This window comes from Janibacter terrae NBRC 107853, assembly GCF_001591405.1.
GTDB classification, from domain to species: domain Bacteria; phylum Actinomycetota; class Actinomycetes; order Actinomycetales; family Dermatophilaceae; genus Janibacter; species Janibacter terrae.
Genome location: NZ_BCUV01000006.1, coordinates 673,185 through 787,055, shown reverse-complemented (window position 1 = coordinate 787,055; position 113,871 = coordinate 673,185). Strand labels below are relative to the sequence as shown.

The window sequence follows — 113,871 nt, the reverse complement described above, 5'->3', positions numbered from 1 at the left end:
TGGGGATGATCCGCCACCGGGCCGCGCGCCCCGACCGTGAGGAGGCCGCATGAGCCGGCGCACCACCCTCGTCGCTGCCCTCGTCGCGGCACCCCTGACCCTCGGCGGCTGCGGCCTGGGGGCCTCGATCGCCGGGATCCACGACGCCCCGGCCGAGCAGTCCTCGGGCGCGTCCGTGACCTCCACCACGGCACGGCAGGTGGCCGACCGCGTCGTCACCGAGGCCGTCGACGTCAGCCGCAAGAGCGGCAAGGCCGCTGAGACCGCGCGTGAGGAGGTCCTCTCCGGGCCGGCCCTGCGCGAGGTGCGGGCGGCCGTCGCCAGCAAGGACAGGACCACACGCACCTCGACGCAGGTCGAGGGGCTCAAGGTCCTCGCGGTGAGCCGCGGCGCCACGTGGCCGCGCGCCGTCCTGGCCACCTCGCGCTCGGGCGACGTGCAGTACCTGCACGTCCTCGTCGCCGAGCAGGCCGACCAGCCCTTCACCCTCTTCGCCGACGTGCCGATGGCCGCGGGTGCCAGCGTGCCCGCGCTCGCCCCGCTCGACGAGGGGACCAAGGTCACCGTCGCGGCGCCCGGCAAGGACGTCCGGGACGCGGCGACCGCCTGGGCGAAGGGTGTCGCCTTCCCTTCGTCGTCGACGAAAACACCCGAGGACGTCTCGGTGAGCGATGCCTTCTCCGCGGCCCTGCGCAAGAACGCCCGGGCGACGAAGGCCGACCTGGGTGACCTCGCGTACTACCGCCAGCGCCAGGCGGTCGCGGAGGGCGACGCGGTCTCCTTCGCGCTCGCCGACGGCGGGGCGATCACCTTCCTGCCGATGACGCGCACCGACACGATCACCGCGACGAAGAAGCTCAAGGAGCTCAAGCTCGAGCAGGCCGCCCTCAAGGACGTGCTCGACACCTCGACCGTCGAGCGCGCCCTGTCGATCAAGCACGCCGAGACCCTCGCGCTCGTCACGCCGGCCGAGGGCAAGGCCCGCGTCGTCGGCGCTAGCGACGTGCTCGAGTCGGCGAAGGGCTCCTGACCGGGGGGTCGACGCGCGGCCCCGGCCGTGGGAGACAATGGCTGGCATGAGCGACCCGACCCGAGCCCTGCGCGGCGCCGTCGACCTGTCCCGTCTCGCCGGATCGGCCCCCGGTGCCGGTCCGGGAGCTCCCGCAGCCCCCGCGGCCGGTGGCGCCGCTGGTGCACCTGCCGACGGTCTCCTCATCGAGGCGACCGACGCGACCTTCAACACCATCGTCGGTCGGACCTCGGTCGTCCCGGCCGTGGCCGTCGTGTGGTCCTCCGAGCACCCGCAGAGCCGTGTGCTGCTCGACGACGCGCTCGCGATCGCCAGCACCCTCGAGGGACGCGTACAGGTCGTCGGGATCGACGTGGCGACCAACCCCGGCATCATGCAGGCGGTCCAGCCGCCGGAGGTGCCGCTCGCGCTCGGTCTCGTGGCCGGCCAGCCGGTGCCGCTCTTCAGCGGGATCGTCGACCCGGAGCAGTTCCGTCAGGTGGTCGACCAGCTGCTCCAGGTGGCGGTGCAGCACGGCGTCACCGGGCGCGTCAGCGCGCAGCCCGCCGAGGCCGACACGCAGGACGACCTGCCGCCGCTGCACCAGGAGGCCTACGACGCGATCGAGCGCGACGACCTGGACGCCGCGGCCGCCGCCTACGAGCAGGCGATCGCCGCTGACCCCAAGGACACCGACGCGCAGCTCGGGCTCGCCCAGGTCGGCCTGATGAAGCGCACCCGCGGGGTGGACCTCCACGCCGCCCGGGCGGCCGCGGCCGGTGACCCGCACGACGTCGACGCCGCCCTCGTCGTCGCCGACCTCGACGTGCTCGGTGGTCATGTCGAGGACGCCTTCACGCGCCTGATCGACCTCGTCCGCGTCACCGCGGGGGAGGACCGCGACCGGGTCAAGGCCCACCTGCTGGACCTCTTCGCCGTCGTCGGCAACCAGGACGAGCGCGTCCGCAAGGGCCGTACGACGCTCATGAGTGCCCTCTTCTGACGCCTCTTCCTACGCTCCGAGACCCTGCATTCCCCTAGGGCAATGCAGGGTCTCGCGCTCCCGGGGCGTGCATTCCCCTAGGGCAATGCAACGTCCCGGGCGGTTCAGGAGGGCGTCAGGGGCGAGTCGGGGCCCCCGCAGGGGTGAGGTAGACCGCCGAGAGCGCGGCCACCCGCACCTCGAGCGACCACGGCTGGTCCTGCCAGGGTCGCTCCTGCGCCTCGATGACGACACCCGCCTGGCTCGGTGAGCCGGCGGCGTCGTAGCCCGAGGTGTCGAGACCGACCACCCAGCGACCCCCCTTCGGCACACCGATGCGAAGGGGGGCACGGTCGGACCCGCCGAAGTTCACGACCACGGCGACCACGTCGCCGGAGCCGTCCGCCTGCCCGAAGCGCAGGAAGGAGACGGTGTTGCCCTGGTTGTCGTCGGCGTCGAGCCAGCGGAACCCCGCCGGCTCCGCGTCGAGCGCCCACATCGCGGGGTGCTGCTCCGCGAAGGCGTTGAGCCCCCCGACGAGGTCGAGCAGCCGCCGGTGCGGCGCGTGCTCGAGCAGGTACCAGTCGAGCGACCGGCTCTCGGACCACTCGCTCGTCTGGCCGAACTCGGTGCCCATGAAGAGCAGCTGCTTGCCCGGGAAGGCCCACTGGTAGGCGTAGAAGGCGCGCAGGGTCGCGAACCGCTGGTCGTCCTCGCCCGGGATCTTGTAGGGCATCGACCCCTTGCCGTGCACGACCTCGTCGTGGCTGATCGGCAGCAGGTAGCTCTCGGCGTACGCGTACATCATCGCGAAGCTCAGCAGCTGGTGGTGGTGCTGCCGGTTGACCGGGTCCTCGCCCAGGTAGCGCAGGGCGTCGTTCATCCAGCCCATGTTCCACTTCAGCCCGAAGCCCAGACCGCCCTCGTGCGTCGGGGCCGTCACGCCCGGCCAGGCGGTCGACTCCTCGGCGACGGTGACGATGCCGGGGGAGCGGCGGTAGGCGGTGGCGTTGACCTCCTGGAGGAGGGCGACGGCCTCGAGGTTCTCCCGGCCACCGTGGTGGTTGGGGATCCACTCGCCGTCCCGGCGCGAGTAGTCGAGGTAGAGCATCGAGGCGACGCCGTCCACGCGCAGCCCGTCGACGTGGAACTCCTCGAGCCAGTACAGCGCGTTGGCCACGAGGAAGTTGCGCACCTCGGGTCGCCCGAAGTCGAACACGTAGCTGCCCCAGTCGGGCTGCCACCCGCGCCGCGGGTCCGGGTGCTCGTACAGCGGCAGCCCGTCGAAGCGCACGAGCGCCCACTCGTCGGTGGCGAAGTGCCCCGGCACCCAGTCGAGGATGACCCCGATGCCGGCCGCGTGCAGCTCGTCGACGAGGTGGCGCAGGTCGTCCGGGGAGCCGAAGCGCGAGTTGGGCGCGAAGTAGCTCGTCACGTGGTAGCCCCACGACGGCGGGTACGGGTGGTCCATGACCGGCATGAGCTCGACGTGCGTGAAGCCGTGCTCGCGCACGTACTCGACGAGCTCGTCGGCCAGGCCGCGCCACCCGAGGCCGGGGCGCCAGGACCCGGGGTGCACCTCGTAGATGCTCATCCGCTGGTCGTGCGGGTCGCGCTGGGCGCGCTCGGCCAGCCACGCGTCGTCGCGCCAGGTGTACGTCGAGCCGGTGACCACCGAGCCGGTCGCGGGGGCGGTCTCGGCGAGGCGGGCCATCGGGTCGGCCTTGTGCCGCAGCACGTCGTCGGCGCCGCGCACGGCGAACTTGTAGACGTCGCCGAGGTCCACCCCCGGGACGAAGAGCTCCCAGACGCCGGAGTCGCCGAGCAGCCTCATGGGCAGCAGCGACTCGTCCCAGCCGTTGAAGTCACCGATGACGTGCACGGCCTTGGCCCGCGGCGCCCACACGGCGAAGGAGACACCGGTGACCGTGCCCATCGGCCCGTCGTAGGAGCGCAGGTGCGCACCGAGCACGGTCCACAGCTGCTCGTGGCGACCCTCGCCGACGAGGTGCAGGTCGACCTCGCCGAGCGTCGGGGCGAAGCGGTACGGGTCGTCGCCGAGGTGCTCGACGCCGTCCTCCCACGTGGTGAGCACGCGGTAGTCCATCGTGCGGCTCGCATCGGTACGCACGCCGGAGAAGATCCCGTCCCGCTCGTGCTCGAGGTCGACCACGACGTCGTCCTCGAAGCGCACCCGCACGCGGGTGGCGAGCGGTCGCCGGACCCGCACGCGCAGGCCGGCGGCCTCGACGTGCTGGCCGAGGACGTCGTGGGGCTGGGCGCTGCGGCCGTTGGCCACGGCCCACAGGGCGCCCGGCAGGGCGGACTCGGGGACGGGTGTCATGACGGGACCTCCCGGACCAGTGCTTCGACGGCGGCCGTGGGCAGCGCGAGCCACCCCGGCCGATGGTGGGCCTCGTAGACGACCTCGTAGAGGGCCTTGTCGAGGACGTGGGCGGTGAGCAGCGCGCCGTGCGTGCGGGGATCGGTGCCGACCTCGGCGTAGCCGTCGAGGAAGGCGGTCTGCGCGGCCCGGCCCCACGGCCCGGCGTCGACGCCGGGGTGGGTCCGGGCGACGGTGCCGACGACGTAGTCGATGGAGCGCAGGACACCGGCGACATCGCGAAGGGGGGAGTCCACGTCGTTGCGCTCGGCCAGCGGCCGCAAGGGCTCACCCTCGAAGTCGATGAGCACCCACCCGCGGTCGGGGACGTCGAGCACCTGGCCCAGGTGCAGGTCGCCGTGGATGCGTTGCAGCGCGGGCCAGTCCGCCTCGAGCGCGCGATCGAGCACGTGCTCGACCGCTGCCTGGTGGGCAGCGAGCGCGGGCACCTCGCTCATGGCCCGCGCGGAGCGGCGGCGCATCGAGCCCACGTGCTGCTCGACGACGTCGCGGTCGGCGGGCACGCACGGCAGGGCCCGCGCGAGGTCCTCGTGGACGCGCGCCAGCACCCGGCCGAGCTCGCGGGCTCGCGGTGAGAAGTCCTCGCCCTCGGCGGCCTGCCGCAGCGCCACGCGCCACGCGTCGGTCGCGCCCTCGAGGTACTCCTGCGCGAAGACGACCTGGCCGAGGTCGCGCCCGCTGCCGTCGGGGCGCTGCCAGGCGCCGGCCACATGGCCCACGCTCGCCGGGACGAAGGGGGAGTGGCTCGCCGCGAGCGCGCCCTGCAGCGTGATGTCGGGGTTCTCGCCGGGGGAGAGGGTGCGGAAGACCTTGATGATCACCGGGGCGCCGGTGCCGGGCTCCGGGGTGACGATGATCGAGGTGTTGCTCTGCTCGCCGACGAGCACCCGGCTCGTCGCGACGACCGGGTCGTCCTGCCACGCCGGGTGCGGCGCCCCGACGACGTCGGGGTCGACGGTGTCGGAGACCGAGCCCGCCTGGGCGGCGACCTGGCCGCGGACGAGCCGGAGCAGCTGGGCGACGTACACCGGGTCGTGCGGTGCGTCGTAGACCCAGCGGTGGCCGAGGACCGAGTGCTCCATCTCGCCGACGAGGGCCGCCTCGGCACCCTCGAGCGGGGCACCGCGGTAGGTGAGGGGGACCTGGTAGACGACCGGCGTCGTGCCGGACTCGTCGAGGAAGGCGATCGTCTCGATGCCCACCTCGCCGGCCGGGTCGTCCAGGCGCCACGAGTCGAGCCGGGTGAGCCGGGGACGCCGCCCGGCGCCGACGTACCAGCGCTGGCCACCCATCCACGCGGTGACGAGCTCGACCTTGTCCGGGCGCAGCACCGCGTCGTGGATCGTCGCCATCAGCTGCTCACCACCGAGACGATGTGGACCGGCTCGGCCTCGGCGCCGACGCGCACGTAGTTCGCCTCGCCCCAGTGCCAGCGCTCGCCGGTCACGTGGTCCTCGACCTCGAAGCGGTCGGCCCAGTCCATGCCGAGCGCCGCCATGTCGAGGCGCAGCGTGGACTCGCGGGTCGAGTGCGGGTCGACGTTGGCCACGACGATGACGGTGTCGGTGCGACCGTCGGGCAGCGTGCGCGACTTGGAGAAGGCCAGCAGGTTCTCGTCGTCGACGTGGTGGAAGGTGAGGTTGCGCAGCAGCTGGAGGCCGGGGTGCTCGCGCCGCACCCGGTTGAGCATCGTCAGCCAGCCCGCGAGCGAGCCGCCGGACGCGGCGACCTCGTCCCAGCGACGGTCCTTGAACTCGTACTTCTCGTTGTCGATCTGCTCCTCGGCGCCCGGGCGGGCGACGTGCTCCATGAGCTCGTACCCGGCGTAGACGCCCCACGTCGGGACCATCGTCGCGGCGAGCGCGGCGCGCACCTTCCACGCGGCCGGTCCGCCGAACTGCAGGTACGGCGTGAGGATGTCGTGCGTCGTCGGCCAGAAGCTCGGGCGCATGTACGCCGCGGCCTCGCCGGCGACCTCGGTGCCGTACTCGACGAGCTCGGGCACCGTGTTGCGCCACGCGTAGTACGTGTAGCTCTGCTGGAACCCGACCTTGGCGAGCGTGTGCATCATCGCCGGCTTGGTGAAGGCCTCCGACAGCCAGATGACCTCGGGGTGCTCCCGCGCCACGTCCTGGATCAGCCACTGCCAGAACTCGACCGGCTTGGTGTGCGGGTTGTCGACGCGGAAGAGCGTCACCCCGTGGTCGATCCACACCTGCACGACCCGGCGCACCTCGGCGTAGACGCCGGCGGGGTCCCTGTCGAAGTTCACCGGGTAGATGTCCTGGTACTTCTTCGGCGGGTTCTCGGCGTAGGCGATCGTGCCGTCGGCCCGTGTGGTGAACCACTCGGGGTGCTCGGTGACCCACGGGTGGTCGGGCGAGCACTGCAGCGCGAGGTCGAGCGCGACCTCCAGCCCCAGCCTCCTCGCGTCGGCGACGAAGGCGTCGAAGTCGGCGAAGGTCCCGAGGTCGGGGTGGATCGCGTCGTGCCCACCGTCCGGGGAGCCGATGGCGTACGGCGAACCCGGGTCGTCGGGGCCGGCGCCGAGCGTGTTGTTGGGTCCCTTGCGTGCGGTCGTGCCGATCGGGTGGATCGGCGTCAGGTAGACGACGTCGAAGCCCATCTCGGCGATCGCGGGCAGGCGCTGCGCGGCGGTGCGCAGGGTCCCGGAGACCCACCGGCCGGTGTCCGGGTCGAGCCGGGCGCCCTCGCTGCGCGGGAAGATCTCGTACCAGGAGCCGAAGAGCGCCAGCTCGCGCTCGACGAGCAGCGACAGGTCGGTGCCGGGCGTCACGAGCTCGCGCAGGGGACGCGCGGCGAGCTCGGCGGCAGCGGACCCGGTCGTCACGAGGTGCAGGGCGGCGCTGGCGTGGTGACCGTCGAGGTCGCGCAGGATCGCGGCGGCGGAGCGAAGGGTGGAGCGCCCCCCTTCGTCCCTCGTCCGCTCCGCGGCGGCCCGGTCGAGGACGAGGGCACCCTCGGCGCGCATCAGGTCGGTGTCGATCGCGGCGGCGATCTTGATCGTCGCGTCGTGCACCCAGGTCCCCCACGGGTCCGACCAGCCCTCGACCCGGTAGGCCCACAGGCCCTCGCGGTCGGCGACCACCTCACCCTCCCAGATGCTCAGACCCGGGTTGGTGCACGTCATGGGCAGGTGGCGCTCGACGCCGTCCGGGTCGGTGAGGACGATCGTCGCGCCGACCGCGTCGTGGCCCTCGCGGAAGACCTCGGCGGAGACGGTGAAGGGCTCGCCGACGACGGACTTCGCCGGCCGGGCGCCGTGGTCGACGCACGGGCGCACGTCGCTCACGGGGATGCGGCCGAGCGGCTGCTGGGGTGGCGTCGAGGTGGGGACGCGGGTCGGGGCGGACGGGACGACGGTGAAGTCGGTGCTCACCTCGGCCACGTTACCCGCGAGGTCACCGCTCGGCAGTTGGCGTGCCGCCGCGATAACCCCCAAGATGGTCTGGGTGAAGGCCATCCGACGTTTCAGTGTCCGCACCGCCCTGCCCGAACCGATCTCCGCCCTAGGCGACCTCGCGATGAACCTGAGGTGGAGCTGGCACTCGCCCACCCGCCGGCTCTTCGCCGAGCTCGACCCGCAGCGGTGGACGGAGGTCAACCGCGACCCCGTCCGCCTCCTGTCCACCTACTCCTCGACCGAGCTCGAGGAGCTCGCCACCGACCGCGACCTCGTCGCGCGGGTGGCGGCCGCCAAGGCCGACCTCGACGAGTACCTCTCCTCGCGACGCTGGTACCAGGACGCGGGCGACGGGCTGCCGGCCTCCATCGCCTACTTCAGCCCCGAGTACGGCATCACCGAGGTGCTGCCGCAGTACTCCGGCGGTCTCGGGATCCTCGCCGGCGACCACCTCAAGGCGGCCTCGGACCTCGGGGTGCCGATCGTCGGCGTCGGCCTGTTCTACAAGACCGGTTACTTCAAGCAGAGCCTCAACCACGAGGGCTGGCAGCAGGAGACCTACCCGGTCCTGGACCCGCAGGGCCTGCCCCTGCACCTGCTGCGCGAGGAGGACGACACCCCCTGCGTCGTGACGGTCGCGATGCCCGGGGGCGGCTCCCTTCGCGCGCACGTGTGGCGGGCCCAGGTCGGCCGCGTGCCGCTGCTCCTCCTCGACTCCGACGTGCCCGGCAACGACGACTCGATGCGGGCGGTCACCGAGCGCCTCTACGGCGGTGGCGGCGAGCAGCGGCTGCAGCAGGAGATGCTCCTCGGCATCGGCGGCGTGCGCGCACTGCGCCTGTGGTCGCGGCTCACCGGGGCGCCCGAGCCCGAGGTCTTCCACACCAACGAGGGCCACGCCGGATTCCTGGGGATCGAGCGGATCAGCGAGTTCACCCAGTCCGCCGGCATGACCTTCGACGAGGCGACCGAGGCCTCCCGCGCCGGGACCGTGTTCACGACTCACACGCCCGTGCCCGCCGGCATCGACCGCTTCGGCACGGACCTGCTCGAGCGCTACTTCGGCGGGTCGCAGGAGCTGCCCGGCGTGCCGCTGGACAAGCTGCGCGAGCTCGGCGCCGAGACCTACGAGGGCGGTTCGCCCGACATGTTCAACATGGCCGTCATGGGGCTGCGGCTCGCCGTGCGCGCCAACGGCGTCTCCCAGCTGCACGGCCACGTCTCCCGCGAGATGTTTGACGGGCTGTGGCCGGGCTTCGACGACGACGAGGTGCCGATCACCTCGATCACCAACGGCGTCCACGCCCCCACCTGGGTCGACGACACCGTCTACGACATCGCCGCGCAGCACCTCGGCGGCCGCGACGTCGAGGCCTCCGACCGCTGGGACTCGATCCCGGCCGTGCCGGGCGCGGACATCTGGGCGGCCAAGGCGCAGATGCGCGCGCGGCTCGTCGAGGACGCCCGGGCACGCCTGCGCTCCAGCTGGGCCAAGCGCGGGGCGACCGACGCCGAGCTCGGCTGGACCGACGGCGTGCTCGACCCCGAGGTGCTGACGATCGGCTTCGCCCGACGGGTGCCGACCTACAAGCGCCTCACCCTCATGCTGCGCGACCCCGAGCGGCTCAAGGCGCTGCTGCTCCACCCCGAGCGGCCGATCCAGCTCGTCATCGCCGGCAAGTCGCACCCCGCCGACGAGACCGGCAAGCAGCTCATCCAGCAGATGGTGCACTTCGCCGACCAGCACGACGTGCGCCACCGCATCGTCTTCCTGCCCAACTACGACATCGCCATGGCCCGCACGCTGTACCCCGGCTGCGACGTCTGGCTCAACAACCCGCTGCGTCCCTTCGAGGCGTGCGGCACCTCGGGCATGAAGGCCGCCCTCAACGGCGGGCTCAACCTCTCCATCCTCGACGGGTGGTGGGACGAGTGGTTCGACGGCGAGAACGGCTGGGCCATCCCGACGGCCGACGGCGTGGCCGACGAGGGCCGTCGCGACGACATCGAGGCCGCGGCCCTCTACGACCTCATCGAGCACGAGGTCGCGCCGCGGTTCTACGACGTCGACGAGCAGGGCCTCCCGCAGCACTGGCTCTCGATGCTGCGGCACACGCTCACCACGCTCGGGCCCAAGGTCCTGGCCACCCGCATGGTGCGTGACTACACCGAGCAGCTCTACGCCCCGGCCGCCAGGCACAACGCGCGCGTCAACGCCGAGGACCACGCGGGGGCCAAGGCGCTCGCCGACTACAAGGCGCGCGTGCGGGCCGGCTGGCCCGCGGTCCGGGTCGACCACGTCGAGGGCTCCGGGGTCTCCGACAGCCCCCTCGTCGGCGAGCTGCTGAGCGTCGACGCCTACGTCGCGCTCGACGGCCTGGCCCCGCACGAGGTCGACGTCCAGGTGATCGCCGGCCGCGTCGCCCTCGGCACGGACGACCTCGTCGAGTGGGACGCGACCTCGCTCGACGTCGTCGAGTCCTACGAGGACGGCAAGGCCAAGTTCTCCGGCCGGGTCCCCATCGAGCGCACCGGCCAGTTCGGCTGGACCGTGCGCGTCCTGCCCCGGCACGAGCTCATCGCCTTCCCCGCCAGCATGGGGCTGGTGGCCAACGCCTGACCCCTCGTCCCCCTTCGCAGAGGGTCACGTCGTGCACCAAGAGCGCTCCGGTGCTGCACGACGTGACCCTCTGCCGGTCAGCGCGTGTACAGGCGCAGGCTGAGCGGGGTGAGGGTCTCGGGCTCGTCACCGCGGCCCTCGGACTGCGACTCGCGTCCGTCCTCGGGTCGTTCCCAGGCGCTGTCCCAGCGCAGGGTCCAGCCGGGCTCGCCGGGGAGGGTCACCTCGATCTCGTCGAGGCCCCCGTGCAGGACGAGCAGGGCGGAGGGCTCGCCCTCGAGGGTGAGCTGGAGGGTGCGGCGCTCGTCCTGGGCCCAGGTCTCCTCCGTCATCGGCTCGCCCGTCTCGTCCCACCAGCCGAGGACCGACTCGTCGTGGTCGCGCAGGACGGGCACCTCGCGACGCAGCGCCGTGAGGTGCGCGACGGTCGCGAGCAGGTCCGTGCGCTCCTCGTCGAGGTCCCAGTGCAGCCAGCTCATCTCGTTGTCCTGGCAGTACGGGTTGTTGTTGCCCCCGTGGGTGCGGCCGATCTCGTCGCCCGAGGAGATCATCGGGACGCCGGCCGACAGGAGCAGCGTCCCGATGACGTTGCGCGAGGAGCGTCGGCGCGCGATGCCGATGACGACGTCGTCGGTCGGTCCCTCCGCTCCGTGGTTCCACGAGCGGTTGTGGTCGTTGCCGTCGCGGTTGTCCTCGCCGTTCGCCTCGTTGTGCTTCTGGTCGTAGGCGACGAGGTCGGCGAGGGTGAACCCGTCGTGGGCGGTGACGAAGCCCATCGACGACAGCGGCGTCCGGTCGCCGAAGAGGTCCCGGCTGCCGACGAGCCGGGTCGCGATCTCGCGCACGCCCGGCCCGGGCTCCTCGCCGCGGGAGAGCGCGCCCGACCCGGCGACCCAGAAGTCGCGCGCGGTGTCGCGGAACCGGTCGTTCCACTCCGCCCACGCCCCGGGGAACTGCCCGGTGCGCCAGCCGTCGGGCCCGAGGTCCCACGGCTCGGCGACGTGCAGCACCTGCGAGAGCACGGGGTCCTCGCGCAGCGCGACGAGGAAGGGGTGGTCGGGCGTGTACCCGAGGTCCTCGCCGCGGGCGAGCGCCACCGCGAGGTCGTAGCGGAACCCGTCGACGTGGCACTCGGTGACCCAGTAGCGCAGCGAGTCGAGGACCATGTCGAGCACGAGCGGCTCGGTGAGGTCGAGCGTGTTGCCGCAGCCGGTGACGTCGACGTCGTGACCGTCCTCGTCGAGGCGGTACCAGGTCGGCGCCTCCAGGCCGCGCCAGCACAGCGTGGCGCCGTCGGTGCTCTGCTCGGCGGTGTGGTTGTAGACGACGTCGAGGAGCACCTCGAGGCCGGCGGCGTGGAGCTCCTTGACCATGCCCTTGAACTCGCGCAGCACCTCGTGCGGGTCCTCGCTGCTCGCGTACGGGGCGTGGGGGGCGAAGAAGCCCATCGTGTTGTAGCCCCAGTGGTTGGTCAGCCCCAGGTCGACGAGGTGCGGCTCGTCGGCGAAGGCGTGCACGGGCAGCAGCTCGACCGTCGTCACGCCGGTGCGCCTCAGGTGCTCGACGGTCGCCGGGTGGCACACGCCGGCGTACGTCCCGCGCAGGTGCTCGGGGACGTCCTCGAGCAGCATCGTCAGCTCGCGCACGTGCGCCTCGTAGACGACGCGCTCGTCACGGGGGACCGCCGGGGGAGCATCGTCGCCCCAGTCGAAGCTCGTGTCGAGCACGACGCTGCGCGGGACGAAGGGGGCGGAGTCGGCCTCCGAGCGCGTCGGCACCTCGGCGTCGCCCTCGAGGACGTGCCCGAAGACCTCGGGCCGGTAGTCCACGGCGCCCTCGATCGCGCGGGCCCACGGGTCGAGGAGCAGCTTGGCGGGGTTGTAGCGCAGGCCCGCCGGCGGGTCCCACGGGCCGTCGGCGCGCAGCCCGTAGCGCGTCCCGGGGGTGACGTCCGGGACCAGCCCGGCCCACCACCCGTCACCGGTGGCCGGCAGCGCGTGGCGGGTCTCACCCCCTTCGTCGTCGAAGGTGCACAGCCACACGGCGGTCGCGGAGGCGGCGTGGACCGCGACCTCGACGCCGCCCTCCACGGGCCGGACGCCGGGCTGCGGGAGATGGGGGAGTGCCTGGACGGCAGTGGTCGACATGGCCCACAGCGTAAGCAGTTGGGTAGCGTGGCGGCATGAGCGATCCCACCGCCCTCCCCAACTTCGGCCCCACACCCACCAACGACGCCGACCAGCCGGAGCCCGAGGCCCCGCTGCGCGACCGCGTCGTCGACGCCCTGGGTGACCTGGGTCTGGAGACCCGCATCGACGACGAGGGCGACGTGGCCTTCATCTTCTCCGAGCAGCAGATGTTCATCCGCTGCGCGGACGACGAGTCCAACGTGCTGCGCGTCTTCGGCCAGTGGGCCCTCGAGGACCCCGTGCCCACCGACCCGATGGAGCGCCTGCAGGTCAGCAACGACCTCAACGTCGCCTTCAACCTCGTCAAGGCCGCCGTCGCCGGCGACACCCTGCTCGTGACGAGCGAGCACATCCTCCCGCGCGGCGCCGACATCCGCGGGCTGCTCGGCCTGGCCCTCCCGCTCGTCCTGCAGGGTGTGCAGCTGTGGCACCAGCGCGCCACGGGCCAGGAGCTCGAGGACGGGACCGCCGGCGACGGCGAGCCGCAGGCATGAGCGAGGTCGTCCGCCTCGAGGTCGCCGACGGCATCGCCACGATCGTCCTCGACCGGCCGAAGATGAACGCCCTCGACGCGCAGATGCAGCAGCGTCTCGTCGAGGTCGCCGAGGAGGTCTCCACCCGCACCGACGTCTCGGCGGTCATCGTCTGGGGCGGCGAGCGCGTCTTCGCCGCCGGCGCCGACATCAAGGAGATGGCGGAGATGTCCTACCCGGACATGGCCGCCCACGTCCGCCTGCTGCAGCGCTTCTCGCAGGCGCTCGCCGCGATCCCCAAGCCGACCGTCGCCGCGATCACCGGGTTCGCGCTCGGTGGCGGTCTCGAGACGGCGCTGTGCTGCGACTTCCGCGTCGTCGCCGACAACGCCAAGCTCGGCCTGCCCGAGATCACCCTGGGCATCATCCCCGGCGCCGGCGGCACCCAGCGCCTGCCGCGTCTCGTCGGCCCGGCCCGGGCCAAGGAGCTGATCTTCACCGGTCGGATGGTCTCCGCCGCCGAGGCCCTCGAGATCGGTCTCGCCGACGAGGTCGTCCCCGCCGCGGAGGTCCTCGAGGCCGCCCGGCGCAAGGTCGCCCCCTTCGTCGGCGGTCCCGCCCAGGCGCTCCGCGCGGCCAAGGAGGCCGTCGACAGGGGGCTCGAGGTCGACCTCGGCACGGGCCTGGGCATCGAGGCGCAGCTCTTCAGCGCGCTCTTCGCGACGCAGGACCAGAAGTCCGGCATGCGCAGCTTCATGGACGACGGTCCCGGCAAGGCCACCTTCGAGGGGGTCTGATGGGTCCGAGCCCGAGCGGGACGGCCAGCGCGGAGCAGGTCGAGGCCGCCTGGCAGGACAACAAGCTCGCCCAGGTGCTCTACCACGACTGGGAGGCGCAGACCTACGACGAGAAGTGGTCGATCAGCTTCGACGAGCGGTGCACGAGCATCGTGCGTGACCGCTTCCTGCACGTGCTGACCTCGTCCCCGGCGAAGGGGGAGGCCATCCCCTTCGGGCGCACGCTCGAGCTCGGCGCCGGTACCGGGTTCTTCTCGCTCAACCTCAAGCTCGCCGGCCTCGTCGACGAGGTGCACGTCTGCGACCTGTCCCCGGGCATGGTCGCCGCGGCCGAGCAGAACGCGCAGCGGCTCGGCTTCGCGGTCGGGGGACGCGTCGCCGACGCGGAGGCGCTGCCCCACGCGGACGACACCTTCGACCTCGTGGTCGGCCACGCGGTCCTGCACCACGTCCCCGACGTCGAGGCGGCGCTGCGGGAGGTCGTGCGCGTGCTCAAGCCCGGCGGGCGCTTCGTCATCGCGGGCGAGCCGACGACGATCGGGAACTGGTACGCGCGGCACCTCTCCCGCGCGACGTGGGAGGCGGCGACGCGGGCCAGCAGGCTGCCGCCGTTGCGCCGCAAGTGGGCCCGCGACCGCGCCGAGCTCGACGAGTCCTCCCGCGCCGCGGCCCTCGAGGCCGTCGTCGACCTGCACACCTTCGACCCGCGCGAGCTGGCTGCGACCGCGCGCCGGGCCGGGGCGGACCACGTCGGCACGGCGACGGAGGAGCTGCTGTCCGCCTTCGTCGGCTGGCCCGTGCGCACCTTCGAGTACGCGGTCGCCGAGGACGCCCTCGGCTTCGGCTGGGCCTCCTTCGCGTACCGCTCGTGGAGGCGCCTGATGCGGGTCGACGCCGCCCTCGGGCGGGTCGTGCCGCAGCGCTTCTTCTACAACGTGGGCGTCACGGGCACCAAGCCCGCGGCGTGACCGGCCCGCACTGATGGCGCAGGACCGCCTCACGTGGTGGCACTGGACCCGGTGGGTGGTCGCCAACCGGGCCTGGAGCCACCACCACGTCCTCGGCTACCTGCGCATGGTCCGGGCCCGCGCCCGCACCCCTGGCCTCGTCTTCGAGGGGCCGTGCTTCATCGGCCCGGACGTGCAGCTCCAGGTCGCGCCGGGGACCGCGCGCCTCATCATCGGCGCGTACACGCACATCGGCGGGGGGTCCGCGCTGCGCGCCCACGAGGGCACGCTGCGCATCGGCGCCAAGACGGTCATCGGGATCCGCAACACCTTCAACACCTGGCTCGACATCGAGGTGGGGGAGGCCTGCCTCTTCGCCGACGACGTGTACGTCTGCGACTTCGACCACGTCACTACCGACCTGACGACCCCGATCAAGGACCAGGGCATCGTCAAGTCCCCGGTCCGCGTCGGCGACGACGTGTGGGTCGGGACCAAGTGCGTCATCACCCGCGGCACCGACATCGGCGACCACAGCGTCGTCGGGGCCGGCGCCGTCGTCCGCGGGGCGCATCCCCCCTTCGTCGTCCTCGGCGGGGTGCCCGCCCGCGTCCTCCGGCACCGTCGGCCCGTCCCCGTGGCCGCCGGCGAGCTCGACCTGCCGGAGGGCTGGTGACATGGCCCGCGAACCCCTCGACGTCCTCGTCGTGCACATCCCGGTCGACGCGACCGAGGAGGTCCTCGCCGCGCTCTTCGCCGTCGGCGCGGGTGCGGTGGGGGAGTACCGCGAGTGCGCCTTCGTCGTGAGGGGCGAAGGGAGGTTCCGCCCCGTGGGAACGGCGAACCCGACCATCGGTGCCGTCGGCCGCCCGGAGCGCGTGGTCGAGGACCGCGCAGAGGTCACCTTCCCGAGGTCGCTGCGCGCGGATGTCGTTGCGGCACTGCGCTCCTCGCACCCGTACGAGGAGCCCTCCTTCCACGTCCTGGAGAACGCCGCAGGGTGATCCTCCCGGGGACATGTGGCGAAGGGCACCCTGCCCCGCGTTGGTGGTCGGTCACCCCGCTGGATAGCGTGAGCGGACTGGGACTCTCCCCGCACCGCCGGCTGCACGCAGCGGGACCGGTGGGAGCATCGCCCGGTATCCAGCCCCCTCACCCAGGAAGAGGACGATTCGCCGATGAACATCGTCGTCTGCGTGAAGTACGTTCCGGACGCACAGTCCGACCGCGGATTCAACGAGGACAACACGACCGACCGCGAGGGCGTGGACGGTCTGCTGTCCGAGCTCGACGAGTACGCCGTCGAGCAGGCCCTGCAGCTGGTGGAGGCCGGCGAGGGCGAGGTCACGGTGCTGACCGTCGGCCCGGCCAACGCCGCCGAGGCCGTCAAGAAGTCCCTCCAGATGGGTGCGGACAAGGGCGTGCACGTCTCCGACGACGCGATCGCCGGCTCCGACGCCCTGGCCACCTCGCTGATCCTCGCCGAGGCGATCAAGAAGATCGGTACGCCGGACATCGTCCTCACCGGCATGGCCTCCACCGACGGCACCATGGGTGTCGTCCCGGCGATGCTCGCCGAGCGCCTCGGCCTGCCGCAGGTCACGTACGCCTCCGAGCTGACCGTGGACGGCGGCGTCGCCCGCATGCGGCGCGACGGCGACACCGCGAGCGAGACCGTCGAGGCCACGCTCCCGGCGCTGATCTCGGTCACCGACCAGATCAACGAGCCGCGCTACCCCTCCTTCAAGGGGATCATGGCCGCGAAGAAGAAGCCGGTCGAGCAGTGGGGTCTCGCCGACCTCGGCGTCGACGCCGGCCAGGTCGGCCTCGCCAACGCCTGGACCGCCGTGGAGTCCACGACCAAGCGTCCCCCGCGCGAGCAGGGCACGATCGTCACCGACGAGGGTGACGGCGGCACGAAGCTCGCCGAGTTCCTGACCACCAACAAGTTCGTCTGATCGACGACCCGGACATCAAGGAGCAATAGACATGGCTGAAGTCCTCGTCCTCGTCGACCACGCAAACGGTGAGGTGAAGAAGCCCGCCGCGGAGATGCTGACCATCGCCCGCCGGCTGGGTGAGCCCTCCGCCGTCTTCATCGGCCCCGGCGCCGAGACCGCCACGGACCTCCTCGCGCGCTACGGCGCCGAGAAGATCTACGCCGTCTCCGACCCGGCCGCGGTCGAGCACCTCGTCGCCCCCCAGGCCGAGATCCTCGCGCAGCTGGTCCAGGAGAAGCAGCCCGCCGCGGTGCTCATCCCGAGCAGCGCCTCCGGCAAGGAGATCGGTGCGCGCCTGGCCGTCAAGACCGAGTCGGGTCTGATCACCGACGCCGTCGACGTCCAGGCCGGTCCTGACGGGCCGGTCACCACCCAGTCGGTCTTCGCTGGCAGCTACACCGTCCAGGCGAAGGTCACCAAGGGCACCCCGATCATCTGCGTCAAGCCCAACTCCGCCGCGCCGGAGCAGGCCAACGGCGCGGGTGCCTTCGAGGAGCTCTCCGTCACCATCTCCGACGGCGCGAAGGCCGCCAAGGTCACGGCCGCCGAGCCGAAGAAGGCCACCGGTCGCCCCGAGCTCACCGAGGCGGCCATCGTCGTCTCCGGTGGTCGTGGCACGGGCGGGGACTTCGCCCCGGTCGAGACCTTCGCGGACGCCCTCGGTGCCGCCGTCGGCGCCTCGCGCGCCGCGGTCGACGCCGGCTGGTACCCGCACACCTCGCAGGTCGGCCAGACCGGCAAGCAGGTCTCCCCGCAGCTGTACGTCGCCGCGGGCATCTCCGGTGCGATCCAGCACCGCGCCGGCATGCAGACGTCCAAGACGATCGTCGCGATCAACAAGGACGAGGAGGCCCCGATCTTCGAGCTCGTCGACTTCGGTGTCGTGGGCGACCTCTTCCAGGTCCTCCCGCAGGCCACGGAGGCCGTCAAGGGCAAGTGACCTCCCGTCACTCCCGACGAAGGGGGGCCGCGCACCGTCGGGTGCGCGGCCCCCTTCGTCGTGGGTTTACCAAATCGTGACATTTGCCGTTACAGTTGCCGACGATCGCTTGGTCATCCACTGATCCCCACCCAGAGGTCCCCTGTGAGCACCACCCGATACGTCAGCCGGCACGGCAGCCCCCGCCGCGGACCGCTGACCCGTATGAGCACCCTGCCCTCGTCGGTCGGCAGCAGCGGCGCCCGCGCCGCCGCGAAGGCCGTCGCCGGGGTCGGCATCGTCCTGGGCTCCGGCGCCTTCGTCATCGCGCCGAGCTTCGCCCAGGGCACCGGCCCGCAGGCGTCTGCGGCCGCACCTGCCGACGCCACCGCCGCGCAGGTCCGGGCCCTCCTTAACGGACGGGGCGACGAGTCGGCCCCCTCCCGCTCCGCGTCGCGCACGACGGCTGCCGTCACGGCCCCCACGCCCGGCGACGCCGGCGAGGTCCACGACGCCTCCGGCGCCCTCGCGGTCGACGCCGTCGTCAAGCCGGCACCGAAGCCGAAGCCGAAGCCGGAGCCTGTCGCGCAGACCGCGACGGACACCGAGGAGACGGCGCAGGAGCCCCCCGCCGAGGAAGCGCCGGTCGAGGAGGCGCCGGTCGAGGAGGCCCCGCAGGAGCAGCCCGAGGCCGACCCGGAGACGCAGACCGCCGACGAGGAGTCGCAGGCCCCGCAGACGGGGTCGGTCACGACGAGCAACTACGCCTCCGAGGCCGCCGGGCTGGGGCTGGGTCCCAACGCGCAGAAGGTCTACTCGGCCGTGCGCACGCAGTTCCCCGACATGACCGACATCGGTGGCTACCGCGCCGGCGACCCCGGCGACCACGGCAGCGGCCGCGCCGTCGACATCATGGTGACCGGTGCCCGCGGCGACCAGGTCAACGCCTGGCTGCAGCAGCACGCCGGCGAGCTCAACATCACGTACATCATCTGGCAGCAGCGCATCTGGTACCCCAACGGCAGCTCCAACATGATGGAGGACCGGGGCGACCCGACGCAGAACCACTACGACCACGTGCACGTCTCGGTCAGCTAGACGCGCGAGGACCCGTCTCGGGACGGCGGCCACGCAGGTCGCCCACCGCGAAGGCCAGGGCCACGAGCACGACGACCGCGATCAGACCCAGCGCGACGCTCATCGCGGTCGTCCAGCTGCCGCTCGCACCGAGCACGGCGAAGGCCGCGGACGTGATCACCGCGATGCCGATGGAGGTGCCGATCCGCTGCCCGGTCTGCATGACGGCCCCGGAGCTGCCGGCGTACTCGAGCGGCACCTCGGCCAGGGCCAGGGTCTGGTTGGGGCTGATGACGGAGCCCTGCGCGGCGCCGACGAGGACGAGGCTGGCGACCAGCCACCACTCGCTGAGGTGCCCACCCGCCCGCAGCTGCACGACGACGATGCTCGTCAGGACACCGAGGAGCGCCAGGACCAGGCCTGCGATGACGACTCGGTGGCCGTGGAGCGCCACCCGCCGCCCGGCCCATCCCGAGGCCGCCGCGGCCGTCAGTGCCGCCGGCACGCCCACCAGGGCGGTCTGCAGCGCGGACCTGCCCGTGCCGACCTGGAAGTAGAGGGCGACGAGCACCCAGATGCTCGTCATGCCGAGGAAGTAGAGCAGCGCGATGATGCTGCCCCGGGTGAAGCTGCGGATGGTGAAGATCTGCAGGTCGACCATCGGGCTGCGCCCGCGGTCGCGGTGGTGGCGCTCCCAGCGCACCCAGCCCCAGCCCAGGACCAGACCCGCCGGCAGGGTGAGCCAGAACCAGGCCGAGGAGCCCCCCTCGACGAAGGGGAGCATCGTCGCCAGGACGGCGAGGCCGAGGAGCAGTGACCCCACCGGGTCGAGCGAGCGCCAGACCCCGTCCGCGCGGGTCGTGCCGGTCGGACGGTGGAGCAGGGGCCTCGGGAACCACAGGAAGGCCAGCACGAGGCAGAGCAGCCCGGCCGGCAGGTTGATGAGGAAGGTCAGGCGCCACCCGATCTCCGGGCCGCCCGCGCCGATGAGCAGCCCGCCGATCACCGGACCGATGCCGACGGCCACCCCGACGGTGCTGCCGAAGAGCCCGAAGGCCCGCCCCCGCTCGTCGCCGCGGAAGTACTGCTGGATCATGCCGATGCCCTGGGGGTTGATCAGGCCCGACCCGACTCCCTGGACGAGGCGGGCGATGTTGAGCCAGGTGGCGTCCGGCGCCAGGCCGGCGGCGAGCGAGGCCAGGGTGAAGGTCGCGACGCCGATCATGAAGACCCCGCCGCGACCCAGCAGGTCGCCGGCCCGTCCGGCGGCGACGAGGACGACGCCGAAGGTGAGCGCGTAGCCGGACAGGACCCACTGGACGTCGGAGTCGGTGGCTCCCAGACCTGACTGGATGGAGGGGACGGAGACGTTGACGATGCTCACCCCGACGAGCGACATGAAGATCGCCACGAGGAGCACTGCGAGGACGCGTCGTCGCTGGGCGTCGGAGAGGACGTGCCCAGGGTCCGCGACCGCGGTGGTCCCACCCGTCACCTGACCTCCTCGGCTCGACCCGTGCACCCTGGGGGGCAACCTCGGTCCGGTGGCGTTCATTCCCGGTGTCCGGGCTTCCGTAGACTCTCTGTGTGACCACCTACCTCGACCATGCGGCGACCACGCCGATGACCCCCGCGGCGCGCGAGGCGATGGTCGAGCAGCTCGCGATCACCGGCAATGCCTCGAGCCTGCACGGGCCCGGGCGCGACGCGCGTCGGGTCGTCGAGGAGTCCCGCGAACGCATCGCCGCCGCCCTCGGCGCGCGCCCGAGCGAGATCGTCTTCACCTCAGGCGGTACCGAGGCCGACAACCTCGCCATCACCGGCAGCCTGCGCGCGGCCCGTGCGGTGGACCCCCTTCGCTCCCGCATCGTCGTGAGCGCCGTCGAGCACCACGCGGTGCTCGACCCCGTCGACCACGCGGTCGAGCACGAGGGCGCGAGCGCGACCTTCGTCGCGCCGGGGGAGTGCGGCACGGTGCACCCGGACGCCGTGCGCGCCGCGATCGAGGAGTCCGCGGAGACCGTCGGCCTGGCGACCGTCATGTGGGCCAACAACGAGGTCGGGACCGTCCAGGACGTCGCCGCGATGGCGGCGATCGCCCACGAGCACGGCATCGCCTTCCACACCGACGCGGTCCAGGCGACCGGGCACCTGCCGGTCGACTTCGCCGCGAGCGGCGTGGACCTCATGAGCGTCAGCGCGCACAAGCTCGGTGGCCCGATCGGCATCGGAGCCCTCGTCGCCAAACGCGACGCCCGGCTCGTCGCCCTGAGCCACGGTGGGGGCCAGGAGCGCGGCGTGCGCTCGGGCACGCTCGACGTCGCCTCGATCCGCGCCTTCGCGGTCGCCGTCACCGATGCCGTGGACCGGCGGGAGGCCGAGGCCGCCCGGATCGGCGCCCTGCGCGACCGCTTCCTCGCCGGCACCCAGGCGCTCGACCTCGGCATCCGGGTCACCGGCTGCTGGGAGGTCGGTGACGTCACCACGCGACTGCCCGGCAACGCCCACATCACCATCCCCGGGTGCGAGGGCGACTCGATGCTCTACCTGCTCGACGCGGCCGGGGTGGCCGTCTCGACCGGGTCGGCCTGCCAGGCGGGCATCCCGCAGCCCTCCCACGTCGTCCTCGCGATGGGGCGCTCGGAGGAGGAGGCGCGCGGCTCCCTTCGCGTCTCCTTCGGCTGGACCTCCACCGACGCGGACGTCGACGCGGTCCTCGCCGCCCTGCCCGAGGCCGTCGCCCGAGCCCGGCGGGCCAGCGGGGCCGCCTGATGCGTGTCGTCGCCGCGATGAGCGGGGGCGTCGACTCCGCGGTCGCCGCCTCGCGGATGATCGAGGCGGGGCACGAGGTCGTCGGCGTGCACCTCGCCCTGGCCAAGGAGGCCAAGACGCTGCGCGAGGGGGCCCGAGGCTGCTGCACCATCGAGGACGCCGGCGACGCCCGCCGGGTCGCTGACCGGCTCGGCATCCCCTTCTACGTGTGGGACATGGCCACCCCCTTCGCCCGGGACGTCGTCGAGGACTTCGTCGCCGAGTACGAGGTCGGGCGCACCCCCAACCCCTGCCTGCGCTGCAACGAGAAGATCAAGTTCGCCGCGCTCCTCGACAAGGCGCTGGCGCTCGGGTTCGACGCCGTGGCCACCGGTCACTACGCGCAGGTCGTCGACGGGCCCCGCGGGCGCGAGCTGCACCGCGCGGTCGACACCGCCAAGGACCAGTCCTACGTGCTCGGCGTGCTCGACGAGGAGCAGCTGGCGCGTGCCTTCTTCCCGCTCGGTGACACGACCAAGCCGCAGATCCGCGAGGAGGCGGCCGAGCACGGCTTCGCCGTGGCGAAGAAGCCCGACAGCCACGACATCTGCTTCATCTCCGACGGGGACACCCGCGGCTGGCTGACCCGGCGCCTCGGCGAGCAGGAGGGCGAGATCGTCGACGAGGGCTCCGGCGAGGTCGTCGGTGGGCACCGAGGGGCCTACGGGTTCACCGTCGGCCAGCGCCGCGGACTCGGGCTCGACCGCTCCGGACTCGATGGCGAGCCCCGCTACGTGACGAGGGTCGACGCCTCGACCAACCGCGTCTTCATCGGGACGGCCGACCTGCTCGGCGCCGACCTGATCGAGGCCGACCACGTGCGCTGGTGCGGTCCTGCAGCCTCCGGTCGGCACCGGCTGGGCGCGCAGATCCGGGCGCACGGCGAGGAGATCCCCGCCACCGCCGAGGTGCTGGGCGAAGGGGGCGACGCGCGCCTGGTCGTGCGGCTCGACACGGCGGTGCGAGGCGCCGCCCCCGGGCAGTCGATCGTCCTGTACGACGGCACCCGCGTCGTCGGGTCCGGCACCATCGCGCGGGCCGGGCGGAGCGCGGCGGTGGCTGGATGACGCTCGCCTCCGGCATCGGCTCGTGGCCGGGGGAGCACCCCCGCGAGGCCGTCGTCGCAGTCCGGGACCTGCTCGGGGACGGCATCGCGCATCTGCCCGAGCTGCCCGCCCGCGGTGTCGGCGCCGACATGGTCGGTCGCGCCGCGGCGCTCCTCACCGACCTGCACGTCGAGACCCAGCCCTACGGGTGGCGGTTCGTCGACCGCCCCGGCGCGGACGAAGGGAGGGCCCGTGCCCTCCTCCGCGAGGACCTCGACGAGCTCGCCGAGGCGTACGACGGCTGGACCGGCCCGCTCAAGGTCCAGGTCACCGGGCCGTGGACCCTCGCCGCGAGCATCGAGCTGACCCGGGGCGAGCGTGCGGTCGTCGACCGGGGTGCCCGGCGCGACATCGCCGAGGCGCTCGCGGACGGCGTGGCGAGCCACCTCGGCGACGTGCGGCGCCTCGTGCCGGGCGCGCAGGTGGTCGTGCAGGTCGACGAGCCCGGCCTGCCGGCCGTGCTCGAGGGCCGGCTGCCGACCCAGTCCGGGTACGGGCGGCTGCGTGCCGTCGAGCGCAACGAGGTGCGGGACGGCGTGCGGACCGTGCTCGCCGCCGCCGGCGAGCACGAGACGGTCGTCCACTGCTGCGCCGGCGAGGTGCCCGTGGAGCTGCTGCGCCAGACCGGCGCCCGCGGTCTCTCGCTCGACCTGTCCCTGCTCGGTGGGCGTGGCTGGGAGCAGCTGGCCGAGGCCGTGGAGTCGGGCACGCGGCTGTGGGCCGGCGCCGTGCCGACGTCGGGCCCCACGGACTGGCGCACCGCGAGCGAGCGGCTCGTCGGCGCGTGGCAGCGGATCGGCCTGCCCGTCGCGTCGCTCGGTGACGTCGTGGTCACGCCGACCTGCGGGCTGGCGGGGACGGCGCCCTCGTCCGCCGTGTCGATCCTGCGCACGACGACTGATCTGGCAGCCGCCCTCACCGACCTGGCGGCCGGCTGAGGCTCGTGCACAAAGGGTCGTCCTGGTGCACCAGGTGGCCGGATCGACCACGAGATGCACCAGGACGACCTCCCGTGCACAGGACCCGTCAGGCGGGGGCGTGGATCTCCCGCTTGAGGATCTTGCCGGTCGGGCCCTTGGGCAGCTCGTCGAGGATCCAGATCGTGCGCGGGTACTTGTAGGCCGCGATCCGGTCCTTGACGTACTGCTTGATCTCCTCGGTGTCGCCCGAGGCACCCTCGCGCAGCGAGACGGCGGCGCCGACGTCCTCGCCGAGCTCGGGGTGCGGGACACCGACGACGGCGCACTCGAGCACGTCGGGGTGCGTGTAGAGCACCTCCTCGACCTCGCGCGGGTAGATGTTCATGCCGCCGCGGATGATGAGGTCCTTCTTGCGGTCGACGATCGTGTAGTAGCCGTCCTCGTCGACGCTCGCGATGTCGCCGCTGCGGAACCACCCGTCGGGGATGGCCTCGGCGGTCGCCTCGGGCTTGCCCCAGTAGCCCTTCATGATGTTGTCGCCGCGGATCGCGATCTCGCCGACGCCCTCGCCGGGACCGACGTCCTGGCCGTCGGTGCCGATGAGCTTCATCTCGCAGCCGGGGATCGCGCGGCCGATGGTGCCCGGCCTGGTCGGCTGGTCGAGCATGTTGAAGGACGCGACGGGCGAGGTCTCCGAGAGGCCGTAGCCCTCGAGGAGCTGCACGCCGAAGGTCTCCTCGAACTCGCGCAGCGTCTCGCCCGGCAGCGAGGAGCCGCCGGAGACGCAGGTGCGCAGGCTGCTCTTGTCGGTGTCCTGGACCGCGGGGTGGTGCAGCATCGCGCCGTACATCGTCGGCACGCCCTCGAAGATCGTCACCCGGTCGCGCTCGATGACCTCGAGGGCCTTGCCGGGGTCGAAGCGGGGGATGAGCGTCAGCGTCGCGCCCTGGCGGACCGCGGTGTTGAGGCCGCACGTCAGGCCGAAGACGTGGAAGAGCGGCAGGCAGCCCATGATGACGTCGTCGGGGCGGATGCCGATGATGTCCTCGGCGGAGCGCTTGGCGTTGAGGTCGAGGTTGTCGTGGGTGAGCTCGGCGCCCTTGGGCCGTCCGGTCGTGCCGGAGGTGTAGAGGATGACCGCGGTGTCGTCGCCGGCGCGCTCGACGGGCGTGGCGATCGGCTCCCCGGCCGGCAGGTCCTCCTCGCTCGGGCCGACCGGGCCGGAGGCGATGACCCGGGTCGAGGTGCCCTCGGCTCCGGCCTGCGCCTCGGCGGCGAAGTCGCCCCAGACGAAGGAGAACTTCGCGCCGGAGTCGGTGTAGAAGTACTCGATCTCCTGCGCCTTGAGCAGCGGGTTCATCGGGACGACGATGCCGCCCGCGAGCAGCGTGCCGTAGAAGAGCACGGGGAAGGCCGGGACGTTCGGCAGGATCAGCGAGACGCGGTCACCGGGCTCGAGACCGGCCGCGCGCAGCGCTCCGGCGGCTCGGGCGGCGAGGCCGTGCAGCTGGGCCCACGTGAGCTCCGCGTCGTCGAGCTTGATGGCCACCCTGTCGGGGTGGGCCTGGGCGGTCGCGACGAGGTTGCTCGCGAGATTGGTCATCTGTTGGCTCCTGAATGAGGGTTCGGGTGACCCATCCAACCTTGTCGTCGTGTCGGATGGAAGGGGGTGTCGGTGCCCTGCGGCAGGATGGTCGGGTGAGCGAGATCCCCGAGGACGCACGGCACGAGTGGGCCGACCTGGCCGAGCAGGCGAGCGCTGCCCAGTTCGCCTACCACGTCAAGGACGCGCCGACGATCAGCGATGCGGAGTACGACCGCCTGATCCGGCGGCTCCAGGAGCTCGAGGAGGCGCACCCCTCCCTGCGCACCCCCGACTCGCCGACGCAGACGGTCGGCGGCGCGATCTTCTCGACCGACTTCACCGCCGTCGACCACCTCGAGCGGATGCTCAGCCTCGACAACGCCTTCGAGGGCGACGAGCTGCTCGACTGGGCGCGCCGGGTCGAGCAGGAGGTCTCCGGGTTCCACTACCTCTGCGAGCTCAAGATCGACGGCCTCGCGATCAACCTCCTGTACGAAGGGGGCCGGCTCACCCGCGCGCTGACGCGTGGTGACGGGCGCACCGGTGAGGACGTCACGATGAACGTGCGGACCATCTCGGGCATCCCGACCCGGCTCGACGACAGCGTCCACCCGGTGCCCGACCTCGTCGAGGTCCGCGGCGAGGTCTTCTTCCGGCTCGAGGACTTCGAGCAGCTCAACGCCGGTCTCGTCGAGGCCGGCAAGCCCCCCTTCGCCAACCCGCGCAACTCGGCCGCCGGATCCTTGCGGCAGAAGGACCCGCGCGTCACCGCCCGCCGGCCGCTGCACATGCTCGTGCACGGGATGGGGCGGCGCGAGGGCTTCGAGGTCGACAGCCAGAGCCACGCCTACGAGCTGATGGCGTCGTGGGGGCTGCCCACCTCGCCGCACTACCAGGTCTTCGACTCGATGACCCAGGTGCGCAGCTTCATCACGCGCGTCGAGCAGCAGCGCCACGACTACGACCACGAGATCGACGGCGTGGTCGTCAAGGTCGACGAGATCGCCGTGCAGCGTCGGCTCGGCACGACCTCGCGCTCCCCGCGGTGGGCGATCGCGTGGAAGTACCCGCCCGAGGAGGTCAACACCAAGCTCCTCGACATCCGGGTCAACGTCGGACGCACGGGGCGGGTCACCCCCTTCGGCGTCATGGAGCCGGTCACGGTCGCCGGCTCGACGGTCTCCCTCGCGACCCTGCACAACGCCCACGAGGTCAGGCGCAAGGGCGTGCTCATCGGCGACACCGTCGTCCTGCGCAAGGCGGGCGACGTCATCCCCGAGATCCTCGGTCCGGTCGTCGACCTGCGTGACGGGAGCGAGCGCGAGTTCGTCATGCCGACCCACTGCCCCGCGTGCGGCACCGAGCTCGCCCCGCAGAAGGAGGGCGACAAGGACATCCGCTGCCCCAACTCGCGGACCTGCCCCAGCCAGCTGCGCGAACGGCTCTCCTCGCTGGCCGGCCGGGGCGCCTTCGACATCGAGGCGCTCGGTTGGGAGGGCGCGGTCGGGCTGCTCGACTCCGGCGTGCTCACCGACGAGTCCGGGCTCTTCGGGCTGGACGCCGAGGACATCGCCAAGGTGCCGCTCTTCACCCGGGCGGCGAAGAAGAGCGACCCGGAGGAGCTCGTCCACGACGGGCGGGTGCTCTCGGCCAACGGCGCCAAGCTCGTCGACAACCTGCAGCAGGCCAAGGAACAGCCGCTGTGGCGCGTGCTCGTGGCGCTGTCGATCCGGCACGTCGGGCCGACGGCCGCGCGGGCGCTCGCCCAGCACTTCGGGTCGATGACCGCGATCCGCGAGGCCGACGAGGCGGCGCTCGCCGACGTCGAGGGCGTCGGTCCGACGATCGCGGCGTCGGTGCGCGAGTGGTTCGACGGCGAGGGCAACGAGTGGCACGGCGGCATCGTCGACCAGTGGGCCGCCGACGGCGTGCGCATGGAGGACGAGCGCGACGAGTCCATCACCCAGACGCTCGAGGGCGTCACGGTCGTCGTCACGGGCTCGCTCGAGCGATACTCCCGCGACAGCGCCAAGGAGGCGATCCTCGAGCGCGGCGGCAAGGCCTCGGGCTCGGTGAGCAAGAAGACCGACTGGGTCGTCGTCGGCGACAACGCCGGCACCAAGGAGGCCAAGGCGCGCGAGCTCGGCCGGCCGATCCTCACCGAGGACGAGTTCACCGAGCTGCTCGAGACCGGCAGCGTGGCGCGCTTCTCGGAGAGCGAGGGGGAGGAGAGCTCGTGAGCGCGGACCTCGCCACGATCCAGTGGTACGTCGACTCGGCGCTGGCCAAGCTGCTGGCGCGGGCCGACGACCTCGTCCTGGAGCGCTGATCCCGGCGGCTCGACTACCGTCGTCCTGTGAGCACCGACAGCACGCCCCCTCCCGAGCCCGACCAGCCGACCTTCGCCGACCTCGGCCTCGACGACCGCGTGGTCCGGGCGCTCAAGGACATCGGCTACGAGACCCCCTCGCCGATCCAGGCCGCGACGATCCCCGCGCTCCTCCAGGGACGCCACGTCGTCGGGCTCGCGCAGACCGGCACGGGCAAGACCGCGGCCTTCGCGCTGCCGGTCCTCAGCCAGCTGGACCCCAAGCAGAAGTCGCCCCAGGCACTCGTCCTCGCGCCCACCCGCGAGCTGGCGCTGCAGGTCTGCGAGGCCTTCGAGAAGTACGCCTCGCGGATCCCCGGCGTGCGCGTGCTCCCCGTCTACGGCGGCCAGGGCTACGGGGTGCAGCTGAGCGCCCTTCGCCGTGGTGTGCACGTCGTCGTGGGCACCCCCGGCCGGATCATGGACCACCTCGAGAAGGGCACGCTCGACCTGTCGCAGCTGCGCTTCCTCGTCCTCGACGAGGCCGACGAGATGCTCAAGATGGGGTTCGCCGAGGACGTCGAGACGATCCTCGCCGAGACACCCGAGGACAAGCACGTCGCGCTGTTCTCCGCGACGATGCCCGCCCAGATCCGCCGCATCTCCAAGAAGCACCTGACCGACGCGCTCGAGATCACCGTCGAGCGCGAGACCGCGACGGCGCCCAACATCACCCAGCGCTACCTCGTCGTGTCCTACCCGCAGAAGGTGGACGCGCTCACCCGCATCCTCGAGGTGGAGAACTTCGAGGCGATGATCGTCTTCGTGCGGACCAAGCACGAGACGGAGACGCTCGCCGAGCGGCTGCGAGCCCGAGGCTTCTCGGCCGCAGCGATCAACGGCGACGTCGCCCAGGCCCAGCGCGAGCGGACCGTGGCCCAGCTCAAGTCCGGCCGGCTCGACATCCTCGTCGCCACCGACGTCGCCGCCCGCGGTCTCGACGTCGAGCGGATCAGCCACGTCGTCAACTACGACATCCCCACGGACACCGAGTCCTACGTGCACCGCATCGGTCGCACGGGTCGGGCCGGGCGCTCCGGTGACGCGATCTCCTTCGTCACCCCCCGCGAGCGCCACCTGCTGAAGTCGATCGAGAAGGCGACCCGCACGACCCTGGCCGAGATGCCGATGCCGTCCCCCGAGGACGTCAACGCCACACGGCTGGGCCGGTTCGACGACCGGATCACGGCCGCCCTCGCCTCGTCCGACCTCGCGACCTTCCGCGACGTCATCGCGCACTACGTCGAGGAGCACGACGTGCCGGAGGGCGACGTCGCCGCCGCCCTGGCGATCGTCCTGCAGGGCGACGAGCCGATGCTCATGGGCCCCGACCCCGTGCGTCCGCCCAAGCGCGAGCGGACCGAGCGCCCGCCGCGTCGTGACGACCGTGGCGACAACCCGGACCGGGCGAAGGGGGGCAAGCGCGGCCCACGCGGTGCCTCCGGCCCGATGGGCACCTACCGGATCGCCGTGGGGCGCCGGCACAAGGTCGAGCCGCGTCAGATCGTCGGTGCGCTCGCCAACGAGGGCGGCCTGAGCCGTCAGGACTTCGGCCACATCGACATCCGCGGGGACCACTCGATCGTCGAGCTGCCGTCGCCGCTGCCGCCCGGCACGGCCGACCGCCTGCAGAGCACCCGCATCTCCGGCCAGCTCATCGAGCTCAGCGAGTCCGGGGAGCCCGGCGGCCGACGTGACCGGAAGCCGCACCGCAAGGGTCCGCGCACCTGATGGCTCCCGAGCTCGACCCCGTCGACCGGCTCCTGGTCGACGAGCTCGGTGACCTCCCGGCGGGCCGTGTCGCGGTCGTCGGCGACGACCACGGTGCGCTCACCTCGGCGGTCGCCGGCCTGGCCGGGGGCGATGTCGTCGCGCACAGCGACAGCATCGTCAGCGAGCAGCGGGTCGCCGCGGCGGGAGGCACGGTCGTCCCCGACCTGGCGGAGGCGCTCACGGGGGCCCGGCTCGTCGTGCTGCGCCTGCCCGGCTCGCTCGACGCCCTCGACGAGATCGCCCGCACCGCGGCGGTGGTCGGCGCGGACGACGTCCGCGTCGTCGCCGGCGGCCGGGTCAAGCACATGACCCGGTCGATGAACGAGGTGCTCGCGGCGAGCTTCACGGACGTGACGGCCAGCCTCGGCCGCCAGAAGTCACGCGTCCTCCACGCCTCCGGCGCCCGTGCGGTCGAGCAGACCTGGCCGCGCTCACGCCACCACGACGACCTCGACCTGACCGTCCACGCGCACGGGGCGGTCTTCGCCGGCACGCGGCTGGACGCGGGGACGGCACTGCTCGTCGCTCAGCTCGACCGGGTCGGTGGCACGGAGGGCACCGTCGTCGACCTGGGCTGCGGCACGGGGATCCTCGCCGCGCTGCTCGCGCGGCGGTTCGACGACGTGGTGGCGGTGGACGTGTCCGCCGCGGCGGTGGCGTCGACGCGCCTGACGACGGCCGGTGCGGTCGAGGTGCGCCGCGGGGAGGGGCTGGTCGGCTTCGACGACGTGTCGGTCGCCGCGATCGTCAGCAACCCGCCCTTCCACGTCGGCACGGCCAAGGACTCCACCCCGACGCTCGAGATGATCGACGACGCCGCCCGCGTCCTCGTGCCCGGGGGTGAGCTGGTGCTCGTCTACAACGCGCACCTGCCGTACCTGCCGCGCCTGCGCGGGGTCGGCGAGACCGAGATCCTCGTCCGCGACCGCAGCTACCTCGTCACCCGGACCGTCCGCGCCTGACATGACGAAGGGGGGAGCCGCCCACCCGGGCGGCTCCCCCCTTCGTCATGGGGTCGGTGGGCGGTCAGCCGAGGGCCTTGACGGCCGCGTCGTAGTCGGGCTCCTGGGTGATCTCCGGGACGAGCTCGGTGTGCAGGACCTTGCCGTCGGCGTCGAGGACGACGACCGAACGGGCGAGGAGACCGGCCATCGGGCCGTCGGTCATCGTCACGCCGTAGTCCTCGCCGAAGGAGGAGCGGAAGGCCGAGCCGACCTTGACCTTGTCGATGCCCTCGGCGCCGCAGAAGCGGGCCTGGGCGAAGGGGAGGTCCTTGGAGACGTTGACGACGGTCGTGTCGTCGAGGGAGGCGGCGAGCTCGTTGAACTTGCGCACGCTCGCGGCGCAGACGCCGGTGTCGATACTCGGGAAGATGTTGAGCACGACGCGACCGGGGACGTCGGCGGAGGTCAGCGCGGAGAGACCGTCACCGACGAGGTCGAAGGCCGGGGCGCTCGCGCCGGCGGCCGGCAGCTCGCCGGCGGTGTTGACGGGGTTGCCCTTGAATGCAGTGGTAGCCATGCCCCATGCCTACACCCCGGACGAGGCCATCGCCACCACGGGTCTGCAGTGCGGTCAGTCGAGCAGGGCCTGGACGACGAGCACGGCGGGCACGACGACGGCGGCCGAGAGGCCGAGGCCGCCCATGACGAGCGCGCCCCTGGCCTCCGCGTCGAGCGTCGCCCGCCAGCCGGCCATCCGCATGATCTCCCGGACCGGCTCGTTGATCTCGTCGGTGGAAAACTCGTAGTCGACCCGCCGCCTGAAGCCGTCGAGGCCGAGGCCGTACTCGATCCGCCGCGTGTACCCCCACTGCCGTCCGGAGGCGACCCCCAGCTGGGCGCCGAGCCGGGTCGGTCCCGCCGAGGTCTCCAACCGGCGCGACTCGTCGGTCCGCCGGATCACCCCCGGCCGGCCCGTGGGGACGAACCGGGTGACGAAGGTGTGCCGCAACCGGTGGGTCGTGGCGACGTGCTGCCACCGGGTGTCGACGAGGTCGGCCCGCACGAGGATCGAGCTGCCGTTGCTCATCACGACGTAGGGCGTGCCCTCGAAGGCCTGGGCGAGTGCCGGGGCCAGCCACTCGTAGGGCCAGGGGTCCTTGCGGTCGGTCGCCGGGGGAAGGGGGCGGGACGGCGCCTCGACGACGACGTGACCCCCTTCGTCCACGAGGTCCGGGTCGGTCTCCCGCAGGAAGCCGACGAGTCCCGCGGACGTCACGATGGTCCCCACCGCCAGGAGGAGGGTCCACGCGAGCGCGGCCCACGGCTGCCCGTCGGCGACGAAGAGGACGGCGCCGCCGAGGAGCATCACGGTGAAGGCCGCGATGAGGGCGGCGAACATCGCGGCCTTCGTGCGGCGGGACATCATGCGGGAAGCGCCCCCGGGCCCGGGACGTGGGCGGCGTGGCCATCGGCGCGCAGCCGGGCGCGCAGCCGCTCGGCTGCCTCCTCGAAGCGCTCGTCGCTGACGTCGCGCATCGGCGCGTGCGGGTCGAAGTCGTCGGGCGAGAAGGCCGGCCACGTGTGGATGTGCAGGTGCGGCACGAGGAAGCCCTCGAGCAGCATCCCGATCCGCGGCGCCGCCCACTCCGCCTGCTGCGCGCGGCCGATGGTCATCGCGACCCGCTGCAGGTGCGCCCACGTCTGCTCGTCGGCGTCGGTCCACTGCTCGAGCTCGGCACGCGGCACGACCATGGCGTGACCGTCGGTGAGCGGCTCGATGGTCAGGAAGGCCACGCAGGTCTCGTCGGACCAGACGAACCGACCCGGGATCTCGCCGTCGATGATCTTGGTGAAGAGAGTCGCCATGGCCCTCACCCTAGGGTGGAGGCATGCCACAGGTCAGCGCCGACGTGCACGTCCCCATCAGCCCCGACCTCGCCTTCGCCGTGTCGCAGACGACCGGCGCGGTCCGCCGCCGCTGGGACCCCTTCATCCGCGAGCAGCGCTTCCTCGACGGGGCGAGCGAGCCCGGGGTGGGGGTGCGCACGTACACGCGGTCCTCCTTCGCCGGGCCGGTCTCACCGAGCATGGTCAGCGAGTACGTCTCGTGGCGACCGCCGACCTCCGTCGGGATGACGATGGTCAGCGGACCGTGGTTCTTCGCCCGCTTCGGCGGCGGGTGGCGCTTCCAGCCAGACGGCGACGGCACGCTCGCGGTGTGGAAGTACACGTACGACGTGCGTCCCGCCCGGCTGCAGCGCATCGCCCACCCGATCGGCCAGTGGTTGCTCGGCCGCGAGATCGCGGCGCGCATCGAGGGGTTCGCCCGCGGGTGCCGTGACGAGCAGGTGCTCGCCGCGGCCCGGGCCGACATGGCGCGGCGCGAGGAGGCGGCATGAGCCCCCTTCGCCTCGCGGGCTGCCAGTGGACCGCCACGGCGGACCCGGCCGACAACCTGCGACGCATCGACGAGCTCACCGGCCGTGCGGCCGGTCGGGGTGCGCGGCTCGTCGTCCACCCGGAGGCGGCGATGGCTCCCTTCTCCCGGCGGCTCGACACGGCCGCCGAGCCGCTCGACGGGCCCTTCGCCGACGGGGTGCGCGCGCTCGCCGAGCGGCACGGGGTGACGGTCGTCGTCGGGATGTTCACCCCCGCGGACGCGATCACGACCGGTGCGGGCCAGCAGCGCTCGCGGGTGCACAACACCCTGCTCGTCACCGGTCCCGGCACCACCGAGACGACCTACCGCAAGATCCACCTCTACGACGCCTTCGGCAGCACGGAGTCCGAGACGGTGGCGCCCGGCGACGCGGTGGTGACCGTCGACGTCGAGGGGTGGCGGGTCGGTCTGGCCACCTGCTACGACGTGCGCTTCGCCGACCAGTTCACCGCGCTCGGCCGCGCGGGCGCCGAGCTCGTCGTGCTGCCCGCCTCGTGGGGCGACGGTCCAGGCAAGGCCGCGCAGTGGGACCTGCTCACCCGGGCCCGCGCGCACGACGCCCAGACCTGGCTGCTCGCCGTCGGCCAGGCGTGGACCCGTGAGTCGGTCGACGGGCCCTACGGCATCGGCCGGTCCGTCCTCGCCGACCCGACCGGCGAGGTGCGCGCGCGGTTGGGCGGGGGAGAGGACGTGCTCGCGGCCGAGATCGACCGGGAAGCGGTGGCCGCCGCCCGCCGGAACGTCCCCCTGCTGGACTGACTCACGGGTACGACGTGCACTGGTGGCCGACGGCGAGTCCTGGCGTTCGGGATCTCGGGGTTCCCGGCTCGTGGGCGCTCGCGAGTGCACGTCGTACCCGCGGGTCACGCAGGGCCACGGTCCGCGCGACGAGGTCGCGCACCCGCTCCGGGTGGTTCATCACCATGTCCCAGGTGAACCGGAGGACTACCCAGCCGTCCGCAACGAGCCGGTCGTAGCGGATGCAGTCGCGCTCGAGGGACTCCCGCTGACCGTGCCACTCGAAGGAGTCCGCCTCGAGCACCAGCCGTAGGTCCTCGTCGGCCAGGTCGACGATGCCTACGAGACCCGCGTCGTCGTCGATGCGCACCTGGGGTCGCACCGTCAGACCGGGGACGTCCGAGACGATCCAGCGCAGGACCGACTCGAAGGGGTTGGCTGCGAGGGGATGAGCGGCGCGGATCAACCCGTCGACCCTGCGCCGGTGGCGGAGCGGCAGGCCCGGGGCGGCCGAGAGCAGCTCGTCCCGCGTGACCACGCCCTCGCGCAGGGCCGAGTCGGCGACGGCGAGTGCCTCGTCCGGTGGCAGCAGGCTGGCGCAGTCGAGGACGGTCCGCACGCGGGAGGTCACCCAGCCCCCTTCGCGGTCGTCCGGCGGTACGTCACGGAAGCGCACGTCGAAGCGACGCCGGACCGCCGGCGGCACCTTGCGATTGCGGGGGAGCGCGATCTGGGGCCTGGTCGGCACCCACTTCGTCGGCCAGTCCCAGTGCGCGGCAGCGCTCAGCAGGATGGCCGTGCCGGTGACCTCGTGCGCCGCCCGGCGTCCGGCGCGGGCCAGGTCGCTGCGGTCGACCCGTTCTGTCGTCGGCGGCGGGGACGGCACGGCATAGCGGCCACGCGCGGGGCGATCCACGGACCGGCAGCCAGGGCTCGGCGCAGCTCGTGCTCGCTCACGCGCTGGAGCAGCTCGGCGCGGGAGGCGCACCCGCCGAGCTCGGCGAGGACCTCCTCCACCTGCATGGGATGCATCCTCGCGCCCACCGCTCGGGCGCGCCGGCAGTTGTCCACAGGTTCGTGACGCGCGAGTACGACGTGCTCTCGTGAGGGTCCTTCGCGGCGCGGTCCCGCGGCGTCAGGGGCCGCGGACTCCGCGGGAAGCCGAGTGCACGTCGTACCCGCGGATCGACCGGGGGCGGCGCCCCCTTCGCCGGCTCCTAGACTGTCCCGCATGGCTGACCTCTCCCGCGACGACGTGGCGCACCTGGCCTCGTTGGCCCGCATCGACCTCTCCGACGCCGAGCTCGACCGCATGGTCGGCGAGCTCGCGACCATCATCTCCTCCGTCGAGGCCGTCTCGCAGGCCCCGATCGAGGGCGTCGAGCCGATGAGCCACCCGATGCCGATCGTCAACGTCACCCGCCCCGACGAGGTGCGTCCCTCGTTGACCCCCGAGCAGGCCCTCGCGATGGCGCCGGCCTCCGAGGTCGAGCGCTTCGCCGTGCCGCGCATCCTCACCGAAGACTGAGCCAGAAGGACCTTGATGAGCGACCCCACCCGCATGACCGCTGCCGCGCTCGCCGACGCGCTGGCCTCCGGCGACCTCTCCTCCGAGCAGGTCACCCGCGCCCACCTCGACCGCATCGAGGGGGTCGACGAGCAGGTCGGCGCGTACCTCCACGTCGCGGGCGAGTCCGCGCTCGCCGAGGCCCGCGCGGTCGACGAGCGCCGGGCGAAGGGGGAGACCCTCCACCGTCTCGCCGGCGTCCCGATCGCCGTCAAGGACGTCATGACGACGACCGGCATCCCGACGACCGCCGGGTCCCGGATCCTCGAGGGCTGGATCCCGCCGTACGACTCCACGGTGGTCACCCGGCTCAAGGCGGCCGGACTGCCGATCCTCGGCAAGACCAACATGGACGAGTTCGCCATGGGGTCCTCGACCGAGCACTCGGCCTACGGCCTGACCCGCAACCCGTGGGACCTCGAGCGCATCCCCGGCGGCTCCGGCGGTGGCTCGAGCGCTGTCGTCGCGTCCTGGCAGGCGCCGCTCGCGACCGGTACCGACACCGGCGGCTCGATCCGCCAGCCCGCCGCCGTCACCGGCTCGGTCGGCGTCAAGCCGACCTACGGCGGCGTCTCCCGCTACGGCCTCATCGCGATGGCCTCCTCGCTCGACCAGGCCGGCCCGTGCGCCCGCACGGTCCTGGACACCGCGCTGCTCCACGAGGTCATGGCCGGGCACGACCCGCTCGACTCGACGTCCATCGACCAGCCGGTCCCCGACGTCGTCGGCGCCGCCCGGCGCGCGGACGTCACGGGCATGCGCATCGGCATCGTCAAGGAGCTCACCGGCGAGGGCTTCTCGCCGCTCGTCCAGGCGCGCTTCGACGAGTCGGTGCAGCACCTCGTCGACGCCGGCGCCGAGGTCGTCGAGGTCTCCTGCCCCAACTTCGTGCACGCCCTCGGCGCGTACTACCTGATCATGCCGAGCGAGGCGAGCAGCAACCTCGCCCGCTTCGACGCGATGCGCTACGGTCTGCGCGTCTCCCCGCAGGGTGTCGAGGACCCGAGCGCCGAGCAGGTCATGGCCGCCTCGCGCGACGCGGGCTTCGGTGACGAGGTCAAGCGCCGCATCATCCTCGGCACCTACGCCCTGTCGTCGGGCTACTACGACGCCTACTACGGCAGCGCGCAGAAGGTACGTCGCCTCATCGCCGACGACTTCGCGAAGGCCTTCGAGATCGCCGACGTCCTCGTCAGCCCGACGGCCCCGACGACGGCCTTCCGCTTCGGCGACAAGACCGACGACCCGATGGCCATGTACCGCGGCGACATCGCGACGATCCCGGCCAACCTCGCCGGTGTACCCGGCATGTCGCTGCCGAGCGGCCTCGCCGAGGACGGGCTGCCCGCAGGCTTCCAGGTCCTCGCGCCCGCCATGGCCGACGACCGCCTCTACACCGTCGGCGCCGCCCTCGAGCAGCGCCTCGTCTCCGCCTGGGGCGGGCACCTGCTCGAGCAGGCCCCCGAGCTGGCCATCACGAAGGGAGCCTGAGACATGGCGACGACCACCACCGACGAGGTCCTCGGGTACGACGAGGCCCTGGCCACCTTCGACCCCGTCATGGGTCTCGAGGTGCACGTCGAGCTCGGGACGAGCACCAAGATGTTCTGCGGGTGCGCGACCGGCTTCGGCGCCGAGCCCAACACCCAGGTCTGCCCGGTCTGCCTCGGTCTGCCCGGCGCCCTCCCGGTCGTCAACGCGACCGCTGTCGAGTCCGCGATCCGCATCGGCCTGGCGCTCAACTGCGAGATCGCGCAGTGGTGCCGCTTCGCCCGGAAGAACTACTTCTACCCGGACATGCCGAAGAACTTCCAGACCTCGCAGTACGACGAGCCGATCGCCTTCGACGGGTACCTCGACGTCGACATCCCGGCTGCCTCCGGCGAGGGCACCGAGACCTTCCGGGTCGAGATCGAGCGCGCCCACATGGAGGAGGACACCGGCAAGAGCCTGCACGTGGGTGGGTCCACCGGTCGCATCCACGGCGCCGAGTACTCGCTCGTCGACTTCAACCGTGCCGGCATCCCGCTCATCGAGATCGTCACCCGGCCGATCGTCGGTGCGGGGGAGCGCGCCCCCGAGGTCGCCAAGGCCTACGTCGCCGCGCTGCGCGACCTGCTGCGTGCCCTGGACGTCTCGGACGTGAAGATGGAGCAGGGGTCGATGCGCTGCGACGTCAACCTCTCCCTTCGTCCCAAGGCGGGCGAGGACCCGGCCGGGCCCGCCCAGCTCGAGGTCCCGCTCGGCACCCGCACCGAGACCAAGAACGTCAACAGCCTGCGCTCGGTCGAGCGGGCGGTGCGCTACGAGGTCTGCCGCCACGCCGCGGTGCTCACCGGTGGCGGCTCGATCCTGCAGGAGACCCGCCACTGGCACGAGGACACCGGCGCCACGACGAGCGGCCGTCCGAAGTCCGACGCCGACGACTACCGCTACTTCCCCGAGCCCGACCTCGTCCCCGTCGCCCCGAGCCGTGAGTGGGTCGAGGAGCTGCGCGCCACCCTGCCCGAGCCGCCGGCCGAGCGCCGCAAGCGGCTGCAGGACGACTGGGGCTACTCCGACCTCGAGATGCGCGACGTGCTCAACGCCGGCGCCGTCGAGCTGATCGAGGCCACCGTCGCCGCGGGCGCCAAGCCGCAGGCCGCTCGCAAGTGGTGGCTCGGTGAGCCCTCACGCCGGGCCAACACGCAGGGCGTGGACCTCGTGACCTACGCGGAGCAGGTCGGGGTCACCCCGCAGCACGTCGCCGAGCTCGAGTCGATGGTCGGCGCGGGCCGGCTCAACGACAAGATGGCCCGTCAGGTCCTCGAGGGCGTCCTCGACGGCGAGGGCACGCCGACGGCCGTCGCCGACGCGCGCGGGCTGGAGCTCGTCCAGGACGACGGTGCCCTCGAGGCGGCCGTCGACAAGGTCATCGAGGCCAACCCCGACGTCGCGGACAAGATCCGCGGCGGCAAGGTGCAGGCCGCGGGCGCCCTCATCGGCCAGGTGATGAAGGAGATGCGCGGTCAGGCCGACGCCGGCAAGGCGCGCGAGATCATCCTCGCCAGGCTCGGCGCCGAGGGCTGAGGTCAGGCGGGTCCGTACCCGCCGATCGTGCCGTAGCGCTTGGTGCCGGAGAGGATCGGCTTGCCGGCGAAGGACCCGTGCGGGGTGGCGTCGCGCCACCACGAGTAGAAGGTCCCGTCACCGTCGTCGGTCACCGCGGACGACGCGTACAGCCGGAAGTCGGCGTCGAAGGGCCACGCCCTCGACCCGCTGACCCCCATGAGGTAGTCGCGCTGGGTCGCCCGGGTGCCGCTGCTGCTGACCCAGCCGACCCACGGGTTGTCGGGGGTGTTCTTCAGCCAGATCGTCTGCCGGTGCGTGCACCGCGCGGAGGCCCAGCGGGGTGAGACGCTCGCGCCGCTCGGGCAGTAGAACGAGCGGATGAAGCCGCTCACCCGACCGTTGTCGGTGCGCAGCCTGACCTGGTGCCGGTTGCCGCGGATCGGCGAGCCGAACTCGACGGTCCACGCGCCGCCGAGCACCACCTCGGACTGCGCGTACCGGTGGTGGGTCGTCGGCGGGTCCTCGATGGTGGGTGCGGCCTGGGCGGTGCTCGTGAGCGCGAGGCCCGCGGTGCAGAGGCCGGACGTGACGATGGTGCTGAGCATCCGCTTCATGGCGGTGTCCTCTCGGGGTGCGGGGACGTCTCCCCACGGGACATCCCTGACCTCCATGGACCCACCGCGGTCGCACCGCGTCCATGGGTAGTTGTACCCATGCCGGATGCCCCGGCCTACCATCGGCGCATGGTCACCGTCTCCTTCCCCGACCGCAGCTGGCTCGACGACGTCGGTCCCGTCGACGGCATGACGCCCGTCGTCTGGGACCCGCGCACCGGACCCCCCGGTGAGGCGGTCGACCTCTACATCGCCCCGTACATGACCCGGCCCGACGGCGTCGCCGTCGTCGCCGAGCAGCCCTCGGTGCGGCTCGTGCAGCTGCTGTCCGCAGGCTTCGACAACATCGTGCCGGTGCTGCCGGACGGCGTCGCCCTCGCCAACGCGAAGGGGGTCCACGACGCGGCCACCGCCGAGCTCGCGCTCGCCCTCGTCCTCGCCTCGCAGCGCGGCTTCGACGAGTTCGCGCGGGCACAGGCGAAGGGGGAGTGGCTGCCCCGGCAGTTTCGGCCCGGTCTGGCCGACAAGCGCGTCCTCGTCCTCGGCTACGGCTCCGTGGGGCGGGCGATCGCCGAGCGGCTCGCCCCCTTCGAGGTCACGACGACGGCGGTCGCCGCGCGCGCCCGCGCCGGCGACGACCTCGTCGACGCGGTCCACGGCACCGACGAGCTGCTCGACCTGCTCCCCGAGCACGACATCGTCATCTCGGTCCTGCCCGGATCGGACGCCACCGCGCAGATGCTCGGTGAGGAGGCCCTGTCCGCCCTCGCCGACGGCTCGCTCGTCGTCAACGTCGGGCGCGGGACGGCCCTCGACACGGAGGCGGCGCTGCGGCACGCCGGCCGGTTGCGCTTCGCGCTCGACGTCACCGACCCCGAGCCCCTGCCCGAGGGCCACCCCCTCTGGTCGGCGCCGGGCGTCATCATCAGCCCCCACGTCGGTGGCGTGACCCAGGCCTTCCGGCCGCGTGCGGTGACGATGCTGCGCCGTCAGATCGCCGCGATGGTCGCGGGTGAGCAGCCGATCAACCTCGTCCACGCAGGCTGAGCGCCCCCGCCACGGTCACGGACGCAGGCGCAGCACCCGGTCGTCCCCGTCGCGGGGCTCCCCGCGGAAGGTGTTGCTGGTGAGCACCCACAGGCTCCCGTCGGGCGCGCGCTCGACGTCCCGCAGCCGCCCGTACTCGCCCTGCAGCAGCCGCTCCGGGGTGCCGACCCGCAGGTCGTCACCGCTGCCGGTGACCGGCACGCGCCACAGGCTCTCGCCGCGCAGCGCGGCCATGACGATCGACCCGTCCCGCTCGACGGCGATGCCGCTCGGGGAGGCGTCGGCGGTGGACCACGTGGCGACGGGGTCGACGAACGCCTCGCGGCCCCCTTCGCCCTCGACCTGCGGCCAGCCGTAGCTGCCGCCGCGGGTGATGCGGTTGAGCTCGTCCCAGGTGTCCTGACCGAACTCGCTGGCCCACATCGTCCCGTCCTCCCGCCACGCCAGCCCCTGGACGTTGCGGTGGCCCGAGGTCCACACGGGGGAGCTCGCGACCGGGTTGCCCGGTGCCGGCTCGCCGTCGGGCGTGATCCGCAGGATCTTGCCGCCGAGGCTCGCCGGGTCCTGCGCGGAGTCGGTGTCGCCGGCATCACCGGTCGCGACGTAGAGGTAACCGTCGGGACCGAAGGCGATGCGCCCGCCGTTGTGGTTGCCCGCCTTGGGGATACCCGTGAGCACCGGCTCGACGTCACCGATCCCGCTGGCGCCCAACGTCATCCGCAGCACGCGGTTGTCCTCGGCGGTGGTCGCGTAGACGAAGAGCGTGTCGTCCTGGGCGAAGTCGGGGGAGACGGCGAGCCCCAGGAGACCCCCTTCGCCCTCGGCCACGACACCCGGGACGGTCCCGACCGCCTGCTGCTCGCCGTCGGAGATCCGCACGACGTCACCGCTGTCGCGCAGCGTCACCAGCGCGTCACCGCCGGGGAGGAAGGCGAGGTCCCACGGCACCTGGAGATCGGTCGTCACCACCGTGACAGTGCCCTCCACGGTGGTGCCCGACGAGCCCGACGAGCCGGACGAGGACGGGGCGGACGAGGACGTCCGGGACGACGAAGGGGAGGTCCCGCCTCCTTCGTCCACGGAGCCGCAGGCCACCAGCCCGAGCGTCAGGCCCAGGGCGAGGGTGGTGCGGACGGCGCGGCGCGTCATGTCCCGACGCTACCGCCGCGCAGGGGTGGCGCGCAGGTGTGTCGCGGGCCACACTCGGGGCATGACGACGTCAGCAGAGGACCGGACCCTGATCCTGCTGCGGCACGCCGAGCCCGAGCCGGGCCGTGCCGGTCAGGACGACCGCGAGCGCCCCCTGTCCGAGCCGGGCCGCGCCCAGGCTCAGGAGGTGGGCCGCTGGCTGCGCGAGCGGGGTCTGGGCTGCGACGAGGTCATGTGCTCGCCCGCCCTGCGCACCCGGGAGACGATGCAGGAGGTCGCCGAGGCCGGGTGCGCGGAGGCCGAGGTCCGGATCGAGCACCGGTTGTACAACGCCGACGCCGAGGACGTGCTCTCCGTGGTACGCGAGTCGACGGACGACGCGAGCGTGCTCCTCGTCATCGGCCACGCGCCCGGGCTCCCCGCGGCCGCGAGCCTGCTCGCCGACGGCGAGGGCCGGGCGCACGCGCACGAGTGCCTGGGTCAGGGGTTCCCGCCGGCCGCGGCAGCGGTGCTGCGCTTCTCGGGGCACTGGGAGGACCTCGCCTTCGGGGCGGCACAGCTGGACGACTTCCGCCTGCCCTGAGCGCTCGCCTGCGGGGGAGGACTCCCCATGGCGCGCGCCCGGCGCGGGCGCCAAGATGTCCACCGGGGCGGCCACCGGGGCCGCCACCACCACACCAGGGGAGTCATCCATGAAGTCCGTCATCACCCGTGCCGCCGTGGCGTCCGCCGCCGTCGCGCTCACCGCCACGACCCTCGCCACCGCGCCCGCCGGCGCGGCCGTCACCCAGGACTCCTCGTCCGCGGCGACGAACTACTACGGCGCCATCGCCCTCAACACCCGCACCCTCGCCGTCGGCACGTCGGTCAACGCCAAGTACCGCAGCAGCGCCCAGAGCGCGGCCCTGAAGCGCTGCAAGCAGTACAGCTATTCCTCCTACTGCAAGAACGTCGTGTGGGTCAGCAACGGGTGCGCCGCCGTCGCGGTCAAGTACGACTCCAAGAACCGCCCGGTCCGCTACGGCAGCGCGTACGGCAAGTACAAGTGGCCCACCGTGCGCCTGGCCAAGAAGCGCGCCATGGGCACCTCGACGGCCGGCACGGTGAAGACCCGCGTGTACCTCTGCACGACCCGGTACTACTGATCGGTCGTCCCTCGTCGTCCCTCACACCGGGATCGCGAGGTGGCGGAAGGTCGCGGTGACCTCCATGCCGACGTGCTCGTACAGGCCGAGCGCACCGGTGCGCGAGTCGGTCGACAGCCCCGCACGGGCCAGCCCGCGCCGACGTCCCTCCGCGAAGGAGTCCGCGAGCAGGGCACGGCCCAGGCCGAGGCCGCGGTGCGGGGCGGCGACGGCGAGCTGGTCGACCCAGAGCATCCCGTCCTCGCTGCCGATGACCATCGCCATGGCCACGACGCGGCCCTCGCGGTCGCGCACGACGCGGCAGCGCCACGGCGCGGCCTCCTCGCCCTCGAGGAAGTCGGCCGCCCAGTCCTCGTAGCTCGTCGGGCGCCGGCCGGGCCACTCGTCGAAGGCGGCCTCCTTGACCAGGTGCACGGAGTGCATCTCCTCGGGCCGCCCCTCGCCGAGCGTGAAGCCGTCGGGGAGCGCCTGCTCGGGCAGGCGGCGGTCGGCCGGCAGCTCGAGGATCCAGGAGTCCCAGGTCGCGGTGCCGCCGGCCGCGTCGAGGAAGCGGTGGGCGGGACTGCCGACGGGCACCGTCTGCGAGACCTCCGGGTCACCTTGGTTGCGGGCCACGACCATGGCGTGGTCGAGCAGGGCGCGCCCGATGCCGCGGCCGCGGTGCGAGGCCGCGACGACCGCGTCGAGGCGACCGTGCGCCCCGACGACGAGGTAGCCGACGAGGCGGGTGCCGTCGAGGAGGGCCAGCGAGCGGTGGTCGAGGTCGGTGGTCGGCAGCCGCCAGGCGCGCTGCACGTCGACCAGCTCGGTGACCGGCTCGGCCAGCGACTCGGCCTCGTCGGCGCGGGCGAGCGCGACGACCGCCTCGGCGTCCGTGGCCCGGAGCGGGCGGACGGTGAGGTCCACGCCTGCCGGCAGGGCGAAGGGGGTCGACGCTGCGGTGCTCATGGAAGGGAGGATCCTCCACTTCCCGGGCGGTGTCACGGGGATTGTCGGCGGCACTCCCTTCGCCTGCGTCCGGATGGTGGACGCTGCCGTCTCATTCATTGACACGGGGGAGGCGGCGGGGGAGAGTAACGACATGGTCCTCCTCCTCGTACTTCCCCGGCGCGCTGCCTGAGCGACGACGTCGTCGACGCAGCGCGCGCCCTTCATGTCCGTACCCGGACTGAGGGGCTTTTTCATGCCGGGAGAAGATGTGAGGAGCAGGACGGATGGCACGACTGACCGAAGGACACACGGTGACTGACACGACCAGCAGCGCCCCGAGCCCGGCCGCGATGGCGCGCCGGGCGGAGGCTCGACCGACCCCCGAGCAGGTGACGGGAGCGAAGAGCCTCGTCCTCTCCCTCGAGCACGTCGGCGCGGAGGTCGTCTTCGGCATCCCCGGCGGCGCCATCCTGCCCGCCTACGACCCGCTCATGGACTCGACGAAGGTGCGCCACATCCTCGTGCGGCACGAGCAGGGCGCCGGCCACGCCGCCGAGGGCTACGCCTCCGCCACGGGCAAGGTCGGGGTGTGCATGGCCACCTCCGGGCCCGGGGCCACCAACCTCGTCACCGCCATCGCCGACGCGCACATGGACTCCGTCCCGATGGTCGCGATCACCGGCCAGGTGGCCTCCGCCGCCATCGGTACCGACGCCTTCCAGGAGGCGGACATCCGCGGCATCACCATGCCGATCACCAAGCACAACTACCTCGTGACCGACGCGGCGCAGATCCCGCGCGTCATCGCCGAGGCCTTCCACATCGCCGGTACCGGTCGCCCCGGTCCCGTGCTCGTGGACATCTCCAAGGACGCGCTGCAGGCCACCACCACCTTCGCGTGGCCGCCGCAGATCGCCCTGCCGGGTTACCACCCGGTGACGCGTCCGCACGCCAAGCAGATCCGCGAGGCCGTGCGCCTCATGGCCGCCGCCCGCCGGCCGGTGCTCTACGTCGGCGGCGGCGTGATCCGCTCCGGCGCGCACGTCGAGCTGCTCCGCTTCGCCGAGCTCACCGGCATCCCGGTGGTCACGACCCTCATGGCGCGGGGCGCCTTCCCCGACGGGCACCGCCTGCACCTCGGCATGCCCGGGATGCACGGGTCCGTCGCGGCCGTGACCGGCCTGCAGCGCAGTGACCTGCTCATCACGATCGGTGCCCGCTTCGACGACCGGGTGACCGGTCACCTGCCGTCCTTCGCCCCGGGGGCCAAGGTCATCCACGCCGACATCGACCCGGCGGAGATCTCGAAGAACCGCACCGCCGACGTGCCGATCGTCGGCGACGCCAAGGCGATCCTTGGTGAGCTCATCGCCGCCGTCGAGTCCGGCTCCGGTGACGCGGCAGACGTCAACCCGCACACCTACGCGGTCTGGGCAGCGGAGACCGCGGGCTGGTCCCAGACCTACCCGGTCGGCTACCAGTCGCACGGCGAGGGCGCGCTCATGCCGCAGGAGGTCATCGAGGCCATCGGCCGGGCCGCCGGTCCCGAGGCGATCTACGCGGCGGGCGTCGGCCAGCACCAGATGTGGGCCGCGCAGTTCATCGACTACGAGCGCCCCAACTCCTGGCTCAACTCCGGCGGCGCCGGGACGATGGGCTACTCCGTGCCGGCGGCCATGGGCGCCAAGGTCGGCGAGCCCGACCGTGTCGTGTGGTCCATCGACGGCGACGGCTGCTTCCAGATGACCAACCAGGAGCTGGCGACCTGCGTCATCAACGACATCCCGATCAAGGTCGCGATCATCAACAACTCGAGCCTGGGCATGGTCCGCCAGTGGCAGTCGCTCTTCTACAACGAGCGCTACTCCAACACCGACCTGCACACCTCGGTCGGCAGCCGCATCCCCGACTTCGTCAAGCTCGCCGAGGCCTACGGCTGCGTCGGCCTGCGCTGCGAGCGTCCCGAGGACCTCGAGGCGACGATCGCCGAGGCGATGTCGATCAACGACCGCCCCGTCGTCGTCGACTTCGTCGTCGAGCGCGACGCCATGGTGTGGCCGATGGTGGCCGCCGGCGTGAGCAACGACGAGATCCAGATCGCCCGGGACTCCGCGCCCCAGTGGGACCGCGAGGAGTCAGAGGCCATCGAGCAGCCGACCGACGCCGACCACAGCGACTCCCAGGGAAAGTGAGCGCAGGCCACCCATGAGCACGAAGCACACCCTGTCCGTCCTCGTCGAGAACAAGCCCGGCGTCCTCGCCCGGATCTCGGCGCTGTTCTCCCGTCGCGGGTTCAACATCGACTCGCTGGCCGTCGGCCCCACGGAGCACCCCGAGGTCTCCCGGATGACCGTCGTCGTCGAGGTCGACCTGCTCCCGCTCGAGCAGGTGACCAAGCAGCTCAACAAGCTCGTCGAGGTGCTCAAGGTCGTCGAGCTCGACCCGCTGGCCTCGGTCACGAGCCAGGTCGTCCTCGTCAAGGTGCGCGCCGACGCGACCAACCGCAGCGCCATCCTCGAGACCGCGCAGATGTTCAAGGCCAAGATCGTCGACACGACGCCCGAGGCGATGACCCTGCACGTGTACGGCAACTCCGACAAGATCGCCGCGATGCTCGAGATCCTCGAGCCCCACGGCGTCAAGGAGCTCGTCCAGTCCGGCGTCGTGGCCATCGGCCGCGGCCCCCGGTCCATCACGGACCGGTCCAGACACTGATCCCCTGCGTCGTCGGCTCGCCGGACGCGAGACGATGACGCCCAGACTCGACTGCAGTATCGACACCACAAGGAGAAGAGCCACATGGCCGCTGAAGTGATCTACGACGACGACGCCGACCTGTCCATCATCCAGGGCCGCAAGGTCGCCGTCATCGGCTATGGCTCGCAGGGCCACGCCCACGCGCTCAACCTGCGCGACAGCGGCGTCGACGTGCGCGTCGGCCTGCGCGAGGGCAGCTCGTCCCGGGCCAAGGCCGAGGCCGAGGGCCTGAAGGTCCTCACCCCGAACGCCGCCGCCGCCGAGGCCGACGTCATCGTCATCCTCGCCCCCGACCAGGTGCAGCGTCACCTCTACGCCGACGAGATCGCCTCCGCGCTGGGCGAGGGCGACGTCCTCGTCTTCGGTCACGGCTTCAACATCCGCTACGGCTACATCCAGCCGCCGGCCGGCGTCGACGTCATCCTCGTCGCGCCGAAGGCCCCCGGCCACACCGTGCGCCGTGAGTTCGTCGACGGCCGTGGCATCCCCGACATCATCGCGGTCGAGCAGGACGCGTCGGGCCGGGCGTGGGAGATCGCCAAGTCCTACGCCAAGGGCATCGGTGGCACCCGTGCGGGCGTCATCACCACGACCTTCACCGAGGAGACCGAGACCGACCTCTTCGGCGAGCAGGCCGTCCTCTGCGGCGGTGTCTCGCACCTCGTCCAGGCGGGCTTCGAGACCCTGACCGAGGCGGGCTACCAGCCGGAGATCGCCTACTTCGAGGTCCTCCACGAGCTCAAGCTCATCGTCGACCTCATGTGGGAGGGCGGCATCGCCAAGCAGCGCTGGTCCTGCTCCGACACGGCGGAGTACGGCGACTACGTCTCCGGCCCGCGCCTGATCGACCAGGGCGTCAAGGACCGCATGCAGGGCGTCCTCAAGGACATCCAGGACGGCACCTTCGCCACCCGCTTCATCGAGGACCAGGACAACGGGGCCGTCGAGTTCACGCAGCTGCGCGAGAAGGAGGCCGGCCACCCGATCGAGGCCACCGGCAAGGCGCTGCGCGCGCACTTCGCGTGGAAGTCGGGCGACGACGACTACGTCGAGGGCTCGGCCGCTCGCTGACGCGAGCACCCAGGACTCCCGTCGCGGCGACCCCGCGCGGGCCCCGAAGGGGGCGCCCCACCGGCTCACCGGCCGGGGGCGCCCCCTTCGTCATGCCCTGGACCCACCGTCCCGCGGGACGAAGGGGATCAGCCGGCCAGGTGCCCCCACGTCGGGGAGAGGTCGGACCAGGCACCGACCGCGACCGCCCGGCCACCGTCGAGGACGACGACGCGGTCGGCCTGCTCGAGCGCCGCCCGCTTGGAGGTCGCACCGATGACCGTCGCTCCCCGCTCGCGCAGACCGCGCCACAGGTCGATCTCGGTCGTCGCGTCGAGCGCGGACGAGACGTCGTCGGCGAGGAGCAGCTCGGCCTCGGTCGCAAGTGCCCGGGCGAGCGCCAGCCGCTGGACCTGGCCGCCCGACAGACGCACGCCGCGGTGGCCGACGAGCGAGTCGGGCCCGCCGGCGGCAGAGACGTCCTCGGTCAGCCGGGCGAGCGCGACCGGCGCGTCGAGGGGTCGCTCGTGCCCGAGCCGCACGTTGTCGGTGAAGGTCCCCGACAGCACCCGGGGCACCTGGGCGACGTGCGCGACGCGACCCGGCCGCAGGGTCCGCTGGGGGTCGGTGACGGGGGAGCCGTTCCACAGCAGGTCGCCGCGGTGGTCGACGAGCCCGGCGAGCGAGGCGAGCAGGCTCGACTTGCCCGACCCGACCTGGCCGACGAGCAGGACGAGCTCACCGGCGTCGACGGTGAGGTCGATGTCGCTCGCGCCGACGGTGCCGTCGTCGTGGACGACGCTCAGCCCGCGCAGCTCGAGGCGCCGCAGGGGCTCGCGCTCGCCGGTGACCGGCAGCGGAGCGGTGCCCTCGACGAGGTCGACACCTGCGGGCAGGTCCATGAGGTCGACGCCGCCGGCGAAGCGGGCCGTCTCGACCTGCCAGGCCCGGGTGCCGGGTGCCTCGGTGACGACCATGCTGGCGACGCGACCGAACCAGTCGAAGCCGGCCACGGCGCCGGACACGAGGATCGCCGTCCCGAGGCCCCAGCCGCCGGCGACGTGGATCCACCACGTCGCGACGATGCCGCCCTGGACCATGACGAGCGGCACGGCGTCCAGCACGGCCTGGACCCGATGCTCCTTGACGGCGGCCTCGACGCGTCCGCCGTCGACCTCGCGCAGGTGGCGACGGACGAAGGGGGTGGCCGCCGCCAGCTTGACCGTGCGGACCGACTCCAGGGCAGAGACGACCGCGCGGCCGAAGCGGGCGCGGGCCAGTGACGCCGCCGCGGCGGAGCGGCCGGCGACCGGACGGCCGAGGCTCGCGGCCAGCGCCGAGCTGACCATGACGGTCAGCAGGACGGCGCCGGCGACCCACGTGCCGGCGAGCGCGGCCGTGACGGCCGCGATGACCAGGCCGTTGATGAAGTCGACCCACCGGTCGGCGTAGCGCGCGTACCGGTCGGCGTCCATCGACCGGGCGACGACCTCACCCGGGGGCGTGCGCGGCAGCCGCTCCGCGCGCGTCTGACCGACGAGCACCGCCATGCGGGTGCGGAGCATGACCTCGATCCACCACAGCGGGTAGCGGTAGAAGGCCTGCGCGGTGATGAAGGGGACGACGAGCAGGCAGGCGACGAGCACGGCGGCGAGCAGCGTCGGCGTCCGACCGGCCTGCAGCTCCTCGATCGCGCGGCCCCACACGAGCCCGGTGATCGCACCCTGCGCCCCGAGCAGCGACAGCAGGAGGAAGCAGGCCGCCCCGGCGATGCCCCACGCCGGCTTGACCAGCAGTGCGTGCGTGATGCCCCGGGCCAGCGACGGCCCGTCGCCGACCTCGGGCAGGTCCGGCGGGGTGGTGGTGCGCCGTCGGCCGCCGACGGGGTCGAGGTCGGCGTGGTCGACGTCGTGGTCGCCGGCGGACCCCGCGGCCGGAGGGAGGTCGGTCGCCGACTCCGCCCGGCTGTCGACGAGGAGGGTGCGGAAGGGGCCCGGTGCCTGGGCCAGGTCGGTGCGTCGGCCCTGCTGGATGACCCGGCCGCGGTCGAGGACGACGACCTGCGGTGCCCGCTCGATGGTGTTGAGCCGGTGGGCGATGAGGATGCCGGTACGGCCGAGCAGCAGCCGGTCCGCGGCGGAGACGACCCGCCGCTCGGTGAGCGGGTCCATGCGGGCGGTCGCCTCGTCGAGCACGACGACGCGGACATCGCGCACGAGCAGCCGGGCGAAGGCCACGAGCTGCTCCTCGCCGGCGGACAGGGTCGTGCCGCCGGGGCCGAGGAGGGTGTCGAGCCCGTCGGGCAGCCCGTCGACCCAGTCACCGAGCCCGAGCTCGACGACGGCCGCCCGGAGGTCCGAGCGCGGGGTGTCGTCGAAGAGGGCGATGTTGTCCGCGAGGGTCCCGGAGATGATCTCGGTGCGCTGGGTGACGACGCCGACCTCGGTCCGCAGCAGCTGCAGGTCGATGTCGCGCACGTCGACGCCGCCGACGAAGACGCTGCCGCGGGGCGGCTCGATGGCCCGGGAGACGAAGGACGCGAGCGTCGACTTGCCGGACCCGGTGCGCCCGACGAGGGCGACGGTCTCGCCGGCCGGGCAGCTGAAGGTCACGTCGCGCAGCGCGAAGCTGCCCTCCGCGTAGGAGAAGTCCAGGCCGCGCACCTCGACCGTGAGCTCGGCCCCCTCGGGCACGGGCGCGCCACCCTGCGGCTCGGGCTCGACGGCGAGCATCTGCCGCAGGCGGATCACCGCACCCAGTCCCGCCTGCAGGTCGGGGAGCTGGTGGGAGAGCATCGTGATCAGCCCGACGAAGCTCGAGGTGACGATGAAGAGCGTGACGAGCTCGCCGACCGACAGGGAGCCGCGGACCGAGAGGGCGATGCCGGCGACGCCGATGCCCGCGAGGAGCCCGTGCAGGAGCAGGCCGGCGCGGCGGGCGAGCCGGCTCTCGATCTCGAGGACGCTGGCGAAGCGCGCGTGGACGGCCGCGGTCAGCGTCGCGAGCCGCTGGACCATGTGCGCCTGCCCGAGGCTCGTGCGCAGGTCGTCGCGACCGGCGATGCCCTCCTCGAGCGCGCTCGCGTGGTCCGTCCAGGCCATCTCCTCGACGACCTTGCGACGGGAGATCTCGCCGAGCAGCGGGCGCACCGCGGCGCCCGTCACGAGCCCCAGCAGGGGGAAGAGCAGCCACGCGGGCCACCACGTGAGGCCCGCGACGACCCACATCGGGATGACGGAGAAGGCGGTCCGCGCGAACATCCACACCTGCCACCTCATGAGGTTGCCGACCTCGTGGGTGTCGTCGTCGACCCGGTCGAGGATCTCGCCGGCCGCCTGCTCCGAGAGGGTCGCGACGGGCTGGGCGAGCGCGGCGTCGAGCAGGTCGTCGCGCAGCACCCCCTCGGCCCGGTCGGACAGGCCGACCCAGACGACCTTGCCGATGTTGTCGACGAGCGCGCCACCGACGACGAGGAGCGCGAGCAGCTGCACGAGGCCGGTCGTCGGGTCCTCGGCGAGGCGACCGATGACGACCGTGCCGAGGGTGATGAGGACGGCGGCGGTCGCCGAGCAGGCCAGGGCGAAGCCGGCGGCGGGCGAGCTCATGCGTCGCCAGTCGACGGTGCGCTCCGGCGGGGTCGACTCGGTGGTCGTGGGGGGCGGCGTGGCGGTCCGCTCGAGGGTCTGCGTCATGACCTGTCAAGGCTATGTCCACCCATCGACACGCGCCTCCGATTTTCCCTGGGACCCGGTGACGACGACCCACGTCTGCCAGCCGAACCTCGAGACGCGCGTCCAGGTGGTGGACATGGCGCATCGGTACGGGACCCGGGCGGCGTACCGTCGCACGATCGGTGCCACACCCGGCGCCACCCCCTTCGCACCACCGGCACCCCACCCACGTCGTGCCCGACCGGACCCACCCGCACGTACGAGGAGCCGACATGAGCGACGACGCAGCCGAGGCCCGCCGGGCCCTGCAGGAGAGCCTGGACCGCCGCGACAGCGGCGAGTGAGCCAGCCCACGAACCACTGACCGCCCCTCCCGCGCCGTGCGGGCAGGGGCGGTCTGCATGTGAGACGCGGTATCACTGCCCGGACCGGCGAACTACCGTGGGGCCATGCCTGAGCTGCGTTCCCGAACCACCACCCACGGTCGCAACATGGCCGGTGCCCGTGCCCTCTGGCGCGCGACCGGCATGGGCGAAGGGGACTTCGGCAAGCCGATCGTCGCGATCGCCAACTCCTTCACCCAGTTCGTCCCGGGGCACGTCCACCTCAAGGACATGGGCCAGCTCGTCGCCGGCGCCATCGAGGAGGCCGGGGGAGTGGGCAAGGAGTTCAACACCATCGCCGTCGACGACGGCATCGCGATGGGCCACCACGGCATGCTCTACTCGCTGCCGAGCCGCGAGGTCATCGCCGACTCGATCGAGTACATGGTGAACGCGCACTGCGCCGACGCGCTCGTGTGCATCTCCAACTGCGACAAGATCACGCCGGGCATGCTCCTGGCCGCGCTGCGCCTGAACATCCCGACGGTCTTCGTCTCCGGCGGCCCGATGGAGGCCGGCAAGGCGATCATCGGTGACGACGGCGAGACGTACACCCGGCTCGACCTCGTCGACGCGATGGTCAAGGCCGTGGACGACAACGTCTCCGACGAGGAGATCACCGCGATCGAGCAGGCCGCCTGCCCGACGTGCGGGTCCTGCTCGGGCATGTTCACCGCCAACTCGATGAACTGCCTCACCGAGGCGCTCGGTCTCTCCCTCCCCGGCAACGGCTCGACGCTCGCCACGGCCAGCGCCCGGCGGGACCTCTTCCTCGACGCGGGCAAGCTCGTCGTCGACCTGTGCCGCGACTACTACGACGGCGACGACGAGTCGGTCCTGCCGCGCTCGATCGCGACCAAGCCGGCCTTCGCCAACGCGATGCGCCTGGACATCGCCATGGGCGGCTCGACCAACACGATCCTCCACCTGCTCGCAGCGGCGCAGGAGGCGGAGGTCGACTTCGACCAGCACGACATCGACGCGCTCTCGCGGGTCACCCCGTGCCTGGTCAAGGTCGCGCCCAACAGCGGCGACTACTACATGGAGGACGTGCACCGTGCCGGCGGCATCCCTGCGATCCTCGGCGAGCTGCACCGCGGCGGCATGCTCGACGCGGGCGTGCGCTCGGTGCACAGCCGCGACCTCGACTCCTGGCTGTCCGACTGGGACATCCGCTCCGGCGCGACGTCGGCCAAGGCCACCGAGCTCTTCCACGCGGCGCCCGGCGGCGTGCGCACGACGCAGGCCTTCTCGTCGACCAACCGGTGGTCCTCCCTCGACCGGGATGCGGAGACCGGGTGCATCCGCTCCGTCGAGCACGCCTACACGAGCGAAGGGGGACTGGCCGTCCTCCACGGCAACCTCGCGCCCGACGGCTGCATCGTCAAGACCGCCGGCGTGCCCGAGCACCAGTGGAACTTCGCCGGCCCGGCACGCGTCGCCGAGTCGCAGGAGGCGGCGGTCGAGATGATCCTGTCCAAGCAGGTGCAGGAGGGCGAGGTCGTCGTCATCCGCTACGAGGGCCCCAAGGGCGGCCCCGGCATGCAGGAGATGCTCTACCCGACCTCCTACCTCAAGGGCACCGGCCTCGGCCCGAAGTGCGCCCTGATCACCGACGGGCGCTTCTCCGGCGGCTCGTCCGGCCTGTCCATCGGCCACGTCTCCCCGGAGGCCGCCTCCGGTGGCGCGATCGGCCTGGTCAAGGACGGCGACGTCATCGAGTTCGACATCCCGGGTCGTCGGGTCAACCTCCTCGTCGACGACGAGGAGCTCGCCCGCCGCCGCACCGAGCAGGACGCGAAGGGGTGGGCCCCGGTCGACCGCGAGCGTCCCGTCTCCCCGGCGCTGAAGATCTTCGCGAAGTTCGCTCAGTCCGCCGACAAGGGCGCCGCACGCAAGGTCGACTGAGACGTCCGCATGGCGGGACGTGAGGTTCACATGTCGGGACGGCCGCATAGCCTGACCGCATGACCGACGCGCAGACCAAGAGCTTTGACATCGCCGTCATCGGCGGCGACGGGATCGGCCCCGAGGTGGTCGCGGAGGGCCTGAAGGTCCTCGGCGCCACCGGGGTCGACATCCGCACCACGGAGTACGACCTGGGCGCCGCCCGCTGGCACCGCACCGGCGAGACCCTGCCCGACTCCGTCGTGGACGAGCTGCGCGGCCACGACGGCATCCTGCTCGGCGCCATCGGCGACCCGACCGTCCCCTCCGGTGTCCTCGAGCGCGGCGTGCTGCTCCCCCTTCGCTTTGCGCTCGACCACTACGTCAACCTGCGCCCGGCCAAGCTCTTCCCGGGTGTGCAGAGCCCGCTCGCGGAGCACGTGACGAGCAAGGGGCTCGACTTCGTCGTCGTCCGCGAGGGCACCGAGGGCCCGTACGTCGGCAACGGCGGCGCGCTGCGCGTCGGCACCCCGCACGAGATCGCGACCGAGGTCAGCGTCAACACCCGCTTCGGCGTGGAGCGGGTCGTCCGCGACGCCTTTGCCCGCGCCCAGGCCCGGCCGCGCAAGCACCTGACGCTCGTCCACAAGCACAACGTGCTCGTCAACGCCGGCCACCTGTGGCGCCGCACCGTCGACGAGGTCGGCGCGGAGTTCCCCGACGTCGAGACCGCCTACCAGCACGTCGACGCCGCGACGATCTTCCTCGCGACCGACCCGGCGCGCTTCGACGTCATCGTCACCGACAACCTCTTCGGCGACATCATCACCGACATCGCCGCGGCCGTCGCCGGCGGCATCGGCCTGGCCGCGAGCGGCAACATCAACCCCACCCGCGAGGCCCCGAGCATGTTCGAGCCGGTCCACGGCTCGGCCCCGGACATCGCCGGCCAGGGCAAGGCCGACCCCACCGCCGCGATCCTCTCCGCCGCGATGCTGCTCGACCACCTCGGTCTCGCCGAGGACGCCCAGCGGGTCGAGGCGGCCGTGGCCGCCGACCTCGCCGAGCGCTCGGGCGAGCGGTCGACCAGCGCGATCGGTGACGCGGTGGCCGGCCGGCTCTGAGGCCTCCCTCCCGGGGGGTAGCCTGCAACACACCAGACCCCCGAGGAGACGTGCCACCGATGACCGCTGAGCTGACCTTCACGACCACCCGCAGCGAAGCCCCCCTTCCCGACGCCGAGCGCGAGGCGGTCCTCGCGAACCCGGGGTTCGGGTCCACCTTCACCGACCACATGGTCACCGCGACGTGGACGAAGGGGGAGGGCTGGCACACCGGTGAGGTGCGCCCCTTCGGGCCGCTGCAGGTCAGCCCGGCGGCGGCCGTCCTGCACTACGCGCAGGAGGTCTTCGAGGGCATGAAGGCCTACCGTCACGCGGACGGTTCCGTGTGGACCTTCCGGCCCGACCGCAACGCCGCGCGCATGGCACGTAGCTGCGAGCGACTCGCGCTGCCGGTGCTGCCAGAGGAGGACTTCATCGGGGCCATCACGGCGCTCGTCGAGATCGACGAGGCGTGGGTGCCGGCCGCCGACAGCGGCGAGATGAGCCTCTACCTGCGCCCCTTCATGTTCGCCTCCGAGGCCTTCCTCGGGGTGCGGCCGGCCAACGAGGTGACCTTCTCGGTCATCGCCAGCCCCGCGGGTGCCTACTTCGCGGGCGGCCTCAAGCCGGTCAACCTCTGGCTGAGTCGTGACTACGCGCGCGCCGGCGCGGGCGGCACCGGCGCCGCCAAGTGCGGGGGCAACTACGCCTCCTCGCTCGCCGGCCAGCTCGAGGGCCAGGCGCAGGGCTGCGACCAGGTCGTCTTCCTCGACTCCTCGACGCAGACGTACATCGAGGAGCTCGGCGGGATGAACCTCTTCTTCGTCACCAGGGACGGCCGTCTGCGCACCCCCGCGCTCACCGGCTCGATCCTCGAGGGCGTCACCCGCGACTCGATCCTGGCGATCGCTCCCGACCTCGGCCTGACCCCCGAGGAGGCGCGCATCGGCATCGACGAGTGGACCGAGGGCGTCGCCTCCGGCGAGATCACCGAGGTCTTCGCGTGCGGCACCGCCGCGGTCATCACCCCCGTGGGCGAGCTGCGCTGGGCCGGTGGCTCGGCCCCGTCCACGGCCGGCGAAGGGGGCGGGGAGTGCACCCGCAAGATCCGCCAGGCCCTCCTCGACATCCAGTACGGCCGCGCGGAGGACACGCGCGGCTGGATGACCCGGCTGGTCTGAGCGGCACCCTCGCCGAACCCCCTCGGCCACCGATCCACGTGACCCCTCGTCTCATCGCCACCGACCTCGACGGCACCCTGCTGCGCAGTGACGGGAGCGTGTCCGGACGCTCGGTCGACGCCCTTCGTGCCGTCGCCGACGCGGGCCTCGAGACGGTCCTGGTCACCGCCCGGCCGCCGCGCTGGCTCGACGAGCTCGCGCACGTCGTTGGGGCTCGCGGCGTGGCGCTCTGCGGCAACGGTGCCTTCCGCTACGACGTCGCGGAGCGGCGGATCTTCGGGGTGCGCTCGATCCCGCGCGATGTCGTCACCGAGATCGTGCACGACCTGCGCGAGCAGCTGCCCGGGACCGGCTTCGCCGCCGAGCGGCACACGGGGCTGGCCGCCGAGAGCATGTTCGCCGCGATCCACGACCACCCCGAGGACCTCGTGACGACGCCCTCGATCGAGCTGCTCACCGACGCCTCCGTCGGCAAGCTGCTCGCGCGCAACCCGCACCTGAGCGACGAGGAGTTCATCGCCGTCGTCACCGAGGTCGTGGGGGACCGGGCGATCGTCGCCTTCTCCGGGGCTGGCGGGCTCGCCGAGATCTCCGCGGCGGGGGTGACCAAGGCGGCTGCGCTCGCCGGGTGGTGCGCCGAGCTCGGGATCGACGCGGCCGACGTCTGGGCCTTCGGCGACATGCCCAACGACCTGCCGATGCTCACGTGGGCGGGGCGCTCCTTCGCCGTGGCCAACGCGCACGAGGAGGTGCTGGCCGTCGCGACCGATCGCGTGCCGACCAACGACGAGGACGGCGTCGCGGTCACCCTCGAAGGGCTCCTCGCCCGGCTCGCCTGACGGCACCGCGATCCCATCATGCGGACGTCGGGTGATGCCTCGCGGCGGTGGTGCCAAGGTGATCGGGTGATGCTGCAGATGACGACCCGGGCTGCCACCGCGGCCGAGCTCATTATCTAGGCGCGACGAGCCACCTGCTCGTCGCGCGGACCTCCCACACCCGGGGGGTCTTTTGCATTTGTCGGGCAGGGAACGGCAGACGCAGACGGGTCCGGAGCACACCCCAGCCACGGACGGGCGCGACGAGCAGGTGTCACACTGCCGCGGGAGGCGAGTGCCTCCCCTTCGTCCCGAGCGAGAGACCCACCATGTACGGCTTCCACGTCTACGACACGACCATGCGCGACGGTGCCCAGCAGGAGGGCATCAACCTGTCCGTCGTCGACAAGCTGGCGATCGCCCGTCACCTCGACGACCTCGGCGTCACCCACATCGAAGGGGGTTGGCCCGGCGCCAACCCCAACGACACCGAGTTCTTCGCCCGCGCGCGCACCGAGCTGCAGCTGCACACCGCGACCCTCGCGGCCTTCGGCGCCACCCGTCGGGCCGGCGGGTCCGCCGCCAGCGACCCGCAGGTGCAGGCGCTGCTCGACTCGGGCGCCGAGGTCATCACCCTCGTGGCCAAGATGCACCCCGGCCACGTCGAGCGTGCGCTGCGGACCACCCGCGAGGAGAACCTCGCGATGATCACCGACACCGTGACCCACCTGCGCGAGCAGGGCCGCACGGTGATCGTCGACGGCGAGCACTTCTTCGACGGCTACCACCTCGACCGCGACTACGCGCTGGCCTGCGTGCGCGCCGCCCACGAGGCCGGGGCCGAGGTCGTCGCGGTGTGCGACACCAACGGCGGGATGCTGCCGGGGCAGGTCCGCGACGCGGTCGCGGACGTCATCGCCGCCACCGGCGCGCGCCTCGGCGTCCACTGCCACAACGACACCGGCTGCGCCGTCGCCAACACCATGGCCGCCGTCGAGGCGGGCGCCGACCACGTGCAGGGCACGGTCAACGCCTACGGCGAGCGGACCGGCAACGCCGACCTCATCACCGTCGTCGCCAACCTCCAGCTCAAGCTCGGCGTGGACCTCGTCGAGCCGCACCGCCTCCAGGACGCGACCCGCATCGCGCACGCGGTGAGCGAGGTGACCAACTTCCCGCACTTCTCCCGGCAGCCGTACGTGGGGTCGGGAGCCTTCGCGCACAAGGCCGGGCTGCACGCGAGCGCGATCAAGGTCGATCCCGACCTCTACCAGCACATCGAGCCCAAGGACGTCGGCAACGACATGCGCATGCTCGTCTCCGACATGGCCGGGCGCGCGACCGTGGAGCTGAAGAGCCGCGAGTTCGGCGTCGACCTCTCCGGTGACGACGACGCCCTGACCCGGGTCCTGGCGCGGGTCAAGGCACTCGAGCAGCAGGGGTACACCTTCGACGCGGCCGACGCGAGCTTCGAGCTGCTGCTGCGCCGCGAGCTCGAGGAGGACGCCCCGGAGTACGCGCAGATCGAGTCCTGGCGGATCATGATCGACGCCAAGGGCGGCGCCGACGCGCTGTCCGAGGCGACCGTCAAGGCCGTCGCCGGCGGGCAGCGGCTCGTCGCGACGGGGGAGGGCAACGGCCCGGTCAACGCGCTCGACCAGGGACTGCGGCAGGCGCTGTCGGTCGTCTACCCCGAGCTCGAGGGCATCGAGCTCATCGACTACAAGGTGCGCATCCTCGACGCCGCGCACGGCACCGACGCCACGACCCGCGTGCTCATCGAGCACAGCGACGAGCACACCTCGTGGACGACCGTCGGCGTCGCGCCCAACATCGTCGAGGCCTCGTGGTCGGCGCTCCTCGACGGCGTCACCTACGGGCTGATGCGGGCCGGGGTGCCCGTGCGCTGACGCGCTCGAGACTCGGGTGATGGCCGCTATCCACGTCGGATAGGGCCCATCACCCGAGTCTCGCGGGCGCTCAGGCGCCGGCCACGTGACCGAAGCGGTGACGGGTGGTGCTCACCGCCTGCTCCCGGACGAAGGGGAGGAGCTCGCGTCGTCCCGTCGCCAGGACCTCGCCGGTGATGACGTCGACGCCCGCGGCGACGAGCTCGTCGACGAGCGTGGCCGGCACGCCGCCGACCGCCCGGACCCGGGCGTCCGCGGCGCGGGAGGCACGGGCGAGGTGGGCGGCGTCGGTCTCGGTGACGACCTGCACGTGCCCGATGCTGCTCGGCAGCCCGGCGGCGGTGTCCGCCGAGACGAGGACGTGGGCGCCGGTCAGGGTGGCCGCGGCGACGAGGCGCAGGACCTCGACGACGCGGGTCTGCGCGCCGGCGCGCACGAGCACCTGCGGGTGCGGCCGGTAGCGGAAGACATTGCTCTCGACGACGAGGGCGCTCTCGTCGTGCTCGACGCCGAGCTCCTGGGCCCACGCGGCCGCGTCGCTCGCGACCGCCGCCTCGAGCCAGGTCCGCTCGACCTCGGTGACCCGCTCGCCGAGCGAAGCCAGCTGCGCGTCGACGGTCGCACGGACCGCGGAGGTGACGGCGCCTCCCTTCGTCGGCAGGCCGTGGGCCGACCACGTCCCGAGCTGGGCGACGTAGTTGGGGCCACCCGCCTTGGCGCCGGGGCCGATCGAGCTGGCCTTCCAGCCGCCGAAGGACTGGCGACGCACGATGGCGCCGGTGATGTGCCGGTTGACGTAGGCGTTGCCCACGGCGACCGCGTCGGTCCAGTGCGCGATCTCCCCCTCGTCGAGGCTGTGCAGACCGCCGGTGAGACCGAAGTCCGTCGCGTTCTGCAGCTCGATCGCCTCGTCGAGCGAGTCGGCGCGCATGAGGCCGAGCACCGGGCCGAAGACCTCGGTGAGGTGGAAGAAGGAGCCGGGGCGCACGCCGTCCTTGACGCCGGGCGACCACAGGCGACCGGTGTCGTCGAGCTGCCGGGGCTCGACGAGCCAGCTCTCGCCGGGCTCGAGCGTGGTGAGCGCGCGGCGCAGCTTGCCGCTCGGCTCCTCGATGACCGGGCCCATGCGGGTGCCGAGGTCGACCGGCCAGCCGACGGCGATCGACTCGACGGCGTCGACGAGCTGGCGGCGGAAGCGCTCGGAGGTGGCCACCGACCCGACGAGGATGCCGAGCGAGGCGGCGGAGCACTTCTGGCCGGCGTGGCCGAAGGCGGACGAGACGAGATCCGCGACGGCGAGGTCGAGGTCGGCGGACGGGGTGACGACGAGCGCGTTCTTGCCCGAGGTCTCACCCAGGACACGGGCGCCGTGCTCGCGGCCGGCGCGCCACCCGGCGAAGAGCCGCGCGGTCTCGCTGGCCCCGGTGAGGACGACCGCGTCGACCCCCGGGTGGGAGACGAGGTGCTGGCCGACCTCGTCCTGCTCGGTGCGCACGACCTGCAGGACGTCGCGGGGGATGCCGGCGGCGTGGAGCGCGTCGACGGTCGCCTCCACGCAGACCGGGGTCTGCGGGGCGGGCTTGATGACGACGGCGGACCCGGCGGCGAGCGCGGCGAGGACGCCGCCGATCGGGATGGCGACGGGGAAGTTCCACGGCGGCGTGACGAGCGTCAGCGCGAAGGGGGTGAAGCGCGCGCCGTCCGCCATCGCCCCGTCGGCCAGCTCGAGCGCGCGGTCGGCGTAGTAGCGGGCGAAGTCGGCGGCCTCGGAGATCTCCGGGTCGGCCTCGGCGACCGTCTTGCCGGCCTCGGCGGCCATGACGGCGAGCAGCTCCTCGCGCCGGGCGTCGATCTCCCGAGCGGCACGGCGCAGGAGGTCTGCCCGCTCGGCGGCCGGGCGGGCGGCCCAGGCAGCGTGCGCGTCCCGGCCGGTGGCGACGACCTCGTCGACGGCGGCGACGCTGCCGAGGTGCGGGGAGGTCGGCTCGGGGCGCGAGGCGGCGACGGCGCGGGCGGCCCACTCGCGGTTGGCGGGCAGCGCCGGGTCGGAGTCGGGGGTGTTGGCGAAGACGTCGCCGATCGGCCGGCGCTCGGCGGAGCGACGCGGCCCGACGGGTGTGGACCCGATGGCCTCGACGCTGGCCCGGAAGCGCGCCTCCTGGTCGGGCATGGCCCCCGGGTCGTCCGCGAAGGAGGCGTGGAGGTAGTTCTCCGGCGAGGCGGTCTCCTCGAGGCGGCGCACGAGGTAGGACACGGCGGCGTCGAAGTCCTTGGGGGCGACGACCGGCGTGTAGAGGATCACGGTGCCGACCTCGTCGCGGACCGCGCGGGCCTGCGCGGGGGACATGCCCTGGAGCATCTCCACGTCGAGCGCGTCCTGGACGCCGCGGTGCTGCGCGAGCAGGTGCGCCGCGGCGACGTCGTAGAGGTTGTGCGAGGCGACACCCAGGCGCAGGGCGCCGGCGAGCTCGGGGCGCAACGCCCGCTCGATGCAGCGCAGGTAGTTGGCGTCGACGTCGGCCTTGGTCGTGTAGGGCGCCTGCTCCCAGCCGTGCAGGACGGCCTCGACGCGCTCCATGGCGAGGTTGGCACCCTTGACGAGCCGGACCTTGATCGGGGCGCCGCCGGCGTCGCGGCGCGCGGTCGCGAACTCGATGAGGCGCTCGAGCGCGGGGAGGGCATCGGGCAGGTACGCCTGCAGGACGATGCCGGCCTCGAGGTCGTGGAACTGCGGCTCGGACAGGAGGGCCATGAAGACCTCCATCGTCATCTCGAGGTCGCGGTACTCCTCCATGTCGAGGTTGACGAAGGCGTGCGGCGTCGACGCGCGGGCGGTCTCGTAGAGGGGGCGCAGGCGCGTCAGGCAGCGCTCGACGGTGCCGGCGGTGTCCCAGGTGCTGATCTGGCTGACGAGCGAGGAGACCTTGATCGAGGCGTAGTCGACGTCGGGACGCTGGAGGATCTCGCGGGTGCGCTCGGTGCGGGACGCGGCCTCGCCCTCACCGAGGACGGCCTCCCCGAGCAGGTTGATGTTGAGGCGGAACCCGTCCTCGCGGGCGGCCGCGAGGTGCTTGCCCAGCTTGGGGTCGCGGGCGTCGACGATGAGGTGGCCGACCATCTGCTTCATGCGGGCGCGGGCGGCGGGGACGACGACCTGGGGCGCGATCCTGGCCGCGCGGGCGCCGAGGCCGAGGAGGCTGCGGTCGAGGGTGCCGAGGAAGGACGACGCGTCGGACGCGGTGATCCGGTTGAGCGCGGTCGCGGCGACCGTGTTGTCCTCGGGGCGGGCGACGCGGTCGACGAAGAAGACGGCCAGGTCGAGGCCGGCGTGGTCGGAGAGCAGGGCGGCCAGCTGGCCGGTCGTCTGCGCCTCGCGCCGGGTCTCCCCGGCCTCCGCGGCGGCGGACCAGCGCTCGGCGAGCGTGATGGCGTCCTCGACGAAGGGGGCGAAGGCGGCGGTGGCCGGGTCGGTCTGCGCAGGGGTGGTCGTCATGCTCTCGACGGTAGGACGCGCGTGGGGTCGTCGCCACCGACGGATGTCTGAGCAGCAGTCCGCTCCGTCATACATCTGTCTGATCAGCACCGGCGGGGCATGAGCGGGCGGTCGGCGGGTAGGGCCGGGGCATGGTCCCACCCACACGACAGGTCGCCCTCGTCGCCGGAGCCTCGCGCGGGCTCGGCCTGCTCATCAGCGCCGAGCTGGCCGCCCGCGGGTACCGCGTCCACGGCTGCGCCCGCGACCGAGTCGAGCTCGACCGGGCCGAGCGGCTCGTCGCGCAGGGCCGGGTCGGACCGTCGGCACAGGGCACCGGGTCCTTCGTAGGTGAGGTCTGCGACGTGACCGACGCCGAGGCCGTCGAGGCCTGGGTGGGGCGGGTGCTCCGCGACGAGGGCCGCGTCGACGTCGCCATCCACGTGGCCGGCATCATCCAGGTGGGTCCGCTCGAGTCGACGACGCTCGGCCACTTCCGGGCCGCGATCGACACCATGCTCATGGGCCCGGTGCACCTGTGCCTCGCCGTCGTGCCCACGATGCTCTCGGCGGGATCGGGCCGGATCGGGGTGGTGAGCTCCGTCGGCGGTGTCGTCGCGGTGCCCCACCTGCTGCCGTACTCCGTCGCGAAGTTCGGCGCGACCGCCCTCACCGAGGGACTTCGGTCGGAGCTCAGCGGCACCGGCGTCACGGCCACGACGATCGTCCCGGGCCTGATGCGCACGGGTGGCCACGTGCACGCGCAGTTGGTCGGGGACGCGGCCAAGGACTACGCGTGGTTCGCCCCGGGCGCCTCGGTGCCGCTGCTCTCGGTCTCCGGGCCACGAGCCGCCCGACGGATCGTCGACGCCGTGCTCGCCGGGCGCTCGCAGGTCGAGCTGACGCCCCTCACCTGGGTGGGCCGGCGGGTCCACGGGGTGGCGCCGGGGACGACCTCCCGCTTGCTCGGCCTCGTGGCGCGGCTGCTCCCGCACGGTCGGCAGGACGGCCCGTCGATGAGCCGGGACGCGGACCACGTGGTCGGTGCCCGCGCCCGACTCGAGCTGGGGTCGAAGGTCGTCGACGCGCTCAGCGTCCTCGGTGACCGCGCGGCCCGCCGGCACAACGAGGTCCCGCCGCACGAGGTGGACCGGGCCGGCTGACGGCCGCCGGTGCCCGCACCCCCGCGGGCATACATTTGTCTGATGGCCGATGTGCAGGACCTCGTCGACGAGGCGTCCGCGATCCTCCTCGCCCCCGTGACCCTGGAGGACCGGCGCCTCCGGCTGCTCGCCTTCGCCGCCCACGCCGACGACGCCGACAGCGTGCGGGTGGAGACCGTGATGTCGCGCGGGGCGCACCCCCGCACGCGCGAGTGGTTCGAGAGCTTCGGCATCGCCCGGGCCACCGGGCCGGTGCGCATCCCCGCCGACGCCGAGCGGGGCACGGCCGCCCGCCTGTGCCTGCCGGCCCGCTGGCACGGGGTCGTCCAGGGCTACCTCTGGGCGGTCGAGCCGCCGGACGGGCTGTCGCCCGAGCGGGTGCGGGCCGCGGAGGTCGTCGCCGACCGCGCGGGGGAGCAGCTCGCCCGGCTGGCCTCCCGCCGTCGGGAGACCGAGCGACTGGTCCTCGACCTGCTCGACGCGGGCCCCCAGGCCCGCAGCGGTCCCGCGCGCGAGCTCGCCGACGAGCTGGCCGTCGACCCGGGCACCCACGCCTCCGTCGTCGTCCTCGGCGCGGCGCCCGGGGTGCGGCTGCGCGCCGACGAGGTCCACGGACCCGGCGGGTTGCCCCGCCGCATCGGCGTCGCCGAGCGCTCCGGCGACCTCGTCCTCGTCGTCCCCGCCGTCACGGAGACCGAGGTGCACGACGCGGCCGAGTCGGCCCTGACCGCGCTCGGCCGCATCACCGACGCGCACGTGGTGGCGGGGGTGGGGGAGCTCGTCCCGCTCACCGCCGTGTCCGGCTCGCTGCGGGAGGCGCGCGCCGCCCTTCGCGTCGTGCGTCCGATGTCCCCCGAGGGCGATCGTCCGCCAGCAGGCGCGCGCGTGCACCCGTGGGCCTCGCTCGGCATCGAGCGGCTGCTCGGCACCACGGCCGGCGACGACCTGCTGGACGCCGCCCGCACCCCCGCCGTGGCCGAGCTCCTCGCCGCAGCACCGGAGCTCGTCGAGACCGCGTGGATTCACCTCGAGGAGGCGGGGTCGATCGCGGCGACGTCACGCAGGCTCGGGCTGCACCGGCAGAGCGTCTACGCCCGGCTGCGCCGGGTCGAGGCAGTGACCGGGCTCGACCTCTCCCGGGGCCGGGACCGGCTCGAGCTGCACCTCGGTCTGCTCGTGCTGGGGCGCGGTGCTCAGTCCTCCCGCACCGGGCGCGTCACGACCCGTTCGGCCAGCTGGTAGGCGGCGGTGAGTGCCGCGACGGCGATCGTGACGTGGAGCAGCAGGGCCAGCGCGACGCCGGCGATCATGCCCGCGGCGCGGAACCGGCCCCACAGCAGCCCGAGCAGCAGCGGGACGACGACCGCGCCGATCGCACCCGTGACCAGTTCGACCCACCACGGGCGGTCGCCCATCCACGGGACGCCGCCGATGACCGGGACCCTGAGGTCGAAGAGGTCCAGGGTCGCGACGACCCCGAGCAGGGCGGTGAGCAGGAGCGTGCCCGCGGCGGTGATCCGCCAGCGCCAGAGCTCGCCCGCAGGCCAGCGCGTGTGCCTGTCCTGGAAGAAGGTGCCGAGCGTCACCGCGGTCCACATGAGCCACCGTCGGACGAGACCGGTCCCGGTGTCCGCCATGGCCGACCGGAAGACGAGGTCCGCGTGCTCGCGGTCGATGTCGACGCCAGGAGCGGCCGCGTACTCGCCGCGGACGAGGCCGTCGTGCAGCAGTGCAGCGGGCAGGTGCCGGCCGGTCCGCGGCACGAGCCAGAGGAAGATCGAGGGCACCGACGTCAGGTCGGTGGTGAAGCCTGCCGTGTCGACCGGCACGAGCAGCTGCCCGAGCTCGCGGTCGCGGTAGCCGAGCCGACGGACCATGCGGAACTCGTCGACCGCCATGTCGAGCGTGCGCTCGAGGACGATGAGCGGGGGAGACGTGGGGTCCGGGGGCCCACCGGGGACCCCGCCGTCGTAGAACCGCCGAGGCTGGGTCTGCAAGGGCGTGTCCATGCCCCCAGCGTGGCAGCCACCGGGGCCAGGAGGCGGCATTCCCCTAGGGCAATGCAGGGTCCAGCAGGTCCGTGACGGCCAGCAGCCGCCGGCGAAGGGAGTTCGACGTCACCATCAGCTCCCGCTGGCGGGCGACGTACTGCGCCTTGCCCTCGGGCGTCTCGATGGTGACCGGGGCGAGCCCGAGGCCGGACAGGTCGTAGGGGGAGGCCTGCATGTCCAGGCGCCGCACCCGCAGGGCGTGACGGAAGGCGTCGAGCGTCAGCCCGGACGGGACCGCCGGTGCGAGCTTGAAGCACCACTTGTAGACGTCCATGCCCGCGTGCAGGCAGGCCGGCTGCTCGTGGTCGGCCTGGTCCTCCCGCGTCGGACGAAGGGAGTTGCGCCCCACCGCGTCCGGGGTGAAGAAGCGGTACGCGTCGTGGTGGCTGCACCGGATCCGGTGGCCCTCGACGACGGCGTCCGTCTCCGCCTGACCGAGGCGAAGGGGGAGCTGCTCGTGCCGTTGCTCGCCCGGCTGCAGCCGGTAGACCATCGCCCACTCGTGCAACCCGAAGCAGTCGTGGGTGCCCGGACGCGACAACGTCGCGCCGACCAGGTCCCTGACGAAGGCGAGGGTCCGCCCCCTTCGCGCGACGAGGTCGTCGACGTCCAGGCGCACCGACCCGCTCTCGTCGACGACGTAGCCGGACCTGCCCGCGTACGCTTCCGCGGCGTCCTCGAGGAGCACACCCGGCCCGGGGTGCCACCGCCGCAGCTGCGCCGGACGGTGCGCGTAGTACTCGAAGAGGAAGTCGTCGACCGCGTGCCGCTCGCCGCGGCCGCGGCGCTCGCGGTGGCCGGCGGTCAGCTCGTCGACCGCTGCCTCGTGGGCGCGGGCCCGGGCGGTCCACTCCGCGCGCGCCAGGGTCGTCTCGATCACCGAAACAGGGTAGGTCCCGGCGGTGCCACCTGCCTGCGGGTGCTGTGCTCGGGCCCCCGGCCCCGGTGCCCCCGCGCGTCGTCGTCGCCTAGGGTGGCCTCGTGCGCATCGCGAGATACACCGAAGGTGACGACCCCGTCTACGGGCTCGTCGACGCAGACGGCCAGAAGATCGCCGAGGTGAGCGGCGACCCGCTCTACCAGCGGATCGAGCTGACCGGGAAGACCACGACGGTCGACGAGGTGCGCCTGCTCGCGCCCGTCATCCCGCGCAGCAAGATCATCGGGATCGGGCGCAACTACGCCGACCACGCCGCCGAGATGGGCAACGCGGTGCCCGACGAGCCGATGATGTTCCTCGTGCCCAACACCGCCGTCGTGGGCCCGGGCGACCCGGTCGTCATCCCGACGGAGCTCACCTCGGAGGTCTCCTTCGAGGGCGAGCTCGCGGTGATCATCGGGCGGATGTGCAAGGACATCGAGCCCGAGGAGGCCAAGAAGGTCATCTTCGGCTACACGATCGCCAACGACGTGACCGCGCGCGACCTGCAGCGCGGCGACGGGCAGTGGGCGCGGGCCAAGGGTATGGACACCTTCTGCCCGCTCGGCCCGTGGATCGAGACCGACCTCGACCCGCAGGACGTCTCGATCACCACCCTGCGTGACGGCGAGGTCGCCCAGGACGGGCACAGCTCCGACATGGTCCACGGGGTGGCGGCGCTCATCAGCCACTGCTCCAAGTCCTTCACGCTGCTGCCCGGCGACGTCATCCTCACCGGCACCCCGGCCGGCGTCGGTCGGGTCACCCCCGGCCAGCGGATCGACATCGAGATCGACGCCATCGGCACGCTGTCCAACCCCTTCGTCGCCTCCGAGTGACTCGGGCCTGACGTGGACGTCGCTCGGTCGGTCCCGCTCTTCGTCCTCGCGGCGCTGCTCGAGATCGGCGGGGCCTGGCTGGTCTGGCAGGGCCTGCGCGAGCACCGCGGGTGGGTGTGGGTCGGCGCCGGCGTCGTCGCGCTCGGCCTCTACGGGGCCGTCGCGACCCTGCAGCCGGACGCGAGCTTCGGCCGGATCCTCGCCGCGTACGGCGGGGTCTTCGTCGCCGGCTCGCTGCTGTGGGGCATGGTCGTCGACGGCTTCCGCCCCGACCGCTTCGACGTCGCCGGCGCCCTGCTCTGCCTCGTCGGCGTCGCCGTGATCATGTACGCCCCGCGCTCCGCCTGAGCTGCACCGCCTGAGCTGCACCGCACCGCCCGGCGGCGCCCCCTTCGTCCTGGCCGGTCGCACGCCGACGTGACGGCGATACGATCGGCCCATCATGAGCACCCCCGCAGACACCCCCACGCCCGCCTCCGCCCCACGCCTGCGCGTCGCCCCGTCGCCGACCGGCGACCCGCACGTCGGCACCGCCTACATGGCCCTGTTCAACCTCGCCTTCGCGCGGCAGCAGGGCGGTTCCTTCGTCCTGCGCATCGAGGACACCGACCGGGCGCGGTTCAACGAGACGAGCGAGCAGCAGCTCTACGACACCCTCGGGTGGCTCGACCTGCGCTGGGACGAGGGGCCGGACGTCGGCGGCCCGTACGCGCCGTACCGGCAGAGCGAGCGGCTGGAGACCTACCGGCCGTACGTCGACAGGCTCGTCGAGGACGGCCACGCCTACCACTGCTGGTGCTCCACCGAGCGTCTCACCGCGATGCGCGAGAAGCAGCAGAAGCTCAAGCTGCCCACCGGCTACGATCGTCTCTGCGTCGGCAAGACCAAGGAGGAGCGGGCCGAGCTCGAGGGCTTCAACGACACGCCCGTCGTGCGCATGCTCGTGCCCGACGACGCGCCGACGACCTTCGAGGACGTCATCCGCGGGACCGTGTCCGCGCCGCGGCCGGACGACCAGGTGATCCTCAAGGCCGACGGCTTCCCGACGTACCACCTGGCCGTCGTCGTCGACGACCACGAGATGGGCATCACCCACGTCGTGCGCGGCGAGGAGTGGATCTCCTCCACGCCCAAGCACGTGCTGCTCTACCAGTGGCTCGGGCTGGAGCCGCCGCAGTTCGCGCACATGCCGCTGCTGCGCAACACCAACAAGTCGAAGATCTCCAAGCGCAAGAACCCCGAGGCGCGCCTCACGTGGTTCAAGGAGCAGGGCTACCTGCCCGAGGCCGTCGTCAACTTCCTCGGCCTCCTGGCCTACCCGCCGGCGAAGGGGGAGGACGGCCAGGACGTCGAGAAGTTCACCTTCGAGGAGTTCGCCCGCGACTTCGCCTGGAGCAAGGTCAACACGGTCGGCCCGATCTTCGACCTCAAGAAGCTCGAGTGGCTGAACGGCGCGTGGATCCGCGACCTCGAGCTCGGTGACTTCACCTCGCGACTGCTGCCGTACCTGCAGGCCGACGGCGTGCTCGGCGACAACCCGTCGCTGGGGGAGCTCGCCCGGCTGAAGTCCGTCGCCGAGCTCATCCAGACGCGCATCGCGCTGCTCACCGAGGCGTCCGCGCTCGTGCGGCCCTTCTACACCGCCGACGACGAGCTGCAGATCGACGAGGACGCGCGCGCCGGCCTCAAGGACGACGCCGGCCAGGTGCTCGAGGCGGCCATCACGGCGCTCCAGGCCCTGCACGTGCCGGCGGGTGTCCTCTCGCAGGAGAACCGCGACGCGAACGAGTGGCACGCCGAGCGGATCGAGGCCACGCTGCGCGAGGCGATCGTCGAGGGCATGGGCATCAAGCCGCGCCTGGCCTTCGGCCCGCTGCGCACGGCCGTCTCGGGTGCGCGGATCAGCCCGCCGCTCTTCGAGTCGATGGAGATCCTGGGCCAGTCCTCGACGCTGGCGCGGCTGCGCTCGCTGCGGGATGCGCTGGCCTGAGTGACGATTTGGGGTCACAGAGGTTGACGGGTAGCATCGTCACTCGGTTCACCGGCCGCGCGGAGCTCGCTCCGAAGGGCCAGTGATACCCCCTTGGGGTATGGTGTAATTGGCAACACGGCTGATTCTGGTTCAGTTGTTCTAGGTTCGAGTCCTGGTACCCCAGCGCTGAGAGCGGTCCGCCGCTCGATTTCGGAAAGAGCCCCCTTCGGGTTAAGGTTCTCTCCGTTGCCCAGCCGGCCCGCCGGTCCGGGAAGCACACATGGCCCCGTTGTGTAGTGGCCTAGCACGCCGCCCTCTCAAGGCGGTAGCGCGGGTTCGAATCCCGTCGGGGCTACATCGGTCGAAGGCCCCCGCTCGTCAGAGCGGGGGCCTTCGTCGTGCCCGGGGGCAGGGACGAGGACGAAGGGGAGCGAACCCCCCTTCGTCACTCGGTGTCGCGGTCGGCGGCCTCGGCGGCCCGGGCGTGCTTCTCGAGGACCTCGGTCAGCTTGTTGGCGCCGGCGATGACGGTCGCGGCGTGCAGGCGGCCGGGCTGGCGCGAAAGACGCTCGATCGGGCCGGAGATGGACACGGCGGCGATGACGCGGCCGCTGGGGGAGCGGACGGGGGCCGAGACGGAGGCCACGCCGGGCTCGCGCTCGCCCACGCTCTGCGCCCAGCCCCGGCGGCGCACGGCAGAGAGCATCGTCGCGGTGAAGGCGGCGTCCTGCAGGCCGCGGTGGAGCCGGTCGGGCTCCTCCCACGCGAGCAGGACCTGGGCGGCCGAGCCGGCGTGCATCGACAGGGTGGCACCGACGGGGATGGAGTCACGCAGGCCGACCGGGCGCTCGGCGGCGGAGACGCAGACCCGGTGCTCGCCCTGGCGGCGGAAGAGCTGCGCCGACTCGTTGGTGTGGTCGCGCAGGGCGCCGAGGACCGGGTTGGCGGCGACGAGGAGCTTGTCCTCGCCGGCGGAGGCGGCCAGCTCACCCAGGCGCGGGCCGAGGACGAAGCGTCCCTGCATGTCGCGCGCGACGAGTCGGTGGTGCTCGAGGGCGACCGCGAGCCGATGTGCCGTGGGGCGTGCCAGACCGGTGGCCGCGACGAGCTGGGCGAGGGTCGAGGGACCCGCTTCGAGTGCGCCCAGCACGACGGCGGCCTTGTCCAGAACGCCAACTCCGCTACCGTTGTCCATGGAGTGATACTGACATCTCATGTCGTGAGACGCAAGATCCGGGCGGCCCACGACGTGGAAATGTCGTCGTCAACACACCGTGCACACACCGTGGCACCACGCATGGATGGGAATGAGACAGATGGCAGGAACGCTGGCCGAGAAGGTCTGGGACGCGCACGTCGTCCGCCGCGCCGAGGGGGAGCCCGACCTCCTCTACATCGACCTGCACCTCCTCCACGAGGTGACGAGCCCGCAGGCCTTCGAGGGTCTGCGCCTGGCCGGCCGGCCCGTCCGTCGCCCCGACCTCACCCTCGCGACCGAGGACCACAACGTCCCGACGACGCCCGGACCGATCACCGACCCGGTGAGCAAGATCCAGGTCGAGACGCTGCGTGACAACTGCGCCGAGTTCGGCGTGCGCCTCTACCCGATGGGCGACGCCGAGCAGGGCATCGTCCACGTCGTCGGCCCCCAGCTGGGCCTGACCCAGCCCGGCACGACGGTCGTCTGCGGCGACAGTCACACGAGCACCCACGGTGCCTTCGGCGCGCTCGCCTTCGGCATCGGCACGAGCGAGGTCGAGCACGTCCTCGCCACGCAGACGCTCTCGCTCAACCCCTTCAAGACCATGGCGATCAACGTGCGCGGGCACCTCCAGCCCGGCGTGACGGCCAAGGACGTCATCCTCGCCGTCATCGCGAAGATCGGCACCGGCGGCGGTCAGGGCTACGTGCTCGAGTACCGCGGCGAGGCCATCGAGGCGCTCTCGATGGAGGCGCGCATGACGGTGTGCAACATGTCGATCGAGGCCGGCGCCCGCGCCGGCATGATCGCCCCGGACGAGACCACCTTCGAGTACCTCAGGGGTCGCGACCACGCGCCGACCGGCGCCGACTGGGACGCCGCCGTCGAGGCCTGGCGCGCGCTGCGCAGCGACGACGACGCGGTCTTCGACGCCGAGGTCGACATCGACGCCTCGACGCTCACCCCCTTCGTCACCTGGGGCACCAACCCCGGCCAGGGCTCCCCGCTGGCCGAGGCCGTGCCGGACCCGGCGGCGATGGCCGACGAGAACGAGCGCGCCACCGCCACCAAGGCGCTCGAGTACATGGGCCTCACCGCCGGCACCCCGCTGCGCGAGGTCGCCGTCGACACCGTCTTCGTCGGCTCCTGCACCAACGGCCGCATCGAGGACCTGCGCGCCGCCGCCGAGGTCATCAAGGGCCGGCACGTCGCCGAGTCCGTGCGCATGCTCGTCGTGCCCGGCTCCGCCCGCGTGCGCCTGCAGGCCGAGGCCGAGGGCCTGGACAAGGTCTTCACCGACGCCGGTGCCGAGTGGCGCCTGCCCGGCTGCTCGATGTGCCTCGGCATGAACCCCGACACCCTCGCCCCCGGCGAGCGCTCCGCGTCGACGAGCAACCGCAACTTCGAGGGCCGGCAGGGCAAGGGCGGACGCACCCACCTCGTCAGCCCGCTCGTCGCGGCGGCGACCGCCGTGCGCGGCACGCTCTCCAGCCCCGCGGACCTGACGTCCGCGCCCGCGACCGACCAGCTCGAGACGGCCTGAGGAGCAGCCATGGAAGCCTTCACCACCCACACCGGCACCGGTGTCCCGCTGCGCCGCAGCAATGTCGACACCGACCAGATCATCCCCGCCGTCTACCTCAAGCGGGTCTCGCGCACCGGCTTCGAGGACGGCCTCTTCGCCGCCTGGCGGGGCGACGACACCTTCGTGCTCAACCAGCCGGCCTACCGCGACGGCTCCGTCCTCGTCGTCGGTCCCGACTTCGGCACGGGCTCCTCCCGCGAGCACGCCGTCTGGGCGCTCAAGGACTACGGGTTCCGCGTCGTCATCTCCTCGCGCTTCGCCGACATCTTCCGCGGCAACTCCGGCAAGCAGGGTCTGCTCGCCGCGCAGGTCAGCCAGGACGACGTCGAGCTGCTGTGGAAGTACCTCGAGAACACCCCCGGCGCCGAGATCACCGTCGACCTCACCGCCCGCACGGTCACCGCAGGTGACATCGTCTGCGCCTTCCACGTCGACGACTACACGCGCTGGCGCCTGCTCGAGGGCCTCGACGACATCGGTCTCACCCTGCGCCACGAGCAGGACATCACCGAGTACGAGTCCACGCGCCCCAGCTGGAAGCCGGTCACCCAGCCGAGCTGACTTCCTTCGCGATCTCGTTGTCGCGCAAGGGTGCTCGCGCCGCGTCTCCCTCCCGCGATCGTGACGACCCGCGAACTCCCCTGTGCAGCATGCAAAGTGGCGAGGTCCAAAGGCTGCACCTGCACTCCCGGCGCCTCTACCGTCGGAACAGGTCGGGTGTTTCGGCTTGGCCTCCCTGCCGGGGGACGACCGGTGACGGATCACTACGGGAGTGACACGTGAACAAGGCAGAACTGGTCAAGGCTCTCGAAGAGAGACTCGGTAGCCGCAAGGCTGCCCAGGAGGCACTCGAGGTCGTGCTCGACACGATCGTGCGGGAGGTCGCCAAGGGGGGCCGCGTCGCCATCACGGGATTCGGCACCTTCGAGAAGGCGGCCCGCGCGGCCCGTACCGGCCGCAACCCGCGCACCGGTGAGGTCGTCAAGATCAAGAAGACGTCCGTGCCACGCTTCAAGGCCGGGACGAGCTTCAAGGGATATGTCGCCGACCCGCGCTCGCTCCCCAAGGCGGCGCCGGCCGCCGCCCGGGCCGCCGCCGGGACCGTCACCTCCGTCGCCGGCGCGATCGCGGACACCGCGATCCCGGGCCGGAAGCCGGCGAGGAAGACCACGACGACCACCGCCAAGAAGTCCGGCCCGGCGAAGAAGTCGACTCCGGCGAAGAAGACCGCGACGAAGTCCACGGCGAAGAAGGCCGCGCCGGCGAAGAAGGCCGCGCCGGCGAAGAAGTCCGCGGCGGCGAAGAAGGCCGCGACGAAGTCCACGGCGAAGAAGGCCGCGACGAAGTCGACGGCCACCACCTCCACGCCCGCCAAGAAGACGACGGCGAAGAAGGCCACCGCCAAGAAGACGACGGCCAAGAAGACGACGTCGAGCGGCAGCTGACGCCACCACGGACGAAGGGGGGCCCCGCCACGCCGGCGGGGCCCCCCCTTCGCCCGTCCCCGGGTCAGGCGATCGTCTCGTCCTCGCCGATCCCGACGATCCACAGCCGGGTCACCTCGTCGGCCTCGACGGTGATGCTCACCCGCTGCCCGGCACGCAGCCACCGCAGTCCGCTGCGTGCGAAGACGGCCGCGTCGGCGTGGAGCCGGACGCCGTCGTCGGTGACCACGCTCGTGCCGTGGTCCGGGTCGTGGGAGAAGACAGTCGCTTGCACGGGGTCGAGGGTATCCGTGGCCTAGGGTGAGCACGGCTCACGAGAGACGCAGAATGAGGTGACATGGTCGTCCACCGCACACCGACCCCCGTGGCGTACCGGGCGGCAGCCGGTGTGCTGCGCCTCGGGATGCGTGCCCTCGCCCGCTACGAGGTGAGCGGTCTGGAGCACGTCCCCACCCGCGGTGGGTTCATCGTCACGCCCAACCACGTCTCGCACGTCGACCCCTTCCCGTGGGCGCACGTGCTGTACGACCGCGGCCACAGCCCCGTGTACCTCGCCAAGAGCACCCTCTTCGACACCCCGGTCGTCGGCTGGGTGCTGCGCCACGCCAAGCAGGTGCGGGTCGACCGGGAGACGACGCACGCGGCCGACGCCCTGGCGCCCGCGGTCCGCGCTCTCGCGGCGGGGGAGTGCGTCGTCGTCTACCCCGAGGGTTCCCTGACGCGGGACCCCGACCTGTGGCCGATGCGCGGCAAGACCGGCGCCGCCCGGCTCGCGCTGCAGTCCGGCGTCCCGGTCATCCCGATCGCCCAGTGGGGTCCGCAGGACCTGCTGCCCCGGTACTCCAAGCGACTGCGGCTGCGGCTGGGGCGCCGCCGCACCCTCATCCGGGTGCGCTTCGGCCCACCGGTCGACCTGTCCGACCTCCACGGCCGGCCGGTCACCGGCCCGCTCCTCGTCGCCGCGACCGACCGGATCATGGCCGCCATCACCCACGAGCTCGAGGAGCTGCGCGGCGAGCGCGCTCCGGCGCAGCGCTTCGACCCCAGGGCCCACGGCATGCGGGTCACGGGCAACTACACGTCAGGAGACGACCAATGAGCCACATCGCGGTCTTCGGTGCCGGCAGCTGGGGCACCGCCTTCGCCACGATCCTCGCGGCCGGCGGCAACGACGTGCGGGTGTGGGGGCGCCGCGCCGAGCTCGTCGCCCAGATCAACGCCGGGTCCAACGACGACTACCTCCCCGGGGTGCGCCTCTCCCCGAGGATCAGCGCCTCCACCAGCCCGGCCGAGGTCGCCGACGGTGCCGAGATCGTCATCCTGTCCGTGCCCTCGCAGTCCTTGCGCGCCAACCTCTCCGACTGGGGCTCGCTGCTCGCCGGTGACCGGATCGTCGTGTCGCTGATGAAGGGCATCGAGCTCGGCACGACCCGGCGGATGAGCGAGGTCATCCACGAGGTGGCGGGCGTCCCCGTCGAGCGCATCGGTGTCGTGAGCGGGCCCAACCTCGCCAAGGAGATCGTCCAGCAGCAGCCGGCGGCCAGCGTCGTCGCCTGCCCGGACCTCGAGGCGGCCAACCGGGTGGCGGCAGCGTGCTCGACCTCGTTCTTCCGGCCGTACACGTCCACGGACGTCATCGGGGCCGAGCTCGGCGGCGCGGTGAAGAACGTCATCGCGCTCGCCGTCGGCATGGCCGCGGGCCTGGGCTTCGGCGACAACACGAAGGCGACGATCATCACCCGCGGCCTCGCCGAGACCACGCGCCTGGCGATGGCGCTCGGCGCCGACCCGCGCACGATGTCGGGCCTCGCGGGCGTCGGCGACCTCATCGCCACGTGCATGTCGCCGCTCTCGCGCAACCACTCCTTCGGCGTCAAGCTCGGCGAGGGCCTGTCCGTCGCCGACGTCACCGAGCAGACGAAGCAGACCGCCGAGGGCGTGAAGTCCTGCGCCTCGATCCTCGACCTCGCCCGCGCGCACGGGGTCGACGTCCCGATCACCGAGCAGGTCACCCGCGTGGTGCACGAGGGGGTCTCGCCGCAGGACATGGTCGGCGTCCTGCTGGGCCGCGCCCGCAAGCACGAGACCGACTGACGTCAGGCCAGCGCGTCGAGCGCCCTACGCAGGTCCGTCCACAGGTCCTCGACGTCCTCGACGCCGACGGACAGTCGCACGAGGTTGACCGGGACGGCCTCCGGCTCGCCGGGCTGACGGCGGCGCCGCTCGAGCTGGGACTCCACGCCGCCGAGGCTCGTCGACGGAGACCAGACCCGCGTGCCGGTCGTCAGGGCCTCCGCGGCCTCGGTCCCGTCGCCGTCGCCCGTGACCTCGACGGAGACGATCGCGCCCCAGCCGGGGTAGCGCACGCGGGAGATCCGCGGGTGGGAGCGCAGGCGCTCGGCGAGGTCCGCGGCGTTGGCGCAGGCCCGCTCCAGGCGCAGGGAGAGCGTCCGCAGCCCGCGCAGGGCGAGCCAGGCCTCCATGGGGCCGGCGATCGCGCCGCCGAGGGTGCGCTGCCGGGCCAGTCGGGTGTGCAGCCCGCGGCCGTGCTCGGTGTCGGCGGTGACCGTCAGGCCGAGGATGACGTCGGAGTGGCCGGCGAGGTACTTCGTCGCCGAGTGCACGACGACGTCGACGCCGTCCTCGAGCGGGCGCTGCAGCAGCGGGGTGGCGAAGGTGTTGTCGACGACGACGAGGGTGCCCGCCTCGTGGGCGGCGGCGGTGAGGGCGGAGATGTCCGCGAGCTCGAGCAGCGGGTTGGACGGCGACTCGAGCCACAGCAGGTCCGCGCCGGGCAGGGCGGCGACGGTAGCGTCCGTGTCGGTGACGTCGACCCAGCGCACGCTGAGCCGGCCCTCCTGCTCGGCCTCGGTGAGGGAGACGACGACGCCGTTGTACGCGGCCGCCGGGGCGACGACGGTGCCGCCGGCCGGGACGAGCGAGAGGGCGGCGTGCACCGCGGCCATGCCGGAGGAGAAGAGGAGTGCGCGCCCCCCTTCGAGCTCACCGACGGCCTCCTCGAAGGGGGTCCACGTCGGGTTGTCCACGCGGGCGTAGTTGATCGGCCCGTCCTGGATGTACGTGGACGTGAAGGTGACCGGGGGGTTGAGCGCGGCGCCGGCCGTGCGCTCGGGACGGCCGAGGGCCACGACCTTGGTGCGGGGGGAGAGGTCGGCGTGCGCGTCGTCGTTCGGGTGCTCCATGAGCGTGAGGCTAGACGTTAGTCTTCCCCCGATGAGCAGCCATCCCAGCCGCAAGCCCCGCGTCGCCGTCGTCTTCGGCGGGCGCTCCTCCGAGCACGCCGTCTCCTGCGCGACCGCCGCCGGTGTCCTGCGGGCGATCGACCGCGAGGCCTACGACGTCGTGCCCGTGGGCATCACCCGCGAGGGTGCCTGGGTCCTGGCCGCCGACGACCCGGACGCGCTCGCGCTCACCCCGGGCCACACCCCCGAGGTGACCGACACCGGCACCGAGGTCATCCTCCCCACCCGGGTGGGCGAGACGACGCTCACGGTGCACCGGCCCGGCGAGGCGCTCGAGGCCCTCGGCGAGGTCGACGTCGTCTTCCCGCTGCTCCACGGCCCCTACGGCGAGGACGGCACCCTGCAGGGGCTGCTCGAGCTGACCGACATCCGCTACGTCGGCTCGGGCGTGCTCGCCTCTGCTGCGGGCATGGACAAGCACTACATGAAGGTCGTCTTCGCGGGCGCCGGACTGCCCGTCGGCCCGTACACCGTCATCACCGATGCCCAGTGGCGCCGCGACCGGGCCGCCGCGATGGACGCCGTCGGTGCCCTGACCTACCCGGTCTTCGTCAAGCCCTGCCGCGCCGGCTCGTCGATGGGCGTGTCCAAGGTCGACACCCCCGACGGGCTCGAGGCCGCGATCGAGGCCGCCCGCGAGCACGACCTCAAGGTCATCGTCGAGTCCGGCATCGTCGGCCGGGAGATCGAGTGCGCCGTCCTGCAGGGGCGTGGCCTCGACGCCCCGCGCACCTCGCAGCCCGGCGAGATCGTCGTCGAGACGGGCCACGGGCACGACTTCTACGACTTCGAGGCCAAGTACCTCGACGAGGCGTCCGTGGTCCTCTCGTGCCCGGCAGACCTGCCGCGGGGTGCGGCCGACGAGGTGCGCCGGCTCGCTGCGGCGGCCTTCGAGTCGCTGGCCTGCGAGGGCCTGGCGCGCGTGGACTGCTTCGTCACCGAGGGCGGCCGAGTGGTCATCAACGAGATCAACACCATGCCCGGCTTCACCCCGCACTCGATGTACCCGCGCATGTGGCAGGAGAGCGGGATCACCTACCCCGAGCTCGTCGACGAGCTGATCCAGCTCGCGCTCGAGCGTCCCGTCGGCCTGCGCTGAGCCTCAGCTGCACTCGCGGCCGTTGGTCGGCAGCTCGCGCACCGCGTCGGAGAAGGCGGGCAGCAGCAGCGGGCCCGGACCGTGCACCTGCGGCACGATGACCTCGATCGCGGGGTCGTGACCGAAGCTCGTCAGCCGCGTCCCGTCACCGAGGTCCTCCGCGACCCAGCCGATCTCGTCGACGACGACGCACTGGTCCTGCGTGGGCGGCATCGCCGGGACGCCGCAGCGTGCGACGACAGCGGGGTCGCCCCAGGCTCGCACGGCCGGGTCGCTCGGGTCCGTCTCGCGCGAGGTCTCCCCGTCGACCTCCTCGGGCCAGTGGGTGCTCGCGGCCGCACACGCGGGATCATCCGCCCGCAGCGGGATGCCGACCTCCGCCGGGCGGCCGGTGACAGCCGTGCCGAGCACGCCCGCGCCCACGACGGCGAGCAGCAGCAGGGTCGCGGGGACGAGTCCCTCGTGACGCCGGGGTGAGGAGGTCACGGCCGGGAGGCTACCGTGCCGTCCTGACCCCCCTTCGTCCGACGGGAGACCCCTGATGCCCGGCACCCGCCTGCGTGACCTCTCCGAGGGAGAGCTGCTGGCGCGCATCTTCCCGCTGCTCCACGGGACGACCGGACCCGCACACGTCCACCTCGGGCCCGGCGACGACGCCGCCGTGCTCGCCGCGCCCTCGGGCGCCGTCGTGCTCACGACCGACTCGATGGTGCGGGAGCGTGACTGGCGCGACGACTGGTCCAGCGGCCACGAGGTCGGCCGCAAGGTCGTCGCGCAGAACCTGGCCGACATCGCCGCGATGGGCGCCGTCCCGACCGGGCTGCTCATCGCGCTCGCCGCGGACCCCCGGACCGAGGTCGAGTGGGCGGTCGAGCTCACCGCGGGCATCGCGCAGGCGGCGCGCGCGGCCGGGACCCCGGTCCTCGGCGGTGACCTCTCCTCCGCCGGTCCCGGCACGATCTTCGTCGCCATCACGGCGGTCGGTGACCTGGCCGGTCGTCCTCCCGTGCGGCGTGACGGCGCCCGACCCGGCGACGTCGTGGCGGTCGCCGGAACCCTCGGCCGGTCGGGGGGCGGCCTGCAGCTGCTGCTCGCCGGGCGCGGTCGCACGCACCTCGACCCGCGGCCGGACGCGGGGGCGTCACCCCTGGAGCGCGCCGTCGACGAGCTGTGCCGGGTGCACCGCACGGCCGGGGAACCCCCCTTCGCCGAGGGCCCGAGGGCCGCGGACGCCGGCGCGACCGCGATGATCGACGTCTCCGACGGGCTCGTCCGCGACCTGGGTCGGCTGGCCCGGGCGAGCGGGCTGCGGGTGGAGCTGTCCGGCCGGGCGCTGGCCGCGGAGGCCGCGGGAGCGCTCACCGACGCGCTCGGCGCCGACGAGGCGCTGCGCCAAGTGCTCTCGGGCGGCGAGGAGCACTCGCTCGTCGCGACCTTCCCACCGGGCGGGGTGCCGGCCGGCTGGCGGGTCCTCGGGGCGTGCGTCGTGGGGGAGCCGGGCGTGCTCGTCGACGGTGTGGAGCCGGACGTCCTGGGGTGGGACCACTTCCGTCCCTGACCGCGTCGGGGGACGAAAGAAGCCGCCGTCCCGGGGAGGGAACGGCGGCTCGTCTCGTGTCAGGCGAGGGTCAGCGCTGGACCTTGCCGGCCTTGAGGCAGGAGGTGCAGACGTTGAGACGCTTCGGGGTCGCACCCGCGACGCCCACCTTCGCACGCACGCGCTGGATGTTGGGGTTCCAGCGACGCTTCGTACGGCGGTGCGAGTGCGAGATGGAGTGGCCGAAGGACGGGCCCTTGCCGCAGACGTCGCAGTTGGCAGCCACGGGGAATCTCCTGTGTTCGTCAGTAACGTGAGTGATGCGCTCCGGCAGCCCACCTCGGAGAGGGGACACGGCGCCGGGCAACCGGTACAGAGTAGCCGAGGGCGCCCCGCGGGACCAAAACGGCCCGGCGGCCCTCCCCGTACCGCACGGTGCGACGCCGCTCCACTAACGTGACGCACGTGCTGGAGGTCCTGGACGCGAACTCGGTGCGCAGGTGGGTCGTCGTGACGCGCGCCGCGCTCGCGGCCCGTCGTGCCGAGATCGACGCGCTCAACGTCTACCCCGTGCCCGACGGCGACACCGGCACCAACATGTACCTGACCCTCGACCAGGCGCTCGACGTCGCCCGCTCGGAGCAGGAGGCCGCCGGGCTCACCGGGCAGCTGCCGCTCGCCGTCGAGTCCGCCGCCATCTCCCGCGCCGCGCTCATGTCGGCCCGCGGCAACTCCGGCGTCATCCTCAGCCAGCTCATCCGAGGCGTGAGCGAGGTCGTCGTCGCCGAGGGCCTCGACGAGGTCGACGTCACCGCCGTCGCCCGAGCGGTCTGCCAGGGCGCCCGGCGCGCCCGCGAGAGCGTCGTGCGGCCGCAGGAGGGGACGATCCTCAGCGTCGCGGACGCGACCGCCGCGGAGGTCACGCGGGTCGCCGAGGCCGGCGGCTCCCTCGGCGACCTGACCCGGGCCGCGGTCGAGGCCGCGCGCACCGCGCTCGCCCGCACCCCGGACCAGCTGCCGGTCCTGGCCGACGCGGGCGTCGTGGACGCCGGGGGCGCCGGGTACCTCCTCTTCGTCGAGGCGCTCGACCAGGTGGTGCGCGAGCAGGGCCCCGACAACCACTACGCGGTCGACGAGTTCACCCTCAACATCTCGCTCGAGCGGCGCGCCGAGTGGTCGCGCGAGCGCACCGAGGCCGTGACGGCGCCGGGCGGGTGCGAGGGCCCGGCCTACGAGGTCATGTACCTCGTGCACGACGTGGACGAAGGGGGCGTCGCCGCCCTTCGCGCCCGTCTCGACGGTCTCGGCGAGAGCGTCGTCGTCTCCACCGCCGAGGACGTCACCCACGTGCACGTCCACACGGACGACATCGGGGCCGTGCTCGAGGCGGGCCTGGCGCACGCCGCCCCGCAGCGCGTCGTCGTCACCCTGCTCGAGCCCGGCCACGGGCCGCCGCGCGCAGGGGTCTCGATCGTGGCCTGCGCCGCCGGCCCGGGCATCGCCGAGCTGCTCGAGCAGGCCGGCGCTGCGACCCTGCCGTCGGGCCCCGGTCGCCGGGCGTCGGCCGGCGAGATCGTCGCCGCGGTCCGCGCCGCGGGCACGGCCGAGGTCATCCTGCTGCCCAACGACCGCGACACCCGCATGGCCGCCGAGGCTGCCGCCCACGCCGCCTCGCAGGAGGGGCAGACCGTCCACGTCATCCCCTCCGCCACGGCGGTGCAGGGTCTCGCCGCGCTGGCGGTCTTCGACCCGGGGTTGCCGGCGCGGGCCAACGTGCTCGCCATGACCCACAGCGCTGCCGCCACCCGGCACGGCGCGGTGACGATCGCGGTCAAGGCCGGGCTGACCTCGGGCGGCCCGTGCGAGGTCGGCGACGTGCTCGGGGTGGTGAGCGGCGACATCACGATCGTCGGCTCCGACGTCGAGGAGGTCGCCACCCGGGTGCTGGAGACCCTGACCGGCCCCGGCGCCGACCTCGTGACGATGGTCACCGGCGAGGGCGCGCCCGAGGGCCTCACCGGCCGGCTCGAGCAGTGGCTGGTGGAGCACCGCGCCGGCGTCGAGGTCGAGCTCGTCGACGGGCGCCAGCCGCACTACCTGCTCCTCCTCGGGGCCGAGTAGTGGCGTCGGAGACCACCCGGCTCAAGGGGCTGCTCGGCGGCCAGGCCGCGAGCAAGCTGGCCAAGCACCGCGGGATCGAGACCGTGGGCGAGCTGCTCGACTTCTGGCCGCGCCGGTACCGCACCGCCGAGGCCGACCTCGGGCAGCCGCGCGTCGGGGACTTCCTCGTCGCGGTGGCCCGCGTCGAGCACGCCGAGACCCGCACGATGAAGTCGCGTCGGGGACGCATGCTCGAGGCGACGATCACGGACGGGCGCTCGCGCCTGCGGGTGACCTTCTTCGACGCCCGCGGCCACGAGCACAAGCTCGTCGCGGGGCGCGAGCTGCTCTTCGCGGGCACCGTGTCGGAGTACCGCAACGTGCGCCAGCTGGCCCACCCCGGCTACGCGACGCTCGAGGAGGCCGCGGCCCTGGGTGAGCTCGGCGACGCCGAGCACACCGGCCTCATCCCCATCTACCGGCACGTACCAGGTGTCCACCCGTGGACGATCACGCGCTGCGTGCGGCTCGTCCTGGGCCAGCTCGATGACGTCGTCGACGCCGTCCCCGAGCCCGTGCGGACCCGCCGCGGCCTGCTCGACCGGGGCGCCGCCCTTCGCGCCATCCACGCCCCCCGTGACCACGCCGAGGTCGCCGCCGGCAAGGCCCGGCTGCGCTACGAGGAGGCGCTCGTCCTGCAGTGCATCCTCGGGCAGCGTCGGCTCGCCGCGGCGGCCGTCGTCACCCGGGGACGGACGCCGCGCGAGGGCGGTCTCCTCGCCGCGTTCGACGACCGGCTGCCCTTCGAGCTCACCGAGGGCCAGCAGCAGGTCGGTCGCGAGATCCTCGACGAGATGGCCCGCCCCACCCCGATGCACCGCCTGCTGCAGGGCGAGGTCGGCTCCGGCAAGACGATCGTCGCCCTGCGCGCGATGCTCGCAGCGGTCGACGCCGGGGGACAGGCGGTGCTGCTCGCCCCCACCGAGGTCCTCGCGTCCCAGCACGCCACGTCGATCCGCGCGATGCTCGGTGATCTGGCCGACGGGGGGATGCTCGGAGGCGACGAGCACGCCACCCGCGTCGCGCTGCTCACCGGGTCGATGTCCACGGCCCGCCGCAAGCAGGCGATGCTCGAGATCGCCTCCGGGCAGGCGGGCATCGTCATCGGGACCCACGCGCTCCTCGAGGACAGGGTGACCTTCGCCGACCTCGCGCTCGTCGTCGTCGACGAGCAGCACCGCTTCGGCGTCGAGCAGCGTGATGCCCTGCGGGCGAAGGGGGTCACGCCCCCGCACCTGCTCGTCATGACCGCGACGCCGATCCCGAGGACGGTGGCGATGACCGTCTTCGGCGACATGGAGACCTCGACCCTGCGCGAGCTGCCGCGCGGCCGCCAGCCGATCACCACGCACGTCGTGCCGACGCACAAGCCGGGGTGGGTCGAGCGCACCTGGCAGCGGGTGGCCGAGGAGGTCGCGGCCGGGCGGCAGGCCTACGTCGTCTGCCCCCGCATCGACGGAGACGAGGGCGAGGAGGCCGACGGCGCGGACCTCGTGGCGGAGGAGTCGGTCGTCGACGACGAGCACGACGACGGCGAGCGCCTCGAGGGCGAGCGGCCCGAGCAGCGTCCGCTCGCCGCGGTCGAGGAGGTCATCGAGACGCTCCGGGCGACCCCGGCGCTGCAGGGGCTCCGGCTCGAGATGCTCCACGGACGCATGGCACCGGAGGACAAGGACCGGGTCATGGCGCGTTTCCACGCGGGAGAGGTCGACGCCCTCGTCTCGACGACGGTCATCGAGGTCGGCGTCGACGTCCCCAACGCCTCGACGATGGTCATCCTCGACGCCGACCGCTTCGGCGTCTCCCAGCTGCACCAGCTGCGCGGCCGGGTCGGTCGTGGCGGGCACCCGGGCGTCTGCCTGCTCATGACGGGCTCGGACAGCGACTCCGCGATGGAACGGCTCACGGCCGTGGCCGGCTCGACCGACGGCTTCGAGCTCGCGCGCCTCGACCTCACCCAGCGCCGCGAGGGAGATGTCCTCGGGACCGCCCAGCACGGGGTGCGCAGCCAGCTGCAGCACCTGTCCGTCCTGCGCGACGAGACGATCATCGAGGAAGCCCGCGAGGACGCCCAGGAGCTGCTCGCCGAGGACCGCGACCTGGCCGGCCACCCCGACCTGCGGGCGACGATCGCGGACTGGCTGGACGCGGAGCAGGCGGCCTACCTCGAGAAGGGCTGAGGCCCGCCGTCGTGCTGGTTGGGCCGGGGCCGCGCCCATGGCGCATCATGGACCCGTGACTCGGATCATCAGCGGTGAGGCCGGCGGGCGACGACTGCGCACGCCCACGGGCGACGGCACCCGGCCCACGACCGACCGCGTGCGTGAGGCGCTCTTCAGCTCGCTCGAGGCGCGCGGCGTCATCGACGGCGCGCACGTCATGGACCTCTACGCCGGCTCCGGCGCCCTCGGTCTCGAGGCGGCCAGCAGGGGGGCGGCGAGCGTGCTGCTCGTCGAGTCCGACCGTGGCGCCTCGGCCACGATCCGGGCCAACATCTCCGACCTCGGGGTCGCGGGGGCGCGCCTGCAGTCGAGCACCGTCGAGCAGGCGCTCGACCGCCCGGCCTCGCTCCACTACGACCTCGTGCTCGCCGACCCGCCGTACGACGTCACCGAGGAGTCGCTGGCCGCGGTCCTCGAGATGCTGCTGACCCACCAGTGGCTCGCCCAGGAGCCGCTGATCGTCGTCGAGCGCTCCTCGCGCTCGCCCGAGCCGACGTGGCCGGACGGGATCGTCGCCGAGGACTCGAAGTCCTACGGTGAGACCGTCCTGTGGTTCGCGACGAGGGTCGCCCCCGACTACCAGATCTGAGCCGTCGCGCCGCCGGTGTGCCGGCACCCGGATCGGGTAGGAATGGTCCCATGAGTGACTACACCATCCCGCAGCCCACGTCCGGCGACATCGTCGACCTCATCTCGCAGGACCACCGCCTCCTCGAGGACCTCATGCGGGCCATGCGCGACGAGAGCGCGGACCGTGACGCCGCCCGCGTGGCCTTCTCCGACCTCCTCGTCGCGCACAGCGAGGCGGAGGAGGAGGCGGTCTACCCCAAGCTGAAGTCGAAGAAGGTCATCGACGGCGAGGAGGAGGAGCACGGCGAGGAGGAGCACGCCGCCACCAACGAGGCCCTGCTGAAGCTGCTCCAGGCCAAGGGCACGGACACGCAGAAGTTCGAGGACGCCCTCGAGGCCGTGGCCGAGGTGCTCAACCACCACATCGGCGAGGAGGAGCTGTCGATCCTCAACCCCGCCCGTGAGGATGCGTCGCAGGACCTGCGCCAGCAGCTGGCGGAGACGTGGCTCGCCAAGCGCAACACCCTGCTCGAGTCCGGCGCCGGCTCGCTCGACAACGTCGAGAAGATCGTCAAGAAGGCCTACGACGACGGCCTGCTCCCGAACGACGAGCAGCCCTCCGAGTGACGCGGGCGGTCTGCCCCGGGTCCTACGACCCCGTCACCGTCGGTCACCTGGACGTCTTCGCGCGGGCCTCGACGCTCTTCGACGAGGTCGTCGTCGCGATCCTGCACAACCCGGCCAAGCAGGGGACCTTCACCGTCGACGAGCGGGTCGGCCTCATCCGTGACGAGGTGGCCCACCTGGGCAACGTGCGCGTGGAGGCCTTCGCCGACATGCTCGTCGTCGACGTGTGCACCCAGCTCGACGCCGGCGTGATGGTCAAGGGTCTGCGCGGCGAGATCGACTTCTCGTACGAGTGGCCGATGGCGCTGATGAACCGGCACCTCACCGAGGTCGAGACGCTTTTCCTGCCGGGCAACCCCCGGCACGAGCACATCTCGAGCTCATTGGTGAAGGAGGTCGCGCGCTTCGGCGGGGACATCACCGGCCTCGTCCCCGAGGCCGTGCGCACCGGCCTCCTGGAGCGCCTGGCGCGGTCCTGAGGTCCATCCCTTCGCGCCCGGACCAGCGATGATCCGCCGGTTTGGGACGAAGGGGGATCCCCCGGTACTCTGGTGCGTCGGTCTACGTCGTCGTGTCGTGGGCCGTTCTCACGGAAACTGGAGCCATGAACCGCAACGCCCCCGCCTCGCCCTTGGTGCTCGACGCCAAGAACGTGGGCCGTCGTCCCGGGTCGATGCACGAAGTGGACCTCCAGGCCGAGGCGCCAGCCGATTTCGGCACGGACGTGCTGTCCATCCCGCAGGGCCAGCCGATGGACCTGCAGGTGCGGATGGAGTCGGTGCACGAGGGTGTCCTGGTGACGGGGACGGTCTCTGCCACGGCGGTCGGAGCCTGCGTGCGGTGCCTGGACGAGCTCGACCTGCGGGTCGACAACCACTTCCAGGAGCTGTTCGTCTGGCCGGATCGGGCGAAGCACCACCGCGAGGTGGATGCCGAGGCCGATGAGCAGGAAGAGCACCAGATCGAGGACGACCAGATCGACCTCGAACCGGTGCTGAGGGACGCGGTTCTGCCGAACCTGCCGTTCCAACCGGTGTGCCGGGACGACTGCCCGGGACTGTGCTCCGAGTGCGGAGCCAGGCTCGAGGACGACCCGGACCACCACCACGAGCTGATCGACCCCCGGTGGGCGTCCTTGGAGGCGCTCGCGCCTCTGGCCGCCCGGCCGGGGGATGAGGACAACGAAGAGAAGAGGAACTGACGTGGCCGTCCCGAAGCGGAAGCTGTCGCGCTCCAACACCCGTAGCCGCCGCGCGAACTGGAAGGCAACGCCCACCGCGCTGTCGACCTGCCCGCAGTGCAAGTCCCCGGCGCCGGCCCACCAGGCCTGCCCGTCGTGCGGTACCTACAAGGGTCGCTACTACGCGACCGCGGACCGTACCGAGCACCAGGCCTGAGTCCCCTGTCGCAATGAGCGACAGGACCTCGTCGCAGCAGCGGCCCGTCGAGGAGCTCTCCCAGTACCTCACCGAGGTGACCGGGGAGCCCGTCGACGAGCCGCTGCTCACGCGTGCCCTCACCCATCGGTCGTACTCGTACGAGCACGGCGGCCTGCCGCACAACGAGCGGCTGGAGTTCCTCGGGGACTCCGTGCTCGGGCTCGTCGTCACCGACCACCTGCACGAGAGCCATCCCGACCTCAGCGAGGGGGAGCTGGCCAAGCTGCGGGCGGCGGTCGTCAACATGCGGGCACTCGCCGACGTCGCGCGTGCCATCGACCTGGGTGACTACATCCTGCTCGGCCGCGGCGAGACGACCACCGGTGGGCGGGACAAGAACTCGATCCTCGCCGACACCGTCGAGGCGGTCATCGGCGCGGTCTACCTCTCGACCCCCAAGCCGGGCGGGCTCGACGCCGCCGGGCTGCTCGTGCACTCCCTGCTCGGCCCTCTCATGAAGCGCTCGGCCACCCTCGGCGCCGGGCTGGACTGGAAGACCTCGCTCCAGGAGGTCGCCGCCGGCCAAGGACTCGGCGGGGTCCTCTACCGCACGAGCGACGAGGGCCCGGACCACGACAAGACCTTCACCGCAGAGGCGGTCGTCGGCGACGAGGTCCGCGGTCACGGGACCGGCCGGACGAAGAAGGTCGCGGAGCAGCAGGCCGCGGCCGACGCCTACGCCACCCTGGTCGTGCACGAGCCGATGAACCCCGCCTGACGTGACCCGACGTGCCTGAGCTGCCCGAGGTCGAGGTCGTGCGACGAGGCCTCGCCGACCACGTGACGGGCCGGACCATCTCGACCGTCGTCCTGCACGGCCACCGGGTCGCGCGTCGTCACGCCCCCGGGCCGCAGGACCTGTCGGACCGGCTCGCGGGACGCACGGTCACCGGGGCGCACCGCCGCGGCAAGTACCTGTGGCTGTCCCTGGCGGACGCGCCGGACGCGGTGGCCGACGAGGCCCTGATCGTCCACCTCGGGATGAGCGGGCAGCTCCTCGTCACCGACCCGGCGGACGCGGAGGCCAGGCACACCCACGCGCGGGTCTCCTTCACCGACGGCGGTCGCGAGCTGCGCTTCGTCGACCAGCGGACCTTCGGCGGCTTCGCGCTCGCCGACCTCGTCGACGGGGTGCCGACGAGCGTCGCGCACATCGCGCGCGACCCTTTCGACCCCGGCTACGACCGGGACGCCGTCGTGCGCGACATCAAGGCACGCCGCAGCGGGATCAAGCGGGTCCTGCTCAACCAGACCGTCGTCTCGGGGATCGGCAACATCTACGCCGACGAGGCCCTGTGGCGCGCGCAGGTCCACGGGGAGCGCCTTGCCTCCGCGCTCACCAAGCCGACGATCGGCCGGCTGCTCGACCACGCCCGCGACGTGATGGCCGAGGCGCTGGGCCAGGGCGGGACGAGCTTCGACGCGCTCTACGTCAACGTGAACGGTGCCTCGGGGTACTTCGACCGCTCCCTCGCCGCCTACGGCCAGGAAGGCCGGCCGTGCCCGCGCTGCGGGAGCACCATGCGGCGGGAGCAGTTCATGAACCGCAGCTCGACGAGCTGCCCGCGCTGCCAGGTCCGGCCCCGCGGGCTCTGAGGCCGCTCAGGGGCGGGGGAGCTCCTTGAGCCGCACGGCCTTGCCGGTGTGCTTCTCGGACAGGTCGGCGAAGGCCTGGCGGATGGTCGCCGCGTAGGTGTGCGCGCCGCCGAGCGAGGGGTGGATGCCGTCGGCCTGCAGGTCCTGCGCGACGACCGCGGCGTCCCAGTCGGCGAGGGCGACGTTGGGGTGGGCGTCGGCGACCTCCTTCAGGGCGGCGTTGTCGTCGTCGATGCGCGAGAGCCGGTCGGCGTGCAGGTTGACGATGACGACCATGCGGTCCTCGCCGACCCGGTCGAGGATCCGCTCCAGGGTGGCCGTGTCGGTGCCGGCGTTGGTGCCGAAGGCGAGGACGACCGCGCGCCGCAGCGAGCTGCCGGCGGCGTCCACGGCCCTCAGGCCGTCGGTCCAGCGGCGGTTGGACCTGGCGTCGATCTGGATGCCGGGGAAGTAGTACTCCAGCGCCGGGACCGAGCCGACGACCATCGAGTCGCCGAAGACGTCGATCTCGTCCCCCTTCGGCATCGTGAAGCTCTTGGTCCCGCTGAAGGTCTTGACCGGCGCGGTCTGGCGCGGTGCGGAGGCCCGGGCTTGGTTGCGCTCGATCGTCTGCTGCGTCGTCGTGGTCTCCGGCGCGGTCACCAGGACGATCCCGAAGACCATCGCGGCCACGACCGCGACGCCGAGGACGACCTTGCGGCTGCGGGCGGAACGGAGGGAGAAGGCCCGCCCGATGCGACGGGCGGTGCCGCGGAAGCCGAGGCGGCGCACCGGCGTCTCGACGAAGCGGAAGGACAGGTCCGCGATCGCGAGCGTCACGACGACCGCCCACACGCGGGTCCAGACGAACTCCGAGGTGCCGGCGTTGGTCGGGATGTCCTGGGCGACGATGAGGATGACCGGCCAGTGCCACAGGTAGATGCCGTACGACCGCTGACCGATCCACGTCAGCGGCGGCAGCTCGAGCACGGTCCGCAGTCGGCCCGGTCGCTCGACGGCGGCGAGCAGCAGGATGGCACTGGCCACCGAGACGAGGGGGATGCCCAGGCGGAAGGTCCACGCGTGGTCCTCCCCGGCCACGGCGAGGAGCAGCGCGATCGTCGCGAACGACGCGCCCACGAGCCAGCCGCGACGGGCCCGCCACAGGGACGTCGTCGTGTAGGCGCGCAGGGGGCCGGTCCAGACGATCGCGAGCGCCGCCCCGAGCATGAGCCCGAAGAGGTGGGTGTGCGTGCCGTAGTACGCGACGGTCGGTGCCGCGGGGTCGAAGGTCACGGCCATGAGCAGCGCGGAGACCAGGCCGATACCGAGCAGGAGGGTGGCCACGGCGCCCTCGGTGACGGCGAAGCGTCGGTGCACCCACATCAGGCCGAGCATGACGAGCGGCCAGAAGAGGTAGAACTGCTCCTCGACCGCGAGGCTCCAGAAGTTCATGAACAGCTGCGGTGAGGTCGCGGCGAAGTAGTTGCTGCCGCTCGCGATCTCGAGCCAGTTGGTCGAGAAGGTCAGCGCGCCGAGGGCCTGGCGGCGGATGCCGACGAGCAGGTCGGCCTCGACCGTGCGGGCGATGAGGATCGCGGCCGGCACGACGACGAGCAGGGCGGGGAGCAGGCGTCGGGCCCGGCGGGTCCAGAACCCGCGCAGGTCGACCCCGCCCGTGCTGCGGCGCTCGCGCACGAGGAGCGTCGTGATGAGGAAGCCCGAGATGACGAAGAAGATGTCGACGCCGAGGAAGCCGCCGGGCAGCCACGCGGGGTCGAGGTGGAAGACGAGCACGGAGATGATCGCCAGCGCCCGGAGGCCGTCCAGGCCCGCCAGGTGGCCACGCCGGGACCGTCCCGGGGCCGTCGGTGCGGCGGGGAGGAGCGCGGCGGGTGCCGAAGCGCGTGGCGCGTCGGTGGCAGTTGGCTGACCCACGGGGTCGACGCTAGGCACTCCGGGGCCTCCGGTGGGGGAGGCGCACCGTGGACGGGTAGGTTTCGCGCCCATGAGTGGTGTGGCGCGTGCGACGTGGTTCGTCCGGGGACGGGTGCAGGGAGTGGGCTTCCGCTGGTGGACCCGCGCCCGGGCGCTCGAGCTGGGGCTGGTCGGTCACGCCCGCAACACCGACGACGGGCGGGTCGAGGTGGTGGCGGAGGGGCCCCCTTCGTCCCTCGACGCGTTGGACGCGCTGCTGCGCGAGGAGCCCTCGACCGCCCGCCGGCCCGGCGCCGTCACCTCCGTCGTGCGGCAGGAGGGAGCGGCGAAGGGGGACATCGCCGGCTTCGTCGAGAAGTGAGATCGCCTCGGGGCCACCACGCCGCGTGACCTAGCCTTGACCGGGTGAGCGAGACACCCCCCGAGCTGCTGCGGCTGCGCCAGTCCATCGACAACATCGACGCGGCGCTGGTCCACCTGCTGGCCGAGAGGTTCAAGGCGACGCAGCGGGTCGGCGTCCTCAAGGCCGAGCTGGCCCTGCCGCCGGCCGACCCGGCGCGCGAGGAGCGCCAGATCGCCCGCCTGCGTGACCTCGCGGACGACGCCGGGCTCGACCCGGTCTTCGCGGAGAAGTTCCTCAACTTCGTCATCGCCGAGGTCATCCACCACCACGAGCAGATCGCCAGCCAGCAGGCGACGAGCGGGCAGGAGCCCCGATGATCGAGCTGAAGACCCCTGACGAGGTCGAGGCGATGCGCCCGGCCGGTCGCCTGGTGCGCGACGTGCTCCAGCGGCTCACCGAGGTCGCCGAGGTCGGCACCAACCTGCTCGAGCTCGACGCGGTCGCGCACGAGATGATCCGCGCCGCCGGCGGCACCTCCTGCTACATCGACTACCACCCCTCCTTCGGCGCGTCCCCCTTCGGCAAGGTGCTGTGCACGTCGGTCAACGACGCGGTCCTCCACGGCCTGCCCCACGACTACCGGCTGCGCGACGGCGACCTGCTGTCCGTCGACTTCGCCGTCTCCGTGGACAACTGGGTGTGCGACGCGGCCCGCTCCTTCGTCGTCGGGACGCCCGACCCGGAGGACCTGCGCCTCATCGACACCACCGAGCGCGCGCTCGCCGCAGCCATCGAGGTCGCCCGGCCCGGCCACAAGATCGGTGACATCAGCGCCGCCATCGCGGCCGTCGCTCGGGCCGAGGGCTACTCGATCAACACGCAGTTCGGCGGCCACGGCGTCGGCCGCGAGATGCACGGTGACCCGCACGTGAGCAACGACGGCCGCCCGGGACGCGGCATCCCCCTTCGTCCCGGCCTGACGATCGCCATCGAGCCGTGGTTCCTCGCCACGACCGACGAGATCTACACCGACCCCGACGGCTGGACCCTCCGCAGCGCGGACGGTTCCCGCGGCGCGCACAGCGAGCACACCGTCGCCATCACCGACGGGGACCCGATCGTCCTCACCGCCTGAGTCATGACCCGCGCGTGAGCACCGGCGCCGGTCCGAGCCGGAGCCGACCCCGCGGGGAGCCGGCGAAGTAGAGTGGCCCGAATCCACCCGTCGGCCCGAGGAGCGCCTCGCTCGTGTACGTCAAGAGCCTCACCCTCAAGGGCTTCAAGTCGTTCGCCTCGGCGACGCACCTGCGGCTCGAGCCGGGGATCACGTGCATCGTCGGGCCGAACGGGTCCGGCAAGTCCAATGTCGTGGACGCGCTCGCCTGGGTGATGGGGGAGCAGGGGGCGAAGTCGCTGCGCGGCGGCAAGATGGAGGACGTCATCTTCGCCGGGACGACCGGCCGGGCGGCGCTGGGTCGCGCCGAGGTGACGATGACGATCGACAACACCGACGGTGCGCTGCCGATCGACTACACCGAGGTGACGATCAGCCGGACGATGTTCCGCAACGGCGGCTCGGAGTACGCGATCAACGGCACGTCGTGCCGACTGCTCGACGTCCAGGAGCTGCTCTCCGACTCGGGCATCGGTCGTGAGATGCACGTCATCGTCGGCCAGGGCCAGCTCGACGCGGTGCTGCGCGCGACGCCGGAGGAACGCCGGGGGTTCATCGAGGAGGCCGCCGGGGTCCTCAAGCACCGCAAGCGCAAGGAAAAGGCGATCCGCAAGCTCGAGGGGATGGAGGCCAACCTCTCCCGGGTCGCCGACCTGACGACCGAGATCCGCCGCCAGCTCGGGCCGCTCGGGCGCCAGGCCGAGACCGCCCGCAAGGCGGCCGTCATCCAGGCCGACGCCCGGGACGCCCGGCACCGCTTGCTCGCCGACGACCTCGTGCGGATGACCTCGGCCCTGCAGCAGGAGGTCGCCGACGAGCAGGCGATGCTCGAGCGCCGCAAGGGCCTCGAGCAGGCCGTGCTCGCCGCCCGCGCCCGGATCACCGAGCACGAGGAGGCCGGTGCCTCCGCCGCCGCCGAGCTCGCTGCCGCGCAGCAGCGCGCCGTGCGCCTCGCCTCGCTCACCGACCGACTCTCCGCCACCGCCTCCCTGGCCGCCGAGCGGGTGCGCCTGCTCGGGCAGGACGAGCAGGAGGAGACGACGAGCGGGCGCGACCCCGAGGCCCTGCGCGCCCAGGCCGCCCAGGCCCGCGGCGACGAGGAGGCGCTGCGCGCCGAGGTCGCCGCGATCACCGAGCAGCTCGCCGCGGCCGTCGCCGCGCGCGAGGCCGCCGAGCAGGCCCACGCCGCGGAGCAGCGGCGGATCGCCACCCTCGCCCAGCGGGCGGCCGACCGCCGCGAGGGCCTCGCCCGGCTCGCCGGCCAGGTGGGCGCCCGGCGCTCCCGCGTCGAGGCCCGCGAGGCAGAGGTCGGGCGCCTCGAGGAGGTCGTCGCGACCGCCCTGGCCCGGGCCGACGAGGCCGAGCGCGAGTTCACCCGCCTCGAGGGCACGATCGCGGACGAGGAAGGGAGCGAGGAGGGCCTGGACGAGGTCTACGAGCGCGCCGCCGACGCCCACGACGCGGCCGCCCAGGAGGTCGAGCGCATCGTCGAGGCCGGCCGGGCCGCCGAGCGCGAGCGCGACTCCGCCCGTGCCCGTCTCGAGGCCCTCGAGATGAGTCTGCGTCGCAAGGACGGCGTGGAGTCGCTGCGCGAGGCCGCGGACGCCGACCACGAGATCATCGGCTCGGTCGCCGAGCTCGTCACCGTGACCGGGGGCCACGAGGCGGCCGTCGCCGCGGCCCTCGACCAGGCCGGCAACGCGCTCGCGGTCGGCAGCGTCGACGCCGCCGCCCGCGCGGTCGAGCGCCTGCGCACCGACGACGCGGGTCGCGCGACGCTCGTCGTCGGTGCGACCGCCCGCCCCTCCGACCGGGCCGGCTGGCCGGCCCTGCCGGACCACGCCGTCTGGGCGCTCGACGTCGTCGAGGCCCCCGACGGGGTCCGCCCCGCCGTCGAGCAGGTGCTCGAGCGTGTCGCCCTCGTGCCCGACACCCCGAGTGCCCTCGCGCTCGTCGATGAGCTGGGCCACCTCACCGCGGTCACCAGCGACGGGGACGTCTACGGGCCGGGGTTCGTGCGCGGGGGGTCGAGCGCCGCGCCGAGCCTGCTCGAGCTGCAGGCCGCCGTCGACGAGACGCGCGCGACGCTCGAGGACGCCACCCGCCGCAGCGAGGAGGCGACCTTCGCCCTCACCACCGCGCGGGCCGTGCTCGCCGAACGAGTCGAGGGGCGCGACGCGGCGATGGAGGCCCTCCACGAGTCCGACGCGCGCATGGCCGCGGTCGCCGAGCAGCTCGGTGGGCTCGGCACGACGACCCGTACCGCTCGGGCCGAGGCCGAGCGCACCCGCACGAAGATCGCCGAGGTCACCACGGCCCTGGAGGCCGACCGCACCGAGCTCGCCGAGCTCGAGCAGCGCCTCGAGGACGCGTCCGCCGCGCCCGCCGAGGACGACGCCGAGGAGGTCACCGACGACCGTGAGCGTCTCGAGCTCGAGGCCCGCGCGGCTCGGACCGCCGAGACCGAGGTGCGTCTCGCCCTTCGCACCAAGGAGGAGCGCGCCCGCTCGCTCCACGGCCGGGCCGAGTCGCTCGAGGGCGCCGCCCGCAACGAGATCGCCGCCCGTGAGCGCCTGCGGGCGCGAAGGGAGCGTCGCCGCCGGGAGGCCGAGGTCGCCGCCGCCGTCGAGACCGCCGCGCGCTGGTCCGGCGAGCGCATCGCGGCCGCCGCCCGGGTCGCGGCCGAGCAGCGCGACGCGGGGGAGTCCGCCCGCACCGAGCGCGACGAGGCCCTGCGGGTGCTGCGGACAGAGCTGGCCGAGCAGCAGGACGCGCTGCGCGAGCTGACCGACGAGGTCCACCGCGACGAGGTCGCGCGGGCCCAGCAGATCGCGCGGATCGAGCAGCTGCAGGCCAAGGCGATCGAGGAGCTCGGCGTCGACCCCGACGTGCTCATGGAGGAGTTCGGCCCGCACCGCCTGGTCCCGCACGTCGCGGGACCCGACGAGGACCCGGAGTCAGAGGACTTCCCCGACCCGCAGCCCTACGTCCGCGAGGTCCAGGAGAAGCGCCTGCGCACCGCCGAGCGCGGCCTGAAGGCCCTGGGCAAGGTCAACCCGCTGGCGCTCGAGGAGTTCGCGGCGCTCGAGGAGCGGCACACCTTCCTCTCGACCCAGCTGGAGGACCTGCGCCAGTCCAGGAAGGACCTCCTGGACATCGTCGCGGAGATCGACGAGCGGGTGGAGCAGGTCTTCTCCGAGGCCTTCGCCGACACCGCCGAGCAGTTCGAGGGCGTCTTCTCCCGCCTCTTCCCCGGGGGCGAGGGGAGGCTGCTCCTCACGGACCCGGCCAACATGCTCACGACGGGCATCGAGGTCGAGGCCCGCCCGCCGGGCAAGAAGGTCAAGCGCCTGTCGCTGCTCTCCGGTGGTGAGCGCTCCCTCGTCGCCGTCGCCCTGCTCGTGTCGATCTTCAAGGCCCGGCCCTCGCCCTTCTACATCATGGACGAGGTCGAGGCCGCCCTCGACGACACCAACCTCGGGCGCCTGATCATGCTCTTCGAGGAGCTGCGCGACTCCAGCCAGCTGATCGTCATCACCCACCAGAAGAAGACGATGGAGGTCGCCGACGCCCTCTACGGCGTCTCGATGCGCGGCGACGGGATCACCACTGTCGTGAGCCAGCGCCTGCGCGACGTGGCCCCCGTGGGCGAGCAGCAGCCGGCCTGACCCTCTTCGCCCCGGTCCGTGCGGCGGGTCGGGTTGAGACGCCGCGCCGCCCGGGAGACGATGGGCCCCATGACCGCCATGATCGTGGGCCTGCTGATCTGCCTCGCCCTGTCCCTCGCCGTGATGGCGATCGTCGCCCTGCCCGCCCGACGCGAGGGCCGCGAGATCCTCACGGCTCGCGGGGAGCGGGTCGTGGTCAAGGTCCGCGAGAGCGCCGACGGTGCCGCGAGCAGCGCCTCCAGCCTCATCTCCAGCGCCGCGCCCAACAAGCGCAAGGCCTCATGAGCACCGCACCCGAGGACGTCTCGGCCTTCCGCGGTCCGGTGGACCCACGGGTGCGTCCGCAGGACGACCTCTTCGGGCACGTCAACAACCACTGGCTGCAGGCCGTGCAGATCCCGTCCGACCGCGGTCGGTACGGGGTCTTCGACGTGCTGCGCGAGCAGGCCGAGGAGGACGTCCGCGTGCTCATCGAGGAGGTGAGCGCCGGCGTCGAGTCCGGCGAGCTGGCCGCCGACGACGTCGCGGGCAAGGTCGGTGCGCTCTACCGCTCCTTCCTCGACGAGGCGCGCGCCGACGAGCTCGGGGTCGAGCCGATCCGCGACCTGCTCGAGAGCGTCGACACCGCCACGAGCATCCCGGACCTCGTCGCCCTCACCGGGCGCCTCGGGCGCGAGGGCGTGAGCGGGTTCGTCCTCCCCTTCGTCAACACCGACGACAAGGACTCCTCGCGCTACGTCGTCTACCTCGAGCAGGGCGGCCTGGGCCTGCCCGACGAGTCCTACTACCGCGAGGAGCAGCACGCGCCGATCCTCGCGGCCTACCGTGACCACGTCGCGCGGCTCCTCACCCTCGCGACCGGTCTCGACGACGAGACCGCGACGCGGACCGCCGAGCGGGTCGTCGACCTCGAGACCCGGCTCGCCGAGAGCCACTGGGACCGCGTCGCCAACCGCGACCCGGTGAAGACCTACACGCTCGTCGACGCGGCCGGCCTCACCGAGCTCGCGCCCGCCGTCGACTGGGCCGCGTGGGCGCGCGGGCTGGGGGCAGGCGCACCCTTCGACGAGGTCGTCGTGCGCCAGCCCGACTTCCTCCGCGGACTCACTGAGGCCCTCGACGGCGTCGACCTGGCCACCTGGCAGGACTGGCTGCGGGTACGCATCGTCCAGTCCCACGCCGCCTACCTCGACGCGCGGATCGTCGAGGCGGAGTTCGACTTCGTCGGCCGGACCCTCTCCGGCATCCCGGAGCAGCGCGCCCGCTGGAAGCGCGGGGTCTCGCTCGTCGACGCCTCCCTCGGCGAGGCCGTCGGCGAGCTCTACGTCGCCCGCCACTTCCCGCCGGCCGCCCGCGAGCGGATGGCCGAGCTCGTCGACCACCTCGTCGAGGCCTTCCGTCGCTCCTTCGATGCGTCGACGTGGATGGGCGAGGGGACGAAGGGGGAGGCCCGCGCCAAGCTCGACGCCTTCACCCCCAAGGTCGGTCACCCGCAGCGGTGGCGCGACTACTCCGCGCTCGAGATCCGCGAGGACGATCTGGTGGGCAACGTGCGACGCGTCGCGGCCTTCGAGGTCGACCGCCAGCTCGCCAAGCTCGGCGGTCCGGTCGACCGGGACGAGTGGTTCCTCACGCCCCAGACGGTCAACGCGTACTACAACCCCGGCCTCAACGAGATCGTCTTCCCCGCGGCGATCCTCCAGCCGCCCTTCTTCGACGCCGAGGGCGAGGACGCCGACAACTACGGCGGCATCGGTGCGGTCATCGGCCACGAGATCGGGCACGGCTTCGACGACGCCGGCTCGACCTTCGACGGGCAGGGCAACCTGCGTGACTGGTGGACCGCGTCCGACCGCGAGGCCTTCGACGAGCGTCGCGAGGCGCTCATCGCGCAGTTCGACGCGTACACGACCCGCCACGCGCCGGGCCACACCGTCAACGGCGCCCTGACCGTCGGCGAGAACATCGGCGACATCGGCGGGCTGGCCATCGGGCACGCGGCCTACCGCATCGCGGTCGGTGACGAGGTCGCGCAGCAGGTGGGCGAGGACGGACTGACCGGCGACCAACGCTTCTTCAACAACTGGGCCCGCGTGTGGTGCGGCGACGCCCGCACCGAGGAGGCCGTGCGCCTGCTCGCCGTGGACCCGCACAGCCCGCAGGACGTGCGGGGCAACGCCGTGCGCAACATCGACGCCTTCCACGAGGCCTACGGCACCCGTGAGGGCGACGGCATGTGGCTCGCGCCCGAGCAGCGGGTGACGCTCTTCTGACCGGGCCCCGCGACCGCAACGCCGAGGGACGGGCCGAGCAGGCCCGTCCCCGAGACGGGCTGGGGCGACCGCTCCCGTACGGCAGCCCCGGCGCCGAGCGGGTCGAGGCGCGCGAGCGCACGCCCGACGAGGCGCTCGCCGAGGCCCAGGAGTGGCTCGACCGGGGCATGCCCTTCCACGCCCACGAGGTCCTCGAGGAGCAGTGGAAGTCCGCGCCCGAGCCGGAGCGCGCCCTCTGGCAGGGCCTGGCCCAGCTCGCCGTCGGCCTGACGCACCAGCGCCGCGGCAACCGGCGCGGCGCCACCACCGTCACGACGCGAGGCGCTGACGCCATCGAGCGCTACGTCGCCATCGCCCCGCACGGGATCGACGTCGCCGGGCTGCTCGTCTGGGCACGCGCCCTCGCGGCCCGTCCGGAGGAGACGGTGCCGGTGCCCTCCCTTCGCTCCTGACGGGTTCTGCGCGACCGGCCGAGGCTGCGAAGATGTCCCCGTGATGGGTATCGACACACTGACCGAGTACATCGCCGTCGCCGTCGGCCTGCTGGTCGTCCTCGGCGGGCTGATCGCCGCCTTCCTGCGCGGTGGCGGCGGCAGGACCAAGGAGCTGCCGCCGGAGCAGCGTCCGCCGGAGCGGCCGAAGGGCAGCGCGGACCACCGCAGCGGGTCGATCGTCCTCGACCGCCCGAGCGAGCACGCCAAGGCGCAGGCACCCCCCCCGAAGGGGGACGAGGCGCCCGTCGACGAGCCCGCCGAGGCACCCGCCCCCGAGCCGGCTGCGGACGAGCCGGCCGCCGCCGAGCCGGCCGCGGAGGAGGACTTCACCCCCCTGCGCCCCGACGCCGACGTCGAGCGGGCCCGCACGGCCCCGCCGGCCGCGACCCCCGAGCCGACGCTGGAGCCGGAGGTCACGGTCCCGGAGCCGGAGGCCGCCGCGGTCGAGCCCGAGATCGAGACCCCGGCGCCGACCCGCGACCGGATGCGGGCGCTGCGCTCGCGACTGGCCCGCTCCAACGGTGCCATCGGCAAGGGCCTGCTCGCGCTGCTGTCGCAGGGCCGGCTCAGCGAGGAGGACTGGGAGGAGGTCGAGGACACGCTGCTGGCGGCGGACCTCGGTCTGGAGCCGACCACCGAGCTCGTCGACTCGCTGCGCGAGCACGTCTCCGTCGACGGGACGACCGACCCCGAGATCGCCAAGGACTGGCTCTACCAGGACCTCCTCGCGCTCGTCGACCCGAGCATGGACCGGGGTCTCGCGGCCTCACGCGTCGACGGCCGCCCCGCGTGCATCCTCGTCGTCGGCGTCAACGGCACGGGCAAGACGACGACCGTCGGCAAGCTCGCCCGCGTGCTGGTCGCCAACGACCGGGACGTGATCCTCGGGGCGGCGGACACCTTCCGCGCGGCCGCCGCCGACCAGCTCGAGACCTGGGGTGCCCGCGTCGGGGTCCCCACCGTGCGCAGCGACCGGGAGGGCGCCGACCCCGCGGCGGTCGCCTTCGACGCCGTCAAGGCCGCGGCCGACACCGAGGTGGACGTCGTGATCATCGACACCGCCGGTCGGCTGCACAACAAGGTCGGCCTCATGGACGAGCTGGCCAAGGTCAAGCGCGTCATCGAGAAGCAGACCCCGATCGACGAGGTCCTGCTCGTCCTCGACGCGACCACCGGCCAGAACGGCCTGGCCCAGGCCAAGGTCTTCTCCGAGGCCGTCGACGTCACCGGCGTCGTGCTCACCAAGCTCGACGGCACCGCCAAGGGCGGCATCGTCGTCGCCGTGCAGCGCACCCTCGGGGTGCCGGTCAAGCTCGTCGGGCTCGGTGAGGGACCGGACGACCTGGCGCCCTTCGTGCCGGAGGCCTTCGTCGACGCGATCGTCGGCTGACCCCTCCCGCGCACGACGCAGGCCCCGACCGTCACGGTCGGGGCCTGCGTCGTGCCGCGCTCAGCCCAGCGTCTGGTTGAAGGTCAGGTAGTAGCGCAGCTGCGTGCTCGTGCTGACCGCCCACGCGGTCTCGACGGTGACGGTCGAGCGGCGGGTGCTGCTGCCGGGGACGGGCGCGGTGCAGGAGGTCGTGCGGCCCGCGACGAGCACGAGCGGGGACGAGCAGGAGATCTCGGACCGGGTGTGCCCGTACTGGCTCATGCCCCGGGCGATCTGCCCCTCGAGGTCGTCCGCCGAGAGCGTCCGGCTCGTGTCGGTGTTGGCGGTCGAGCCGGCCGGTGTGGGCGGGATCGACTGCGTCGGGGCGCTCGTCGGACCCGTCGTGGCCGTGCTCGACGGGTCCGTCGTCGACGGCACGGTGGGCGTGGTCGTGCTCGACGGGTCCGTCGTGGGCGGCTCGGTCGTCGGCGGCTCCGTCGTGGGCGGCTCGGTCGTCGGCGTCTCGGTCACGGTCTGCGCCGTCGAGGTCACGTCGCGGTCGGACAGCGTGTACAGGCCGATGCCGCCGCACAGGCAGAAGACGAGGAGGAGGGCGATGCCACCCACGATCCACGCCCAGAGGGGGACCCCGCCCTTCTTCGGCGGTCCGTAGCCGGGCGGTCCGTAGCCGGGCGGCCCGTAGCCGGGGGGCCCGTAGCCGGTCGGGCCCTGACCGGGAGTGCCGTACGGGTAGCCACCGGGCCGTCCGGGGCCGGGAGGTGGTGTCGTCATGGGTGCCCCTGCTCGGGTGACGGGAGGGCGCACGCCGGCGTGCCCCCGGGGAACATGTGTCGGTGTGCCGCGACCCACCGGTAGGCCCGGGCCGACAGGCGGCGCAGCCCGGGAGCGTCGACGAGGTGCCCGAGCGGCCGGCCCCACCAGCGTCCCGCGCGCAGCAGCGCGGCGACGGCCGCGTGGCCGGAGACGACACGTCCCTCGGCGTCGACCCACTGCAGGGCCTCCACGCACTGCTGCCGGGTCAGCCCGAGGGCCGCGAGGTCGAGGTGCTGGCTGGCGGCGATGTCGAAGTCCGCGGGGGAGCGGCGCACGTGGCGCTCGGCGAAGGCGGCCGACGTCGTGCACATCCCGCAGTCACCATCGAAGACGAGGACCGGACGCATGGGCCTCACCCTAGACCGGTACCCGGCGCCTCCCTCCGCCGAAGACGACCGGGGCGGTGTTTACATGACCGTCACGACCGTGAGCCGGTCGCAACATGATCGAAACGCTCGTCCGCGCCTGTTGAAACATCGGGGCACGACGCTGTCGCCCATGACCACAGCACTCGTGCCGCTCGCGGCCGACCCCCCTGCCATCGACTCGTCCGCGACGGCCTTCATGATCATCTGCGCAGCCCTCGTGCTGCTGATGACCCCCGGCCTCGCCCTCTTCTACGGCGGCATGACCCGCGCCAAGTCCGTGCTCAACATGATGATGATGAGCTTCGGCGCCATGGGCGCCGCAGGCGTCGTCTACGTCCTGTGGGGCTACTCGATGTCCTTCGGCGGCTCCGACATCGGCGGCGTCCTGGCCGACCCCTTCGAGAAGTTCGGGCTCCGCGGCGTCGCGAGCACCCTCGAGGGCGTGACCGGCACGGTCGGCGCCGACGGGATGCCCGTCATCGACGTCTTCGGTGCCGACGTGTGGATCCCCGAGGTCCTCTTCGCCGGCTTCCAGCTGACCTTCGCGATCATCACCGTCGCGCTCATCAGCGGCGCCGTCGCCGACCGCGTGAAGTTCTCGACGTGGATGGTCTTCGTGCCCGTGTGGCTCACGGTCGTCTACTTCCCGATCGCCCACATGGTGTGGGGCGGCGGGCTGCTCTCCGCGGCCGAGCACAGCCTCTCCTCCTGGATCTTCGGGGTGGCCGACGGCGCCGCCGCGGTCGCTCCCATCGACTTCGCCGGCGGCACGGTCGTCCACATCAACGCCGGCACCGCCGGTCTCGTCCTGGCCCTCGTCGTCGGCAAGCGGCTCGGCTTCGGCCGGACCGCGATGCGCCCGCACAACGTGCCGCTCGTCATGATCGGCGCCGGCCTGCTGTGGTTCGGCTGGTTCGGCTTCAACGCCGGCTCCGAGCTCGCGGCCGACGGCGTCGCCAGCCTCGTCTGGGTCAACACCACCGCCGCGACCGCGGCCGCCATCCTCGGCTGGTTGCTCGTGGAGAAGATCCGCGACGGGCACGCCACCTCCATCGGTGCCGCCTCCGGGGTCGTCGCCGGACTCGTCGCCATCACCCCCGCGTGCGGCGCCCTCTCGCCCGTCGGCTCGCTCGTCCTCGGCGCCGTCGCCGGCGGGCTCGCCGCCCTCGCCGTCGGGCTGAAGTACCGCTTCGGCTACGACGACTCGCTCGACGTCGTGGGTGTCCACCTCGTCGCCGGCCTGTGGGGCACCGTCGGTGCCGGCCTGCTCGCCACCGGCTCCGGCCTCTTCTACGGGGGCGGCGTGCAGCAGACCGTCCTCCAGGTCGTCGTCGCCCTCGTCAGCCTCGTCGTCTCGGCTGTCCTGACCTGGGTCATCGCCATGGCGCTCAAGCTCACGATGGGCTGGCGCGTCGACGAGGAGGACGAGGTCGCCGGCATCGACGCCGCCGAGCACGCCGAGTCCGCCTACGACCTCGTCGCCCGGGGAGGTCGCCTGGGCGTCACCTCCAGCGGCGCCCAGCACGATGCCCGTCACCACGAGGAGACCACCGAAGGAGCCCGAGCATGAAGCTCGTCACCGCCATCATCAAGCCCCACCAGATCGACGACGTGAAGGAGTCGCTCGAGGCCTTCGGCATCACCGGGATGACGGTGAGCGAGGCGAGCGGCTACGGCCGCCAGCGTGGGCACAGCGAGGTCTTCCGCGGTGCGGAGTACACCGTCGACTTCGTGCCGAAGATCCGCCTCGAGGTCCTCGTCGAGGACGTCGACGTCCAGTCGGTCGTCTCCGTCGTCGTCGCCGCCGCCCGCACCGGTCGCATCGGTGACGGCAAGGTCTGGGTGACCCCGGTCGAGGACGTCGTGCGCGTGCGCACCGGGGAGAAGGGCGTCGAGGCCATCTGAGCCTCGTCACCCCATGACCCGCCCCGTGCCCGACATGCGCGCCGTGCGCCTCGACCTCGCCGGCACCCGGGAGTTCACCGCTCCCGGGGCCGGCGCGGTCCGGCGTGCGGCCATCACCGCCGCCACCCGCACGTGGCTCGCCGAGCTCCACGCGGCCGCCGTCGGCGACCGCGAGGGGATCGCCCTGGCTGCCGTCGGGTCCCTCGGCCGTGGGTGGTCGGGTCCCCTGAGCGACCTCGACCTCGTGCTCGTGCACGACGGGCGCAGCGTCGCCGCCGGGGACCTCGCCGGCGCGGCGGAGCGGCTCTGGTACCCGATCTGGGACTCCGGCCTGGCCCTCGACCACTCCGTCCGCTCGGCCGCCCAGTGCCGCGCCGTCGCCCGCGACGACCTCTCGGCCGCCGTCGGCCTCCTCGACATCACGCACCTCGCCGGCGACGAGGACCTCGTCGCGGGCGTGCGCTCCACCGTCGCCCACGACTGGCGGGCCGGTGCCCGCACCCGGCTGCCGCAGTTCCTCGAGTCGGTGCGGGCCCGGCACCATCGCCACGGGGACCTCGGCCAGCAGATCGAACCCGACCTCAAGGAGGCCCTCGGCGGGATCCGCGACGTCACCGTGCTCCACGCCCTGACCCGGGCCTGGCTCACCGACCGCCCCCACGGCGCGGTCGACCCGGCGCTCGGGCGGCTGCTCGACGTGCGCGACGCCCTGCACGTCGTGAGCGGCCGGGGTCGCGACCGGCTGCTGCGCGAGGAGCACGACGCCGTCGCCGCGCTGCTCGGCCTGCCGGACGCCGACGAGCTGCTCACCCTCGTCTCGACCTCGGCCCGCACCATCGCGTGGGCCCTCGGGTCGACGATGCGGCGGGCCGGCCAGAGCCAGCGGGCCCGCACCCTGCGGGTCGGACCACGACGTCCCGCGATGTCACCGCTCGGGCACGGGCTCTTCGCCCACGACGGCGAGGCCGTCCTCGGCTCGACCCGCCTGGTCGCCAGCGACCCCACACTGCCGCTGCGCGCCGCCGTCGCCGCCGCCCGCAACCGGCTGCCCCTGGCGCCGCAGACCCTCACCAACCTCGCCACCTGCCCCGACCTGCCGAGCCCGTGGGACCGGCACGCGCTGGACCTGCTCACCGACCTGCTCGCCTCCGGACCGGGCCTCGAGACGGTCTGGGAGGGGCTCGACCAGGCCGGCGTGGTCGAGCGGTGGCTGCCCGAGTGGACCGCCGTGCGCTCCCGGCCCCAGCGCAACCCGGTGCACCGGCACACCGTCGACCGGCACCTGCTCGAGACCGTGGCGCAGGCGGCCGCGCTCACCCGCGACGTCGCCCGGCCCGACCTGCTGCTCCTGGCCGCCCTCCTGCACGACATCGGCAAGGTCGCCGGCGCGAGGGACCACTCGCGCACCGGCGCCGGGATCGCCGAGCGCGTGCTCGCGCGGTGGGGCCTGCCCGACCCCGACCGGGAGGTCGTCGTGCTGCTCGTGCGCGAGCACCTCACCCTCGTCGAGACCGCGACGCGCCGGGACCTCGCCGAGCCGGCCACCGCGGCGAGCGTGTGCGAGCTCGTCGGGCAGGACGCGTCGACCTTCGAGCTGCTGCGGGCCCTCACCATCGCCGACGCCCGCGCCGCCGGCCCCAAGGCGTGGACCGACTGGCGCGCCAGCCTGCTCGACACCCTCACCGGCCAGGTGCGGGCCCTGCTCACCGGCAACGCGCCGCCCGTCCCGCCCCTCGCGCCCGCGCCGCAGGTCGATGACGCTGCCCTCGGGGACGTCGTCGCCGGGCGACCGCACGTGCGGGTCGAGCCGGGGCCCGGGGGATGGACCGTCACCGTGCACGCACAGGACCGGGTGGGCCTCTTCGCCGACACCGCGGGCCTCCTCGCCGCCCACGGCATGACGGTGCGACGGGCCCGGCTGGCGACCGTCGACGGCATCGCCGTGGACGAGTGGTTCGTCGAGTCGCCGGGCGGCGACCCCCCCGAACCCCTGCGCGTCACCGCGGGACTGCTCCGGCTCGGCGCCGGCGACCGTGCCGCGCTCGGCTCGCTCGCACGCCGCCGGGCGGCCGGCGGCGCGACCGCCGCCGGCGGGACGCGGGCCTTCGTGCTCCCGGGCGTCGGCGGCGGGGCCACCGTCATCGAGGTGCGTTCGCAGGACCGCCCCGGGCTGCTCCACGACATCGGCGTCGCGCTCGCAGGCCAGGACGTGGCCGTGCGGTCGGCGCACATCTCCACCTTCGCCGGCCAGACCCTGGACACCTTCTACGTGACCGGCCGCGACGGACGGGCGCTCGGCCCGGCGGCCGTGGCCCGCCTCCTCGCGACGGTGATCGACGCCTGCGACGGCGCGTGATCCTCCCTTCGCCGGGCGAGGACGAAGGGAGGGGACGCGGGCAAGTACCCTAGGCCGGGTGTTCACCAGCCTGTCCGACCGCCTGACCGCGACGTTCAAGAACCTCCGCGGCAAGGGGCGCCTGTCCGAGTCCGACGTCAACAAGACCGTCCGGGACATCCGGATGGCGCTCATCGACGCCGACGTGGCCCTGCCCGTCGTCAAGGAGTTCACCTCCGCGGTGCGCGAGCGCGCGACCGGCGCGGAGGTGAGCGGGGCGCTCAACCCGGCCCAGCAGGTCATCAAGATCGTCAACGAGGAGCTCGTGACGATCCTCGGCGGCAACACCCGCACGATCCAGTTCGCCAAGCGCCCGCCGACGGTCATCATGCTCGCCGGCCTCCAGGGCTCCGGCAAGACGACCTTCGCGGGCAAGCTCGGCGCCTGGCTCAAGGAGCAGGGGCACACCCCGATCCTCGTCGCGGCCGACCTGCAGCGACCCAATGCCGTCACCCAGCTCGAGGTCACCGGCCAGCGCGCCGGGGTCCCGGTCTTCGCCCCGGAGCGCGGCAACACCGGCGGCCACGACGCAGTCCTCGAGTCGGGGGAGGGCACCCGCTCCTTCGGTGACCCGGTCGTCGTCAGCCGCGCGGGCATCGCCCACGCCCAGAGCCAGCAGCACGACGTCGTCATCGTCGACACCGCCGGCCGTCTCGCCGTCGACGCCGAGCTGATGCAGCAGGCCGCGGACATCCGCGCCGCGGTCCAGCCCGACGAGGTCCTCTTCGTCATCGACGCGATGATCGGCCAGGCCGCGGTCGAGACCGCCCGCGCCTTCGCCGAGGGCGTCGACTTCACCGGTGTCGTCCTGTCCAAGCTCGACGGTGACGCCCGCGGTGGCGCCGCCCTGTCGGTGGCCGGCACGACCGGCCGACCGATCATGTTCGCCTCGACCGGCGAGCAGACCCGCGACATCGAGGTCTTCCACCCCGACCGCATGGCCAGCCGCATCCTCGACATGGGTGACGTCCTCACCCTCATCGAGCAGGCCGAGCGCGCCTTCGACCAGGGCCAGGCCGAGGAGATGCAGCGCAAGTTCCTCGCCGAGGAGGACTTCACCTTCAACGACTTCCTCGAGCAGATGTCGGCCATCAAGCGCATGGGCTCGCTGAAGTCGATGCTCAAGATGATGCCGGGCATGGGCCAGATGTCCGCCCAGCTCGACGCGCTCGACGAGCGCGAGTTCGACCGGGTCGAGGCCATGGTCCGCTCGATGACCCCCTTCGAGCGGACGCACCCCAAGCAGATCAACGGCTCGCGCCGCTCGCGCATCGCCAAGGGCTCCGGCGTCACCGTCTCCGAGGTCAACCAGCTGCTCGAGCGCTTCACCCAGGCGCAGAAGATGATGAAGCAGCTCGCCCGCGGCGGCGGCATGCCGGGGATGCCCGGCCTGCCCGGTGGCGGTGGCGGCGCCCGCAAGAAGCAGGCCAAGCAGGTCAAGAAGAAGGGCAAGTCGGGCAACCCCGCCAAGCGCGCCCAGCAGGAGCGCGAGGCGGCCGAGCGCTCTGCCAGCCGTCCGGCCGGCTCCGCCTTCGGCGGGCAGGGCGGTCAGGACCCCGTCGACCCGGCGAACCTCGACCCCAACCAGCTGCCCAAGGGCTTCGAGAAGTTCCTCGGCGGCCAGTGACCACGATGCGCCTCCCGGAGCTGCACGCGACCACGTCGGGCGAGTCCGGTCCTCGGGTCGCCTTCTGCCACGGGCTCTTCGGGCAGGGGCGCAACTGGACCCAGGTCGCCAAGGGCCTGTCCGACATCAGCCGGCCGACGCTCCTCGACATGCCCGACCACGGCCGCTCGCCGTGGACCGATGAGTTCACCTACACCGGTGCCGCCCGGATGGTGGGGGAGACCCTGCGCTCCATCGACGCGGACGAGCCGTGGATCGTCGTCGGCCACTCCATGGGCGGCAAGATCGCGATGCTGCTCGCCCTCCTCGAGCCCGAGCTCGTCGACCGCCTCGCCGTCGTCGACATCTCGCCCGCGGCGACGAGCAGCTTCACCGAGTTCGAGACCTACATCGCCGGCATGCAGGCCATGGACCTCGACGCCATCGCGACCCGTGCGGACGCCGACAAGGCGCTCGCACCGGCCGCACCGGACCCCGGCGTGCGCGCCTTCCTCCTGCAGAACCTGCGCCGCGAGGGCAGCGGCTGGCGGTGGCAGCCCAACCTCGAGGTCATCGGGCGGGACATCGCGACCATCGGCGGGTGGCCGGCCGACGAGATCGCCGGGCTGCCCCCCTTCGACCAGCCGGTGCTGTGGCTCTCCGGCGAGCGCTCGCAGTACGTCACCGACGACAACCTGGCGGAGATGCGCCGGCTCTTCCCGCGGATGCGGCACGTGGTGGTCAAGGGCGCCGGGCACTGGGTGCACTCCGAGCAGCCCGAGGTGACGATCGAGTCCCTCCGGGCGCTGGTGCTCAGCAGACGCTGACCCACCGGTGTGATGGACTGGCCGGACCCGACGAAAGGTCCTCCCATGTCCCGCATCGTCCTCATCGGCGGCCACGGCAAGGTCGCCCTCCTGCTCGCCCCGATCCTCGTCGAGCAGGGTCACGAGGTCACCTCCGTGATCCGCAACCCCGACCACGCCGCCGAGATCGAGGCGACCGGCGCCACCGCCCGGGTCGCCGACGTCGAGCAGCTCGACGTCCCAGGGCTGGCAGAGGTGCTCGAGGGCCACGACGCGGTCGTCTGGTCCGCCGGGGCCGGCGGCGGGGACCCGCAGCGCACCTACGCCGTCGACCCGGACAACCCCTTCTTCGCCTACGCCGAGGCCAAGGCGGCCGCCGACGAGCACCTGCGCGGCACCGACCTCGAGTGGACCGTCCTCGGCCCGAGCGGTCTCACCCTCGAGCCGGCGAGCGGCTCGATCGACGTCGGGGAGGGCGGTGGCACGGTGTCGCGCGCCAACGTCGCCCGGGTGGTGGCCGCGACCCTCGCCGACAGCGGCACGGTGCGCCGGACCATCGAGTTCCACGACGGGGCCACGCCGATCGCCGAGGCACTGCGCTGACGCGCGCGCTCGGGGGATAGCCTCGGCGGCATGGCTGATGTGCTGCGCGTCACGGGCGAGGTCCTCATCTCGGCGACCGAGAGCGTCCCCGAGCTGTGGGTGATCGACGGCAAGATCTCCTTCACCGCACCGACGTCCGGTGACGTCGAGACCGTCAGCGGGTACGTCCTGCCGGGGTTCGTCGATGCGCACTGCCACGTGGGGCTCGACGCCCACGGGGCGGTCGACGACGCGACGAGCGAGGCCCAGGCGGTGACCGACCGCGACGCCGGCACGCTGCTCATCCGCGATGCCGGGTCCCCGGCCGACACCCGGTGGATCGACGAGCGCGACGACCTGCCCAAGATCATCCGCGCCGGTCGCCACATCGCGCGGACCAGGCGCTACATCCGCAACTTCGCCCACGAGGTCGAGCCGGAGCAGCTCGTCTCCCGGGTGCGGGCTGAGGCCCGCGCCGGCGACGGCTGGGTCAAGCTCGTCGGGGACTGGATCGAGCGCGGCGTCGGGGACCTCGCCCCCTGCTGGCCACGCGAGGTGCTCGTGGAGGCGATCGCCGCCGCGCACGAGGAGGGGGCCCGGGTCACGGCGCACTGCTTCGGCGAGGAGTCGCTCGCCGACTTCGCGGCCGCCGGGACCGACTGCATCGAGCACGCGACCGGCCTCGTCCCCGAGACGATCTCGGCCTTCGCCGAGCAGGGCATCGCCATCGTGCCCACGCTCGTCAACATCGAGACCTTCCCCAAGATCGCGGCACCCGCCGCGGAGAAGTTCCCCGACTACCACCGCCACATGCTGCAGCTGCACGAGCGGCGCTTCGAGACGATCGCCGCGGCCCGGGACGCGGGCATCGACATCTACGTGGGCACGGACGCGGGCGGCTCGTTGCCGCACGGGCTCGTCGCCCAGGAGATGGAGCTGTTGACGCGCGCCGGCTTCTCGACGACCGAGGCGCTCGCCGCCGGCACCTGGGCCTCCCGCGAGTGGCTCGGCCGCCCCGCCATCACCGAAGGGGAGGACGCCGACCTCGTCGTCCTCGCCGAGGACCCGCGCGAGGACGTGCGGGCCTGCGGCACACCGGAGCACGTGATCCTGCGAGGCGCGCGGGTCGGCGGTCGCTGACGTCTGGCCGAGGCACCCCCTTCGCCCCATGAATATCGGGTCACCCGATAAACCACGGGTTCGCATGAGTTTCAAACTCCTGCTAACCCGGTGAATATCGGGTGACCCGATAAACGTGGGGCTGGTGTGACTCAGGCCGGCTCGCCCACCAGCTCGCGCTCATCCTGAGGCGTGGCCTCGGCGGCGGACTCGGCGCGGTGGGCGCGCAGGCTGTAGGCGACGGCGGCGATCCAGGCCGCCCAGACGAGGCCGTAGACGACCCACGTGGTGGGACCGTCGAGGGCGAGGCCGTCCTTGCCCATGATCGTGCGGGCGTTGGTCAGGACGATGATCCCGCCGACGAGCGAGCCGAGGATGCGCGGCGGGATGGTGCGCACGAGCCAGGCGGCGATGGGCGCGGCGATGGCGCCACCGATGAAGAGCATGGCGACCCACGAGAACCTGATCCCCTGCGAGCCGAGCGCGGCGAGGAACCCGAGGCTGGCGGCGACGGAGACGAGGAACTCGCTGGTGTCGATCGAGCCGATGACCTTGCGCGGCTCCAGGCGTCCGCTCGCGAGGATCGCGGGCGTGCCGACCGGGCCCCAGCCGCCGCCGCCGGTCGCATCGACGAATCCGCCGAAGAGGCCCAGCGGGGCGAGGAAGCGCTTGCGCAACCGGGTGCCGAGGCGGTCCTTGCGCAGCCCCTTGAAGGTGAAGCGCAGCAGGACGTAGAGGCCCAGCGCGAGCAGGATGCCGGACATGACGGGCTTGGCCGTCGAGGTGTCGAGGCTCGAGAGGAAGGTCGCCCCCGCAAAGGCGCCGAAGGCCCCGGGCACGCCGATCTTGAGCACGACCGGCCAGTCGACGTTGCCGAAGCGCCAGTGCGAGGCACCCGAGACGAGCGTCGTGCCGATCTCGGCGAGGTGGACCGTGGCGGACGCGGCGACTGGGTTGGTGCCGATGGCCAGCAGGAGCGTGGTGGTCGTGACGCCGTAGGCCATGCCGAGCGAGCCGTCGACGAGCTGGGCGAGCAGGCCGACGATGGCCAGGAGGACGAGCTTGCGCATACGGAGGACTCTTTCCGTGAGGAGTGTGCGGCGCTCCGTGGCGATCGGTTGATCTCCCACGAGATAAGCAGGAGTTTCACCCAACGTCTGCTTATCGGTCAAGTAACGCGGAGTTATGTCTCAGGGAGTGGTCGAGGTCGGATGCCACCCGCCCGCGATACTGGCGGCATGGACATCTCCGCCCGGTCGGACTACGCGGTCCGCGCGATGCTCACCCTCGCTGCCAACGGCGAAGGGGGGACCCCGGTCTCGGTCGTGCGGCTCGCCGCGGAGCAGGAGCTGCCCCGCAAGTTCCTCGAGGCGATCCTCGCGGACCTGCGTCGCGCCGAGCTCGTCGTGAGCCGGATGGGCGCCAACGGGGGCTACCTCCTCGCCCGGCCCGCGTCGCAGATCTCGGTCGGCGCGGTCATCCGGGCGGTCGACGGCCCGCTGGCCGAGGTGCGCGGGGAGCGCCCCCAGACGACGAGCTACGACGGCGCCGCGACCCACCTGCGCACGGTGTGGGTGGCGGTCCGCTCCAGCGTCCGCTCCGTCCTCGACGGCACGAGCCTGGCCGACGTGCTGAGCGGGGACTTCCCCGCGGCCGTGCAGGACGCGGTCGCCGCGCCCGGCGCCTGGGAGAACCGCTGACCGACGACGAAGGGGAGGTCGCAGCGATCGCTGCGACCTCCCCTTCGTCAGGCCGTCCTCAGAGGGCGCCCTTGCGCCACGGGCCGGTGATGGCGAAGGTGATGCCCGGGCTCTGCGCGTTGGCGAAGAGCCAGTTGCCGTTCTTCGGCTCGAAGGTCGAGCCGCACCACTCCGACCCCGTGTAGCTGCCGGCGCGCACCGTGCTGCCCGCCAGGCCGTTGCTCGGCAGGACCACGGTGTTCTGGGCGAAGGGGAAGATCTCGCCCGTCGCGGTCAGGCCGTGGAGGTACTCGCTGCCGCTGCCGTCCTCGCACAGGACGATGCCGCCGCGGGGCGAGACGCAGATGTTGTCGGGGTTGTTGAGCGTCTGGGCGCTCGGGGAGGCGATGAGGACGGTGAGCGTCCCGGCCTTCGGGTCGTACTCGAAGACCTGGCCCTGCTTGGCCGGGCCGCCGCTCGTGGAGACGATGTAGGCGCGGTCGTTGCCCCACCAGGCCCCCTCGAGCCGGGCGAACTGGGCGCCGCCCTTGGCGATGCCCTGGCGCACGGTGCTCGTCTCGCCCGGACCCGGGTCGGGCTGGTCGATGGTGACCCACGACAGGTCGCTGTAGGTGACGCCCGTGCCGTCGCCGTACGTCTGGTACGTCGCGGACCCGATGGCGAGCATCTGCAGCTGTCCGCCGTCGGCGAGCCGGCCCGGGGTCGTCGGGACGAAGCGGTAGAGGCCGGACGGGGTCGCGTCCTCGGTGAGGTAGACGATGCCGGTCGAGGGGTCGACGCAGGTCGCCTCGTGCGAGAACCGGCCCATCTCCTTGATCGGCGTGGCGTCGCTCATGCCCTTCGCCGGCACCTCGAAGACGTAGCCGTGGCGCGTGCCGTCGGCGGCGATGTGCGTGGTCTCCTCGCAGGAGAGCCAGGTGCCCCAGGGGGTCGGGCCGCCCGCGCAGTTGCGCACGGTGCCGGCGAGGGAGGCGTAGGACTCGACGAGCTCACCGGCGTCAGGGTCGAAGACGAGGGTGGTCGTGCCACCTGCGCCCTCGAGGGCGTCGTAGGCGGGGGTGGCGTAGGCGCTGCCCGTGCCGTTCTCGTGGTTGCGGACGAGGCGCACGAAGTCACCGTCGCGGAAGGCGGCCATGCCGTCGTGCATCGCCGGGGTGGGGCGGCCGTCGGACATCATCGAGCCGGTCCACCCGAAGGTGAGGTACTCGAAGCCCCTGGGCAGCGAGATGAGCTCGAGGCCGGTGGTCTGGTCCTTGGTCGGACGCAGCGGGCCGTAGTCGGGGCCGAAGGGCTGTCGGGCCATCGGGGCCGCACCGGCGGTGCGCGCGCCGAGGGCGCCGAGCGGGCCGAGGGCAGCGAGGGCGGCCGCGCCCTGGATGATCGTGCGACGCTGGACGAAGGGGGACTGCTCGGTGCTCACGAAGATGTTCTCCTTGATCAGGGGCTCGGTCGCCGGACGAGGGCCGGGACGTGAGCCAGCCAACGGCCGGTGGGCGACGTGACGGTGACCGGGAGAGCAACTGGCGGGGGCCGCAGGGTGACGCGTCGGGGCCGGTTTTGGCCGGGCGCTGCCCCGCGTGGAAGAATCCCCCTTCGTACCCGTCCGCGCCGGGGATCCCTCCTGCGCGCCGGATGCCTACACCCCGAGCCCGATACCCCGTGCGAACCGCGCACGGTCTCGCCGTGCTCACGAAACGAAGGGACCACACACGTGGCCGTCAAGATCCGTCTGAAGCGCATGGGCAAGATCCGCGCTCCGTTCTACCGCGTCGTCGTCATGGACTCGCGCGCCAAGCGCGATGGCCGGGCCATCGAGGAGATCGGCAAGTACCACCCCACCGAGGAGCCCTCGGTCATCGACATCGACAGCGAGCGCGCCCAGTACTGGCTCTCCCAGGGCGCCCAGCCCACCGAGGCCGTCGCCGCGCTGCTCAAGGTCACCGGTGACTGGCAGAAGTACAAGGGCGAGCCCGGTGCCGAGGGCACGCTGAAGGTCAAGGAGCCCAAGACCTCCAAGAAGGACCTCTACGAGGCCGCCCTCGCCAACTCCGACAAGGACGCCTCCGAGCACGAGGCCATCACGGCGAAGAAGAAGGCCGACAAGGAGGCCGCCGACAAGAAGGCTGCCGCCGAGGCCAAGGCCGCCGAGGCCAAGGCCGCCGAGGCCAAGGCCGCCGAGGCCAAGGCCGCCGAGGAGGCCGCTGCCGAGGCTCCCGCCGAGGAGGCCCCGGCCGAGGCCGAGACCACCGAGGCCTGAGATGCTCGACGAGGCGCTCGAGCACCTGGTCACCGGCATCGTCGACCACAAGGACGACGTCGTCGTCCGGAGCAAGAACCTGCGTCGCGGGCAGATCCTCGAGGTGCGCGTGCACCCCGACGACCTCGGCCGCGTCATCGGTCGCTCCGGCCGGACCGCCTCCGCGCTCCGCACCGTCCTCACCGCTCTCTCGGGCGGGGAGAACGTGCGGATCGACATCGTCGACACCGACCGCGAGCGCTGATCCAGCGCGGGCCGTCAGCACGCGCGCATGGCCGTCACCCCCACCGGGGTGGCGGCCATTCGCCATGTCGGGGCGCGGAATCGTAGGTTGTCCCGCATGACTGACACCGACGGCCACGTCGTCGCTCGCATCGGCAAGCCCCACGCGCTGCGTGGCGAGGTGACCGTGCAGCTGCACACCGACGACCCGGAGTCACGGCTCGTGCCGGGTACCGTCTTCGACACCCGCGCCGGGCCCGGGTCGGGCGTGCCGCGCCGGCTGACCCTGGCAACGACCCGCGTCCACCGCGGGATCTGGCTCCTCGGGTTCGAGGAGGTCCAGGACCGCACCGGCGCGGAGTCCCTGCGCGGCACGCGCCTGGTCCTCGCGGCGGAGGCCTTCGAGGACGAGGACGACGACGAGGGCTGGTACGAGGCGGACCTCGTCGGCCTCACCGCCCGGACCCCGGACGGCGAGGTCGTCGGCGAGGTCGTCGCCCTGGAGCTCGGCGCCGCCCAGGACCGGCTCGTGCTGCGGCGACCGGACGGCACGCGGGCTCTCGTCCCCTTCGTCGAGGCGATCGTGCCGGAGGTCGACCCCGAGGCCGGCCGGCTCGTCGTCGACGCGCCTCCCGGCCTGCTCGACCTCGACTCGTCGGGGGAGTGAGCCGTGCGCATCGACGCCGTCTCGATCTTCCCGGAGTACCTCGCCGCGCTCGACATCTCGCTCATCGGCAAGGCCCGGCGGGACGGGATCATCGACCTGCGCGTGCACGACCTGCGCGACTTCGCGCACGACCGGCACCGCACGGTCGACGACACCCCGTACGGCGGGGGTGCGGGCATGGTGATGAAGCCCCAGCCCTGGAGCGAGGCGCTCACCCACGTGCTCGACTCGGCGGACGAGGGCACCGGCGCGGCACCGGTCCTCGTCGTCCCGGGCCCGGGCGGCGAGCGGTTCACCCAGGGGACGGCGCGCGAGCTCGCCCGGGCGCCGTGGATCGCCTTCGCCTGCGGCCGCTACGAGGGCATCGACGAGCGCGTCTACGAGTGGGCCGCCGAGCGCATGCCGGTGCGGGTCATCTCGCTCGGCGACTACGTCCTCAACGGCGGCGAGGTGGCCGTCCTCGCGATGGTCGAGGCGATCGGCCGGCTGCTGCCGGGCGTCGTCGGCAACGCCGAGTCGCTCGTCGAGGAGTCGCACGAAGGGGGTCTGCTCGAGTACCCGATCTACACCAAGCCGTCGGTGTGGGACGGGGGTGACGGCGTCGCACGGGCCGTGCCCGAGGTGCTCCTCGGGGGCAACCACGGGGCGATCGCGCGGTGGCGGCACGAGCAGCGGCTCGAGCGGACGGCAGCGCGCCGACCGGACCTGCTCCACGTCGCGGCGACCACCGAGGAGCTCGCCGGGCTCGAGCACTCCGTCGCCACCCGCGCCGACGCGCCGGAGCTCACCGTGCTGCAGAAGGCCTGCTGGATCGAGATGGTGACCCCGCCGGAGCTCTGGCGGGGTGCGCCCGCGGAGGACGCAGCGACCGTGGCCGAGGGCCTCCGGCACTGGACGACCCACCTCTTCCGCGCGGGGGACCGGCTCGTGGGCTCGGTGCGCGTGCGACGCGACCCGCGGGATCCCACGACCTGGCAGATCGGCCGGCTCATGGTCGTCCCCGACCTGCAGGGCAGGGGACTCGGGCGGGCCCTGCTCGCGCACGCCGAGGCCCTCGCCCCGACCGACACGAGCACCCTGTGGCTCGACGCCGGCGCGGACCAGCCGCGCCTGCTGCGGTTCTGCACCAAGGCCGGCTACCGGGTCGTCGGCCCGGGGGAGGAGCCCGGCACCGTCGACCTGCGTCGGCCGCGCCGTCGCTGAGGGCGCCCCGCCCCACGATT

103 protein-coding genes and 2 tRNA genes (1 of these 105 cut by a window edge) are annotated in these 113,871 nt (G+C 72.9%); 78 read left to right on the top strand and 27 right to left on the bottom strand.

Annotated features, from left to right (window positions below):
- The 3 genes in view from JT1_RS09065 to JT1_RS09055 are tightly spaced (at most 46 nt apart) and all read left to right on the top strand, a layout consistent with a single transcriptional unit that may run on beyond the window.
- A protein-coding gene (locus JT1_RS09065; protein ID WP_068325248.1) for a hypothetical protein crosses the window boundary here: on the top strand, positions 1-53 show its 3' portion. It extends 586 nt beyond the left edge of the window; only the last 53 of its 639 coding nucleotides appear in the window; its start codon lies beyond the left edge, outside the window; it ends in the stop codon at positions 51-53.
- Entirely contained in the window at positions 50-1,030 is a 981-nt protein-coding gene (locus JT1_RS09060) for a hypothetical protein (RefSeq protein WP_068325247.1), read from the top strand. Before JT1_RS09065 ends, JT1_RS09060 begins: the two co-directional genes overlap by 4 nt.
- A gap of 46 nt (positions 1,031-1,076) precedes the next feature.
- Positions 1,077-2,012 (top strand): tetratricopeptide repeat protein, encoded by a 936-nt coding sequence (locus JT1_RS09055; protein WP_068325246.1) that lies wholly within the window; start codon positions 1,077-1,079, stop codon positions 2,010-2,012.
- A 115-nt stretch (positions 2,013-2,127) separates the two neighbouring features.
- Here JT1_RS09055 and glgB read toward each other — a convergent pair whose 3' ends face one another.
- Genes glgB through JT1_RS09040 form a run of 3 tightly spaced genes read right to left on the bottom strand, consistent with a single transcriptional unit; the run spans position 2,128 to position 7,795 of the window.
- On the bottom strand, positions 2,128-4,335 hold the full coding sequence (gene glgB, locus JT1_RS09050; RefSeq protein ID WP_068325245.1) for a 1,4-alpha-glucan branching protein GlgB: 2,208 nt from the start codon (positions 4,333-4,335) through the stop codon (positions 2,128-2,130).
- A complete protein-coding gene (locus JT1_RS09045) occupies positions 4,332-5,747 on the bottom strand; it encodes a maltokinase N-terminal cap-like domain-containing protein (RefSeq protein WP_068325244.1) in 1,416 nt (471 codons plus the stop codon). The genes glgB and JT1_RS09045 overlap by 4 nt, the downstream gene beginning before the upstream one ends.
- Positions 5,747-7,795, bottom strand: a complete 2,049-nt coding sequence (locus JT1_RS09040) for an alpha-1,4-glucan--maltose-1-phosphate maltosyltransferase (RefSeq protein WP_068325243.1) — start codon at positions 7,793-7,795, stop codon at positions 5,747-5,749. Before JT1_RS09040 ends, JT1_RS09045 begins: the two co-directional genes overlap by 1 nt.
- A 73-nt stretch (positions 7,796-7,868) precedes the next feature.
- On the opposite strand from JT1_RS09040, the gene glgP reads away from it, so the two are divergent.
- Positions 7,869-10,439, top strand: coding sequence for an alpha-glucan family phosphorylase (gene glgP, locus JT1_RS09035; protein WP_068325519.1), 2,571 nt, complete (start codon positions 7,869-7,871; stop codon positions 10,437-10,439).
- Positions 10,440-10,516: 77 nt separating this feature from the next.
- On the opposite strand, the gene glgX is transcribed toward glgP, so the two are convergent.
- Positions 10,517-12,586, bottom strand: a complete 2,070-nt coding sequence (glgX, locus tag JT1_RS09030) for a glycogen debranching protein GlgX (protein ID WP_068325242.1) — start codon at positions 12,584-12,586, stop codon at positions 10,517-10,519.
- Between the two features lie 35 nt (positions 12,587-12,621).
- On the opposite strand from glgX, the gene JT1_RS09025 reads away from it, so the two are divergent.
- The 8 genes from JT1_RS09025 (at position 12,622) to JT1_RS18915 (ending at position 18,862) form a co-directional block, all read left to right on the top strand.
- Complete coding sequence (locus JT1_RS09025; RefSeq protein WP_068325241.1) at positions 12,622-13,122, top strand: T3SS (YopN, CesT) and YbjN peptide-binding chaperone 1; 501 nt, start codon at positions 12,622-12,624, stop codon at positions 13,120-13,122.
- Positions 13,119-13,898, top strand: a complete 780-nt coding sequence (locus tag JT1_RS09020; protein WP_068325240.1) for an enoyl-CoA hydratase/isomerase family protein — start codon at positions 13,119-13,121, stop codon at positions 13,896-13,898. Before JT1_RS09025 ends, JT1_RS09020 begins: the two co-directional genes overlap by 4 nt.
- A complete protein-coding gene (locus tag JT1_RS09015) occupies positions 13,898-14,866 on the top strand; it encodes a class I SAM-dependent methyltransferase (protein ID WP_068325239.1) in 969 nt (322 codons plus the stop codon). The genes JT1_RS09020 and JT1_RS09015 overlap by 1 nt, the downstream gene beginning before the upstream one ends.
- Before the next feature lie 13 nt (positions 14,867-14,879).
- Positions 14,880-15,521, top strand: a complete 642-nt coding sequence (locus JT1_RS09010; RefSeq protein ID WP_068325238.1) for an acyltransferase — start codon at positions 14,880-14,882, stop codon at positions 15,519-15,521.
- A 1-nt stretch (position 15,522) separates the two neighbouring features.
- A complete protein-coding gene (locus JT1_RS09005; protein WP_068325237.1) occupies positions 15,523-15,849 on the top strand; it encodes a YqfO family protein in 327 nt (108 codons plus the stop codon).
- Between the two features lie 174 nt (positions 15,850-16,023).
- On the top strand, positions 16,024-16,803 hold the full coding sequence (locus JT1_RS09000) for an electron transfer flavoprotein subunit beta/FixA family protein (protein ID WP_068325236.1): 780 nt from the start codon (positions 16,024-16,026) through the stop codon (positions 16,801-16,803).
- Between the two features lie 31 nt (positions 16,804-16,834).
- Positions 16,835-17,785 carry an electron transfer flavoprotein subunit alpha/FixB family protein gene (locus JT1_RS08995; protein ID WP_068325235.1) on the top strand — a complete coding sequence of 317 codons (951 nt, stop codon included), beginning with the start codon at positions 16,835-16,837 and terminating at the stop codon, positions 17,783-17,785.
- 144 nt (positions 17,786-17,929) lie between these two features.
- Positions 17,930-18,862 (top strand): VldE C-terminal domain-containing protein, encoded by a 933-nt coding sequence (locus JT1_RS18915; protein ID WP_169701925.1) that lies wholly within the window; start codon positions 17,930-17,932, stop codon positions 18,860-18,862.
- On the opposite strand, the gene JT1_RS08985 is transcribed toward JT1_RS18915, so the two are convergent.
- Positions 18,855-20,336 carry an MFS transporter gene (locus tag JT1_RS08985; protein ID WP_068325233.1) on the bottom strand — a complete coding sequence of 494 codons (1,482 nt, stop codon included), beginning with the start codon at positions 20,334-20,336 and terminating at the stop codon, positions 18,855-18,857. The two genes, JT1_RS18915 and JT1_RS08985, sit on opposite strands and share 8 nt — an antisense overlap.
- 92 nt (positions 20,337-20,428) lie before the next feature.
- Here JT1_RS08985 and JT1_RS08980 point away from each other — a divergent pair, with 92 nt between their 5' ends.
- The 3 genes from JT1_RS08980 to JT1_RS08970 are packed head-to-tail and all read left to right on the top strand — an operon-like array spanning position 20,429 to position 23,696.
- Positions 20,429-21,613 (top strand): cysteine desulfurase family protein, encoded by a 1,185-nt coding sequence (locus JT1_RS08980; protein WP_068422518.1) that lies wholly within the window; start codon positions 20,429-20,431, stop codon positions 21,611-21,613.
- Positions 21,613-22,719, top strand: coding sequence for a tRNA 2-thiouridine(34) synthase MnmA (mnmA, locus tag JT1_RS08975; protein ID WP_068325232.1), 1,107 nt, complete (start codon positions 21,613-21,615; stop codon positions 22,717-22,719). Before JT1_RS08980 ends, mnmA begins: the two co-directional genes overlap by 1 nt.
- Positions 22,716-23,696 carry a uroporphyrinogen decarboxylase/cobalamine-independent methonine synthase family protein gene (locus JT1_RS08970; RefSeq protein ID WP_068325231.1) on the top strand — a complete coding sequence of 327 codons (981 nt, stop codon included), beginning with the start codon at positions 22,716-22,718 and terminating at the stop codon, positions 23,694-23,696. Before mnmA ends, JT1_RS08970 begins: the two co-directional genes overlap by 4 nt.
- A gap of 88 nt (positions 23,697-23,784) precedes the next feature.
- Here JT1_RS08970 and JT1_RS08965 read toward each other — a convergent pair whose 3' ends face one another.
- On the bottom strand, positions 23,785-25,281 hold the full coding sequence (locus JT1_RS08965) for a long-chain-fatty-acid--CoA ligase (RefSeq protein WP_068325230.1): 1,497 nt from the start codon (positions 25,279-25,281) through the stop codon (positions 23,785-23,787).
- A gap of 56 nt (positions 25,282-25,337) precedes the next feature.
- Here JT1_RS08965 and ligA point away from each other — a divergent pair, with 56 nt between their 5' ends.
- The 3 genes from ligA to JT1_RS08950 all read left to right on the top strand — a co-directional run bounded on the left by ligA (position 25,338) and on the right by JT1_RS08950 (position 30,366).
- Positions 25,338-27,503: an NAD-dependent DNA ligase LigA gene (ligA, locus tag JT1_RS08960; RefSeq protein WP_068325229.1), complete on the top strand. Its 2,166-nt coding sequence runs from the start codon at positions 25,338-25,340 to the stop codon at positions 27,501-27,503.
- A 116-nt stretch (positions 27,504-27,619) separates the two neighbouring features.
- Positions 27,620-29,362 (top strand): DEAD/DEAH box helicase, encoded by a 1,743-nt coding sequence (locus JT1_RS08955; protein ID WP_068325228.1) that lies wholly within the window; start codon positions 27,620-27,622, stop codon positions 29,360-29,362.
- The gene (locus JT1_RS08950) at positions 29,362-30,366 is read left to right on the top strand and encodes a class I SAM-dependent methyltransferase (protein ID WP_068325227.1); all 1,005 of its coding nucleotides are present in this window, start codon (positions 29,362-29,364) and stop codon (positions 30,364-30,366) included. Before JT1_RS08955 ends, JT1_RS08950 begins: the two co-directional genes overlap by 1 nt.
- Before the next feature lie 64 nt (positions 30,367-30,430).
- On the opposite strand, the gene tpx is transcribed toward JT1_RS08950, so the two are convergent.
- The 3 genes from tpx to JT1_RS08935 are packed head-to-tail and all read right to left on the bottom strand — an operon-like array spanning position 30,431 to position 32,214.
- The gene (gene tpx, locus JT1_RS08945; protein ID WP_068325226.1) at positions 30,431-30,925 is read right to left on the bottom strand and encodes a thiol peroxidase; all 495 of its coding nucleotides are present in this window, start codon (positions 30,923-30,925) and stop codon (positions 30,431-30,433) included.
- 54 nt (positions 30,926-30,979) lie between these two features.
- On the bottom strand, positions 30,980-31,774 hold the full coding sequence (locus tag JT1_RS08940; RefSeq protein ID WP_169701924.1) for a hypothetical protein: 795 nt from the start codon (positions 31,772-31,774) through the stop codon (positions 30,980-30,982).
- Positions 31,771-32,214 (bottom strand): HIT family protein, encoded by a 444-nt coding sequence (locus JT1_RS08935; RefSeq protein WP_068325224.1) that lies wholly within the window; start codon positions 32,212-32,214, stop codon positions 31,771-31,773. Before JT1_RS08935 ends, JT1_RS08940 begins: the two co-directional genes overlap by 4 nt.
- Positions 32,215-32,237: 23 nt before the next feature.
- On the opposite strand from JT1_RS08935, the gene JT1_RS08930 reads away from it, so the two are divergent.
- Positions 32,238-32,747 carry a type II toxin-antitoxin system RatA family toxin gene (locus JT1_RS08930; RefSeq protein ID WP_068325223.1) on the top strand — a complete coding sequence of 170 codons (510 nt, stop codon included), beginning with the start codon at positions 32,238-32,240 and terminating at the stop codon, positions 32,745-32,747.
- Positions 32,744-33,547, top strand: coding sequence for a carbon-nitrogen hydrolase family protein (locus JT1_RS08925; RefSeq protein ID WP_068325222.1), 804 nt, complete (start codon positions 32,744-32,746; stop codon positions 33,545-33,547). Before JT1_RS08930 ends, JT1_RS08925 begins: the two co-directional genes overlap by 4 nt.
- A 1-nt stretch (position 33,548) precedes the next feature.
- Here JT1_RS08925 and JT1_RS08920 read toward each other — a convergent pair whose 3' ends face one another.
- A complete protein-coding gene (locus JT1_RS08920; RefSeq protein ID WP_169701923.1) occupies positions 33,549-34,442 on the bottom strand; it encodes a DUF559 domain-containing protein in 894 nt (297 codons plus the stop codon).
- Between the two features lie 315 nt (positions 34,443-34,757).
- Here JT1_RS08920 and gatC point away from each other — a divergent pair, with 315 nt between their 5' ends.
- From gatC to gatB, 3 genes are read left to right on the top strand one after another with little or no spacing between them, the layout of a single operon-like run.
- On the top strand, positions 34,758-35,054 hold the full coding sequence (gene gatC / locus JT1_RS08915) for an Asp-tRNA(Asn)/Glu-tRNA(Gln) amidotransferase subunit GatC (RefSeq protein ID WP_068325220.1): 297 nt from the start codon (positions 34,758-34,760) through the stop codon (positions 35,052-35,054).
- A 15-nt stretch (positions 35,055-35,069) separates the two neighbouring features.
- Positions 35,070-36,584 (top strand): Asp-tRNA(Asn)/Glu-tRNA(Gln) amidotransferase subunit GatA, encoded by a 1,515-nt coding sequence (gene gatA, locus JT1_RS08910; protein WP_068325219.1) that lies wholly within the window; start codon positions 35,070-35,072, stop codon positions 36,582-36,584.
- A 3-nt stretch (positions 36,585-36,587) separates the two neighbouring features.
- Positions 36,588-38,162 (top strand): Asp-tRNA(Asn)/Glu-tRNA(Gln) amidotransferase subunit GatB, encoded by a 1,575-nt coding sequence (gene gatB, locus JT1_RS08905; protein WP_068325218.1) that lies wholly within the window; start codon positions 36,588-36,590, stop codon positions 38,160-38,162.
- Positions 38,163-38,164: 2 nt separating this feature from the next.
- On the opposite strand, the gene JT1_RS08900 is transcribed toward gatB, so the two are convergent.
- Positions 38,165-38,758 (bottom strand): hypothetical protein, encoded by a 594-nt coding sequence (locus JT1_RS08900; RefSeq protein WP_068325217.1) that lies wholly within the window; start codon positions 38,756-38,758, stop codon positions 38,165-38,167.
- A gap of 129 nt (positions 38,759-38,887) precedes the next feature.
- On the opposite strand from JT1_RS08900, the gene JT1_RS08895 reads away from it, so the two are divergent.
- A complete protein-coding gene (locus tag JT1_RS08895; RefSeq protein WP_068325216.1) occupies positions 38,888-39,805 on the top strand; it encodes an NAD(P)-dependent oxidoreductase in 918 nt (305 codons plus the stop codon).
- A gap of 15 nt (positions 39,806-39,820) precedes the next feature.
- On the opposite strand, the gene JT1_RS08890 is transcribed toward JT1_RS08895, so the two are convergent.
- Positions 39,821-40,954, bottom strand: coding sequence for a PQQ-dependent sugar dehydrogenase (locus JT1_RS08890; protein WP_068325215.1), 1,134 nt, complete (start codon positions 40,952-40,954; stop codon positions 39,821-39,823).
- 61 nt (positions 40,955-41,015) lie between these two features.
- Between JT1_RS08890 and JT1_RS08885 the strand changes: the two genes are divergently transcribed.
- Both JT1_RS08885 and JT1_RS08880 read left to right on the top strand, forming a co-directional pair.
- The gene (locus tag JT1_RS08885; RefSeq protein WP_068325214.1) at positions 41,016-41,537 is read left to right on the top strand and encodes a SixA phosphatase family protein; all 522 of its coding nucleotides are present in this window, start codon (positions 41,016-41,018) and stop codon (positions 41,535-41,537) included.
- Between the two features lie 109 nt (positions 41,538-41,646).
- Complete coding sequence (locus JT1_RS08880) at positions 41,647-42,099, top strand: DUF4189 domain-containing protein (RefSeq protein ID WP_068325213.1); 453 nt, start codon at positions 41,647-41,649, stop codon at positions 42,097-42,099.
- A gap of 21 nt (positions 42,100-42,120) precedes the next feature.
- Here the strand turns inward: JT1_RS08880 and JT1_RS08875 are convergent, their stop codons facing one another.
- Complete coding sequence (locus JT1_RS08875) at positions 42,121-43,047, bottom strand: GNAT family N-acetyltransferase (protein WP_068325212.1); 927 nt, start codon at positions 43,045-43,047, stop codon at positions 42,121-42,123.
- A gap of 332 nt (positions 43,048-43,379) precedes the next feature.
- Between JT1_RS08875 and JT1_RS08870 the strand changes: the two genes are divergently transcribed.
- From JT1_RS08870 to ilvC, 3 genes are all read left to right on the top strand, one after another.
- Positions 43,380-45,221, top strand: coding sequence for an acetolactate synthase large subunit (locus JT1_RS08870; protein WP_068325515.1), 1,842 nt, complete (start codon positions 43,380-43,382; stop codon positions 45,219-45,221).
- Between the two features lie 13 nt (positions 45,222-45,234).
- On the top strand, positions 45,235-45,744 hold the full coding sequence (gene ilvN, locus JT1_RS08865) for an acetolactate synthase small subunit (protein WP_068325211.1): 510 nt from the start codon (positions 45,235-45,237) through the stop codon (positions 45,742-45,744).
- 84 nt (positions 45,745-45,828) lie between these two features.
- Positions 45,829-46,857, top strand: a complete 1,029-nt coding sequence (gene ilvC / locus JT1_RS08860) for a ketol-acid reductoisomerase (protein WP_068325210.1) — start codon at positions 45,829-45,831, stop codon at positions 46,855-46,857.
- A gap of 128 nt (positions 46,858-46,985) precedes the next feature.
- On the opposite strand, the gene JT1_RS08855 is transcribed toward ilvC, so the two are convergent.
- Positions 46,986-50,528 (bottom strand): ATP-binding cassette domain-containing protein, encoded by a 3,543-nt coding sequence (locus JT1_RS08855; protein WP_068325209.1) that lies wholly within the window; start codon positions 50,526-50,528, stop codon positions 46,986-46,988.
- Between the two features lie 161 nt (positions 50,529-50,689).
- Between JT1_RS08855 and JT1_RS18370 the strand changes: the two genes are divergently transcribed.
- From JT1_RS18370 to cimA, 6 genes are all read left to right on the top strand, one after another.
- Positions 50,690-50,851 (top strand): hypothetical protein, encoded by a 162-nt coding sequence (locus JT1_RS18370; RefSeq protein WP_169701922.1) that lies wholly within the window; start codon positions 50,690-50,692, stop codon positions 50,849-50,851.
- Between the two features lie 105 nt (positions 50,852-50,956).
- Positions 50,957-52,798 carry a dihydroxy-acid dehydratase gene (ilvD, locus tag JT1_RS08850; RefSeq protein ID WP_082807553.1) on the top strand — a complete coding sequence of 614 codons (1,842 nt, stop codon included), beginning with the start codon at positions 50,957-50,959 and terminating at the stop codon, positions 52,796-52,798.
- Between the two features lie 59 nt (positions 52,799-52,857).
- On the top strand, positions 52,858-53,901 hold the full coding sequence (locus JT1_RS08845; RefSeq protein ID WP_068325207.1) for a 3-isopropylmalate dehydrogenase: 1,044 nt from the start codon (positions 52,858-52,860) through the stop codon (positions 53,899-53,901).
- Positions 53,902-53,960: 59 nt separating this feature from the next.
- A complete protein-coding gene (locus JT1_RS08840) occupies positions 53,961-55,061 on the top strand; it encodes a branched-chain amino acid aminotransferase (protein WP_068325206.1) in 1,101 nt (366 codons plus the stop codon).
- Positions 55,062-55,099: 38 nt separating this feature from the next.
- Entirely contained in the window at positions 55,100-55,900 is an 801-nt protein-coding gene (locus JT1_RS08835; protein ID WP_068325205.1) for an HAD family hydrolase, read from the top strand.
- Between the two features lie 308 nt (positions 55,901-56,208).
- Positions 56,209-57,789 (top strand): citramalate synthase, encoded by a 1,581-nt coding sequence (gene cimA, locus JT1_RS08830; RefSeq protein ID WP_068325204.1) that lies wholly within the window; start codon positions 56,209-56,211, stop codon positions 57,787-57,789.
- Between the two features lie 70 nt (positions 57,790-57,859).
- Here the strand turns inward: cimA and JT1_RS08825 are convergent, their stop codons facing one another.
- Positions 57,860-61,282: a bifunctional proline dehydrogenase/L-glutamate gamma-semialdehyde dehydrogenase gene (locus JT1_RS08825; protein WP_068325203.1), complete on the bottom strand. Its 3,423-nt coding sequence runs from the start codon at positions 61,280-61,282 to the stop codon at positions 57,860-57,862.
- 131 nt (positions 61,283-61,413) lie between these two features.
- Between JT1_RS08825 and JT1_RS08820 the strand changes: the two genes are divergently transcribed.
- Positions 61,414-62,424 (top strand): SDR family NAD(P)-dependent oxidoreductase, encoded by a 1,011-nt coding sequence (locus JT1_RS08820; protein ID WP_068325202.1) that lies wholly within the window; start codon positions 61,414-61,416, stop codon positions 62,422-62,424.
- 42 nt (positions 62,425-62,466) lie between these two features.
- Positions 62,467-63,666, top strand: a complete 1,200-nt coding sequence (locus JT1_RS08815) for a PucR family transcriptional regulator (RefSeq protein WP_068325201.1) — start codon at positions 62,467-62,469, stop codon at positions 63,664-63,666.
- Here JT1_RS08815 and JT1_RS08810 read toward each other — a convergent pair.
- Together JT1_RS08810 and JT1_RS08805 are read right to left on the bottom strand one after the other, a co-directional pair.
- Complete coding sequence (locus JT1_RS08810; protein ID WP_068325200.1) at positions 63,618-64,433, bottom strand: DUF1353 domain-containing protein; 816 nt, start codon at positions 64,431-64,433, stop codon at positions 63,618-63,620. The genes JT1_RS08815 and JT1_RS08810 overlap by 49 nt on opposite strands.
- A 43-nt stretch (positions 64,434-64,476) precedes the next feature.
- Complete coding sequence (locus tag JT1_RS08805) at positions 64,477-65,355, bottom strand: 3-methyladenine DNA glycosylase (RefSeq protein ID WP_068325199.1); 879 nt, start codon at positions 65,353-65,355, stop codon at positions 64,477-64,479.
- Between the two features lie 101 nt (positions 65,356-65,456).
- Between JT1_RS08805 and JT1_RS08800 the strand changes: the two genes are divergently transcribed.
- The 5 genes from JT1_RS08800 (at position 65,457) to JT1_RS08780 (ending at position 68,560) form a co-directional block, all read left to right on the top strand.
- Positions 65,457-66,233, top strand: coding sequence for a fumarylacetoacetate hydrolase family protein (locus JT1_RS08800; protein WP_068325198.1), 777 nt, complete (start codon positions 65,457-65,459; stop codon positions 66,231-66,233).
- 12 nt (positions 66,234-66,245) lie between these two features.
- A complete protein-coding gene (locus tag JT1_RS08795) occupies positions 66,246-66,581 on the top strand; it encodes a YnfA family protein (protein WP_068325197.1) in 336 nt (111 codons plus the stop codon).
- A 94-nt stretch (positions 66,582-66,675) separates the two neighbouring features.
- Positions 66,676-68,223, top strand: a complete 1,548-nt coding sequence (gene gltX / locus JT1_RS08790) for a glutamate--tRNA ligase (RefSeq protein ID WP_068325196.1) — start codon at positions 66,676-66,678, stop codon at positions 68,221-68,223.
- A gap of 94 nt (positions 68,224-68,317) precedes the next feature.
- Positions 68,318-68,389 (top strand) — tRNA-Gln (locus JT1_RS08785).
- 98 nt (positions 68,390-68,487) lie between these two features.
- Positions 68,488-68,560: transfer RNA gene (locus tag JT1_RS08780), tRNA-Glu, on the top strand.
- Between the two features lie 90 nt (positions 68,561-68,650).
- Here the strand turns inward: JT1_RS08780 and JT1_RS08775 are convergent.
- Complete coding sequence (locus JT1_RS08775) at positions 68,651-69,400, bottom strand: IclR family transcriptional regulator (protein ID WP_068325195.1); 750 nt, start codon at positions 69,398-69,400, stop codon at positions 68,651-68,653.
- Positions 69,401-69,521: 121 nt separating this feature from the next.
- Between JT1_RS08775 and leuC the strand changes: the two genes are divergently transcribed.
- The 3 genes from leuC to JT1_RS08760 all read left to right on the top strand — a co-directional run bounded on the left by leuC (position 69,522) and on the right by JT1_RS08760 (position 72,436).
- Positions 69,522-70,949: a 3-isopropylmalate dehydratase large subunit gene (leuC, locus tag JT1_RS08770; RefSeq protein WP_169701921.1), complete on the top strand. Its 1,428-nt coding sequence runs from the start codon at positions 69,522-69,524 to the stop codon at positions 70,947-70,949.
- Positions 70,950-70,958: 9 nt separating this feature from the next.
- A complete protein-coding gene (leuD, locus tag JT1_RS08765) occupies positions 70,959-71,552 on the top strand; it encodes a 3-isopropylmalate dehydratase small subunit (RefSeq protein ID WP_068325193.1) in 594 nt (197 codons plus the stop codon).
- 218 nt (positions 71,553-71,770) lie between these two features.
- Positions 71,771-72,436 carry an HU family DNA-binding protein gene (locus JT1_RS08760; protein WP_068325192.1) on the top strand — a complete coding sequence of 222 codons (666 nt, stop codon included), beginning with the start codon at positions 71,771-71,773 and terminating at the stop codon, positions 72,434-72,436.
- 64 nt (positions 72,437-72,500) lie between these two features.
- Here the strand turns inward: JT1_RS08760 and JT1_RS08755 are convergent, their stop codons facing one another.
- On the bottom strand, positions 72,501-72,710 hold the full coding sequence (locus JT1_RS08755) for a hypothetical protein (RefSeq protein WP_068325191.1): 210 nt from the start codon (positions 72,708-72,710) through the stop codon (positions 72,501-72,503).
- Between the two features lie 63 nt (positions 72,711-72,773).
- Between JT1_RS08755 and JT1_RS08750 the strand changes: the two genes are divergently transcribed.
- Both JT1_RS08750 and JT1_RS08745 read left to right on the top strand, forming a co-directional pair.
- Entirely contained in the window at positions 72,774-73,535 is a 762-nt protein-coding gene (locus tag JT1_RS08750; protein WP_068325190.1) for a lysophospholipid acyltransferase family protein, read from the top strand.
- A complete protein-coding gene (locus tag JT1_RS08745; RefSeq protein WP_068325189.1) occupies positions 73,532-74,530 on the top strand; it encodes an NAD(P)H-dependent glycerol-3-phosphate dehydrogenase in 999 nt (332 codons plus the stop codon). Before JT1_RS08750 ends, JT1_RS08745 begins: the two co-directional genes overlap by 4 nt.
- A 2-nt stretch (positions 74,531-74,532) precedes the next feature.
- Here the strand turns inward: JT1_RS08745 and JT1_RS08740 are convergent, their stop codons facing one another.
- Positions 74,533-75,639 (bottom strand): trans-sulfuration enzyme family protein, encoded by a 1,107-nt coding sequence (locus JT1_RS08740; RefSeq protein WP_068325188.1) that lies wholly within the window; start codon positions 75,637-75,639, stop codon positions 74,533-74,535.
- 31 nt (positions 75,640-75,670) lie between these two features.
- On the opposite strand from JT1_RS08740, the gene JT1_RS08735 reads away from it, so the two are divergent.
- Positions 75,671-76,798, top strand: coding sequence for a D-alanine--D-alanine ligase family protein (locus JT1_RS08735; RefSeq protein ID WP_068325187.1), 1,128 nt, complete (start codon positions 75,671-75,673; stop codon positions 76,796-76,798).
- 3 nt (positions 76,799-76,801) lie between these two features.
- Here the strand turns inward: JT1_RS08735 and JT1_RS08730 are convergent, their stop codons facing one another.
- Positions 76,802-77,284, bottom strand: coding sequence for a DUF3515 family protein (locus tag JT1_RS08730; protein WP_255218290.1), 483 nt, complete (start codon positions 77,282-77,284; stop codon positions 76,802-76,804).
- Positions 77,285-77,339: 55 nt separating this feature from the next.
- Here JT1_RS08730 and thiL point away from each other — a divergent pair, with 55 nt between their 5' ends.
- The gene (thiL, locus tag JT1_RS08725; protein ID WP_068325186.1) at positions 77,340-78,356 is read left to right on the top strand and encodes a thiamine-phosphate kinase; all 1,017 of its coding nucleotides are present in this window, start codon (positions 77,340-77,342) and stop codon (positions 78,354-78,356) included.
- 70 nt (positions 78,357-78,426) lie between these two features.
- On the opposite strand, the gene rpmB is transcribed toward thiL, so the two are convergent.
- The gene (gene rpmB / locus JT1_RS08720; RefSeq protein WP_068325185.1) at positions 78,427-78,621 is read right to left on the bottom strand and encodes a 50S ribosomal protein L28; all 195 of its coding nucleotides are present in this window, start codon (positions 78,619-78,621) and stop codon (positions 78,427-78,429) included.
- A gap of 179 nt (positions 78,622-78,800) precedes the next feature.
- On the opposite strand from rpmB, the gene JT1_RS08715 reads away from it, so the two are divergent.
- The 9 genes from JT1_RS08715 to mutM all read left to right on the top strand — a co-directional run bounded on the left by JT1_RS08715 (position 78,801) and on the right by mutM (position 86,949).
- Entirely contained in the window at positions 78,801-80,456 is a 1,656-nt protein-coding gene (locus JT1_RS08715; RefSeq protein ID WP_068325184.1) for a DAK2 domain-containing protein, read from the top strand.
- Positions 80,456-82,675 carry an ATP-dependent DNA helicase RecG gene (locus JT1_RS08710; RefSeq protein WP_068325183.1) on the top strand — a complete coding sequence of 740 codons (2,220 nt, stop codon included), beginning with the start codon at positions 80,456-80,458 and terminating at the stop codon, positions 82,673-82,675. The genes JT1_RS08715 and JT1_RS08710 overlap by 1 nt, the downstream gene beginning before the upstream one ends.
- A gap of 55 nt (positions 82,676-82,730) precedes the next feature.
- Positions 82,731-83,306 carry a 16S rRNA (guanine(966)-N(2))-methyltransferase RsmD gene (rsmD, locus tag JT1_RS08705; protein WP_068325182.1) on the top strand — a complete coding sequence of 192 codons (576 nt, stop codon included), beginning with the start codon at positions 82,731-82,733 and terminating at the stop codon, positions 83,304-83,306.
- A gap of 50 nt (positions 83,307-83,356) precedes the next feature.
- Positions 83,357-83,914: a hemerythrin domain-containing protein gene (locus JT1_RS08700; protein ID WP_068325181.1), complete on the top strand. Its 558-nt coding sequence runs from the start codon at positions 83,357-83,359 to the stop codon at positions 83,912-83,914.
- Positions 83,911-84,393 carry a pantetheine-phosphate adenylyltransferase gene (coaD, locus tag JT1_RS08695; RefSeq protein ID WP_068325180.1) on the top strand — a complete coding sequence of 161 codons (483 nt, stop codon included), beginning with the start codon at positions 83,911-83,913 and terminating at the stop codon, positions 84,391-84,393. The genes JT1_RS08700 and coaD overlap by 4 nt, the downstream gene beginning before the upstream one ends.
- Positions 84,394-84,587: 194 nt before the next feature.
- Positions 84,588-85,115: a YceD family protein gene (locus tag JT1_RS08690; protein ID WP_082807591.1), complete on the top strand. Its 528-nt coding sequence runs from the start codon at positions 84,588-84,590 to the stop codon at positions 85,113-85,115.
- A 1-nt stretch (position 85,116) separates the two neighbouring features.
- Positions 85,117-85,311, top strand: a complete 195-nt coding sequence (gene rpmF, locus JT1_RS08685; RefSeq protein WP_068325178.1) for a 50S ribosomal protein L32 — start codon at positions 85,117-85,119, stop codon at positions 85,309-85,311.
- 13 nt (positions 85,312-85,324) lie between these two features.
- A complete protein-coding gene (gene rnc / locus JT1_RS08680; RefSeq protein WP_068325177.1) occupies positions 85,325-86,071 on the top strand; it encodes a ribonuclease III in 747 nt (248 codons plus the stop codon).
- Between the two features lie 11 nt (positions 86,072-86,082).
- A complete protein-coding gene (mutM, locus tag JT1_RS08675; protein ID WP_068325176.1) occupies positions 86,083-86,949 on the top strand; it encodes a bifunctional DNA-formamidopyrimidine glycosylase/DNA-(apurinic or apyrimidinic site) lyase in 867 nt (288 codons plus the stop codon).
- Positions 86,950-86,955: 6 nt separating this feature from the next.
- On the opposite strand, the gene JT1_RS08670 is transcribed toward mutM, so the two are convergent.
- Positions 86,956-88,866 carry an acyltransferase family protein gene (locus tag JT1_RS08670; RefSeq protein ID WP_068325175.1) on the bottom strand — a complete coding sequence of 637 codons (1,911 nt, stop codon included), beginning with the start codon at positions 88,864-88,866 and terminating at the stop codon, positions 86,956-86,958.
- 70 nt (positions 88,867-88,936) lie between these two features.
- Between JT1_RS08670 and JT1_RS08665 the strand changes: the two genes are divergently transcribed.
- The 8 genes from JT1_RS08665 (at position 88,937) to ftsY (ending at position 98,208) form a co-directional block, all read left to right on the top strand.
- Positions 88,937-89,227, top strand: a complete 291-nt coding sequence (locus tag JT1_RS08665) for an acylphosphatase (protein ID WP_068325174.1) — start codon at positions 88,937-88,939, stop codon at positions 89,225-89,227.
- A 44-nt stretch (positions 89,228-89,271) separates the two neighbouring features.
- Positions 89,272-89,586 (top strand): chorismate mutase, encoded by a 315-nt coding sequence (locus JT1_RS08660; protein ID WP_068325173.1) that lies wholly within the window; start codon positions 89,272-89,274, stop codon positions 89,584-89,586.
- Positions 89,583-90,344, top strand: coding sequence for a type I methionyl aminopeptidase (gene map, locus JT1_RS08655; protein WP_068325172.1), 762 nt, complete (start codon positions 89,583-89,585; stop codon positions 90,342-90,344). Before JT1_RS08660 ends, map begins: the two co-directional genes overlap by 4 nt.
- A gap of 113 nt (positions 90,345-90,457) precedes the next feature.
- Entirely contained in the window at positions 90,458-94,051 is a 3,594-nt protein-coding gene (smc, locus tag JT1_RS08650) for a chromosome segregation protein SMC (protein WP_068325171.1), read from the top strand.
- Positions 94,052-94,120: 69 nt separating this feature from the next.
- Entirely contained in the window at positions 94,121-94,336 is a 216-nt protein-coding gene (locus JT1_RS08645; protein WP_169701867.1) for a hypothetical protein, read from the top strand.
- The gene (locus JT1_RS08640) at positions 94,333-96,324 is read left to right on the top strand and encodes a M13 family metallopeptidase (RefSeq protein WP_068325170.1); all 1,992 of its coding nucleotides are present in this window, start codon (positions 94,333-94,335) and stop codon (positions 96,322-96,324) included. Before JT1_RS08645 ends, JT1_RS08640 begins: the two co-directional genes overlap by 4 nt.
- Entirely contained in the window at positions 96,288-96,776 is a 489-nt protein-coding gene (locus JT1_RS08635; protein WP_082807551.1) for a DUF309 domain-containing protein, read from the top strand. The genes JT1_RS08640 and JT1_RS08635 overlap by 37 nt, the downstream gene beginning before the upstream one ends.
- 43 nt (positions 96,777-96,819) lie before the next feature.
- Positions 96,820-98,208 carry a signal recognition particle-docking protein FtsY gene (gene ftsY, locus JT1_RS08630; RefSeq protein WP_068325169.1) on the top strand — a complete coding sequence of 463 codons (1,389 nt, stop codon included), beginning with the start codon at positions 96,820-96,822 and terminating at the stop codon, positions 98,206-98,208.
- 60 nt (positions 98,209-98,268) lie between these two features.
- Here the strand turns inward: ftsY and JT1_RS08625 are convergent, their stop codons facing one another.
- Together JT1_RS08625 and JT1_RS08620 are read right to left on the bottom strand one after the other, a co-directional pair.
- Positions 98,269-98,979 (bottom strand): DUF4333 domain-containing protein, encoded by a 711-nt coding sequence (locus tag JT1_RS08625; RefSeq protein ID WP_082807550.1) that lies wholly within the window; start codon positions 98,977-98,979, stop codon positions 98,269-98,271.
- Positions 98,976-99,368: a thiol-disulfide oxidoreductase DCC family protein gene (locus JT1_RS08620; protein WP_068325167.1), complete on the bottom strand. Its 393-nt coding sequence runs from the start codon at positions 99,366-99,368 to the stop codon at positions 98,976-98,978. Before JT1_RS08620 ends, JT1_RS08625 begins: the two co-directional genes overlap by 4 nt.
- Positions 99,369-99,519: 151 nt before the next feature.
- Between JT1_RS08620 and JT1_RS08615 the strand changes: the two genes are divergently transcribed.
- From JT1_RS08615 to JT1_RS08585, 7 genes are read left to right on the top strand one after another with little or no spacing between them, the layout of a single operon-like run.
- Positions 99,520-100,959, top strand: a complete 1,440-nt coding sequence (locus tag JT1_RS08615) for an ammonium transporter (RefSeq protein ID WP_068325166.1) — start codon at positions 99,520-99,522, stop codon at positions 100,957-100,959.
- Positions 100,956-101,294, top strand: a complete 339-nt coding sequence (locus tag JT1_RS08610; protein WP_068325165.1) for a P-II family nitrogen regulator — start codon at positions 100,956-100,958, stop codon at positions 101,292-101,294. The genes JT1_RS08615 and JT1_RS08610 overlap by 4 nt, the downstream gene beginning before the upstream one ends.
- A gap of 13 nt (positions 101,295-101,307) precedes the next feature.
- Positions 101,308-103,650: a [protein-PII] uridylyltransferase gene (locus JT1_RS08605; RefSeq protein WP_068325164.1), complete on the top strand. Its 2,343-nt coding sequence runs from the start codon at positions 101,308-101,310 to the stop codon at positions 103,648-103,650.
- Positions 103,651-103,708: 58 nt separating this feature from the next.
- Positions 103,709-105,316 (top strand): signal recognition particle protein, encoded by a 1,608-nt coding sequence (gene ffh / locus JT1_RS08600; protein ID WP_068325163.1) that lies wholly within the window; start codon positions 103,709-103,711, stop codon positions 105,314-105,316.
- 5 nt (positions 105,317-105,321) lie between these two features.
- The gene (locus JT1_RS08595) at positions 105,322-106,122 is read left to right on the top strand and encodes an alpha/beta fold hydrolase (protein WP_068325508.1); all 801 of its coding nucleotides are present in this window, start codon (positions 105,322-105,324) and stop codon (positions 106,120-106,122) included.
- Between the two features lie 45 nt (positions 106,123-106,167).
- Positions 106,168-106,704 (top strand): NAD(P)H-binding protein, encoded by a 537-nt coding sequence (locus JT1_RS08590; protein ID WP_068325162.1) that lies wholly within the window; start codon positions 106,168-106,170, stop codon positions 106,702-106,704.
- Positions 106,705-106,734: 30 nt separating this feature from the next.
- Positions 106,735-107,823, top strand: a complete 1,089-nt coding sequence (locus JT1_RS08585) for an amidohydrolase family protein (protein WP_068325161.1) — start codon at positions 106,735-106,737, stop codon at positions 107,821-107,823.
- Between the two features lie 131 nt (positions 107,824-107,954).
- On the opposite strand, the gene JT1_RS08580 is transcribed toward JT1_RS08585, so the two are convergent.
- On the bottom strand, positions 107,955-108,872 hold the full coding sequence (locus tag JT1_RS08580) for a sulfite exporter TauE/SafE family protein (RefSeq protein WP_068325160.1): 918 nt from the start codon (positions 108,870-108,872) through the stop codon (positions 107,955-107,957).
- 168 nt (positions 108,873-109,040) lie between these two features.
- Between JT1_RS08580 and JT1_RS08575 the strand changes: the two genes are divergently transcribed.
- Positions 109,041-109,502 (top strand): RrF2 family transcriptional regulator, encoded by a 462-nt coding sequence (locus tag JT1_RS08575; protein WP_068325159.1) that lies wholly within the window; start codon positions 109,041-109,043, stop codon positions 109,500-109,502.
- Positions 109,503-109,560: 58 nt separating this feature from the next.
- Here the strand turns inward: JT1_RS08575 and JT1_RS08570 are convergent, their stop codons facing one another.
- Positions 109,561-110,922 (bottom strand): alkaline phosphatase PhoX, encoded by a 1,362-nt coding sequence (locus JT1_RS08570; protein ID WP_068325158.1) that lies wholly within the window; start codon positions 110,920-110,922, stop codon positions 109,561-109,563.
- A gap of 291 nt (positions 110,923-111,213) precedes the next feature.
- On the opposite strand from JT1_RS08570, the gene rpsP reads away from it, so the two are divergent.
- The 4 genes from rpsP to trmD all read left to right on the top strand — a co-directional run bounded on the left by rpsP (position 111,214) and on the right by trmD (position 113,851).
- Entirely contained in the window at positions 111,214-111,759 is a 546-nt protein-coding gene (gene rpsP / locus JT1_RS08565; protein ID WP_068325157.1) for a 30S ribosomal protein S16, read from the top strand.
- Position 111,760: 1 nt separating this feature from the next.
- Positions 111,761-112,003, top strand: a complete 243-nt coding sequence (locus JT1_RS08560; RefSeq protein WP_068325156.1) for an RNA-binding protein — start codon at positions 111,761-111,763, stop codon at positions 112,001-112,003.
- A 96-nt stretch (positions 112,004-112,099) separates the two neighbouring features.
- Entirely contained in the window at positions 112,100-112,648 is a 549-nt protein-coding gene (gene rimM / locus JT1_RS08555) for a ribosome maturation factor RimM (RefSeq protein ID WP_068325155.1), read from the top strand.
- A 3-nt stretch (positions 112,649-112,651) separates the two neighbouring features.
- Complete coding sequence (gene trmD, locus JT1_RS08550) at positions 112,652-113,851, top strand: tRNA (guanosine(37)-N1)-methyltransferase TrmD (protein ID WP_068325154.1); 1,200 nt, start codon at positions 112,652-112,654, stop codon at positions 113,849-113,851.
- The last annotated feature ends 20 nt before the right edge of the window (positions 113,852-113,871 follow it).

Coding starts and splice junctions, on each gene's coding strand:
- JT1_RS09020 (WP_068325240.1), top strand. CDS start 13,119: ATGAGCGAGGTCGTCCGCCTCGAGGTCGCCGACGGCATCGCCACGATC.
- leuD (WP_068325193.1), top strand. CDS start 70,959: ATGGAAGCCTTCACCACCCACACCGGCACCGGTGTCCCGCTGCGCCGC.
- JT1_RS08745 (WP_068325189.1), top strand. CDS start 73,532: ATGAGCCACATCGCGGTCTTCGGTGCCGGCAGCTGGGGCACCGCCTTC.
- gatA (WP_068325219.1), top strand. CDS start 35,070: ATGAGCGACCCCACCCGCATGACCGCTGCCGCGCTCGCCGACGCGCTG.
- JT1_RS08740 (WP_068325188.1), bottom strand. CDS start 75,639: ATGGAGCACCCGAACGACGACGCGCACGCCGACCTCTCCCCCCGCACC.
- JT1_RS08610 (WP_068325165.1), top strand. CDS start 100,956: ATGAAGCTCGTCACCGCCATCATCAAGCCCCACCAGATCGACGACGTG.
- ilvN (WP_068325211.1), top strand. CDS start 45,235: ATGAGCACGAAGCACACCCTGTCCGTCCTCGTCGAGAACAAGCCCGGC.
- JT1_RS08585 (WP_068325161.1), top strand. CDS start 106,735: ATGGCTGATGTGCTGCGCGTCACGGGCGAGGTCCTCATCTCGGCGACC.
- mnmA (WP_068325232.1), top strand. CDS start 21,613: ATGCGTGTCGTCGCCGCGATGAGCGGGGGCGTCGACTCCGCGGTCGCC.
- JT1_RS08810 (WP_068325200.1), bottom strand. CDS start 64,433: ATGGACACGCCCTTGCAGACCCAGCCTCGGCGGTTCTACGACGGCGGG.
- JT1_RS08665 (WP_068325174.1), top strand. CDS start 88,937: ATGAGTGGTGTGGCGCGTGCGACGTGGTTCGTCCGGGGACGGGTGCAG.
- JT1_RS08620 (WP_068325167.1), bottom strand. CDS start 99,368: ATGCGTCCGGTCCTCGTCTTCGATGGTGACTGCGGGATGTGCACGACG.
- JT1_RS08965 (WP_068325230.1), bottom strand. CDS start 25,281: ATGACCAATCTCGCGAGCAACCTCGTCGCGACCGCCCAGGCCCACCCC.
- JT1_RS08845 (WP_068325207.1), top strand. CDS start 52,858: ATGACCGACGCGCAGACCAAGAGCTTTGACATCGCCGTCATCGGCGGC.
- JT1_RS08900 (WP_068325217.1), bottom strand. CDS start 38,758: ATGAAGCGGATGCTCAGCACCATCGTCACGTCCGGCCTCTGCACCGCG.
- JT1_RS09025 (WP_068325241.1), top strand. CDS start 12,622: ATGAGCGATCCCACCGCCCTCCCCAACTTCGGCCCCACACCCACCAAC.
- JT1_RS09060 (WP_068325247.1), top strand. CDS start 50: ATGAGCCGGCGCACCACCCTCGTCGCTGCCCTCGTCGCGGCACCCCTG.
- JT1_RS08820 (WP_068325202.1), top strand. CDS start 61,414: ATGGTCCCACCCACACGACAGGTCGCCCTCGTCGCCGGAGCCTCGCGC.
- JT1_RS08580 (WP_068325160.1), bottom strand. CDS start 108,872: ATGCGCAAGCTCGTCCTCCTGGCCATCGTCGGCCTGCTCGCCCAGCTC.
- JT1_RS08560 (WP_068325156.1), top strand. CDS start 111,761: ATGCTCGACGAGGCGCTCGAGCACCTGGTCACCGGCATCGTCGACCAC.
- tpx (WP_068325226.1), bottom strand. CDS start 30,925: ATGGCTACCACTGCATTCAAGGGCAACCCCGTCAACACCGCCGGCGAG.
- JT1_RS09015 (WP_068325239.1), top strand. CDS start 13,898: ATGGGTCCGAGCCCGAGCGGGACGGCCAGCGCGGAGCAGGTCGAGGCC.
- JT1_RS08925 (WP_068325222.1), top strand. CDS start 32,744: ATGAGCCCCCTTCGCCTCGCGGGCTGCCAGTGGACCGCCACGGCGGAC.
- JT1_RS08840 (WP_068325206.1), top strand. CDS start 53,961: ATGACCGCTGAGCTGACCTTCACGACCACCCGCAGCGAAGCCCCCCTT.
- JT1_RS09000 (WP_068325236.1), top strand. CDS start 16,024: ATGAACATCGTCGTCTGCGTGAAGTACGTTCCGGACGCACAGTCCGAC.
- JT1_RS08940 (WP_169701924.1), bottom strand. CDS start 31,774: ATGATGTCCCGCCGCACGAAGGCCGCGATGTTCGCCGCCCTCATCGCG.
- JT1_RS08625 (WP_082807550.1), bottom strand. CDS start 98,979: ATGACGACACCACCTCCCGGCCCCGGACGGCCCGGTGGCTACCCGTAC.
- JT1_RS08775 (WP_068325195.1), bottom strand. CDS start 69,400: ATGGACAACGGTAGCGGAGTTGGCGTTCTGGACAAGGCCGCCGTCGTG.
- JT1_RS09010 (WP_068325238.1), top strand. CDS start 14,880: ATGGCGCAGGACCGCCTCACGTGGTGGCACTGGACCCGGTGGGTGGTC.
- JT1_RS08930 (WP_068325223.1), top strand. CDS start 32,238: ATGCCACAGGTCAGCGCCGACGTGCACGTCCCCATCAGCCCCGACCTC.
- JT1_RS08815 (WP_068325201.1), top strand. CDS start 62,467: ATGGCCGATGTGCAGGACCTCGTCGACGAGGCGTCCGCGATCCTCCTC.
- JT1_RS08825 (WP_068325203.1), bottom strand. CDS start 61,282: ATGACGACCACCCCTGCGCAGACCGACCCGGCCACCGCCGCCTTCGCC.
- cimA (WP_068325204.1), top strand. CDS start 56,209: ATGTACGGCTTCCACGTCTACGACACGACCATGCGCGACGGTGCCCAG.
- JT1_RS08750 (WP_068325190.1), top strand. CDS start 72,774: ATGGTCGTCCACCGCACACCGACCCCCGTGGCGTACCGGGCGGCAGCC.
- JT1_RS09045 (WP_068325244.1), bottom strand. CDS start 5,747: ATGGCGACGATCCACGACGCGGTGCTGCGCCCGGACAAGGTCGAGCTC.
- glgB (WP_068325245.1), bottom strand. CDS start 4,335: ATGACACCCGTCCCCGAGTCCGCCCTGCCGGGCGCCCTGTGGGCCGTG.
- gatC (WP_068325220.1), top strand. CDS start 34,758: ATGGCTGACCTCTCCCGCGACGACGTGGCGCACCTGGCCTCGTTGGCC.
- glgX (WP_068325242.1), bottom strand. CDS start 12,586: ATGTCGACCACTGCCGTCCAGGCACTCCCCCATCTCCCGCAGCCCGGC.
- JT1_RS08590 (WP_068325162.1), top strand. CDS start 106,168: ATGTCCCGCATCGTCCTCATCGGCGGCCACGGCAAGGTCGCCCTCCTG.
- gatB (WP_068325218.1), top strand. CDS start 36,588: ATGGCGACGACCACCACCGACGAGGTCCTCGGGTACGACGAGGCCCTG.
- JT1_RS08995 (WP_068325235.1), top strand. CDS start 16,835: ATGGCTGAAGTCCTCGTCCTCGTCGACCACGCAAACGGTGAGGTGAAG.
- JT1_RS08700 (WP_068325181.1), top strand. CDS start 83,357: ATGAGTGACTACACCATCCCGCAGCCCACGTCCGGCGACATCGTCGAC.
- JT1_RS08640 (WP_068325170.1), top strand. CDS start 94,333: ATGAGCACCGCACCCGAGGACGTCTCGGCCTTCCGCGGTCCGGTGGAC.
- JT1_RS08735 (WP_068325187.1), top strand. CDS start 75,671: ATGAGCAGCCATCCCAGCCGCAAGCCCCGCGTCGCCGTCGTCTTCGGC.
- map (WP_068325172.1), top strand. CDS start 89,583: ATGATCGAGCTGAAGACCCCTGACGAGGTCGAGGCGATGCGCCCGGCC.
- JT1_RS08970 (WP_068325231.1), top strand. CDS start 22,716: ATGACGCTCGCCTCCGGCATCGGCTCGTGGCCGGGGGAGCACCCCCGC.
- gltX (WP_068325196.1), top strand. CDS start 66,676: ATGAGCACCCCCGCAGACACCCCCACGCCCGCCTCCGCCCCACGCCTG.
- JT1_RS09055 (WP_068325246.1), top strand. CDS start 1,077: ATGAGCGACCCGACCCGAGCCCTGCGCGGCGCCGTCGACCTGTCCCGT.
- JT1_RS08595 (WP_068325508.1), top strand. CDS start 105,322: ATGCGCCTCCCGGAGCTGCACGCGACCACGTCGGGCGAGTCCGGTCCT.
- rimM (WP_068325155.1), top strand. CDS start 112,100: ATGACTGACACCGACGGCCACGTCGTCGCTCGCATCGGCAAGCCCCAC.
- thiL (WP_068325186.1), top strand. CDS start 77,340: ATGCCCGGCACCCGCCTGCGTGACCTCTCCGAGGGAGAGCTGCTGGCG.
- ilvD (WP_082807553.1), top strand. CDS start 50,957: ATGCCTGAGCTGCGTTCCCGAACCACCACCCACGGTCGCAACATGGCC.
- JT1_RS08880 (WP_068325213.1), top strand. CDS start 41,647: ATGAAGTCCGTCATCACCCGTGCCGCCGTGGCGTCCGCCGCCGTCGCG.
- leuC (WP_169701921.1), top strand. CDS start 69,522: ATGGCAGGAACGCTGGCCGAGAAGGTCTGGGACGCGCACGTCGTCCGC.
- JT1_RS08870 (WP_068325515.1), top strand. CDS start 43,380: ATGGCGCGCCGGGCGGAGGCTCGACCGACCCCCGAGCAGGTGACGGGA.
- JT1_RS09005 (WP_068325237.1), top strand. CDS start 15,523: ATGGCCCGCGAACCCCTCGACGTCCTCGTCGTGCACATCCCGGTCGAC.
- JT1_RS08950 (WP_068325227.1), top strand. CDS start 29,362: ATGGCTCCCGAGCTCGACCCCGTCGACCGGCTCCTGGTCGACGAGCTC.
- JT1_RS08645 (WP_169701867.1), top strand. CDS start 94,121: ATGACCGCCATGATCGTGGGCCTGCTGATCTGCCTCGCCCTGTCCCTC.
- JT1_RS08885 (WP_068325214.1), top strand. CDS start 41,016: ATGACGACGTCAGCAGAGGACCGGACCCTGATCCTGCTGCGGCACGCC.
- ilvC (WP_068325210.1), top strand. CDS start 45,829: ATGGCCGCTGAAGTGATCTACGACGACGACGCCGACCTGTCCATCATC.
- JT1_RS08935 (WP_068325224.1), bottom strand. CDS start 32,214: ATGGCGACTCTCTTCACCAAGATCATCGACGGCGAGATCCCGGGTCGG.
- ligA (WP_068325229.1), top strand. CDS start 25,338: ATGGAAGGGGGTGTCGGTGCCCTGCGGCAGGATGGTCGGGTGAGCGAG.
- rnc (WP_068325177.1), top strand. CDS start 85,325: ATGAGCGACAGGACCTCGTCGCAGCAGCGGCCCGTCGAGGAGCTCTCC.
- JT1_RS08575 (WP_068325159.1), top strand. CDS start 109,041: ATGGACATCTCCGCCCGGTCGGACTACGCGGTCCGCGCGATGCTCACC.
- JT1_RS08855 (WP_068325209.1), bottom strand. CDS start 50,528: ATGACGCAGACCCTCGAGCGGACCGCCACGCCGCCCCCCACGACCACC.
- JT1_RS08605 (WP_068325164.1), top strand. CDS start 101,308: ATGACCCGCCCCGTGCCCGACATGCGCGCCGTGCGCCTCGACCTCGCC.
- ftsY (WP_068325169.1), top strand. CDS start 96,820: ATGGGTATCGACACACTGACCGAGTACATCGCCGTCGCCGTCGGCCTG.
- JT1_RS08875 (WP_068325212.1), bottom strand. CDS start 43,047: ATGAGCACCGCAGCGTCGACCCCCTTCGCCCTGCCGGCAGGCGTGGAC.
- JT1_RS08890 (WP_068325215.1), bottom strand. CDS start 40,954: ATGACGCGCCGCGCCGTCCGCACCACCCTCGCCCTGGGCCTGACGCTC.
- JT1_RS08895 (WP_068325216.1), top strand. CDS start 38,888: ATGGTCACCGTCTCCTTCCCCGACCGCAGCTGGCTCGACGACGTCGGT.
- JT1_RS08615 (WP_068325166.1), top strand. CDS start 99,520: ATGACCACAGCACTCGTGCCGCTCGCGGCCGACCCCCCTGCCATCGAC.
- JT1_RS08690 (WP_082807591.1), top strand. CDS start 84,588: ATGCACGAAGTGGACCTCCAGGCCGAGGCGCCAGCCGATTTCGGCACG.